The organism is Streptantibioticus silvisoli, from assembly GCF_027947535.2.
GTDB classification, from domain to species: domain Bacteria; phylum Actinomycetota; class Actinomycetes; order Streptomycetales; family Streptomycetaceae; genus Streptantibioticus_C; species Streptantibioticus_C silvisoli.
The window spans coordinates 1-115,343 of sequence record NZ_JAAGKO020000025.1 but is presented as its reverse complement, the minus strand read 5'-3'; the positions used below and the strand labels follow the sequence as shown (position 1 = coordinate 115,343).

The window sequence follows — 115,343 nt, the reverse complement described above, 5'->3', positions numbered from 1 at the left end:
AGACGTCGGCGACGGTCCGGTTGCCGCAGCCGGAGTCCGTCTGCCACGACGGCTTGCCCTCCCACGACGAGCAGCCCGCGCCCGCGCCGGACCAGGCCGACTCCGACCAGCCGCGCGAGGAGGAGGCACGGTTCAGCGTGGTGCCGCCGGCCGCCACCACGTAGCGGGAGGAGGCGGGGAAGCTCACCCCGTAGCCGCTGTCGCCGGAGCTGGCGACATCGACGACTCCGGCGTGGTTGAAGTCGGCGTCCATGCTGGAGTCGCCCGAACCGTCGCCGGTGCCCCAGCTGTTGGAGATGAAGTGCGCGCCGAGCGAGACCGCGGTGTTCTGGGCGGCGGCCAGGTCACCGGCCTCCACGACCAGGATGTGGCAGTTGGGGCAGATCGCCGAGACCATGTCGACGTCCAGGGACGCCTCGGTGCCCCAACCGGTGTCGCCCGCCGGGTAGTTGCCCTGCTGGCCGCTCTGGTTGACCTTGCTGAAGCAGCCGTTGGCCGTCGTACAGGCCGCCAGACCGTACTGCGACCGGTACGTCGCCAGGTCCGACTCCAGGTTCGGGTCGTCCGCGTTCTCCACGACCGCCACCGTCGCGCCGCCGCCGTTCGACGACGCCGCGGAGGTCAGGTTGTAGGCGCTGCGCAGGTCCGAGGGGCCGTAGCCGGACGGCGTCGCGTGCGGGGACAGGGCGTTGGCGTGCACCGCGGTGATGTCCGTGCGCACCTCGGAGTAGCACACCGGGCCGCCGGCGTGCAGCGGCTTGGCGCAGGCGGGCGCGGTCGTGACGTGGCCGCTCGTGGCGGCGTGGGGCGCGGGCGCGGGCGCGGCCTGCGCCGCCACGGGGAACGCCAGGGCGATTCCGGTGGCGGCGGCCAGTACGGCCGCTCCGGGGATGAACTTTCTCAAGGGTTCCACCTGCTCGGGGTTGCCCAGGGCATCGCCGTGCCGCTGGAGGACGGAAACCGAGTGGTACTTGCCGTCACGGCGTCGACGGCACGCGCGGGTTTGCGGAGCTGTCGGGACGGTCGTGCTGATCGCCGGCGGAGGTCCGCCACGCCGGGCGACGCTGGGTCGGGAACGGCGGTCAGCCGTCCGACGACCCGGATCGGGAGAGCGGTGCGGGACGCCTCGGCGGGGCCGCTGACATCGTTGTCGGATGCGAAGGGGACGCGCCGAGGGGGAGCTGCACTGCCTTCATGGGGGGATCTCCCGAGCCTGAACCCGCGCGAGGCGGTGGAGGGTGCGCGGTGCGGACGGTCATCCCGAAAAGTAGCCACCGGACGTGGACACGTCAATGGTTCGGACCACGCCCGGAACGACGACGCGCCGACGCGCCGATCCGCGGTAAGTCCGGGCGTCCCACGGGTGTTTGCTCGGGTGTTTGCTCGGGTGGGTGTGGGTGTGGGTGTGGGTGTGGGTGCGGGTGGGGATGCCGGTGCGGATGCGGGTGGGGGTGCGGATGCGTGGTCGGCGGTGGGGGACGTCCGACGGACCGGCTGGGCAGCGAGGCGGTCGGTCGGGTCGGGGCGAGTTCAGGATGGGTTGCGTCGCGTTGCCAGGGGTGGCTGATGGAGTCAACTGCTGCGCGAGCGGGGCCTGTTGGCGTTGCTGGTCGGTGGTGTCGGTGGTGTCGGTGGTGTCGGTGGTGTCGGTGGTGTCGGGGGTTCAGGGGCCCGGAGTGCGCTTGGTTTCGGCCTGTTGGAGGACCGGGGGAACGCCCGGTCCGGTTGCCGTCCGACGTCTGCGTGGGTGCTGCCCAACGGGTCGGTGCGGCAAGGTCGTTCGGCGTCAGCCTTGTCGAGCGCCCGGCGGGGGAGCGCGGAGCGCCGCCGGGCGCTCACGCCGACCGGTATCCGGACCCGACCGGCCGCACCGGTGCCGGTCACCACCTCGCCCACCGAAAGCGCAAGCGCCCGCACCGGTGCCGATGACCACCGTTGCCCGCTGCCCCACCGCACCGGTGCCGTCCACCACCGCCCGCCACTCCGTCCGCGCCGGTGCCGTCCACCACCGCCCGCCACTCCGTCCGCGCCGGTGCCGTCCACCACCGCCCGCCACTCCGTCCGCACCGGTGCCGTCCACCACCGCCCGCCACTCCATCCGCACCCGTGCCGCCCCCGCCGGCGCAGCCACCCTCCTCGCGCAATTGCCGGTCGATCGCCCCCGGTTGCCGGTCGGCGGCAATCGCGCGTTCCGGGGCGGCTGATCCAGCGCCTCGGCCGGGCCCCGGGGCGGGGTCCGTCCGGTGGTTCGGGGTGGCTGCGCGTGGTTCGGGGCGTGGCTGGATTCGTGTTCCGGGCCAGGGCGGGGCCGGTGGCTTGTTCGGGGGCGGGGTCGTGGTGGGAATTTCGCCATCGACCGGATATCTGGGGTCGGATGCCGACCGGCCGTCTTTGTCCGGGTTGCGCGTCGGGTTTCCCGCCCGCTCCGGCGCGGAACCGTAACCGTCATGACAGCCGGTTTCCCGGTCCGGCGCATACGCGGCGTGCGGAGATCTCCGTGATGACCAGGCGGTATCCGGCTGAGCGGTGCGGATTCGTGAAGTCCGGCGGTATTTCCGCGCGGCCCAGGCGGATGTCGCGGCGCGCTCCGGAGAGGAGGGATCGTATACCGATTCCCGCTACACCGACCTGCGGCGATATTCGGACCGGCGAAGTGCCGCCGGCCGGCCGTGCCCGGTTCCGATGGGGTCGGAATATATCCCAATGCGGCGCAAAACCTTCTTGTCCGCCGGGTGTCCCTCCGGTCCGCCAGGAGGGCGAAACGGGCGCCACGTGGGCGGGTGACGCTCCGTCGACCAGTGGTGAAAATCCGGTGACGACGCCGGGGCCAAGTTTGTCAACCGGTGGCGGCAAGAATTCGCCATACGTCCACTATTGGTTTTCTCGTGCGCGGTCCCGCATTTTCGGCCGTGGGGCGAGGGTGTGCGCGAGTCCGTTACCGGCCTTCGCGCACCGCCTCCGTGGCGTGGTCGCGTCCTCGCGGAGCGTGCGTTTTCCGCCGCTGCGTCCCGGCGGCGTCCGGCCTGATTCGCGCAGTCGCGGCAATCGATCCGGCGAAAAACGTGATCGTAACCAAATAATTACCGCCCCGAGTATTCAGATCAATCTCCGGAACTGCTAATTATATTGCGTCCCATCCATCACTCCGGAGAGAAACTCGATGCGCAGATTAAGAGCACTGTTGGTGGCCGCTCTGACGCTGGCCGCCGGCTTCATGGTCGCGCCCGCCGCCCACGCGTCCGACGGCACCTATGCCGCGCTCGGCGACTCCTACGCGGTCGCGGTCGGCAGCAACACCTATGACACCCCGGCGACCGACTGCCGGCGGGGCCCGACGTCGTACCCGCGGCTGTGGGCGGCGCAGCACCCGTCGTACACCTTCGTGGAGGCGGCCTGCTCCGGTGCGACCACCGCGGACGTGATCAACACGCAGATCCCGCAGATCCCCTCGAACGCCACGCTGGTGACCGTTCAGGTCGGCGGTAACGACGTCGGCTTCGTGGACGTGCTGGAGAACTGCATCCTCACGATCAGCGACTCCGACTGCCTCAGCGGTGTGGCCCAGTCCGAGGCGGCGGCGCAGAACGTGCTGCCGGCCGCGCTGGCCCAGACCTACGCGGCGATCCGGGCGCAGGCCCCCAACGCGCGGGTCATCGTGGTCGGTTACCCCCGGCTCTACACCATCGGTGGCGACTGCGGGATCCTCGGCCTCAGCGACACCGAGCGCACCGCGCTCAACGGTGCGGCCGACGTCCTGGCGGGTGTGACCGCCACCGCGGCGGCCAACGCCGGCTTCACCTTCCTCGACGCGCGGCCGGTGTTCGACCCGCACAGCATCTGCTCCGGCAACGGTGAGTGGCTCAACAGCCTCGACTGGAGCAAGATCGACGAGTCCTACCACCCGACGGCCACCGGCTACGCCGACGGCTACCTCCCCGCGCTGGACGCCCTGACCGGCTGACATCGCGATCCCCGGCCGAACCGGGCCGGAGAACGGCGGAGGGCGCTCGTCCCTGACGGGACGGACGCCCTCCGCCGTGTTTCGTCGGCCGCTGCCCGGGCCGGCGGGGCCTCAGGAAACCGGTGCCAGGTCCTCGACCGGGTCGCCGTCCTCGCCCACCAGCATCTGGGAGGCGGCCAGTTCGCGGTACAGCTCGTCGTTGTCCACCAGTTCCTGGTGGGTGCCGAGCGCGCGCACCCGGCCGTGTTCGAGGACCACGATCTGGTCGGCCGCGGTCACCGTCGACAGCCGATGGGCGATGAGGATGACCGTGCACCGCCGGCCCGCCTGGTCGACCGCGTCGCGCAGCGCCTGCTCGTTGCGCGCGTCGAGCTGGGCGGTGGCCTCGTCGAGCAGCAGCACCTCCGGCTTGCGCAGCAGGGCCCGCGCGATCGCCAGCCGCTGCCGCTCACCGCCGGACAACTGCACGCCGCGGGTGCCGACCTGGGTGCGCAGCCCGTCGGGCAGCCGCTCGATCAGCGCGTCGAGCCGGGTGACCCGCAGCGCCTCGGCGATGTCCTCGTCCGTCGCGCCGATCGAGGAGTACCGCAGGTTGTCCTCGATCGTCCCCGCCATCACCGGCGACTCCTGCTCCACGTACGCGATGCGCCGGCGCACCTCGGAGCGCGGCAGCGTGGCGATGTCCACGCCACCGATGCGGATTTGGCCCGCCGTCGGCTCGTAGAACCGCTGGAGCAGTGCGAACATGGTGGTCTTGCCCGCCCCGGACAGCCCCACCAGCGCGGTCTGCGTGCCGCCGCCGACGGTGTACGTGACGCCGCGCAGCGCCTGGGCACGGCCGGCGTAGGAGAACTGCACGTCGTCGAACTCGACCGCGGGCGCGGTGGAGTGGGTGCGTACCGCGACCGGGGAGGCGTCGTCGACGTCCTCCTCGACGGCCATCTGCTTGACCTGCTCGATCCGGCCGACGGCGCCCAGGCCCTGCTGAAGCATGCCGGCGCCGGCGATGAGCGAGCCGATCGGGCTGGCCAGGTAGAACACGTAGAGCAGGAAGGCGATCAGCGCCGGCGCGGTCAGATGGCCGGAGGCCACCAGCGCGCCGCCGACGCCGAGTACCGACAAGAACGCCGCCTGGATCGAGACCCCGGACAAGATCTTCACCATGGCCACGTACCGGGCGGCGAGCAGCCCCGCCTGGTAGGAGCTCTCGATGGCGTCGCCGGCGGTCCCGGTCTCGCGCAGCTCGGCGCCGTTGGCCTTCACCGTGCGGGCCGCGCCGAGGGTGCGGTCCAGTGCCGCGCCGACCGCGCCGACGGACTGCTGGCCGCGGGCGACCGCCTCGCGGATGCGGGGCAGCACGAGCATGATGACCACGCCCACCACGACCATCACGCCGAGGGTGACGGCCAGCAGTTCGAGGTTGACCACGCCCATCAGAACCACCGCGCCGACCACGCTGAGCGCGCCGTTGGCCACCAGCACCAGTCCTTCGGTGGCGGCGCTCTGCAGCAGGGTGCTGTCGGAGGTCACCCGGGCGATGAGGTCGCCCGGCGGGCGGCTGTCCAGCTCCGGTACGCGCAGCCGGATCAGCCGGAACACCAGGTCGCGGCGTACCTGGCGCACCACCCGTTCGGAGGTGCGCTGCTGCCACCAGGACTGCAGGCCGGTCAGCCCGGCGCCCAGCACCACCAGCACGCCCAGCAGCACGATCGGGCCCACGACGCTCCCGCCGGAGCCGAGGGTGGCCAGCACGTGCTGGGCGACCAGCGGCTGGACCAGCCCGGACGCGCTGGCCACCAGCACCACCAGCAGCGTGCCGAGCAGCACCGCGCGGTGCGGGCGCGCGTACCCCAGCAGCGCCCGCAGCGGCGCGGTGCCCGGCGCGGTCCCGGCCGCGGTCCCGGCCGGGGGGCCTTGTGGCGGGGCGGCGGGACCGGGCGGCGCCGGCGGCTGGTCCGTGGCGGCCGGCGGCAGGGGAACCCCGGTGGAGGTACGGGGCTCGGAGGCCGTTGTCATGTCGGTTCCTCGCACTGGCGGTCGGTGGGACGGGCGGCGGGTGAGGCCGGTTCGGCGATGTCCACCAGCCGGTCGGCGGCGGTCACCACGCCGCCCGCGGCGCGGAAGGAGCGGCCGATCGACTCGGCCGCCGCCCGGTGACCGCCGGACGGGTCCAGCACGGTCTCGATCGCCGCGCCGAGCCGGGCCGCGTCCACCCGGGTGAAGCGCACCCGCACGCCCGCGCCGGCGTCGACCACCTGGCCGGCCACGATGGGCTGGTCGTCGCGGATCGGGGCGATCACCAGCGGTACGCCGTGCCACAGCGACTCGCACACGGTGTTGTGCCCGCCGTGGCAGACGACCGCGTCCACCTTGGTCAGCAGCTCCAGCTGGGGAACGTAGGGCCGCACCAGGATGCCGGGCGGCACCTCGCCGAGCGTGCCGCCCGGGTCGACGACGATGCCCTGCACCCGGTCGCCGAGGCCGTCCAGCGCGGTGACCGCCTCGGTGAGGAAGCGGGTGCCGGCGTCGAGGTTGGCCGTGCCCAGCGAGACCAGGACCCTCTTGCGGTCCGGGTCCAGCGCCGACCAGGGGAAGTCCGAGCGGTCGACGCGCGGGGCGATCGCCGGGCCCACCAGGTAGGTGCGCTCGTGCGGCAGTTCGGTCCCACCCAGCAGGTCGCGCCCGGTGAAGGCGATGACGGCGTGCGGGGAGAAGCGGGGGTCGCCGGTGGCCGACGGATCGCCGATCCGCCCGCGCAGCCCGGTCAGCAGCCCTTGCAGCCACGCGCCGACCTTGGGCATCCCGGCGAGCGGGTCGATCAGTTCGGCGGAGGTGGTGGCCGACGTGACGTGCGGGACGCCGCGGCGCTCGGCGACCAGCGCGCCGGCGACCGCGTGCTGGTCGGTGACCACCACGTCCGGGCCGAACGCGTCGATGGCGGCGTCCACCCCGGGGGCCATCAGGTCGGCGAGCGGGAGGAAGAACTCCTCCCACAGGAACTTGAAGGCGGCCGGGCCGGCCAGCTGCGGCGGCCGTACCAGCCCGCCGTCGGGCATGTCGCACCCGAAGACCGTCGCCTCGTCGCCGGCGAGCCGCGTGATCTGCTCCGGGTAGCCCGCCCAGGCCACCTCGTGGCCCCGGCCGGCCAGTTCCTCCGCGACCCCCAGGAGCGGGTTGATGTGGCCGACCAGCGGGGGGACGACGAACAGGAACCGGCTCACCGCACCGCCTCTGCCAGCGTGTGCCGCAGCACCCAGTCCAGCACCAGGTCGCGGGTCTCCTCGGTCCGCTCGACCAGGACCGAGTGGCCCTGCTCGGGCAGCACCACGACCCGGATCTCGGCCGGGACGTTGGCCTCCAGGTAGGACTTCTGGTCGCTCAGCCCGGACTCGTCGCCGAAGATGGCGAGCATCGGCCGGGTCAGCGCGCTCAGGTCGGCGTCGATGGTCCGGCCGGCCGCCACCTCCTCGGCCAGCGTGGTGCTCTCCAGGATGCGGCTGGCGCCGCGCGAGAGCCGCGCGGTGTGCGCGCCGTGGTTGTCGCGGATCCAGTCGATCGCCTCGTCGCGCACCAACTGCCGCTTGGCGGAGGCCAGTCCGACGGAGATGTGCTCGGTCCACACCGGCACCGGGGGCTCGGACTCGATGAGCGTCACGGTGGCCACCCGCTCCGGGTGCCAGGCCGACAGCCCCGCGGCGACGGTGCCGCCGAAGGAGTTGCCGACCACGTGCACGGGCCGCTTCTCCCCGAGCGCGTCGAGCAGCCCCACGAGGTCGTCGACGAAGTTCTCGACCCGGTAGCCGCTGGCCGGCCGGTCGCTGCGGCCGTGGCCGCGCAGGTCGTACATGATCACGTCGATGCCGGCCGCGGCGAACGCCGGGCCCAGCGTGAAGTAGTAGCTCGCCAGGCTGTCGGTGAGCAGCCCGTGGACGAACACGACCACGGGCGCCTCGCCCATCTCCTCGGGCGGGCGCACCGCGTCGAGCCGCTGGACGTGGGTGGTGATCGCACCGGTGCTGATCTTCGTCATCGCTCAGCCACGCTCGGTGGCGCGCAGGGAGGCGACGACGTGGTCGACCAGCTGGCCGACGGTCAGCGCGATGATCTCGTCCAGCTCCAGGTCGGCGATGAACGCCGCGAAGTTGACGCGGTCGCCGTAGTGCTCGCGCATCGTCCCCGACAGGCTGACCAGGTCGACGCTCTCCAGTTCGAGGTCGTCGTGGAAGGTGGTCGCCCGGGTGATCTCGGCGTCGTCGAGGCCGTACTCCTCCAGCAGCTCCCGCAGCATGCCCGCGAGGTCCGCCAGGACCACGTCCGGGTCGGCGGCCAGCGGGGCGCGCTCCAGCTCGTCCACGGTGGACCCCGTCGTCTCAGTGCCCATGTCGCTCTCCTGTCTCGTCGGTACCTGTCGTCCAGGCGACCACGTACTCCCGCTCGGGCAGCCCCGGCGGATTGGTCAGGCGGCTCACCCGTACCTCGTGCGCCGCGCCCTCGATCACCACGCGCAGCCGCCCGTCGTCGGCGGCCACCACCTCGTAGTCGGCCGGCCTGCCGCGCAGTCCGGTGCCGCGCTGCTTGGCGACGGCCTCCTTCGCCGCCCAGAAGCGGGTGAACCAGACCGCCTCGTCCTCGGCGGAGCCGGCCACCGTGGCGTCGAACAGCGCGAGTTCCGCGGCGCCGCACGCCGCCGCCACCGTGGTGCGCGGCCGCTCGGTGACCACCTCGACGTCGATGCCGCACGGCCCGCGCCGGGCGATGGCCACCCCGGTCTCCGCGCGGTGCGCGATGGAGACGACCAGGTCGCCGACCTCGCGCCCGTGCACGCCGCGGGCGTACGGCCGGCCGGTGTCGTCGTTGCGGACGGCGACCTCGGCCGGGTAGACGTCGCCGGCGCCCTCGTCCCACAGCAGGCCGCGCACCGCGTCCTTGGCGGCGATCCGGCCCAGCAGCCACTGCCGCCTGCGCACCGGGGACAGCTCCTCGTACCCCTGGCGTTCGGCGCTGCCCAGCATGTTGCGCATGATCAGCTCACGGGTCGCCAGGTCGGGCCAGCGCTCGTGCACCACCGACCAGCCCTCGGGCCGGGCGGTCGACAAGGTGTTCGCGCCGGGGAAGCGGTCCACCGCGCGGATGCCCTGGTCGGTGTCGAACCGCCGGTCCGCCCAGCCGCTGAACTGCGCCCACACCCGGCCCCGGTGGACCAGCTGCATGTCCGCCACGAGGGTGGTGTCGGTCACGCCGGTGATCCGGATCAGGCACTCCAGCCGCTCGCCCGCCGGCGGTTCGGCGCCGTGGAAGGTGATGCGGTCCATGCCCACCGGGAAGACGGTGGTGCGCTCGGTGAGCCGGTCCATGATCCAGTAGCCCAGCAGCTGGCCCACGTTGTCCATCAGCGCGCCGGGCGCGCCGGGCGCGGTCAGGATGCCGCGTACGTGGTGGTCGCCGATGGCGGTCAGCTCGCTGACGCCCTGGAACCGCGGCCCGTGGAACATCCACCGCTCGGTGTAGAGCTGTTCCGCGCGCAGCGCCGGAGTCCGCTCGGTGGCCGGGTCGAACGTCCACGGCTCGGCGGGGTCGGCGTAACGCGGCGCCAGCTCCACGATCGCGCGGGAGGTACCCTCCAGGACGACCTCGACCCGGTCCGCCGTCAGGCGGGTCACCGACAGCGGTACCTCCACCGCCGGGATCGCCACGATCCACTTCTGCAGTCGCACCCCGTGCACCGCGACCGCCCGCCTGCCCGGCACCGCCTGCTCGGCGACCTGCATCAGACGGGTGATCACCGTGGTGGCCGGCACGATCGGCCAGCGGTCGGCGTCGTCGGGCCAGTCCGGCCGCTGCCGGAAGAAGCAGTGGTCCAGCAGGTACGGCATCTCCTCGACGCCGAACCGCAGCGCCGCCGGCACGGCGGGCGCGGCGGGCGCGCCGGCGGGCACCGCGGCCGGCCGGGCCGGCGGCCGCACCGGGCCGCGCGGCACCGCGACGCGGCCGGCCGGGGCGGCCCGTCCGGCCCGCGCGCCGATCAACTCGTTGGCGACGCTCGCCGTCTCGTGCAGCAGCGCCGACAGCTCGGCGGCGACCGGGTGGTGGCCGCCCGCCCGGGCGAGGCGTGCCAGCACCGGTTCGCCGGTGACCGCCGGGCCGCCCACCGCACCGGACAGCACGCCGCGCGCTTGCTGCGGCAGCGAGACCAGCGCCCCGCCCAGGTCCAGCCGGACACCGCGCCCGGCGGCAGCCCGCGCGCTCGGCGCCGGCGCAGCCGCCGGCGTCGTGCCCGTCCCGGCCGTCGCCAGCAGCGGTACGCAGTCGGGCGAACCGCCGTCCACCCACAGCGCGGTGACCACCCGGCGCAACTGCGCCAGGCTGTCGCGCGCCGAGGCGTGCGCGGAGACCGTCAGGTGCTCCTGGTGGGACAGGGTGCTGTCGACCAGCGAACCGAGCTGGCCCGCGCCCAGCTGGACGAACGCGCGGAAACCCGCGTCGTACATCGCCGAGATCATCAGGCGGAAGCGCACCGGCTCCAGCAGATGGCGGACGAACAGCTCCTCGACCGCCTCCGGCTCGTCCGGGTAGGGCGCGACGGTCGTCGCCGACCACACCGGCGTGGTCTGCGGGTGCAGCGTGTACGTCTGCGCCGCCCGCCGGATCGGATCGAGGTAGGGGGCAAGCATCGGGGTGTGGAAGCCGGAGCGGAACGGCAGCACCTGCCCGATCACGCCCCGCGCCCGCATCGCCAGCACGATCTCGCCGACCGCCTCCTCCGGGCCGCAGATCATCGACTGGTTGGGGGCGTTGTCGTGCGAGAGCACCACGTCGGTGCGCTCGCCCAGCACCTGGAGCACCTCGTCGGCCGTCATGCCGAGCACCGCGAAGGCGGCACCGGGCACCTGGAGCGCGTCCGGGTCGAAACCGGCCAGGAACGCGTCGACCTCGTCCGCGGCGTGGATGCCGCCGCAGGCCATCGCGGTCCACTCCCCGACACTGTGCCCGGCGACCGCGTCCGGCACGACACCCAGCCGGCGCAGCGAGGTGTCGAGCATCCGGCCCAGCTGGAAGACGGCCGCGCCGTGCCGCCCGACGTCACCGACCCGCGCGTCGCTGCCCAGCGTCCACTCCTGCCCGAGCCAGGCCGCCAGGTCCGTCACCCGCGGCTCGAACTCCGCCTCCAGGCCCGGGAACAGGAACGCGGTACGGCCGCCGGCCGCACCCAGCAGCGGGCTCGGGCTGAACCACACGTCGCTGCGCCCGCGCCACGGCTTGCCGCGCAGCACCGCCTTGCGCGCCAGCGTCAGGCGCCGCTCGGTGGGGTCGACGATGCCCAGCCGCGCCGGTTCGTCCACCGCGGTCCGCTCGTCCAGGCCCGCGGCCAGCACCGCGGAGTCCTCGCGGTCCAGCAGCGCGGCCAGGCCGGCGGCGTCGGGCGCGGCCAGGCGCAGCACCCGCTCCGGCTCGGTGACGACGAGGCCGGCGGTGCGGGTGGCCGGCACGGTGGCCGGCTGCTCCAGCACGACGTGGGCGTTGATGCCGCCGAAGCCGAAGGCGTTGACCCCGGCCCGGCGCGGCGCCCCGGTCTGCGGCGCCTTCCACGGGCGGGCCTCGGCGAGCGGGGCGAACCGGGTGGTCTCCAGCGCCGGGTTGGGGTCGTCGCAGTGCAGGGTCGGCGGGAGCACCTGGTGGTGGATGGCGAGCGCGGCCTTGATCAGACCGGCGATGCCGGCCGCCGGCATGGTGTGGCCGATGTTGGACTTCACCGAGCCGATGGCCGCCCGCTCACCGTCGGCGGGGCCGAACACCTCGGCGACCGTGGTCAGTTCGGCGCGGTCGCCGGCCGCGGTGGCCGTACCGTGCGCCTCCAGCAGGCCGATGGCGTCCGGCGCGGCCGGGTCCAGGCCCGCCGCCTGCCACGCCTGCCGCACCGCGCGGATCTGGCCGCCGGGGTCGGGGTTGAACAGGCTGGAGGAGCGCCCGTCGGAGGCCACCCCGGTGCCGGAGACCACCGCGTAGACGCGGTCGCCGTCCCGCTCGGCGTCGGCCAGCCGCTTCAGCACCACGATGCCGGTGCCCTCACCGATCAGCACCCCGTCCGCGTCCCGGTGCAGCGGGCGGATGCGCTCGCTGGGCGACAGCGCGCCCAGCTGGCTGAAGACGCTCCACAACGTGATGTCGTGGCAGTGGTGGACGCCGCCGGCCAGCATGACGTCGCACCGGCCGGCGCCCAGTTCGCGCACCGCGTGGTCGACCGCCACCAGCGAGGAGGCGCACGCGGCGTCCACGGTGTAGGCCGGGCCGCGCAGATCGAGCCGGTTGGCCACCCGGGAGGCGGCCAGGTTGGGCACCAACCCGATGGCCGACTCCGGCTGCTCGGGCCCGAGCTGGTCGGCGAACGCGGCCCGCACCTGCTCCAGCCGGGCGTCGTCGAGCTCGGGGGCCAGCTCGCGCAGCGTGCGCACCACCTGGTTGGCGGTACGCACCCGCTGGTCCAACCGCACCAGACCCGGCGTCAGATAACCGCCGCGGCCCAGCACCACACCGACCCGCTGCCGGTCGGCCGGCAGCACCGCCTCACCGCCGGCGTCCGCGATCGACTGGTGCGCCACCTGGAGCGCGATCAGCTGGTCCGGCTCGGTACCGGCCACCGAGGTCGGCATGATCCCGAACCGGGCCAGGTCGAACTCGGTGTCCTGGTCGACGAACCCGCCGCGCCGGCAGTAGACGCGGTCCGCCCGCTTCGGCCCGTCCGGGGCGTAGAACTCCTCGTCCCAGCGCCCGGCCGGCACCTCGGTGATCGCGTCGACGCCGTCGACGATGTTGCGCCAGTAGCTGTCGAGGTCGCGGGCACCGGGGAAGAAGACCGACATGCCCACGATGGCGATCGGCGTACGCGTGGTCATCGCGTTCACCAGCCGGAGGCGGTGTAGACCACCGCGTGTGCGGTCGGCGCGCCCCAGGCCAGCTCGCGCAGCAGCGCCAGCGGGCCCTCGTCGGGGTCGATCAGCGCGATGCCGCGGGCGGCGTAGGAGCGCATCAGCTCCGGGGTCACCATGCCGCCGTTGGTCTCCGCGGCCGCCCACGGGCCCCAGTGCACGGTCAGCCCGCGCCGCTGCGTGGTGGACCAGCGCCGGCCCATCTCCTCCAGCGCGTCGTTGGCGGCGGCGTAGTCGCACTGGCCGCGGTTGCCGAGCGCGGCGGCGATGCTGCCGAACAGCACCGCGAACCGCGGCCCGGCCGGCAGCGTGTCGACCGCGTCCAGCAGCGCCTGGGCGCCGTCGACCTTGGTGGAGTACACCCGGCGGAAGGACTCGATCGACTTCTCCGCGATCAGCTTGTCCTCGATGACGCCCGCCGCGTAGACGACCCCGTCGAGCCTGCCGTGCTCGGCGTGGATGTCCTTCACGGCGGCCCGCACCGCCTCGGTGTCCAGCACGTCGACCGAGTGGTAGCGCGCCCGGCTGCCCAGCTCGCGCAGCGTGGCGAGCGTGGCGCGCACCTCGCGTGCCGCCAGCACCGCGGAGACCTCCCGCTCGATGCGGGCCGGCGACTTCATGCCGGCGGCGATGAACGCCGCCCGCAGCCCGTCGCGGTCGGCCGCCCCGGCGGTCGCCGGGTCCTCCTCGTCGGCGGGCACCGGGGTACGGCCCATCAGCTCCACCCGGCAGCGGCTGGCGGCGGCGACGGTCCGCGCGAAGCGGGCGGTGATGCCCCGGGCACCGCCGACCAGCAGCACGACCGATTCGCTGTCGAGCCCGGCGGCCACCGCCTCGGCGGCGCCGTCACCGGCCGGTCCGGCACCCGTCGACCCCAAGGTGCCCAGGTCCGTCAGGCTCAGCCGCAGCGCCCGCCGGCGTCCGCCGTCGGCCAGCACGACCGGTTCCCGCCCGGCGGCGGCCAGTTCGGTGATCACCGCGCCGGCCACCGTCTGCGCGCTGTCGTCCGCGCCGACCTCCACCAGCGTCGAGGCGACCTCGGGGTATTCACGCTCCAGCGTGCGGAAGAAACCGCGCAGCCCGCTCGGCGCACCCGCACCGCGGCGCTCCACGGCGACCAGCCGCCGCGGACCGCTCGCCAGCACCGCCTGGAACAGCGCGAACGCCTCCGGCAGCGGGGACTCCTGCGCGTCGAGCGCGTCGAGGTACACCACGGTGTCGGCGAACCGCTCCGGGACGGCACCGGCGGCCACCACCTCGGCGTGCGCACCGGCGGACTCCAGCGACTGGGCCACCGCTGCGGCCGCCGCGCCACCGCCCAGCAGCGTCACCGTGGCACCGGCCGGCAGGACCGCACCGGCGTCCGGCAGGTCGAACTCGGTGAACTCCAGCCGCTGCGGCGCGATGATCTGCGCGCCCCCGGTGGCGTCGGCCTCCGCGGCCACGGCGGCAGCGGTCGCCGCAGGCTCCCCGTCCTGCCCGGCGGTCCTGGCCACCAGCAGGCCGGTGATGCCGGCGGCGGTGCGGGCGGTGGACAGTTCGTCGAGGTCGGTTCCGGCGTCGAGGGGCAGGCCGAGGCGGGTGGCGAGTTCGCCGGCGATCTCGGCGCGTTTGATGGAGTCGACGCTGAGGTCGGCCTCGAGGTCGAGGTCGGGTTCGATCATCTCCACCGGGTAGCCGGTCTTCTCCGCCACCACGCTCAGCACGGTCTCCAGGACCACGGCCGGCGTCAGCGCCTGGCTCGCCGCGGCCGGCGCGGCCGGTGCGGCGGTCCCGGCCACGGCGGCGGACCCGAGCCGGGGGACGAGCAGGCCGGTGATGCCGGCGGCGGTGCGGGCGGTGGACAGTTCGTCGAGGTCGGTTCCGGCGTCGAGGGGCAGGCCGAGGCGGGTGGCGAGTTCGCCGGCGATCTCGGCGCGTTTGATGGAGTCGACGCTGAGGTCGGCCTCGAGGTCGAGGTCGGGTTCGATCATCTCCACCGGGTAGCCGGTCTTCTCCGCCACCACGCTCAGCACGGTCTCCAGGACCGACGCCGCGTCCCGCACCGCCGGCGCGGCGGCGACCGGCTGCGCCGCGACGCTGGTCACGCTCTGCACCGCGGCGGGCAGCGCCGCCAGCGCCACCGGGGCCGGTGCGGCCACGGCCGGGACGGCGGGTATGCCGCCCGCGGCGCCCAGGTAGCTCAGCAGCACGTCACGCTGCGCCGAGACCATCTCCCGGCTGGTGCGCAGGAATTCGGCGATCAACGCGTCCGGGCCGGACGTCGGCACGGCGGTCAGGGGGTGGTGGTCCGACACGATCAGCTCCGTGACTGGGCGGGCGGGCTGCAGGGCGTTCGGGGGGATGGTGCCGTCGGCACGGCGCAGCAGGTGGCCGTCGACGGTCCAGCCGGCGGGCCGCACCACCGGCGCGGTCTCCGCGTCGACGGCGTCGCGGCCCTGGAAGAGCGGCGCGGTGCGCAGGTTCACCCCGGCGACGGCCAGCTGGGCCAGCGCGGTCAGCAGACCCCGCAGACCGGCGTCGCGGCGGCCCTCCAGGGCGACCGTCCGGTGCGGCCGGTCGCCGAGCACGGCACCGACCAGCCGGGTCAGCACCTTGCCGGGGCCGACCTCCAGGAAGACCCGGGCACCGGCCTCGTACATGGCCTCGATCTGCTCGGTGAAGCGGACCGGGGCGCCGATCTGCGCGGCGAGCCCGGCGCGTACCGCGTCCGCGTCCGCCGGGTAGACGCCGGCGGTGCGGTTGGACCACACGTCGAAGGCCGGCGGGTGGATCGTCAGGGTGTCCAGGTGCCCGGCGAAGACCTCGCCCGCACCGGCCACCAGCGGGCTGTGGAAGGCGCACGCCACCTGCAGCGGCCGCGCGGTGAACCCGGCGTCCCGCAGCTGGCCGACCGCGGCCCGCACCTGCTCGGTGGCGCCCGAGATGACGGTCTGCTCCGGCGAGTTGCGGTTCGCCACCACCACCGAGCCGTCCAGGCCGGCCAGCCGCAGGACCTCCTCGACCGGCTCCGGCGCCGCGCTGACGGCCGCCATCGAACCGGGATCGCCGGAGGCCACCTGGCCCAGGATCGCCTCGGCGCGGCCGGCGCTGGAGGACAGCACGTCCTGCGGGCTCAGCGCCCCGGCGACGCCGAGCGCCACCAGTTCGCCGTAGCTGTGGCCCGCGGCCATCGCCGGGCGCACGCCGAGCGAGCCGAGCAGCTCCGCGGCGGCCAGCTCCACGATGCCGAGCACCGGCTGGGCCACGGCGGTGTCGGTGATGCGTGCCAACTGCTCGTCGGTGCCCCGCTGGTCGAAGGCGGCCGGCGGGTAGAGCACGTCCGCCCAGCGCTCACCGAGTTGCAGGTAGCGCTGCAACTCCGGGAACGCCACGAACAGTTCGGCCAGCATGCCCGGCCGCTGACTGCCCTGGCCGGGGAAGAGGAAGGCCAGCGTGCCGTTGCCGGCGTCCGCGTCGGCGGTGAAGATCCCCGCCTTGGCGTCCTGCACGCCGTCGGCCGCCCGGCGCAACTGCTCCGGCAGCGCCGCCAGGCTGTCGGCGACCAGCGCGATGCGCACCGGCTCGCCCCGCTCCGCCGCGAGGTCGGCGCGCCGCGCCGCGCTGCGCGCGTAGTCGCGCAGCCGCCACGCGTCCCCGCGCTCCACCAGCTCCAGCAGCCGGCGCACCGAGCGGCGCGCCGCGTCGTCGTCGGTACCGCGGAAGGTGAACAGCTCCGCGGGCCACTCGTCGAGCGCGTGCGGGGCCGGGGTCTGGTCGTAGGCGCGCAGCACGGTGTGGAAGTTGGTGCCGCCGAAGCCGAACGCGCTGACGCCCGCGACGCGTTCGGCCGGGGCCGCGGCCCACGGCCGGGCGCCGGTGTGGAAGACGAACGGGCTGTCCTCGCCGTTCCAGGCGCTGTTGGGCCGCGTGACGTGCAGCGTGGGCGGCTTGATGCCGTGGTAGAGCGCCAAGGTCGCCTTGATCAGGCCGGCCAGGCCCGCTGCGCACTTGGTGTGGCCGATCTGCGACTTCACCGACCCGATCGCGCAACTGCCCGGCTGGGCACCCGCTTCGGTGAACACCGCCGTCAGCGTGGCGAGTTCGGTGCGGTCACCGACGACCGTCCCGGTGCCGTGCGCCTCGACGAGGCCCACGTCGGCGGGGGAGACCCCGGCGTTGCGGTAGGCACGGGTCAGCGCGGCACGCTGGCCCTCCGGGCGCGGCGCGGTCAGCCCCAGGCCCCGCCCGTCGCTCGCGCTGCCGACCCCGTCGATGACCGCGTAGATCCGGTCCCCGTCGCGCTCGGCGTCCGCCAGCCGCTTCAGGGCCACGCATGCGACGCCCTCGCCCAGCGCGATGCCGTCGGCGGCGGAGTCGAAGGTCGCCGAGCGCCCGGTCGGCGACAGCGCGTGCACCGAGGAGAACAGCAGGTAGTCGTTGATGCCGTTGTGCAGGTCCGCGCCGCCGCACAGCACCAGGTCGCTGGTGCCGGTGACCAGTTCCTTGCAGGCCACGTCGACCGCGGTCAGCGAGGAGGCGCAGGCCGCGTCGACGGTGTAGTTGGCGCCGCCCAGGTCGAGCCGGTTGGCGATCCGCCCGGCGATGACGTTGGCCAGCATGCCGGGGAAGGAGTCCTCGGTCAGCCGCGGCAACTGCTCGTCGAGTTCGGCCGGCACGGTGGGCAGGTACGCCGGCAGCACCGAGCGCAGCGCGCTGGCGTTGGACAGGTCGCTGCCCGCCTCGGCGCCGAACACCACCGAGGTGCGCGCGTGGTCGGTGCCCGGACCGGCGTAGCCCGCGTCGGCCAGCGCGCGCCGCGCCGCTTCCAGGGCCAGCAGCTGAACGGGTTCGATGCTGCCCAGCGAGGCCGGCGGAATGCCGTAGCTCAGCGGGTCGAACGGGATCTCGGGCAGGAAGCCGCCCCAGCGCGACGGGGTCCGCTCGCCGTCGCCGTCGGGCGAGTAGAACACCTCCGGGTCCCAGCGCTGGACCGGCACCTCGGTGACGCAGTCCTGGCCCGCCAGCACGTTGGCCCAGAACGAGGCCAGGTCCGGCGCGCCGGGGAACATGCCGCCCATGCCGACCACCGCGACCCGCAGCGGCGCCGGCGCCGGCTCCTCGGCCGGCCCGGTCAGGCCGAGTTCGGCCCGCAGGCCGGCGGCCCGGGACCGCAGCCAGCCGGCCGCGCCGTCGCCGACCGATCCGTGCAGCGCGGCGATCGTGGTGACCTCGTCGCGCAGCACGACGACCTCGCCGGCCATGAACATGCCCTCGTCGCCCTGGCGTTCCTCGCCGACGTCGAGCAGGTCGGCGCCGACCCGCTCGATGCCCTTGCTGGCCAGCCGCAGCCGTCCGACGTTGAACTGCTCCAGCCGCTCCCACACCTCCCGGTCCGGCACGCCCTGGCCGTGCAGCTCGCCCTTCAGGCCGGCGAACTGCGCGGTGAACTCGCTGTGCGCGCAACGGGTCGCGTGCCCCGGCGCGGTCTCCAGCAGGTCGGTGCGCTCGGCGGCGACGATGTGGCGCTGGAAGAGCGGCAGGATCGCGCCGGCCCGTACCGCCTCCTCGGTGAACAGGTACCCGGTGCCCATCAGCACGCCGATCGGGACACCGGCGCGGGTCAGCGGGGCGGCCAGCGCCGCCACCATCGCCGCGGACCGCTCGTCGTGCACCCCGCCGGCGAACAGCACGGTCAGCTCACCGGCCGACTTCGCGCCGGGGCCGGAGACGAAGTCCAGCAGGATCTCGACCTGGGCCTGCCACAGCGGGAAGCTGTTGCGCGGGCCGACGTGCCCTCCGCACTCCGCGCCCTCGAAGATGAACCGGCGCGCACCCGCGGCCAGGAACTGCTTCAGCAGCCCCGGCGACGGCACGTGCAGGAAGGTGGCGATGCCTTCCGCCTCCAGCGCGGCGGCCTGCGCCGGCCGGCCGCCCGCGATGATCGCGTGGGTCGGTTTGACCTCCCGCACGACCTCCAGCTGTGCGGCCCGCAGCTCCTCGTCGGCGAAGCCGAGGATGCCGACACCCCAGGGCGCGTCGCCGAGGGCGTCACGGGTGCGCTCCAGCATCGAACGGGTCTGCTGCGCACCGGAGAGCGCCAGGGCGAGGAAGGGCAGCGCGCCGTCCGCCGCGACGGCGGCGGCGAATTCCGGCTGGTCGCTGACCCGGGTCATCGGTCCCTGGGCGACGGCCAGCCGGGTGCCGAGGGCAGCGGCGCCGGCCGAGCCCGCGCCCAGCGCGGTGGCGGGCACGTCGTCCTCGACGGCGGCGGCCACCGCCTCCCGGATGCCGCGCACGACCTCGCTCACCGTGCTCCAGCGCCGCGCGAACGACGCGGCGAGGAAGGCGTCCTGGCCGACCGGCAGCAGCTGCGTGCGCAGGTCCTCGGAGCCGATCATGGCGAGGAAGCCGGCCTCGTCCGCCGGGATCTCGGGGGCGCCCGGGCCGCGGCGGCGCAGCACGCGCACCCCGTGGTGGCGCACGGTCTCCGAGCCGTCGAGCCCGGCCAGCGCCTCGGTGACCGCCACCGGCAGGCCGGCCTCGTCGAGCAGTGCGAGCTGGGTGTCGAGCACGACGCCCGCGGCGCCGCCGGCGATCGCGGCCGCCGCGGTGTGCGGGCCGATCCCGCCGCACGCCCACACCGGGAGGGTGAACCGCGGGTCCGCGAGCAGCTGCTGGAGCAGAACGAAGGTGCTCAGCTCGCCGGCCCGGCCGCCGCTCTCGGTGCCCCGCACGATCAGCCCGGACGCGCCGTCGCCGGCCGCCCGCAGCGCGCCGTCCCGGTCGGTGACCTCCACCAGCACCCGGCGGTCGCCGAACTCCCCGGCCGACCGGTCGGGGTCGGCGAGCAGGACCGTGTCGACCCGCTCGGTCAGGTCGCCGGCGGTCACCCCGCAGCCGGGACGGACCCGCACGCCGAAGGGCAGTGGCGACCAGCGGCTGGTCCGGTCGATGACCTCCGCGACGGCCCTGGGGTCCCCGGGCAGTTCGAGGACACCGAGTGCCCCCGCTCGTGCGGCGGCGGCGGTCAGCCGTGGCGACGGCCGGTGTACCGGATTGACCGCAATGACCAAACTCGACCGTGAGGTCACAGTGGACTGGCCGGGCTCGGGCATCCGCATGAATTCCCCCGACTAAGGCTCGTATGACGGCGACGACGCCTTGCAGTTAACTGGGGGACTTTCGCCACGGTCAACTGCGGGCCCGGCGGCCGACGGGACTCCGGGTCGAATTCGCGAGCCGTGGTAGGTGCACACGGAAATGCCGTCGCAGCGCAGCCAACAGGTGCTTCTCGCGGCCGTCATCCGAGTGCAATCTGAGCGACATCTTGTGGCCGACCACACACTCCCACGGCATTGTGACCAAGCTCACAGGATTGGGTTGGTCAATCCGATGCCGGATTTACGTGGCGAACACGGACAACGGGTCGCGCGCACCGGTGAAGACGCCGGAGCGCGATTCCATGGTTGCTCGCGGAATGGAATTCTTCTTTGTCCGATAAGTCGGAGACCGGCGATTCGACCGGCGTGCGAGGTTGCTGCGGGGCCCGTACTGCGCCCCGTTGGTGCGCCGCAAGGGGTCGGCACCCGCGTCCCGGTGGGGCGCGTGCGGTGAGTCCGGTTTGCGGAGGCGGCCTCCGCGAACTTCGCGGCGATGTCGCCGCCCGATCCCGTTGTCTTGATCCTGCCCCACCGCGTGGCTGGAATCCACTTCCACGCCTGCGGATGATGGTCGGCTGAGGTGTGTATTTCGTGTGGCAATCGTGAACTCGTGAACTCGTGAATCGAAAATCACGCCTCGTGGCGGCCGACATTCGTGATTTCTCCGATGTCGGCGTCGGTCCGATATTTCGCCCTCCGCTTGCATATGCGGAGCCGTAATCCGACCCCTTCGCACGGCACTGCGCGGCCGATGTCCTGATCCGGCCATGGCCACCGTAAACCAGCGTGCCGCCAGTCTTTCCCGGCCGGACGAAGCGTGGATTCGCCGCGTATGCCCATTCGGGGACGATAAGCGACTTGTGTCGTTAATGCCCACGGCCGCGGTCCGGAGCCCGTTCGCCCGGTCGGCGGCGGGACGTTCCGAAATAAGCGCAGGTCACCGGCGTGGCCGGCCCCGGACGCCGCCCGTTCGCGTGCGGGCCGGCGGTGTGCGTCGGGCGGTTGCGGGCGCCGGGAGCGCGGCCGGCCGGCGGCCGTTGCGCCGCCGCTGACCTGCCGGTATACGGCGTGCGGCCGTCGGCGGCGTGGCTGGATCCGGTACTCCGGAAGGCCGCGGGCGAGCCGGAGGCCCGGTCCGGCGTCGGCGGGCCGGCGGCGGTGGCCACTCGGGGGCCGCAGTCGTGGCACTCGGTGTCACACGGGCGCCGCGGACCGGTGCCGTGGCGCCGCCGCCGGGCGCCGATCACGGGGCGGTGGCGTCGCCGTGAGGCCGATCAGCGGGACGGCGGCACCGCCGCCGGACGTCGATCGCGCGGCGGTGCACCCGTCACCAGTGCCCCTGCTCCGGCCGGGCCTCGTCGGGGCTGTCCACCGGCCAGGGCGGGACGGTCGCCGCGACGACCCGCAGCCCGTCGGGGCCGGCCCGGAACTGGAACGCGGTGCCCAGCGGGATGGTCAGGCAGACGTCCGGCGCGAGCGTCGTCACCTCCGCGTGGCCGTCCTGGCTCCGCCACATCTCACCGCCGCCGGCCGTGACGAACCAGATCTCCTCGACGGTGGCGTGCGAGACGGCCCGCGAGACCTGATCCGGCGCCAGCTCGAACCGCGCGAAGCTCGCCGCCCCGGGCAGTACGCACAACGGCCGTACGTCGGAACCGTCCGGTGCCGTGACCTGGGGTGCCTGACTGATCCGGGTGGTGCTGAAGTGTCTCGTCACGGTCGACAGGATAGGGAGGCGCTGCCCCCGGGGAGTCGTGACGCCCCGGCGCGCCGCCGTGCGGGGGCCGTTCGGCCGGGGACGGCCCGTAGGGGGCGAGGCGCGCGCTGGCCGTGGTGCCGGCGGAGCCGCTTCGCGGAGCGCCGGGCCACGTCCTCGCGCTGCCCCGGCCACGTTCTCGCGCTGTCCGGGCCGACGCGCCGCCCCCGGGAGCGTCCTGCTGAACAGCGGGCCGCCGGGTGCCTAAAGTGCGCGAACGGGAACGTTTCGGCACCGCGGGACGAGCGAGGAGAGAGCCGCCATGGGTGAGCAGAAGCTGAAGGACAAGATCGCCGTCATCACCGGCGGCAGCAGCGGGATCGGACTGGAGAGCGCCCGGCTGTTCCGGCGGCACGGAGCACAGGTCGTCATCGCCGGCCGTGACGAGGCCCGGCTGGAGGCCGCGTGCGGTGAACTGGGCGCCGACGTCATGACCGTCGCCGCGGACCTGTCCACCCTGGAAGGGGTCGGCGTGCTGCTGCGGGAGGTGGAAAGCCGCTTCGGGCGGCTCGACGTGCTGTTCGCCAACGCGGGAACGGCCGACTGTCCGCCGCTGCGGGAGATCACCGAGGCCGACTTCGACAGGATCGTCGCCGTCAACGTCAAGGGTGTCTTCTTCACCGTCGTGGAGGCCCTCGACCTGCTGACCGAGCACGCCTCGGTCGTCCTCACCTCCGCCGCGCACGGCCGCGGCGCCCTCGGCGACCCGCTCCACGCCATGACGAAGGCCGCCGTGCGCAGCCTGGCGCGCACCCTGGCCGCCGACGAGGAGGTGCTGGCCCGCGGTATCCGCGTCAACTCCCTCAGCCCCGGCTCGATCCGCACCCCGCTGACCTCGTCGGCCGACCCCGCCGTCATCAAGGCGCTGGACCACTACATCGACACCACCGTGCCCATGCGCCGCTGGGGCACCGCGCAGGAGGCCGCCCGCGCCGCGCTCTTCCTCGCCGGCCCCGACTCCGCCTACACCACCGGCGCCGACATCGCCGTCGACGGCGGCCTCGCGCAACTGTGACCGGCGGGCGGCACCGGGGGCGTGCCGCCCGCCGGGCGGTTGGTGACGTCGACGGCGGCGGGGCCGGGGAGGCGCCGGACGGTCGGCCACATCGGCGGCGGCGGGGCCGGGGCGCCGGGCGATTCAGCCGGACGCCGCGCCGGACGCAGCCCGGGAGCCCGCGCCGGACGCCGCGCCGGCCCTGATGCCGGCCGGCAGGGTGATGTCGCCGCGGTGCAGCACCTGGTAGTCGTAGTAGGTGGCCTTGATCGCGTCGTCGGAGTTGCTGTTGGTCAGGTACTCCGCCCAGTCGCTGAAGTACGCCCACTTCGGCTGGGCGGTCAGCTCCGCCGGGGTGGGCAGCGCGCCGACCTCCGCCAGCGCGACCGGCTTGCCGGCGGCGATCGACTGCATGGTCTGGTACCAGGACGTGGACGGGAAGTTGGCGTTCCACGAGTCCAGCCCCACGACGTCCACGTACTGGCTGCCGGGGTAGTAGCCGGCCACGGTGGAGGTGCTGTCGTCCTTGACCGACCACACCCACACGAGGTTGGTCAGGCCCTTGGCGCCGACCAGGTAGTCGTGGGTGATCTGGTAGAGGCGGGCGCTGTCGGCGTTGCCTCCCCACCAGGACCACGAGTCGTTGATCTCGTGCAGCGGACGCCACAGCACGGGAACGCCCGCGTCCTTGAGCTGTTGCAGGTAGGGGACGATCCGGTCCAGCTCGGACTTCCACGCGGTGTTCAGCGACGTCCCGTCGGTCACCAGTTGCGTCCACTGGTCGCTGGTGAGCTTCGACTCCACGTCGCTCCAGCTGCACGGCTCCGCCATGGTGGGCGGGCACTCGTGCCACATCAGGCCCACCAGTGAGCCGGCCGCCCACTCCGCCTCGGCCTCGTCGACCATCGTCTGCCGGTGGGCGATGTCGTCGGCGGAGTACAGGAAGTCGCCCTCCCACATGCCGGGGTAGACGCCGGTGATGTCGTGGACCTTGTCCGTCCACTGCGCGGGCGAGGAGTTGGGCTCACGGTTGTGCTGGCCGGAGACCGTGTGGTTGCCGGTGATCGACGTCAGGTACGACACGACGCCGGCCGAGGTGGTCGCCGGACCGGTGACGGCGGGCGAGGGCGTCGCGCCGAGCGTCAGGGCGAACAGCGCGGCGGCGGCGAACGCCGCCGGCACCCTGAGCCTTCGCGGGAAACGGCTGGTCAGGCGCACGGTCTTCCTCCAGGAGGGGCTGGTCGGCGGCTGTCAGCCCCTACGGCACCGACCCGTCGGACCATCGGCGGACACCGTTGTCCCGCCGGCGTCGCGCGGCCCGGACAGCGTGCTGGGGGCGGAATGAGTGAAGCAAGGGCCTGGTACCCCGTCAATACCGCTCGGCCCGGGGGAGCCTGACGGGCCCGGCCCGGCCGGCACCCGCCGCCCGCCGCGGCCCGGCTGCCGACTGCCCTGATCGGCTTGCCGGTTGCCGGCCGCTGTCCTGTGAGTGCCGACCGCCACCCGCCGCGGGTCAGGGCCGGCCGTCGGTCGGTGGTGGGCCGTACAGGGCCGCCGCCTCGGCTGCCGCCACGGCGAGTTCGCGGCGGGCCCCGGGCGGGGTCAGGAGTTCCACGTCCGCGCCGAACGCGAGCAGGGCGCGGGCGGCGCGGGGGACGCGGAAGACCAGCGGGACCTCGCTCCAGCCGTCGTCGCCGGGCACGGCCGGGCCGGTGACGTTGCCGGCGTGAAGGCGCAGGAACATGTCGAGGATCTCGTTCCGCACCCGGCAGCGCGCCGGTACTTCGGACGGCGGACGCTCCACGCCCGCGCGCAGCGCCGCCCACACGTCGGCCAGCGTCACTCCCGGGCGCCGGAGCACCGGTTCGGCCATGACCTCGGCCTCGCGCATCCGGTCCACCCGGAACAGCCGTGCCTCCCCGTCCAGGTCGGCCACCAGGTACCAGACGCCGGCCTTGCTGACCAGGCCGTAGGGGTCCACGACCCGCGTGCTCGCCCGCGCCTCGCCGCTGCGCCGGTACGCCAGCCGCAGCCGGCGGTCACCGAACACCGCGCCCTGGAGCACGCCCAGCTCCACCGCCGGGCCGGCGCCCCCGCCGCGCATCCACCGCACCGGGTCGACGAGGACGCGTTCGCCGACGGCCTCCGCCGCCGGACGGTGACCGGCGGGCAGCGCCGCCAGCAGTTTGCGCAGCGCCGACGCGATCGCCGTGCCCAGCCCCAGCGCCTCGTGCGCGCCGTCGGCCGCCAGCACGAACAGCGCCCGCGCCTCGTCGGCGGTCATCCCGGTGACGTCGGTGCGATAGCCCGGCATCAGGCGCACCCCGCCGGTGCGGCCGCGTTCCGCCCACACCGGCACCCCCGCGGCCGACAGCGCCTCGACGTCGCGGTAGACGGTGCGGACCGACACCTCCAGGCGGTCCGCCAGCTCCGTCGCGGAGACCTTCCCGCGGGTCTGGAGCAGCAGCAGGATCGACAGCAGCCGGTCGGCCTTCATGCGGTCATTTATACCTGACGGAGGATGTCAGGTATCGGCGGCAGAGTGGGCTTCACCAGGTCCCGAACCCGTGGGGCCGCCCCGAAGGAGTGCCACGATGGACGCCACGTCCGACCCCCGCCCGCAGTTCCTCGCCGCGCTCGGCCAGCTGGAGAAGCTGGTGGGCGCCGCCGAGCCGGAACTCCTGGGCCGTCCGACCCCGTGCGACGGGTTCGACCTGCGGGCGCTGCTCGGCCACACGCTCGGTGTCGCGCACCGCGTCGCCTACACCGGCGAGGGCGGCCGGGGCCTGGACCTGCCGTCGGCGGTCGGCCGGATCGCGGACACCGACTGGGCCGGCGCGGCCGGGCGGGCCCACGCCCGGGTGGCCGCCGCCTGGGCCGACGGGACGGCACTCGACCGTGCGGTGGAGGTCCCCTGGGGCGTGGTGCCCGGCCGGGCCGCCCTCGCCGGCTACCTGGTGGAGATCGTCACGCACACCTGGGACATCGCCCAGGTCGTGGACCCCGCGGCGGAACTGGACGCCGGCCTGGCGCAGGCCGCGCTGGACACCGCCCGCGCCTTCGTCCCGGCCGAGCCGCGCGGCGGCGCCGTGCCCTTCGGCCCGGTCAGCCCGGCCCCGGACGGCGCCTCCGTCCACGTCCGGCTCGCCGCCTGGCTGGGACGCCGGATCTGACGCAGGCTCCTTGGCAGACCCGTACGGCCCCGCCGCACCCGGACCGCGCACCACGACCCCGTCGCCGGGGCCGCCACCCCCGGAGGACGTCATGAGCACCACCGGCCACCCCGCCGCCGGCCGCACCCTGCGGCTGCCCGCGCGCGAGCCGTTCGACTTCGGCGCGTCGTTGGCGTTCCTGCGCTGCTTCCCGCCGACGGCAGGCCAACAGGGCACCGCAGGCGGGGAGTTGACGATGGCGTTGCGGGCCGGCGGGGTCACGGTCGGGGCGCGGATCACCGGTGCGGCCGACCGGGCCGGGGTCGACTGCCTGCTGACCGCCGGCGAACCCCTGGGCGCCGGCACCGTGCGGGAAGCCGCCGACCGCGTCGGCTTCCACCTCGGTCTCGACGACGACCTGACCGACTTCTACCAACGCGCCGCGCGCGACGCGCCGTTCACCGCGGTGCTGGACCGGCTGCACGGCTACCACCAGGTCAAGTTCCCCTCGCCGTTCGAGCTGTTGTGCTGGGCGATCCTGTGCCAGCGCGTGCCGGTGCCGGCGGCGCGGACCATGAGGACGGCGCTGGTGGAGGCGGTCGGCAACCGCGTCGACGTCGCCGGCCGGACCCACTGGGCCTTCCCCGACCCCGGGCAGCTCGCAGCGTACGGTCAGCCGGAGTTGGAGCAGCTGGTGGGCAACTCCCGCAAGGCGTCCTACCTTTACCGCTCGGTGCGCCGATGGCTGGACCTGGACGAGGAGTTCTTGCGCACCGGGCCCTACGACGCGGTGCGCGACCAGCTGCTCGGCCTGCCGGGGATCGGTCCCTGGTCGGCGTCGTTCCTGCTGATCCGCGGCCTGGGCCGCACCGAACGCGTCGCCCCCGACCGGGAGATGACCCGCGCCGCCGAACAGGTCTACCGCCGGCCGGTCGACGCCGCGCAGTTCGGCCGCCTCACCGCGTTCTACGGACCGGCGCAGGGGTACTGGGCGCACTACCTGCGGGTGGCCGCCTGACGGGGCCGCCCGGCGGGGCCGGTGAGCCGCCGGCGGACGGTGTCCGGACCCCGGAAACGCCGCGGGCACCGGCGGCTGCTGCCACCGGTGCCCGCGTTGCCGCCGCCGTGTTACGGGAAGCTGGGCAGGTAGACGTTCTGCGTGGTGGAGTTGACCGCGTCACCGGTCTCGTTGATGACGTGGCTGATGGTGCCGACGCCGCCGAGCGAGACGGTGGTCAGGTCGTGGAACTGCACACCGGAGACGGCCGGCGCCTGGAAGGCGTGGTCGTTGACGATGGCCGGGTTGACGTTGAAGTAGCAGTAGCTGCCGACGCCGTACGCCTGGTGGCTGGTGACACCCGCGGCGACCTCGTAGGCCGGGTAGCCGTCGGTGCTGCCGTCCATCCAGGACGCCTGGTCCGGCGGGTCGTAGGGGTTCTCGTTCTGGAAGAAGTAGGTCTTGCCGCCGTTGCCGTTCCAGAGGACCTCGGTCTTCTGGAAGTGCTCCACGGCCAGGCCGTACATGGTGACGTCGGCGCCGTTGACGATCAGGCCGGTGTCGGCGGTGTTGCTGGTCCAGCCGACGCCGTTGCCGTGGTCGGCACGCCAGATCCACAGGTTGTCACCGATGGTGTCGTTGGCGTTGACCACCAGGGCGTTGGTCGTCGAGCCGGCGGTGGCACCGCCGACGCGGAAGTAGACGTCCTCGATGGACTGCGGGTCCGAGCTGTGGTCGGCGCTCGCGCCGGACGGGCCCATGTCGATCAGGTCGGTGGACTTGGTGCTGCCCGCGTCCACGATCAGACCGGCGACCTGGACACCGTCGACGTCACCGGTGGAGATGGCGGTGACGCCGTTGTCCGGAACCAGGGTGGCCATGCCCATGCCCAGGATGATCTGGTTGGCGCTGGTCGCCTTCAGGGTCTGGTCGAGGTGGTAGACACCCGGGGTGATCAGCAGGTTCTCGCCCGCCGCCAGCGCCGCGTTCATCGTCTCGGCGGTGTCGGTCGGCTGCGTGACGTAGAAGTCGCTCATCGGCAGCGAGGTGCCGGCGGCGGTGCCGTTCAGCCAGGTGGCGCCGGAGGTGTTGGTCTGGGTGGCCGGCACGAAGACGTGGTAGTCGCCCGAGGAGTCGATGTACGGGAACGGCTTCTCACGCTGGACCGGGGTCTGCCCGACCGTGGTGTACGGCGGAGTGGGGAAGCTCTGCGCGGGGGCGTTGGGGTCCCCGACGAAGACCATGTTCCAGTTCGAGCCGGTCCAGCCGCCCCAGTTGTCGTTGCGCGACATCCACTGCTGCTGCGAACCCGAGCTGACGGTGCCGCTGATGCGCGAGTCCGACAGGAACCCGCCGCTGGACCAGCCGTCGTTGGTGGGGTCGAGCTTGAGGCTGCCGTTGACGTCGACCCGCCGCATCGAGGCACCCTGGGAGACGGCCCAGGTGTCGGTGCCGCTGGACGGGGTGACGGCGAAGTTCTCCGCCTCACGCCAGAAGTTCTCGGTGGCGTTGCCGCCGTTCCACTGGGCGTCGGAGGTCACGCCGCCGTTGATCTGGACGTCGTCCGGCGACAGGCCCAGGCCCGCGATCTGGGTGTTGAAGCCGATGTTGGCGCTGACGTTGTAGGTGCCCGGCTTGAACAGCAGCGCGTTGCGCTGGGTGCCGAACTGGTTGGACTGCTGGGTGTTGAAGACGCTGTCCAGGGTCGACTGGATGTCGGAGCTGGACATCGACGGGTCGAAGATGGTGACGTTCGGCCCGAAGTCGGGGGTGTTGGAGGTCGCCGGTGCGCCCGCGGCGAACGTGCGGTGCACCTGGCCGCCGTCGGCGTCCGAGGAGGTCGCGGCCTTGCTGGACACGGTCGAGGCGCCGGCCGGGACGTGCGTCGCCTCCGCAGCCTGGGCGGCCGTCAACGGTGCGATCATCGCCGCGGGTACGACCAGGAGCGCCGTCCAGACCGCGAGGCGCGGACGGCGTGGAGCACGGGGGTGGAGCAGGCGATCGAGGGGACGAGCGCGCTCGGTACTCATGGCATGCATCTCCTGCGGGTGGGGGGATCGGCTTCACAGCACCGCTTGGAACGTCCCGGCGGTGGGCACGCCGGTACCACCCGCGTCCGCCGGAATCGACAGTGACCATGGGGGGTCGCACGCGCGGAGTGAAGCCGTTTGAAGAGAGCGCTCTCTTCGTGTGGCGAGTTTCACGGGGGCGCCTGGAGGTGTCAAGAGATTGCACAAGCTCCGGCGATGAACCGGTCGTTCCGCCCGCGCAGTTGGGGCAAAAGGCCCGAAAATCCCCGGCGACGCGTCAAGTATTGAAGAGTTGTTGCGCATCGGCCGCCGTCCCGGGGGGCCGGGCCGGCGGCGCGCGCCGTCACGACGGCTCTCCCACCCGGCTCTCGCGGCTTCGGTATGCGCTCCGACATTCGCTCCGGCGGTCCGGCTTGTGCGGCTTCGTCACGGGACGCGGTGGTGCGCCGGGGCCGCCCGCCGCCCTGGCCGCGCCGGGGCCCGGCCGGGCGGCGGCTTCACGCTTTGACGACGGCGGGGGCCGCTCAGCACCGGCACCCCCGCCGCACCGGTGCCGGACACGCCGCCCTCGCACCGGTGCCCCCGCACCGGCGTCCCCCAGCGCACCGGCGCCGGACACGGCCGCCCCCGCACCGGCACCCCGCCGCACCGGCACCGGACGTCGCCGCCCCCGGGCCGATGTCCGTGCCGTCCTCTACCGTGGACGGGCACGATGAGCCCGAAGTGAGCAGAGGAAGACCATGACCACGCTTGAGAACCGGCCGAACACCGCACTCCTCGTCATCGACGTGCAGTGCGGCGTCGTCGCGGGGGCGCACGAGCGCGACGCGGTCGTCGCGAACATCGGCAGCCTGGTCGACCGGGCGCGGCGGGAACAGGTCCCCGTCGTCTGGGTGCGGCACGCCGACGAGCAGCTCGTGAAGGGGAGCGACGCCTGGCGGATCGTTCCCGAGCTGACGCCGGCCGACGCCGAACCGGTGGTCGACAAGAGCTACGGCGACTCCTTCGAGGACACCGCCTTGGAGAGCGTGCTGTCCGAACTGCGGGTCGGGCGGCTCGTGGTCGTCGGCGCCCAGACCGACATGTGCGTCCGCTCCACGCTGCACGGGTCGTTCACCCGGGGGTACGACTCCACCCTGGTCGGCGACGCGCACACCACGGAGGACCTGACGGCCTGGGGTGCGCCGGTACCGGGCCAGGTCATCGCCCACACCAACCTGTACTGGTCCCACCACGACGGGCCCGGACGCACGGCCGGGACGGTCGCCACCAAGGACGTCGACTTCGCCGGCCCGCGCTGACGCCGAAGGCCCCCCACGCCGGCAGCCCGCCGCCCCGGAGTGTGGGGCTCCGGGGCGGCGGGCCGGGGGTGGCGCCGGGGTCAGGACAGGCGGGCGAGGGCGGGGCCGAAGCCGTCGGCCCACAGGGAGTCGACCTGCGCGATCTCGGCGGCGTCCGGGTGGGTGTTCTGGCAGGACGGGCCGGGGCCGTGGCCGGACATCAGCTCGCTGCACGGGCCGGTGTAGTCGTCCGGCAGGCCCAGCACGTGACCGGTCTCGTGGGCGACGATGCGGGTGGAGTTGTACTCCTGGGCCTGGGCGTACTCGATGAAGATGGTCCCGTGGCCGTGGCCGTCGGTGCTGGCGTACGAGCCGTCCGCCGGGTCGCTGCCCTCGGTGTAGGAGAAGTCGGCCGTGCCGCCGTCGGCCGGCACGATCTGCACGTTGGTGACCGAGCTGTCCCAGATGCTCACCGCGTCGGCGATCTGGCTGGCGAAGGTGGGGGCCTGGCTGGCGTCGTAGGTGATGGTGACGGCGGCGTCCGGGTGGGCGGCGTGCCGGGCGGCGGCCGACTTCAGCACCGCGTCGAAGAACGCCTTGTCGGCCTGCGGGCTCTCCTGCGAACCGGTGACGTGCGTGGCGGCGGCAGCGGTGCGGGGGGTCGCCGCGGTGGCGGTCGGCGCGATGCCCAGGGCGGTGGCAAGCCCCAGGCCGAGCACGGCGGACATTACTGTGGCAGGGCGTCGCATGTGGGGGGACTCCTCCTCGTGCGGTCATGGGCCGGGTGAACCCGGTACCGGAGAGTTTCGGCGAGCCCGCGGCGCCGCGGATGATGCCAACCGGTGACAGCGCCGACCTATCGGTCCCCAACTGGACTGATTTATACGGCTGGTACGCCCCGCCGACGGCTCATAGCCTCGGAGCATGGAGCTGGACGTGCGGCATCTCAAAGCGCTCTGCGCCATCGCGGACCTGGGCAGCCTGCACAAGGCGGCGCGGGCGCTGGGCATGACCCAGCCCTCGTTGAGCACCCAGCTGCGGCGCATCGAGGACACCCTCGGCGGGCGGCTGTTCACCCGTGAACGTACCGGCTGCCGGCCCACGCCCCTGGGACTGTCCGTGGTCTGCCGGGCCAGGCCCCTGGTGGCCGAGATGACCGCGCTGGTCGCCGACTCGATGGCCGCCGCGGCCGGCACCCAGCTGCGGCTGGGCTCCACCAGCGCCCGGCTCGCCGCCGACTGGCTGCGCCGGCTGCGCGACCGCGTCCCCGGTACGGAGACCGGGCTGCACGTCGACGTCTCCGCCAACGCCCTGCTGGCGATGGTCGCCGACGGCCGGCTGGACGTGGCCTTCGTGCACGAGGTCGAGGGCTGCCCGCTGCGGCCGGCGGGCGGGCTGGAGCGGCACGTACTGGTCGAGCGGGAACCGCAGTTCGTCGCGCTGTCCGCCGACCATCCCGCCGCCGCCCGCCCGGTGGTCGACCTGGCCGACCTCGGCGACGAGCGGTGGATGGTGGACCCGGCGGCCGACGGCGAGTGGGACGGGCTGCGCCGGGTGCTGGCCGCCGCCGGCGTCACCCCGCGCGTGGTGCACGGCGACTACCTCACCGCCGCCTCGCTGGTCGGCGTCGGCGAGGTCGTCACCATCTGCCGCCCCACCTCACGCCCCCGCCCCGACACCGTGATCCGCCCGCTGCGCGGCGACCCGCTGGCCGTCTCCCTCTTCACCGCCGTCCGGGTCGGCACCTACGACAGCGCCATGACCGCCGTCCACGCCGACCTGCGCTCCGCCTACGACCACGCCACCCGCCGGACCCGCGATGCCCCGGCGGACCGCGAACGGCGACCGGGGTGAACCGCCCCGGCGCCGGCCGTGGGGACCGCCGCGCCGCCCGGCCCGTTCCCCCGGCGCCGACGCGCCGTTCGCCGTGGCGGCGCACCGGTCACGGCGCCCGCGGACCGTCGCGCCGGTGCCGGGGGACCGCGGTCAGCCGAGGTTCAGGACGGGCTGGCGCAGGTCGAACCAGGCGGCGATGTCGAGGGCGCGTTCGAGGGTGCCGCGGTCCCGCGGGGTGATGGCGTCCTGCGGGGCGGTGGCCAGCGACCGGACCAGCTCGCGGTCGCACAGCTGCATCGCGGCATGGTCGTCGGCGGCCAGGTCGGCGGCCTGGGACTGGATGGCCGACAGGTACGCGGGGTCGAACGTGCCGGGGTAGCCGCTCTTCTTGCGGTCGGCGACGGACTGCGGCAGGACGTCGCGGGTGGCGGCCCGCAGGATGCTCTTCTCCCGCCCGTCGAACGTCTTCATCGCCCAGGGGGTGTTGAAGACGTACTGCACGAGGCGGTGGTCGCAGAACGGTACGCGGACCTCCAGGCCGACGGCCATGCTCATGCGGTCCTTGCGGTCCAGCAGGCTCTGCACCATGCGGGTCAGGTGGAGGTGGCAGACCTGGCGCATCCGCTTCTCCAGGCCCGTCTCGCCGTCCTTGAGCGGCGTCTGCGCGACCGCGGTGCTGTAGTGGTCCTGGACGTACGCGGGCAGGTCCAGGGCCTGGGCGAGATCCCGCTGGACCAGGCTGGCGGGGCTGAACAGCGCCTGCGAACCGGCCAGCCAGGGGAAGGTGTCGGCGGTCCTGCGCTCGTCGTGGAACCACGGGTAGCCGCCGAAGACCTCGTCGGCGGACTCGCCGGAGAGCGCCACCGTGGACTGCTCGCGGACCGCTTTGAACAGCAGGTAGAGGGAGTTGTCGCGGTCGCCGAGACCGATGGGCACGTCGCGGGCGGCCACCGCGGCCCGGCGCACCTGCGGGTCGGACAGGGCGGCGCCGTCGAGGATGATGTCGCGGTGCTCGCAGCGCACGTGCTCGGCCACCGCGTGGACGTAGGGCGTGTCCTGGGTCGGGCTGACGTCGACGGCCTGGAAGTGCTTGTCCTGGTCGGGGAAGTCGACGGCGAAGCTGCGCACCGTCTCGCCCACCGCGCCGAGCTGCTGGGCGGCCAGCGCGGTCATGGCGGAGGAGTCCAGACCGCCGGACAGCAGGGTGCAGCGCGGGACGTCGGCGACGAGCTGCCGGGCGATGATGTCCTCCAGCAGCTCCCTGACGTGGGCCACCGTGGTGCGCCGGTCGTCGGTGTGCTCGCCGACCTCCAGCGACCAGTAGCAGCGTTCGCGCAGACCGGAGGCGTCGACCACCGCGAGGTGGCCGGGCCGCAGCTCCCGCATGCCGGACCAGATGGCGTGGCCGGGGGTCTTGGCGAAGGAGAACATCTCCCGCAGGCCGTCGAGGCCGACCACCGGCGCGCACAGCGGGTTGGCGAGGATCGCCTTGGGTTCGGAGCCGAAGAGGACGCCGTCCTCGGTCTCGTAGTAGTAGAAGGGCTTGATGCCCATCCGGTCGCGGATCATGACCAGCCGGTCGGTCCGCGCGTCCCAGATGGCGAACGCGTACATGCCGTTGAGGTGTTCGGCGAGCGCCTCGCCCCACTCCAGGTAGCCGTGCAGGACCACCTCGGTGTCGGAGTCGGTGGTGAACCGGTGCCCGCGGCGGCGCAGTTCGTCGCGCAGCTCGGTGAAGTTGTACGCCTCGCCGGAGTAGACCATGACGACGGGACCGTCGTCGGTCTCGACGCTCATCGGCTGGGCGCCGCCCGGCAGGTCGATGACGGCGAGCCGGCGGTGGCCTAACGCGGCGTGCCGCGCGCTCCACACCCCGCTCGCGTCCGGACCGCGGCAGGACATCGTCTCGGTCATGGCGTCCAGGACCCGCGTGTGGTCCGTCAGGTTCCTGCGGTAGGCGATCCAGCCGGTGATGCCGCACATGGTGGCAAACCTCCTCGAAGAAACGGTGGTTGCAACAACCATGCACTTGTGGTGAAGGGCTGGCTACACTGCGTCCGGCGGCACGCGCGTAATGTTTCTCACAGGTAAATTCGTGTGTACGCCGGATTTCCCGGCGTGCCAAAGGGAATCCCGCGCGGGGGCGCACGGCCCTCCGGCGCCGGCCGGGAAGTTCCTCGCCGGAGCGCCAACGGCACCGGTCGCCGCGCGGCCGAAGCCCGCCCCCGCTCCTGCTTCGTCCCTTACGGAGAGCGAAGCGGAACGGGCGGTGGCCGGCGGTGGTATTCGGCCACGCGGGCGGTCGACGTCCGCGCCATGCGGGTGAGTTGAACGGCGGCGCCGGACGCCGGCGTCCCATGACGCGTCGCACGGGGACGTGCCGGGCCCGCCGCACGGCTCCGGTCGGCGGTGCCGGACCGTCGACCGCGCCACGCCTCGGCCGGCCGACTGCCGCCCCGGCGGCGGGAGTTGGCCTCGCCCGTACCGTCCTGCGCCGGCGCGGACCGGCCGTGCGCATCAACACCCCTTGCCGGCCCGGCCGATTCGACCACGCCGATGGGACTGACGGCATGTCAGCATGGGGAGGAGGAAGTCAGGACATATGGCTGTCTCCGGGGGAGCGAGGAGGTGGACCGCCGTGGACGCAACCGCGGTCGGGGTGCTGGCCGGGCTGGGCGCGTTGTTCTTCGTGGTGGGCGTGGCCGGTGGCAGGGCGGCGGTGGCCTGGGTGCCCGCGCTGCCCGGCATGACCAGGCGGCAGGCCCTGGGCATCGGGGCGCTGGGCGTGGCGCTGCTGCTCGCGGCGGTCGCGGTGGCGGTCGCCGGCGTGCTCGGCACGGCCGGTCCGCCGACCGCCTCGGGGCCGCCGGTCCCCGGTGCGGGCGTCTCCGCCACCGGGACCGCGGCGGCTCCCGGGCCCGGTACCGGGGACGGCGTACGGTCACCGGGGTCGACCGGCGGTGCCTCGTACCCGGTCCACGTGTGGTGGACCGACGACGGCGGGGCGACCACGCTGCACGCCTACGACGGGCCCGACTCGCAGCACTGGATCGCCACTTACACGTACGGCGAGGCGCTGGACGTCACCTGCCGCACCCCGCACGGGCGCCGCGTGCACGTCGGGCCCGGCTACCACGGGCCCGACGCGGACTCCACCGTCTGGTACCAGCTGACCGACGGTGGCTGGATCCCGGCCGCCTACACCAACGTGCCCGCCACCGAGACGGTGCCGGCCTGCGGCTGACGGTCCCCGCCCCGCCGCGTACGGCCGGCGGCCCACCGCGGTCGGTTCACCGCTCGGGGGTGGCGGCGTGGTCGCGCAGGAACCAGCGCCGGGCCGACAGCAGCCACCACGAGGCGGCGAACAGCAGGACGGCCAGGACGGCGACCGGGGCGTAGTTGAAGGTTTTGGCGGTGACCGGGCTGGACTGGGGGAGCATGAACAGCACGGTGATCAGCACCACCCACAGCACGGCCAGCACGCCGATCGGCCGGCTCCAGCGCCCGAGCTGCCACGGGCCCGGCTGGAAACCGCGGCCGCGGCGCAACCGCAGGAACGTCGGGATGACGTAGGCGATGTACAGGCCGATGGTGGCGATGGAGGTCACCGCGGCGTAGGCGGTGGTGTTGATCAGGTACGGCAGACCGAGCACCAGCGCGCCGCCGGCGGCCAGCCAGACGGCGTTGGTCGGGGTGCGGGTGCCGGGGTTGATGCGGTGCCAGACCCGGGAGAACGGCAGCGCGCCGTCCCGCGAGAAGGCGTAGATCATGCGGCTGTTGGCGGTGACGGAGGCCATGCCGCAAAAGAGCTGGGCGCCGATGACGACCAGCAGCAGCAGCTTGCCGCCGGTGGCGCCGACCGCGTCCAGCAGGATCTGCGCGGGCGGGACCCCGGTCGTGGTGGCCAGCGTGCCGGAGTAGGACTGGATGGCGAAGGTGAAACCGAGGATCAGCACCAGGCCGGCGATCCACGACACCCAGATGGACCGCACGATGCCGCGCGGCCCGGCGGTCGCGGCGGACCGGGTCTCCTCCGTCATGTGCGCGGACGCGTCGTAGCCGGTGAAGGTGTACTGCGCGACCAGCAGGCTCAGCAGCCCCACGTAGAGCGAACTGTGCCAGCCGGTGTCGTTGACGAAGTGGGTGAAGACGAACGAGGCCGACTGGTGGTGGGACGGTGCGAAGGTGAGCGTGCCGACGATCAGCAGCACCCCCAGCACGTGCCACCAGACGCTGACGGTGTTGAGCAGCGCCACGATCCGCACGCCGAACGTGTTGAGCAGCGCGTGGACCACCAGGATCACCGCGAACAGCCCGATCGTGCGCGGCGCGGTCACCGCGAAGCCGAACTGCAGGTCGAGGTAGGCGCCCAGGAAGCTGGCGGCGCCGAAGTCGACGCCGGCGGTCACCGCGACCTGACCCAGCACGTTGAACCAACCGGTGAACCACGCCCACGCCGCCGCACTGCGCGACGGCGCCAGCCGGTGCGCCCAGAAGTACAGGCCGGCGGAGGTCGGGTAGGCCGAGCAGATCTCGGCCATGGCCAGCCCCACCACCAAGGTCATCAGCCCGACGCCCACCCACCCCCACACCAGCATGGCCGGGCCGCCGGTCGTCAGCCCGAAGCCGTAGAGCGTCAGGCAGCCGGACAGCACCGAGATGATGGTGAAGGAGACGGCGAAGTTGGCGAACGCCGACATCCGCCGGGCGAGCACCTGCGTGTAACCGAGCCGGGCGAGCATTTCCTCGTCCGAGCCGCCGTCCGGTCCCGCGTCCCCGGGGGCGGCGGTGGCGGGGGTCGTCGACTCCCGTACCGGAGCGGGTCGTTCATCAGCGTTCGTCATCCCCTGGCGATGCCCGCACGGCGCGACGTCCATGCGCGCCACCGCCGACGGAGTCGCCCGCCCGGCCGCCCGCCCGGCCCTTGGCGGCCCGCACCGGCTCGTACGAACCGTTGCCGCCGTGCCGCTGCGCGGTCGGGTGCCCGCCGCTACGAGGCCGGGCCGCCGTCCTCGCCCCCGGTGCGGGGTTCCTGCGGTGCGGGAGGCGCCATCGCCCAGCGGATCGTGCGGACCAGCCCCTGGCCCGCCAGCCGGACGCCGGTCTCCTCGACCACGGGCAGGTACGGCAGGAACAGCGGCCGGCGGGCCCACAGCGGGAGCAGTGAGACCGCGTTGGCGGCGAGGACGGCGTAGGGCGGGCGGGCCGCCCAGGGCAGCGGGGGGTTGAGCAGGATGAAGCGGGCGGCGTCCCGGGCGGGCCGGGTCGAGCGCAGTTCGGGACGGTAGGCGGCGAGGCGGGCGGCCAGTTCCGCGCGGTCGCGGGGCGGGTCGGGCACGCCCAGTTCGGTCGCCACCTTCGCCGCGTCGGCCACGTACCCGTCGTACCCGGCGCCGTCCAGCGGATGGGCGCCGAAGCGCCGGTGGGCCCGCAGGAAACTGTCGACCTCGGCGACGTGCACCCACTCCAGCAGGTGCGGGTCGGCCGCGTGGTAGGCCGCGCCGTCGGCGGTGGTGCCCCGGATGCGTTCGTGCACCTCGCGGACGTGTGCCACCGCCCGGCCGGCGTCCTCGGCGGTGCCGAAGGTGGTGACCGCGAGGAAGGTGCTGGTGCGCTGGAGCCTGCCCCACGGGTCGCCCCGGTAGCCGGAGTGGGCGGCCACCGCGGCCATGGCGAGCGGGTGCAGGGACTGGAGCAGCAGCGCCCGCAGCCCGCCGACGAACATCGACGCGTCACCGTGCACGACGCGGATCGGCCGGTCGGGCCCGAACCAGCGCGGTCCCGGCGTGTCGTGGATGCGCCCGCGCGTCGCCGTCCCCCCGGGCCCGGCCACCCGCGCGAACAGCTCCCGTCCCACCCGCTCCCGTACCGCGTCGACGCCGGGTATGCCGGAGATGCTCAGTCCCATACGTCCAGTGTGCCCCCGCCGTACCGCTGGATGCGGTCCGGGTGCCGGTGCCGGTGCCGGTGCCGTGGAGCGGTGGGGCGGCGGACGGGCGGCGGGCCGTTGCGGGGGCCGGCCGCACAGCGTGGCGTGACGTTACGCGGCGCTACGTCCACGCCGGTGACCGCAGCCCAGCGGGTCGGACGGGGGAGCGTTGGCGGGCCGCCGCACCCCGGGCGGCGGGGTGCCGTCCGGGGGAGCGCCGCGTCCACGGCGGCGCGGGGGCACCGGCGATGCCGGCTGCCGGTCGCGCCGGCCGACGCCCACCCCGCCGGCCCGCCGTCGCGCGGGGCGGCTCGTTCAGCCGGTGTAGACGTCCTCCACGTAACGGCCGTCCCCGACCAGGGAGTCGAGCCATTCCCGCGCCGCGTCCGCGGTGGCGTCCGGGACCTGCCGGGCGTACAGCTCCTGGAAGGCGGCGCGGACGCCGGGGGCCATGCGGGTGCCGTCGCCGCAGACGTAGACGCGGGCGCCCTCGCCCAGCAGCTTCCACACCTCGTCGCCCTCGGCGGCGATCCGGTGCTGCACGTAGCGCGCGCCGTCGACCGGGGCGTGGCTGAAGGCCGGGCGCAGCGAGACGACGCCGGCGAGTTCGGCGGCGCGCAGCTCGGTGGCGTGCAGGTAGTCCGCGTCGGGCGCGTCGCAGCCGAAGTAGCACACGGCGGGTGCCAGCGGCGCGCCCCGGTCGGCGAGCAGGAGGCGGTCGCGCAGCGCGCCGCGGAACGGGGCCAGGCCGGTGCCGGCGCTGACCAGGATGAGCGGAACCGTCGCCTCGTGCGGCACGCGGAACGCCTCACGGCACGGCTGGACCCGCACCAGCACGCTCTGCCCCGGGCGCACCCGGTTGAGGTACCCCGAGCCGGTGCCCCGGAAGCCGCCGCGTCCGGAGCGGGCGGGGGCGTCGAGCAGCGAGACCATGAGGTCCGCGTGGTCCGGGTCGTCCTGGGGCGAGGAGGAGATGGAGTACATCCGGGTCCGCATCGCCGGCAGCAGTTCGAGCAGCACGGGCCACGTCAGGACCTCGCGCAGCGCGGGGTGGTCCTCGATGACGTCGAGCAGCGTGCGCGGGTCGGCGGCCAGGGTGTCGCCGTCCGCCGCCAGGGCCTCCAGCGCCGCGCGCTCCGGCGGGCACGGGTTGAGCGCGGCCAGCACGCCGATGTGCGCGGCGGTCGGCCGGTCCTGCAACTCGACGTGGTGAGTCAGCAGTTGACGTACCGTCAGTGGCCGGTCCACCGCGATGCCGTCCCGGCGCGGCGCGGTCGCGGCGATGTTGAGCACCGTGTCCGGGTCGGCGTCGAACAGCGTGGCGGCCCGGGCGACCAGCGCGGGGTCGTTCTCCGGCAGCACGGCGAGGTGGTCGGCGGTGCGGTAGCCGTTGTCGTGCGGCAGCGCCAGCCGTACGAAGCGCTTGACCCGCGCGTGGCCGGCGCCGGTGAGGTCGTAGGCCTCGGTGACGGTGGCCGCGACCAGGTCGTGGCGGGCGGCCAGGGCGTCGAGCGGTCCGCCGGTGACCTCGGTGACGGTGTAGGCGGGACGGTCGGCGGCAGCGGTGGGGGCGCCGACGGTGGCGGGGTCGCCGTGGGCGGTCAGCAGCGCGGTGCGCAGCCGGGCGGTGAACGCCTTGACCGCGCCGGCCAGGTCGCCGGAGGCGTCGGCCGCGGCGCGGTCGGTCAGCCGGGTGCCGCCGAGGGACGCGAGCCGTTCGTCGATGTAGGTCGGCATGTGCTGGTAGGTGGCCGCCCAGTTGCGGTCCCCGATGCCCAGGACCGCGTAGCTGACGCCGTCGGCCGCACCGGGCCCGGCGTCCGCCAGCCAGGCCGCGAAGGCGACGGCGTCGTCGGTGGGACGGCCGTTGTAGGAGGCGGCGGTGATCACGACCGGGCGGTCGGTGGGCAGCGCGCCGGCGTGGTCGTCGAGCGGCGCGACGGCGGTCTCGCAGCCGAAGTCGGCTGCCTCGTCGGCCAGTTGGGCGGACAGGCTCCGGCAGGTGCCGTAGTTGCTGCCGTGCAGGAACAGCGCGCCGGTGCCCTGGCGGACCCGGGTCGGCAGCCCGTCGCCGGTGGCCGCGGACTCCTCGGCGACGGCCGCCGCGTGGGGGAGCGCGGCGCGGTTCGCGGCCCGGTCGGCGGCGGTGCGCGGCACCGGGGTGAGGGTGAACCCCTCGGGCTTGAGGGTGAGCGTCTCCTTCACCTCCAGGCGGTAGTCGTCCTGGTCGATGAAGCGGTAGCGGTGGGCCAGCATCGCCAGCAGCATGCTCGCCTCGTGGAGCGCGAACTGCCGCCCGATGCAGGCGCGTTCACCGGTGCCGAACGGCTTGTAGGCGTGCGGGGAGCGGGCCGCCTCCGCCTCCGGCGCGAACCGGGCGGGGTCGAACAGCTCCGGGTTGTCGCCCCACACCGGCTGCCGGTGCAGCATCGGGGCGAGGACCAGCACGTCCTGCCCGGCCTTCACCTCGATCGAGCCGCCCAGCGTGGTGTCCTCGCGGGCGGTGCGGCTGAAGGCGGCGGCGGTCGGCCACAGGCGCAGCGTCTCGTTGAGCACCTGGCGGGTGTACGTGAGCCGGCCGATGTCCTCGTAGGACGGCTCCGGTTCGGCGTCGTCGCCCCACAGGTCGTCGGCCTCGCGCTGCACCAGCCGCAGCACGGCGGGGTGCTTGAGCAGGAAGTGCAGCGCGAACGACAGCGTGCCCGAGGTGGTCTCGTGGCCGGCGATCAGGAAGGTGACGACCTGGTTGCGGATGTTCTCGCGGTCCAGGGTCGTGCCGTCCGAGGGGTGCCGGGCCTGGAGCATCAGCCCGAGCAGGTCGTCGCTGGAGGTGTCGCCGGAGGTGGTCCGGGCCTCGATGACCTCGTCCACCACGCCGGCCAGGAAGTCGGCGTCGGCGCGGAACGCGGCGTCCCGCGCGGTGTGGTCGTCACCGGGCCGGTCGGAGACCTTGGCCATGCTCCAGTTCAGGCCGCGCACCAGCGCCGAGATGAACGGGTGCGGCTCGTCGCGTTCGAACGAGCCGAAGTCGTAGCCGAACCCGGCCAGCCCGATGGTGTCCAGCGTCATCCGCGTCATGTCACCGGACACGTCCACCGGGGTACCGGCGGCGGCCTGCCGGTCCCAGGAGTCGATCAGCCGCCGGCAGACCCCGAGCATGGCCGGGTGGTAGGTGCGCATCGACCCCAGGGCGAACGCCGGCATGAGGATGTCGTGCGCCTTGGCCCAGTTCGGCTCGTCGTTGTACGCGGTGAACAGCCCGTCGGCGGTGATCGCGCGGACGTTCTCCAGCCCCGGGTTGATGTGCTTGGCGAACCGCCGGTCGTCGGCCAGCTCGGTGACCACGTCGAGGTCGGCGACGATCAGGGTGTCGCGGCCGTGCCGGCGCCGCCGGACCACCGGGCCGTGCTCGCGCAGCAGCGCCATCGCGGTCTGGATCGGCGTGCTCGACGGTGCCTGGTCGGAGACGTCGACCAGCGGAACACCGTCGTCGCCGGCCGGCCGGGACTGCGGGGTCATCGGGGCGAAAGCGGCCATGGGGGTCAACACCCTTTCCGGAGAGATGTGTTGCCCTTCAAGCGTGGGACCGCCGGGCCGGTGCGCCGTGCGATGCCGCTACATGATCCTGTAGTCGGTCTCGGGGGTTCACGCCGGTTCGCCGGGACCCCGTGGTGTATACGGAACGCAGCCGCAGGAGGTACCGCGTGGAGGGACTGCCGGATTTCCCGGACGACGCCCAGGACGATCCCGTCGTCTGGCGCAACCGCGCCCTGGCCCTGCTGGACCGGCTGCTGACCCCGGTCGCGGTGTGCAGGACCGGCGGCACGATCCTGCTGGCGAACCCCGCCTGGGCCCGCGAGTGGGGCACCGTGCCGGGGCGGATGCGCGGCCGCGACGTGCTGGACCTGCTGAGCCCGAGATCCGCCGACCAGCTGCACCGGATCGCCGAGGCCGTCCGGCTGGGCCACCGGTCCCGGTACCGGGTGGAGGTGGGCTGGACGGCGGCGGGCCACGGGGAACGCCGCGGCGAGCTGACCGTCGAACCGGTCAGCGTCTCACCGGAGGAGTCCCCGGGGCTGCTGGTGCAGCTGTGGAAGCCGGCCGCCGCCGGCCCGGACACCGTGACGCCGCCGCGGGTCGACGACGTCGACGCCCGCCTGCTGGCCCTGGCGGCGTCCGGTGCGACCACCGACGCGATGGCCCGCGCGGTGGGCATGACCGCCGACGGTGTCAACTACCACTTCAGCCGCCTCGCCGAACGCTGGGCGGTCCGCGGCCGCACCGCGCTGGTCGCCCGCGCCTACGTCCTCGGCGTCCTCGACCCCCGCGCCTGGCCCCCGGAACCGACGGCCTGACGGGGTCGGCGCCGGCGGCGATCGAGGGGGCGGGGCGCTGCTGGGGCGGGATCGCGCCGCGTGATAGGGCCGGGCTGCGGGGGTGGGAGCGCGGGCGGGCTGCGGTAGCCGTCGCCACGGCCCGGGGCGCCGTCCGTCAGGCGTCCCGGGCCACTGCTTGCAGCCCCCGGCCCTCAGCCCTGGGCCCGCTCGCCGCCGTCGGCAAGGGCGCTGCGGGGCGGCGGTGGGTTTCGTCGGCCGGTGCGGGCGTCCCGTCAGCCGATGGTGACGCCGCTGGCGATGGCGCCGAGGTCGATCCACGCACCGCTGCCGTCGCCGCCCGCCCAGGAGTAGACGGTCGCCGCGTTGGTCGTGTTGTCGCCCACCACGTAGTCGGCGTTGCCGTCACCGGTGAAGTCGGCCATGGACACCTGGGTGGCGTCCGTGGTGAGGCCGGAGGCGACCTGGCCGCCGCCCAGCCAGCCGCCGTACCCGTCGCCGCCCCGGTTGAGGTAGGCGGAGACCGCGCCGGTGGAGCTGATCCAGGTGTAGTCGGCGCGGCCGTCGCCGTCGAGGTCGGCGAAGCGCACCTGGCCGGGGTCGGCGGTCTGCCCGGTGGCGACCTGGCCCAGCGGCGACCAGCCGCCGCTTCCGTCGCCGCCGCGGTTCAGCCAGACGGACACGGCACCGCCGGACCCGAGCAGGACGTAGTCCGTGCGGCCGTCGCCGTCGAAGTCGGCGAACTTCACGTGGGTGGCGTCGCTGGTCTGCCCGGTGGAGACCTGGCCCAGCGGCAGCCAGCCGCCGTGGCCGTCGCCGCCGCGGTTGAGGAAGACCGTGACCGAGCCGTTCGTCCCCAGGAGGATGTAGTCCGCCCTGCCGTCGCCGTCGAAGTCGGCGAAGCGGACCCGGGAGGCGTCGGTGGTCTGGCCGGGGGTGACCTGGCCGAGGACGGACCAGCCGCCGTGCCCGTCGCCGCCGCGGTTGAGGTAGACCGACACCGCGCCGGAGGAGGCGATGGTGATGTAGTCCGCCTTGCCGTCGCCGTCGAAGTCGGCCCAGCGGACCTTCCCGGTGGTGCCGGACTCGGTGCCGGCGTCCAACTGGTGTTCCCCGGTCGCCCATCCGCTGCTGAAGACCTGGTTCAGGGCCGGGTAGATCGCCTGCGCCATGCGCGCGTAGCCGGCGTCGTTCGGGTGGAGGGTGTCGGAGAACTCGGCGGAGGTCAGGGCCGGCGGGTCGACGTAGAGGAACTTCTGCCCGGCGCCCTGCTCGGTGCCCTGCAACTGCTGGGCCGCCGCGTTGTACGTCGCCACCTGCGAGCCGAGGTTCGGTGTGGTCGGGATCAGGCCCAGCATGATGACGCTGGTGCCGGGACGGTCGGTGTAGATCCGGTTGACCAGGTCGGCGAGCCGCGCGGGGGCGTTCGCGACGTCGACGCCGCGGCTGAGGTCGTTGATGCCGATGTGCAGGATCACCACGTCGGGCCGCGCCGCGGACATCCAGCCGTCGATGCCGTCCCGGATCTGCGAGATGACGTAGCCGCTGTGCCCCTCGTTCGCCTGGTCGGCCAGGGTCCCGGAGCTCTGCGATCCGACGTACTGCACGGTGTACTGCGACTGCTGGGCCACCAGCCCGGCCAGCGGCGCCCGGTACGAGGACGTGGTGGCGCTGCCGACGCCCCAGGTGATCGAGTCGCCCAGCGGCATCACCCGCAGTTGCGGTACGGCCGTCTGCGCGGCGGCGACACCGGGCGCCAGCAGGGCGAGCACGACGGCGGCCACGGCGGTCAGCGCGGTGAACGCGGCCTGGCGGGGGAGGCGTTGAGGTCTCGCCGCCCGGGACAAGAAGGACACGAACCTCGCGGGGAAGGACATGGTTCTCCTCAGACGGTACGAAGGGCCGGCGGGTGCGGGAGAAGGCGTTCGGCACTGCCCGGGGCGGAGCGACCGGCAAGGGCGCCGTCGCGCGCGGGAGTTGCGGGGCGCGTCGCCGTCGGTGGCCGGAACCCGGGCAGGAAAAAACTCCTCACGGCTGCGGATCAGTGGGGAAACAGCGCCTGGCCATGGGAAGTTATGTCAGCAGACGATAGCCACGCCCGCGGGAACGCGTCAATGGTCTGGACAACTCGTCGCGCCAGAACGATGGGGCGGCACGGATTCCAGCAGGTCAGGAGGCCGGTCCGCAGTCGCGGGAACGTCCACGGCGGCCAACCGGCTGTTCGGTGGCCTTCGTTGATAAACCCCTTCGGGGGATCGACCTCGCGGGTGACTTTCACTCCTCGTGACGACCTGCCCGAACGCGCGACGAACGGTGCCGGAAATGCGCTGCGGAACGCGGGCCGGAATTCGACTGCGCCACCGGGTCCGTCCGCCGGGAATTGCGGCGGGGCGTCGATGGAATGCCGAATTCCGGTGAGCACACTCCGACTCGCCCCGGCCGGGTCGCCCGCCTCGGCCCGGAGGCTCGTCCCCGGCCAACTGCCGCTCGCCTACGTCGAGTCGACAGTCCTCCAGCGTCTCCGGTTCGTCCGCGCCGCGATGCCCGGCTCCCGGCGGCGGTCGGCTCGTCTCCGTCGGGCTGCTCATCTCCGGCTCGCCCGCGCCGGGTTGCCCGTCTCCCGGCGGTGGGGAATTTCCGGAGTGATCCACTGTCGGGTGCCGTGCTCGCGGCCCCGGTGCCACGATCACCGGGGCACCGGCCGGGGGCGCCGGTGCCGCCCGCACCTGACATCACCTCCGGTGCCCGACGACCGCTCCGCCGCCGTCGCCGCGTCGGCCGTCCACCGTGGTGCGCACCCGCGACCCCGCGCGGCGGGGCGAAAGGCCGGCGATCCGCCGGAGCCCACCACTAGGGTCAACCCCGGCCACCCTTCGGCCGGTTGACCGGGGCGGCCCGTGAACGGGCGCCGAGGGCACCGGGCGAGGGAATCGGCGGCACGAACGGGCGGTGATCGCACCGCACTTCGCCCGGCCGACGGGGGCAGGCACGACGCGAACGCCCGGCGCGGACGGCGGAGGAAGCGACCCCGCGACCCTGCCGCGCGCTCCCGGTCGGGCGACGTACACCGGACAGGAACGGGTCCACCCGTTCACCACTTGGACGCAGGGAGCCCCGGATGATCGACGACGCTCTGGTGATCGACGCCGTGGTCCACGGCTACAACTCACCCCCGGAGACGTGGAAGCACCCCATCGCCGGCCTGGTGGCGGACTCGCTCTACGACGGGTACCACCGGGTCTTCTCCCCCCGCAAGGACCCGCGCTGGACGCTGGACCGCCACCGGTTCGAGCGGGTCGACGCCGACCTGCTGGGGCACACCCTGTTCGAGGAGAGCCGCACCGACTTCGCGGTCTACCACGACATCCCCCTGTACGGCCTGTACGAGAACGGCGCCTCTCCGCTGTGGGTCGGCAGTGAACTGCGCAAGCGCTACCCCGACCGGGTCGCCCTCTTCGGCGGGATCTGGCCCGGCCACCCCGATCCGCTGGGCGAGGTGGACCGGCTCGTCGAGCAGGAGCAGGTCGTCGGGCTGAAGTTCTACCCGTACGACATCTACGACGGGCGGGGCGCCGCGGTCCGGATGGACGACCCCGAGACGGTCTACCCCATCCTGGAGCACGCGCAGCGCCGCGGCATCCGCAACATCGCCGTGCACAAGGCGATCGCGATGGTGGGCTGCCCGGTGCAGCCCTTCCACCCCCGCGACCTGGAGAACACCTTCCTGGCCTTCCCCGAGCTGAACTTCCAGATCATCCACGGCGGCTTCGCGTTCCTGGAGGACACCGCCATGCAGTTGTCGTACTACCGCAACTGCTCGGTCGTGCTGGAGGGTGCCAGCGCCTACCTGGTGAACTCGCCGCTGCGCTTCGCCGAGATCCTGTCGGCGTTCCTGCGCGCGGGCGCCGCGGACCGGATCATCTGGGGCACCGGCTGCACCGGCGTGCACCCGCAGCCGTTCCTTGAGGCGTTCTGGGACTTCCAGCTCCCGCAGTCGATGATCGACGGCTACGGGCTGCCGCCGCTGACCACGTCGCTGAAGAAGAAGATCCTCGGCGGCAACATCGCCCGGCTGCTGGGCCTGGACACCGCCAAGATCCCCGCCGGTGCGACGCAGTTGTCGCAGCCGTGGACCGGGACGGTGGCCCCGGCGTGATGGAGGACCTGGTCAGGGCGCAGCTCGACCTCATCATCGATCCCTGCGCCGCGGCGGCCGGCGCCCCGGCCGGCCTGGTGGAGATGGGCCTGGTCCGCTCGCTCGCCGTGCGGGACACCCCGGACGGCGCCGCGGTCCGGGTGACCATCGGGGTCACCGAGCCCGGCTGCCTGATGGGTGCCGCGTTCGCCGCCCAGGCACGCGAACACCTCGAAGCCATGAACGGCGTCAGCGAGGTGGCGGTGGAACTCGACCACCACGCCGACTGGGCCCCCTCCGACCTCGCGCCCGCCTACCGGCTCCGGCTGGAGGAGGTACGCGCGGCCCGCCGCCGGCCGGCCGCGTTCTTCCCCGACATCCCGCACCGCACGCCGACTCCCCCGGAACCGGCCGCCTGACGGCACGCCGGCCCGACCGGCGGGTTCGGGGGCGTGCGGATCGGACGGGACGGAGACCGTGCGGATCCGTGCAGGGCGGGAGCGGCAGCGAGGCTCGGGAACCGGGAGAGGCAGCGGGAACCGGGGACCGGTGATCAGGACGGCTCGGCCGGTCACCGGTCACCGGCCGGTCGGGTCGGCCGGTCGGGTCGGCCGGTCGTCGGTCGAGGGGCCGGGGCGGCCGATCACCGACCGAACGACCGGGGCAGCCGGGGCGGCCGGTCGTCCGTCGGACGGCCGGCCCCGCCGGTCACAGGTCGAACAGCCGGGCCGCGTTGTCGTGGCAGACGGCGCGCAGCCACTCCCGGCTCAGGCCGGCGCGTTCCGGCGCGCGCAACGCGTCGGCGTAGCCGTAGGGGATGTTGGGGAAGTCCGTGCCGAGCAGGACCCGGTCGCCCAGGGCCTCCAGGCGCGGCAGCGCGGCCCGCGGGAACGGCGCGGCCGACTCCGCGAACCCGGTGAACGCCATGGTGGTGTCCAGCATGACGCGATCATGGCGTTCGGCCAGCGTGAGGAAGTCCTCGTACTCCGGCATGCCCAGGTGGGCGACGACCAGCCGCAGCCGCGGATGCCGGGCGAGCAGCGCGCCGACCGGACCGGGGCCGGTGAAGGCGCCCGGCACCGGCCCGGAACCGCAGTGCGTGACCACCGGCACCCCGGCCTCGGCCAGCAGACCCCACACCTGCCGCAGCACCGGGTCACCCGGGTCGAACCCGCCGACCTGCACATGGCACTTGAACACCCGCGCACCCTGCTCCAGCGCGTGGCGCACGTCCTGGAACGCGGTCGGCTCGGCGAAGAAGGTGGCCGTGTGCAGGCACTCCGGGGTGCGCGCGGCGAAGTCCGCCGCCCAGTCGTTGAGCCAGCGGGCCATCCCCGGCTTGTGCGGATAGACCATCGACGTGAACGCCCGCACCCCGAAACCCCGGAGCGTGTCGATCCGTTGCCGCTCCTGCTGCCGGTAGGCGATCGGCCACGGCCGGCCGACCAGCGGTCCGGCCGCGTCGAAGTAGGCCCACACCTTCGCCATGACCCGTTCCGGCATGAAGTGCGTGTGCACGTCGATGAGCGCGTCCAACCCCAGGTCCCGGCGGAACGCCGCCACCTCGGCCCGCTCGGCCGCCGGCCCTTCCTCCCCGTCACCGCGGGCGGCACCGGCCCCGGGCTGCGGCGTTTCCGGCACCACGTCCTCCTGACGATCCGTTGTCGCACGGCCCCGCGTCCCACGCGGTGCCACGGCATGGCCTCGCCATTGTGCCGTGGACCCGGTCCCCGCCGTCCGACCGGCTCCCGCCGTTCCGACCGTCCGATCGGCTCGCTCCGGCCGGGCCCCCGTTCCGCGCGTGCCGGGGCCCGGCCGGCGGCAGCGGGCAACGGCGAGAACGCCGCCGCGCGGGAGCGTCGCCGCGCGAGGAACGCCGGCGGCCCGGAACGACCGGCGGCGGCGCCGCACGCGGAGAGCCTCGGAACACCGGCCGGGGCGGCCCGTTCCCCCGTCTGCCAAAATCGCCCCATGGCTGAGCACGACGCGGATCGCGGCTACCTTCTGGACAACCGGCAGTCCGAGGCGGGGATTCGCTTCGGTGCCCTCGCCGAGCTGTTCGACCCGGTGACGTTCCGGCACGTCGATGAGCTCGGGGTCGGGGCCGGCATGCGGTGTTGGGAGGTCGGCGCCGGCGGGCCCTCCGTGCCGCTCGGGCTGGCCGAACGCGTCGGCCCGAAGGGCGCGGTGGTCGCCACCGACATCGACGTGTCCTGGACCCGGGACGTCGCCGGCGGCGTCATCGAGGTGCTGTCGCACGACGTGGCGGCCGACCCGCCGCCACCCGGCGGGTTCGACTTCGTGCACGCCCGGCTGGTCCTGGTGCACGTCACCGACCGCACCGAGGCCCTGCGCCGGATGGTCCAGGCCCTGCGCCCCGGCGGCCGGCTGCTCCTGGAGGACGCCGACCCCGCGTTGCAGCCGCTGCTGTGCCCGGACGAGTCGGGGCCCGAACAGCGGCTCGCCAACCGGCTGCGGTCCGGCTTCCGCACCCTGATGGCGGCGCGCGGCGCGGACCTCGCGTACGGGCGGACCCTGCCGCGGGTGCTGCGCGACGCCGGTCTGGACGACGTGCGGGCCGACGCCTACTTCCCGATCACCTCGCCGGCGTGTGCCGTGCTGGAGGACGCGACCGTGCGGCAGATCCGCCACCGTCTGGTGGCGGCCGGGCTCGCCACCGACGAGGAGATCGACCGTCATCTGGCGAACGTCGCCGCCGGGCGGCTCGACCTGGCCACCGCCCCGATGGTCTCCGCGTGGGGCCGCCGCCGATGACCCGGCGATCCCGTGGGCTCCGCAACGCCCGAGCCGGGCCGCGTCCGTGCGCTCCGCCGGCGGCAGCCCACCCCCCGCACCGCGCCGGCACCCCCGACCGCCTCCCGCTCACCCCGCGGCGGCGCCGAACCACTCCGGCAGCCGGCGTTGCAGCTCCCGCTGATCCTCGCCGACCCACGCCACGTGGCCGTCCGGCCGCAGCAGTGCCGCGGGCACGTCCAGTTCCTCGCTGACGTCGACCACGTGGTCGACCCGGTCCGCCCAGCCCGCCACCGACAGGCGGCCGGTCCGGTCCAACAGCAGCCCGCGGCCGCCGTGCATCAGCTCGTAGAGGCGGCCCCGCTCCAGCCGCACGTCCCGCAGCCGCCGGCCGAGCAGTTCGTGGCCCGCGCCGAAGTCGTAGCGGACCTCGACCGCGGTGATGAGGCCGGTCACGTACCGGTTCACCTCCTCGAAGTCCATCAGCTTCGCGAACATCTCCCGCAGCGCGGTCGCGCCCGGATCGGAGCCCATCAGCGTGATCTGCGCGCGGGTGTTGCCCAGCACGCCGGCGCCCACCGGGTGCCGTTCGGCGTGGTAGCTGTCCAGCAGCCCCTCCGGGGCCCAGCCGTTGACCTCGGCGGCCAGCTTCCAGCCGAGGTTGAACGCGTCCTGCACGCCGAGGTTGAGCCCCTGTCCGCCGACCGGCGGGTGGATGTGCGCGGCGTCGCCGGCCAGCAGGGCCCGGCCGACCCGGTAGCGCTCGGCCTGCCGGGTGGCGTCGCCGAACCGGGAGAGCCAGCGCGGCGAGTGTGCGCCGAAGTCGGTGCCCGAGAAGGCCCGCAACTGCTGCTTGAACTCCTCCAGGGTCGGCCCGGTCGTGCGGTCCTCGGCCACCCGGTCGGCCGGCACGACGAAGCGGTACACCCCCTCCTTGCCGTCCACGTTGGCTATGGCGCCGAACCGCAGGTGGGTCTTGCGGACCTCCGTGACGACGGCGTCGATCGTCGCCTCGTCCTGCGTCACCTCCATGTCGCCCAGCAGCGTCTCGACCTTGGCGGGCTCGCCGGGGAAGCCGACACCGAGCAGCTTGCGCACCACGCTGCGGCCGCCGTCGCAGCCGACGAGGTACCGCGAACGCAGCCGCGTGCCGTCCGCCAGCCCGACGCTCACCCCGTCCTCGTCCTGGCTCAGCGCGACCACCTCGCAGCCGCGCCGGATCTCGGCACCGAGTTCGAGCGCACGCGCCTCCAGCAGCCGTTCGGTGGCCGGCTGCGGGGTGGTGAGCCCGTACGGGTGAGCGGTGTCCAACCGCTCCGGCCACGGTGTGTGGATGCCGGCGAAGAACCCGCCGACCTGGAACTTCGTGCTGACCGCGAGGAACCGGTCCAGCAGGCCGCGCTGGTCCATCATCTCGACGCTGCGGGTGTGCAGGCCGCGCCCGCGGGACTGCCCGGTCGGCCCGGTCAGCTTCTCCAGCACGAGGGTGTGCACGCCGTGCAGCCGCAATTCGCCGGCCAGCATCAAGCCGGTCGGTCCGCCGCCGACCACGATCACGTCCATCATCAAAACGCCCATTCAACGACTTCGGATTTCCGCCAGCCGCTCCGCGCCGTCCGTGCCGCGCGCACATCAGCCGCCTCCGCGCCGAGCCTTCCGTAACCGCGCCGCGCATTCCCCCCGGTGCTTCGATTCCACCGCTGGTTCGACGTTCCCGAGTAACCCCCGCGGCAACCCGTACGCCGACAAACGCACACGTAGGTCGTGGTTCTTTCATTTCGGAAGGTTCTGGCTTTGGTCGCTCATTCTGCGGCACGACCAGGGCCTTGCGGCAAGCCCCCCGGTGCGCTATATCTTGATAGTGGCGAGGAGGACTGTTCTCCTCGCCATTTGTCATCTGCCGGGAAAACCGGTTGGCATCCGCCGGTAAGCCCTTGTCGTGCCGGTCCGTCCGGTTCGCCGTCCCCTTCGACGTTCGCGCCGGTGCGTATGGGCCACTACGCACGCCCGGGGCCCGTGCAAGCCCATGCGCACCGGGGTCCGTAAAGCCTCGGCGTGCGACCGAAGCGCGTGCGGGTCCGTGCGGCGGGTCAGGTGGCCGGTGGAGTGTGTGCCTGGCCGCCGGGCAGGTGGCGGGCGGTGATGCCGGTGAGGACGAAGTCGACGCCGGCGAGAAGCTGCTCGCGGTCGTCGTGGTCGCGCAGCTGCTTGGCGACCGCCCGGACGAACGGGTAGTCGTCGGGGTCGAGCTCCTCCCACGCCCTCGACGCGGAGTCGAGGAACCCGGCGCGGTTCGTGTCGGGCCCGAGGGTGCGGGCGTTCGCGGTGTTGGCGGCGTTCTGGCCGACGGCGCCGAGGATGTAGTGCACCAGCGCCGAGGTCGCCGTGAACCAGTCGCCCTCGGGCACGCCCAGCGCGCGGACCCGCCGGCCGACGCTTTCGAAGATCCGCGGTGTCACCGATGCCCAGGGGCCGCGGGAGAGTCGCGTCGACAGCTGCGCGGCGAGCCACGGGTGTTCGTCGGTCGCGTCGAACAGGCCGAGCGCGACGGCGCGGACCCCGTCCTGCGGCGGGTCCGGGGGCCCGGTGGGCCCGACGGCCAGCGCGGCGGCGACGACGGCGTCGGTCGCGGCGCCGAGCAGCTCGTCCTTGTTCGCCACGTGCCAGTAGATCGCCCCGGGGCCGGTCGCGAGGCGCTCGGTCAGCGCCCGGAACGTCAGCCCGCCCTCGCCGGCCGCGTCGAGCAGCTCGACGGCAGCTTCGACGATGCGCTCCCGGGAGAGCGCCTCCGTGCGCCGCTGGGACCGGCGCGTCCGCGTTGTCACCTCGCTACTTTGACACATCTGGAGCGCTGTTCCAACATTGGAACGACATTCCAGAGAGGTCGGCCCGGGCCACCCCGGACGCCCTCACCCCGAAGGAGCCCCATGCGCACTCCCGTCACGATCATCGGCGCCGGACTCGGCGGCCTCACGCTCGCCCGCGTCCTGCACGTCCACGGAATCCCGGCCACCGTCCACGAGGCGGAGCCCTCCCCGACGGCGCGCTCGCAGGGCGGGATGCTCGACATCCACGACGACACCGGCCAGCCGGCCCTGCGGGCGGCGGGCCTGATCGACGAGTTCCGCGGCCTCGTCCTGGAGGGCCACCAGGCGACCCGGGTCCTCGGCCCGGACGGGACCGTCCTGCTCGACGAACCCGACGACGGCACGGGTGGACGCCCCGAGGTCCAGCGCGGTGAGCTGCGACAGCTCCTGCTCGACTCCCTCCCGGCCGGCACCGTCCGGTGGGGCCGCAAGGCCACCGGCGCCCGCGCCCTCGGCGACGGCCGCCACGAGGTGACCTTCGCCGACGGCGGCACCGTCGTCACGAGCCTGCTGGTCGGCGCGGACGGCGCCTGGTCGAAGGTCCGGCCGCTGCTCACCGACGCGGTACCCGAGTACGTCGGCACGGCGTTCATCGAGACCTACCTGTTCGACAGCGACATCCGGCACCCGGCCAGCGCGAAGGCCGTCGGCGGCGGGTCGATGTCCGCGCCCGTGCCGGGGAAGGGGATCCAGGCCCACCGGGAGAGCGGCGGGACGCTCCACACCTACGTGGCGCTCACCGCGTCGCAGGAGTGGCTCGCCGGTATCGATTTCACCGACCCCGCCGCAGCCGCCGCGCGGATCGCCGAGGAGTTCGACGGCTGGGCGCCGGAGCTCACCGCGCTGATCACCGACGGCGAGACCGCACCGGTGCCGCGCCCCCTCCACGCGCTGCCGAACGGGCACCGGTGGGACCGGGTGCCGGGGGTGACCCTGCTCGGCGACGCGGCCCACCTCATGCGCCCGTCCGGCGAGGGCGCCAACCTGGCCATGCTCGACGGCGCCGAACTCGGCAGGGCCATCGCCGCGCACCCCGATGACACCGAGGCCGCGCTCACCGCGTACGAGCAGGCCATGTTCCCCCGCAGCGCCGAAGCCGCCGACGACGCGGACCGCATCCACGAGTTCTGCTTCGGCGCCGACACGCCCCACAGCCTGATCAACCTGCTCACCGGGCACGAGCAGGTCCACTGAGTCGTGCGGGGCGCGCACCCGAGGGCGTCGGCGAACCGGCCGCGGCACGGTACCGGGACTCCGGCGTCGTCCACCGCCCGATCGCAGCCGTCGGTCAGGGCGGCCCCGGCCCCCGGACCCGGCCCCGCAGGCCGGTGGCCGCGCGGGCGGGCCATCACGTCGGTGAAGGCGGGCGCGTCACCGGGCGCCTCGTCCGTGACCGGCAAGCGATCGGCGCCCGGCAAGCGGTCGGCGCGAACGCCGGCGGCCGGCAGGTCCCGGCGCGGGCGCGGTGGATCTTCGTCGGGGTCGGTCCGCCGCGCCCGGTCGACGGCCCGGTCGTGCGGCTCGCCGGGCGGGGGCGTCGGACCGGCGCGGCCGAGGCGGTGTACCCGGAGACGGCCCGGCCGGGCGCGGGTGTCGGACCGGGGCGGACCGGGGGTGTGCGTCGGAGACGGCCTAGCGGTCGCGGCCCAGCAGACGGCGCAGGCGGCCCGGCCGGCGCGGGGCGCGAGGGGGCTGCACGATGATGTTGCCGCCGGTCATCGCACCGGTGACGGTGACGCGGTGGACGACCGGGCCGCCGACCGTCACGTGATGGCGCACGGAGCCGCCGAGCATCTCCACCTCCCCGGACTCCACGGCGTAACCGGCCGGGACGATCAGCCGCAGGTTGCCGCCACGCATGTCCAGCTCCACGTCGGTGACCGGCTGACGCGCGACCGCGGACGTGAAGTCGAGCAGGACGTTGCCGCCGCGGACCGCGATCTCCAGGCGGCGCGGCACCTCCCAGGCGCCCTCGTACCGGACGTTCCCGCCGGTCCGGCGCACCCGCGCGACCTCCTTCGCCCGGCCCGGCTCCGCCACGGTCATCGCCTGCCCGGGCAGGTCGGCCACCAGCGGGACCAGGTCGCCGTACGTCCGCGCCGCGAAGCAGCCCTCCAGCCGCTCCTCAAGCTCCTCCAGGCTCAACCGCCCGTCGCCCGCGGCCACCCTCAGCACCTCGGAGACCCGCTCCCGGTCGTCGTGCGAGACCCGCTGCTCCAGCTGTTCCTGGCCCACCCACGGTGCCGGCTCCTGACTCATGCCCGGCACCCTATACGCCCGGCACCCGGCCGGCACGGGCGGCGGACGCCGGTCCTTCTCCGGCGCGGATCCGAACAGCGGTCGCCGGTCGCCGCCGCCGGTCCCGAGGCTCATCCGCCGCTGGTCCGGACGCTCATCCGGCGTCGGCCCGTCCAAGGCCCTCGGGCGGCAGGTTCGGCCGCGCCGGCGCTCTCCCCGGCTCCGGCAGGACCCAACTCCCGCCTCGCACGCGGACGTTCAGCGTGCGCCGCGCCCCGGCCGCCGCGCGTCGGCGCCCGAACTGCCCGCACCCGCGCGGCCGTTGCCCGTCCACCGCCCGGAGCCGTCGGCGGACTTCGGCCGACCTGCGCAGTCGTGGCGCCCGACCGCCCGCCGCAGGCGGTCCGTTGCCCCGTGACGGCGGGGCGAACCGGCGTCGTCCGCGTGCAGGGGATCAGTGATCCGCCGCCGGGCCGGTCGCGCCCTCCAGGTTCCTCAGGACCGCGGCGACCAGGCCGGGGAAGCGCTGTTCCAGTTCCGGGCGGAGCGAGACGAAGCAGCGGGTGCCCTCGGGGCGGCTGAGGACGACGCCGGCGTCCCGCAGCGTCTTCATGTGGTGGCTGAGGGTGGACTGGCCGACCGGGACGTCGAAGTCGGGCCGCAGGTGCTCCTCGCCGTCGGCGAGCACCCGGACGATCCGCAGGCGGACGGGATCGCCGAGCGCGGAGAGCACACCGGCGAGGCCGACGTCCTCGATCGGTGGATGCAGGGGAGTGCGCACCGGGGGAGCGTACCAATCATCTATGATCGATGAACATCGATGAAAGGTGTCCCGATGACCCAGCCGCCCGGAACGCAGGCCGCCGTCGACCCCCGGGAACTCGCGGGGAGGCGGGCCCTGGTGACCGGCGCGACCCGTGGCCTCGGCGCCGCGATCGCCGCCAGGCTGGAGGCCGCCGGCGCCCGGGTGGTCACCTCGGCCCGCCACGCCGCGGACGGGCCGGTCGCCGGTACGTTCGTCCAGGCGGACGTCTCGACCGCCGACGGTGTGCGCCGGCTCGCGGAGGCGGCGCTCGACCACCTCGGCGGCGTCGACGTGCTGGTCGACAACGCGGGCGCGCAGACCCGCGTCCCGGACGGCGTGCTGGCGCTGACGGACGAGGACTGGCTGAACGACCTGTCGGGCTCGCTGCTGTCCGCCGTGCGCCTCGACCGTGCCCTGCTGCCGGGGATGTTCGCCCGCGGGCACGGCTCGGTCATCCACATCGGGTCCAACGCGGCACGCTGGCCCCAGCCCGCCGCGGTGGCCTACGCGGCCGCGAAGGCGGCACTGCACGCCTACAGCAAGGGCCTGGCGAACGAGGCGGCGCCGCACGGCGTACGCGTCAACGTCGTTTCCCCCGGCGTGATCGAGACCAGCGGACTCACCCAGCGGCTGGCCGCCCTCGCGGCGGAGCACGGCGGCGATCTCGACGCGGCCCGCGCCGAGTTCGCCAGGACGTTCGCCATTCCGCTCGGCCGCCCCGGCACGCCCGAGGACATCGCCGAGACGGTCGCCTTCCTCGCCTCCGACCGCGCCCGCTACACCACCGGAACCGTCCAGGTCGTCGACGGCGGGCTGCTGTCGACGCTGTGACTGCGCCCGTTGCGACTGCGGCCACGTCGCGACTACGCCAACGTTGTGACTGCGGGCGGCCGTGCCAGGTCCGGCGGCGGGCGGCCGCGCGGTCCGGGTCGCCGCGGTCGGCGGCGAGCCGGCCGGACGTCCCGCCCTCCGCGGCCGTACGGTCCCCCACCGTCCCGTACGGGCCCGTACGGCTGTCGTCAACTACCCCTGGGGCAAGGCCAGTTCGAACCAGACGATCTTGCCGTCGGCGGTCGGGCGGGTGCCCCAGGAACGGGAGTACTCGCTGACGACGACCAGCCCGCGGCCGCCCTCCTCGTCGGGACCGGCCTGGCGGCGGCGGGGGACGCGGAGGTCGCCGTCGGCGACCTCGCACACCAGGGAGGCGCCCTTGGCCAGGCGCAGTTCGATGGTGCCGTGGGCGTAGCGCAGGGCGTTGGTGACCAGCTCACTGGCGAGCAGCGTGGTGGCGTCGACCAGGTCCGGCAGGTCCCAGGCGTGCAGGGTCCGGCGCAGGTGGGCGCGGACCCCGGCGACGGACTCGGGGCGGGGGTCGACGAGCCACGTCGCGAAGCCGTGGTCGGGGCTGGTCGACAGCCGGGCCATGAGGACGGCGAGGTCGTCCTCGGCGCCGGCCGGGCTCAACCGGGTGGCCACCCGTTCGCACAGGTCACGCACCGATCCGCCGTCCTCGGCGAGCACCGTGCGCAGCCTGTCGATGCCGACGTCGATGTCCTCACCGCGGTGCTCGACCAGGCCGTCGGTGTACAGCACGAGGGTGGCGTCCTGCGGCAGCACGATGTCGGTGACCGCGAACCCGGGGTCGTCGGTGCTGACGCCCAGCGGGACGCCGGGCGAGACCGCGAGGACCTCGGTGGTGCCGTCGGCGTGCCGCAGCAGGGGTGGCGGGTGGCCGGCGCTGACGATGCTGCACTCGCGGGTCACCGTGTCGCACACGGCGTAGACGCAGGTCGCGTACCGCGTCGCCGTGCCCCGGCGGACGGCCTCGTCCAGCCGGGTGAGCAGGTCCGCCGGCTCCAGGTCGAGCTGGGCCAGGGTGCGCATGGCGGTGCGCAGCTGGCCCATGTTGGCGGCCGCGTGCAGGTCGTGGCCCATGACGTCGCCGACGGCGAAGGCCACCCGGTGGCCGGACAGCGCGATGACGTCGAACCAGTCGCCGCCCACCTGCGCCGCGTTGCTGCTGGGCCGGTAGTGGTGGGCCACCTCCAGGCCCGGCCGCCGCGGGATGACCTCGTCCTCGGGGAGCATGCTGCGTTGCAGCGCGACCGCGATGCGCCGCTCGTTGCTGTACGCGAGCGCGTTGTCCAGGCACATCGCCGTCCGGGCGGCCAGCTCCTCGGCGCTCTTGAGGTCCTCGACGTTCATCGGGTCGCGTTTGTCGGACCGTCCGAACAACGCCACGCCGAGGACCCGGCCCCGGGCGACGAACGGCGCGACGATCATGGAGGTGAGGCCGCTGCCGCGGACGAGCCGGGCGTGCTCCGCGTCGTGCGCGAGGGCCTGTAGCGCCTCGTCGTCGATGTCCGCCAGCAGGTGCGCGCCGCCGGTCCGCATGCACTCGTGCAGCACGGAACCGGGAGGCTGGGAGGTCTCGCCGTGCGAGCGGAAGATCGAGGAGGACGCGGGGTTGTCCATCGCCCGGCCGGCGAGCCTGCGCAGCCGGATCGGGGTCCCGGACACGTCGGGGACGGTGTCGCCGAACAGGTCTTCACGGATCTTGACCACCGCCAGGTCGGCGAACGCGGGCACGGCGACCGAGATGAGCTCCTCCGCGATCTGCGGCATGTCGAGCGTGGTGCCGACCCGGGTGTTGGCGGCGTTGACCAGCGCGAGACGCCCCCGGGCCGCGGACGCCTCCAGCAGGGCCGCCTGCTTGTCGGTCACGTCCACCACGATGCCGCCCAGCCCCCGGACCCGGCCGTCGCAGGAGGCGAGGCGGAACAGCGAGACCGACCACGAACGGTCGGCGTCCGGATGCCCCTCGGTGCGCCCGCGCACCATCAGGCCGGTGACCGGTTCCCCGGTCCGCAGCGTTTCGCGCAGCATCCGTTCGTAGGCCCCGCCGTCCTCGGTCAGCATGACGTCGCCCACCAGCCGGCCGGTGTGTGCCTCCACCGGCACGCCGTTGATGGCGGACAGGCTGTCGTTCACCAGGACGAAACGGAGGTCCTCGTCGAGCATGAGCAGCCCGAACGGTGACTTCCCGACCAGCTCGTCGACGAACGCCGCCCGGACGGCGGCCCGTTGGCGCTCCGCCGCGTCGGATTCCGTGTCCTTTGCCGCGTCGGGTTCCGCGTTCGCCACGTGGAGTGCCGCGTTCGCCACCGCGTTGCGTTCCGCGTCCGCCGCGCCGGATCCACCGTCCGCCACCGCGCCGGGTCCACCGCCGCTGACGGAGCACGCCAGCACCGGATCACCGGAAACGCCGGTCAGCGGCGAGCAGTTGAGGGTGAGCGACGGTAACCGGTCGCCGGACCGGGCGGTGAGCACACCGCTGTACGGCAGCCCCTGCCGGGCGCGGGCGAGGGCATCCGTGAGCCGGCCGGACTCGTCCGGACCGAACAGGACGTCCCAGTCCAGCCCCAGCACGTCGGCGGCCGGGCGGCCGAACGCGGCGGCGGCCCGGTCGCCCCAGGCGGTGATCCGGCCGGCGTGGTCCGTCGTGAACACGGCGGCAGGAAGCTCCGCCGGCACCCCCGGCGGGTTCTGCGGCCGGGAGTCTCGTCCGGCCGGGCCGGTGTTCTCGGCGCAACACATCCAGGAAGCCCACCTGACTGAACTGGGAGCCATGCTCGTTCGCGTGCGGGGACCACGCCCGATGGCGGGTGAGCCCGACGACAGGGTGAGAACCTTACGGCTCACTGATCATGTGCCGCCAGTCTCATTCTGTGACAACCGGCCAGTAGGTTTTCGGTCGCTTCCCACGTGGGGCCCCTGCGGCGGCCGGACGGGGGTCCGTTGCGGCGAGGTGGTGGTCGCATCCCGGTGAGCTGGTGATCGGCTCCGGTGAGGTGACGGTCCGCTTCGGCGAGGCGATGGTTCGCTCCGGTGAGGCGGAGTGAGCGCCGGTGCCGGGGCGTCGGTGGGCGGCGGGGCGAGGAGGGGGAAGGCGGTGGCCGGTGGTGGTCGGGAGCGGAAGTCCGCCCGGCCATGTCACATGCCGAATGCCCGTATCAATAACGGGACTCCATTGGCCGCTGAGTTCACGGATGGGGCAGTTCCCCGCGAAAAGGCTGACCCATGTCCTCCCTGTCCGATTCCGGCTGTCCCGTTCTTGATCCCGCGGCCATGGCTATGGCCACGGCCGCCCACGCCGACGCCGCGGTCCTGTGGGCCATGGGCCCGGCCGTCCCGGCCGAACTGCCGGGCGGTGTCCGCGCGTGGTGGGTCACCCGGCACGACGTCGTCCAGCGCCTGACCGGCGACCCGTGCGTGTCACGGGACGCGTTCCGGCACTGGCCGGGCCTCGCCAACGTCCCCGGAGGCTGGCCGCCGGCCGCGATCCAGGGCTCCACCCGGACGACCCCGACGCCTTCGACCCCGCCGTCCCGCACCCGCGAGCACGGGACGACGTGAACGGTGCCGAACCGGCGAGCTGAACCGCCGCACGCTCGCGAAGCGGCCCCGCGCGAACCGCCGTGCGGTGCCGGGGCCGCTCCGAGGCCGGGTCCGGGGCCGAGCGGGTCCGAGCCGGTCAGGCGGCGAGGGCCGCGCGGCCGGCGGTGGTGACGCGGGCGGTTTCGGCGAGGCGGCGACCGAGGTGGTGGGCGGTGGCGATGTCGGCCTTGTGGACCCCGTCGGGACCCTGGTCGTTGTTGGTCTGCGCGCCCGCGCCGAGGAAGAAGCCCAGCCGGTTGAGGTCGAACTCGGAGGCGTCGGAGGCGTTCCAGCCGGGGAGCAGGCCCAGGTTGACCCAGGTCATGCCGTGCTGGGCGGCGAGCACGGTGAAGTACTGGAGGGTGTGCAGCTTGTCGCCGCTCTTGCTGCCGGAGTTGGTGAACCCGGCCGCCAGCTTGTCCTGCCAGACCTGGGTGAACCAGCGCTTGGAGGAGTCCTCGGCGAACCGGTGGAAGGCGGCGCTGGCCGTGCCCATGTAGGTCGGCGACCCGAAGGCGATCGCGTCCGCGCCGTCCAGCAGTGCCCACTGCTCGTCGGTGATCTCGTCGACCTTGATCAGGTGGGTGACGGCTCCGGCGGCCGCCGCGCCGTCGCGGACGCTCTCGGCGAGGACGGCGGTGTGCCCGTAACCGGAGTGGTAGGCGATGGCGACGACGGGGGCCTGCGCGGGGGTGGTCATGGAGGTGCTCCTCGTAAGGGTGAGCCATAAGGGTGAGCCGGTTGGCGACCACTCCAGTGGAGCACTAACTTTTCAAAAGCGCAATCTCTGAGTTAGCGCTGCGCAGGAGTATGCTTCGGGTATGAAGAGCTGGAACAAGCGGCAGGAGGACGGCGAGGACGCGTTCAACGTCTTCGCCCGCGACTGCCCGTCCCGCAGCACGCTGGAGCACGTCACCGGTCGCTGGGGCAGCCTCGTTCTCGGCGCGCTGCGGGAGGAGACCCTCCGCTTCAGCCAGTTGCGCCGCCGGGTGGACGGCGTGAGCGAGAAGATGCTCGCCCAGACGCTGCACGCCCTGGAGCGCGACGGCCTGGTGATCCGCGACGCGCGGCCCACCAACCCGCCGTACGTGGAGTACAGCCTCACGCCGTTCGGCGCGCAGACCGCGACCCGCGTGCTGGAACTGATCGCGCTGCTCGAAGACCGGATGCCGGACGTCCTGTCCGCCCGGCAGACGTACGACGCGGCCCACGCCGACGGCTGAGTACGAGCCTCTGCCGTCACGCCACCGGCTGGGCGTGGGCCGTGCCGGCGGTGGTTGAACGCCGCCCGTGCCCTTGGCTGGCGTGATCCGTGCCGCCGACCGAAGGCGGCCCCGCGCTGTTCGTTGAGCGCTGCCCGTCCGGCCGGTTGGGCGCGGCCTGCTGCCCGGCAGGCTCGCGGTGCCCGGTCGCTCGGCGGGGTGACGGCGCGGGCACGCGCAGGTGCTGACGCGCGGAGGTGGACGGCCGCTCGCGGCGGCGGTCTTCCGGGATGATCGGCGAGTGGGATGATCGACGGGCGCTTCGCGGCGCGCACGACCGTTCAGGATCAGCTCCGGGAGGCCACGATGGACGTCACGCTACGAGAGGTGCGAGACGCCGACCTGCCGGTCTTCTTCGCTCAGATGAACGATCCCGAGGGAATCCGGATGGCCGCCTTCACGGCCGAGGACCCGTCGGACCGCGCCCTGTTCGACGCCCACTGGGCCCGTAACCGCCGCAATCCCGAAAACGTCATGCGCACCGTCCTCGCGGACGACGGGGAGATCGCCGGCCACGCCGCCGTGTTCGGGCCGCCCGAGGAGCGCGAGGTCACCTACTGGATCGGGCGCGCGTACTGGGGGCGTGGAGCGGCCACGGCCGCGCTGCGGGAACTGCTCGGCGTCGTACCGGATCGCCCGCTGTACGCCCGCGCCGCCGCCGACAACGCCGGCTCCGTCCGCGTCCTGGAGAAGTGCGGATTCGTCCTCACCGGCCATGAGCGAGGTTTCGCGAACGCCCGCGGTGAGGAGATCGACGAGGTGGTCCTCACCTTGGCCGAGCAAACGTCCGATCACACGTCTGACTGATGGTCCGATCAACCGGCCGACCGACCCGCAGGTGCCGGCGCCTGAGCAGGGCCGCACCTGGCCCGGGGGCACGGTCCCCCGCAACGCCCGGCCGCGGAAGCCGTACCGGTAACGCCGTTACGTCCTGCGGCCCGGTGAGGTCGTCCTACCGGGCGTCCGCGATCTGGTCCGTGATCGTCTTCAACAACGTGGCGTGCGTCCGCCGGTCGGCCGCCACCACCAGTCCGCCCGCGCCGGTGTGCAGAGGCTGACCGTGGATTCCGGTCAGTACGCAGCCGGCGGCTTCGCACAGGGCGATACCGGCGGCGAAGTGCACGCTGTCGCGCAGGTGGCCGTCGGTGACGTACGCGGCCCTGCGGCCGGCGGCGACCCGGGCCACCGCCAGGGTGGTGGAGACGACGCGCGGCCGGAAGTGCCCGGCGAACTCGGCGGCGGTGAGGAGGCGGGCGGCCCGGAACTCCGGCGAGTTGGGGAACGGGGGATCGAGGTTGACGTCCACCAGCCGGGAACCGGGCGACGGCGCGAGCGGCTCGCCGGTACCGTCCTCCCTCCGGGGGCGGGCGCGTGCACCGTCGGTCCAGAACACCTCGCCGGTGAACGGGTCGGCTGTCGCGGCCGCGGTGACGTCGCTGCCCACCCGCGGGGCCACGTTCACCGCGGCCGGCGTGGTGTGCACGGCGTAGTTCAGCGTGCCGCACAACGGATCGACCGGCCACCGCCGTTCCGCACCGGCCGCACCGGTGTGCCCGCTCTCCTCACCCGTCACCCGTCACCCTTCACCGCGTCATCGGGGCGCGCGGCGCGCAGGACGTCGAGGACGGCCTTCTCCGCCGCGAGGTCCGCGGCCGTGGCGAAGTCACCAGCGGACTTCTCGTACCGCGCCAGCGAGGTCCCCTACATGTCGCGGACCACGGCCGCGCCCGCCCGGGCCGCCGTCACCGCCAGGTGCGCGTCGTTCCGCTCGCTCGTGGGTGGCATGCGCGCAGGACAGCCATGGGGTTCCCGGCCGCTGCTGCGGCGGGGTGCGGTGCGGTGCGCGGCCGATGCCGCGGGGGCACCGGTTGCGGCGCTACGTCGTCCGGGCGGAGGGCCCGGAGGTCGGCGGCGGGCCCGACTTGAGGCGGGAACCCGGCGGGGGCCCGGTCGCCCGGCGGTCGTACACGGGCGAATCCGGCGGTCGTGCACCGGCGCATGGGGAGGCGCTCCGCGCATGGGGAGGCGCGTTGCGGAAGCCGCTTGAGGATACTCAGCCACACGAACAAGTGCACCCTGTGCTAACGCGGCGGTGTGCGGTCCGCGCATAGTCTCTGAATCGCAGCAGCCGCCGACCCCGGTGTATTCAGGGCCGGTTGTCGCGCAAGAGGCGTAGAACCTCCGGAATTGATACCGCGGGCTTGCCCACTTGTCATCGCTCATAGTCATACTGTGGAAGGAACCTGTCGCATGAAGGTCAAACTTGGAGTCATTCTCTCTACGGTAGCCCTGGCGGTCGTCGCGCAGACGATGATTTCCGCACAGTCCGCGAGTGCCACGACGCAGTACCTGATCAAGAATGTCGCGACAGGAAAGTGTCTTGAGGGCACGGACAGCGGAACGCTGAACGCTTACACGGTGAAAATGGTCACGTGCAACAAGGCGACCGGCACCCAGCACTGGGACGCCTCGGCGAGCAAGGTCGAACTGGTGCGTTCCGGCGGCGCGGCCAGCCAGATCTGCCTCAGCGTGCCGACGAGTCCCAGCGGCGACATCGCCCGGTCCGTCTACACCGCGCCCTGCGGGGCGTCGGGTTACGAGCAGACCATGGAGTACGGCATCACGTCCGACTACCCGCTCGCTCCCGGCGGCGGCGCCAACTGCTACATCGGGCACTACTCGTCCAGCGACACGTCGGCCACCTGCTACGTGAACGACGGAAGCTACACGCGCTGGACCTGGGTCGCCGCATAAGGCGGACCCGCGGGGGCGCGATCCGCCCACGCGGCTTCCGGTGGACACCGCCGTTCGCCGCCCTCGCCATGCGCGAGGGCGGCGAAGGCGGGGGAGACCGCTGCCGGCTCTCTCCGAACGGCGGGGGAGCACGCCGCCAAGGCCGGTACGGCCCGGCCCGGCCCGGCGGATTCGGCCTTCCCTCAGGGCCGGGGCGTGCCGTCCCCGAGGGGCCGGCGTCCGCGCGTCGGGTTCTGGTCGGCGTCGCGCTCCTGGTCGTCCGGCGGCGCCGTGCGGTCACCGCGTTCGACGGGGAGGCCGCGGGTGCCGGCGGGGTCGGCGGTGGTCGGCGGCGGGGTGGGGCCGTGGCCCAGGTGGCGGCGCGGAGTCATCTGCCCACCATCCCGCATCCGCCCAGGCCAGGAGGGCGAGACGCACCGGAGGTCGAAGACGGGTTGCCTCATTGACGCCCGCTCGGCATCGTCCGGGACCTTCATCCGCGGCATGGCGTGGACCTTCTCGACGGTGCCGTCGTCGTCGTGCCACCAGGTGAAGTACCAGTACACCGTCGGCCATCGCGGGAACGCTTGGGTGTGTGGCGTCATTGCCAACGTGCACTCCTCCGGCCCGTTCTCACAGCAGGCAGTAATGGCTGGCCAACGCCCGCTGCTCATCCGTCGGATCCGACGGACAGTCCTTCCTGACAGCACTCGTACGAAGCCCACCGAGCGGCTGTACCCCGGAAACGGCAGATCTCGGATCTGCTCTCAGCCGGATCCTTGAATCCCGACCATTGATCGGACCCATGACCGGAGCATTAGACTCCTGTTATGCCTGAAATAGAGATCCGGACTGCGACAACTGCCGACGACCGAGCGTTGGCGATTCTTGACGCTGAGTCATGGCCGCCGGAATTGTGGGTCGTGGCACCTCAGCCGGCCTCGGATCCCTTTTTCGGAGACCGCAGGCAGCCGGAGGACGTGTTGGTAGCGGTGTCGAACGGGACCGTTCTGGGCTACGCGCGGATCGGTCGGCACATGCGGATACCGGCGAACGAGCACGTCCTGCACTTCGAGGCGCTGGCGGTGTCCCCTTCGGCGCGGGGGCGGGGGGTCGGATCGTTGTTGATCGGAGCTTTGATCGAGCTGGCTCGCGCACGTGGGGCCCGAAAGCTGGGTCTTCGTGCGCTGTCCTCCAACCACGGCGCGATCTCACTCTACGAGAGGCACGGATTCGCACTGGAAGGTCGGCTCAGCGAGGAAATGCGGCTGCCCGACGGAAGCTTCGTCGACGATCTGTGGTTCGCCCTGCCGCTGCACTCCGGGAGTTGACCGAACAGCCGCCCCATCCCTTGGCGACCTGATTCGAAGATTCATCGGCAGTCGGCGGCGACCTTGTCGTAGATCGCGTCGGCGGTCTTTCCCCGGGCAAAGGGGATGGGCTGCTTTTCGTCGGCGAGCCGGACGCGGACGGGGCGTTCGAGGGCTCGGGCGGAGCGGTGGACGGCGCGCTTGAGCTGCTTTGCGGGGCCGGGGAGCGCCGGCCCCGGACGCCCAGCGCCAGGAACGAACGCAGAGCACCTCACTGCGACGCCGGTAAGAGCGTCAAACGCTCCGGGACCCCCAAGGCCATCGGCACGCCGGCAGAGCCTGCGCGTCCGCACCGGTCCGCGCCGTCGCCCTCGCCCGCCGCGACACGGGTCACCGCGACCGAACGCGACCGGCCGCGACTACCGCGACCGGCCGCGCTCCCGCCGGGCCGCGCAGCCGGTCGACCGTGCGGTGGGGAGCCGGAGGCGGTCCGGACCGGCGGTCGCGGTGATGCGCCGGCGTCTCAGCCGTGAGGTTGATCGGCTCATCGCCCTGACGATCGCGCGTTTCACCGCTCGGCGGACGCGGACCTCAGTACCGGAAAGGGCGCATGCCGGTGAAGGACCACGCGCACGCGAACCGGCCGTCGCGCACCGTCAGGACGTCGGCCCCGCCGACCGTGGTTCCGTCGGCCGCGGACGTGGCCGTCCAGAGGAACGCGACGCGCCCCCGGCCGAGGTCGACGACGGGTTCCCGGTGGATCGTGAGGGCGGTGACGGCCTGTCGCTCCACCAGGGTGGCGAGTTCGGCCGGGCCGCTCACGTCACCGGCCGGACCCGCCGCGGAGAACAGGGCGAAGTCGCCGGTCACCAACTCCTCCGCCGGTTCGGTCCGGCCGTTGCGGAACCGCACCCAGCGACGTGCCAGCTCCTCGATCGCGGCCGGGGCGGTCGGAGCCGGCTCACTGGGGCCGGGATCGGGCAGCTCGCAGCGCCGTCGTCCCACGAACGTCCAGTTCTCCTGGACGTGGGAGCCATTGAGGATGTTGACGTCCAGGCCGGTCAGCACCTGGCCGTCGGGCGTCGTCACGTCCCACAGGTAGGCGAACCGGTCCCCGGCGTCGATGAGCACGCGCGGGCTGTACACGTTGACCTGGCGGGCCTGGTACGCGGTGACGAACTGTTCCTGCTCGGCCGGGCCGACCACCGCGTCCAGGCGCTCGCCCTGCCCCGACCACTGCACGCAGCCGTCGGACATCAGGTCGTGCGCCAGCGAGGGGTCCTCGGTCCACATCCGGCACCAGGCGATCATGCGCTTCTCGTTGTCCATGCGGAACAGCCTCGCGGCCCACGGCGACACCGTCCTGTCGGTGTTCGGGGTCACATCGCGGTGTTCGGCTCACCTCGCGAGGCCCGAGGTCACCTCGCGAACGTTCGGCGTCCAGGCGTTCCAGCTCGGCCGCCCACTGCGGCTCACGCGGCGCGGCCCGTTCGTCCGACAACTCCGCGGAGGCGATCCGGTCGAGCTGGAAGCCGCGGACCGCGGACCGCAGCCGGCACCAGCCGGCGAGGTACCAGCCGTGCGGCCCCCACAGCAGTCCCAGCGGCTCGACGTCACGCGTGGTCACGGCACCGGCCCGGTCGGTGTAGGCGAGGCGCAGGACGCGCCCGGCGACCAGCGCGTCGCCGATGACATCGCCCAACTTGGCGCTTCCGACGGGCGCGTGGTCCCCGATCCGGCGCACCTGCCGGGCGAGCGCCGCCTCCCGCCGCCGTACGTCGGCCGGCAGCACCGCCAGCACCTTCTGCCCGGCGCGGCGCGCGGCCGCCGCGAACGGGGTGGGCTCCGCGGCCCGCAGGGCGACGCTGATGGCGAGGGCCTCACCGGCCGTGAGGGTCACCGGCGGCAGCGTGCGATCCCGGTCCAGGCTGTGACCGCCGGCCCGCCCGGTCGCACTGCGGATCGGCAGCCCCGACCGGCGCAGCGCCTCAAGATCCCGCTCGACGGTACGCACGCTGACCTCGAACCGCCGGGCCAGCCACGCCGCACTGCGGGGCCGCGGCGCCACCGCCCGAAGCTCCTCGACCAGGGCGTACAAGCGATCGGTACGGTTCACGACCTCAGCGTAGTCCGGCGAGCCCTCATGAGCCGGGGTGGCCCAGGGGCGACCGGAGCGCTGGCGGGCGCCGCCGGCCGGCGACGACGGGGCGCGGGTTCGTACGGCGGGCGGCTTGCCGGGAAGCGCAACGGCGGGCGCGGGAAGCGCGCGAGTTGCCGGCGCCTCATCAGGCGGCGTTCGCCCGGGGCGCCCTTTTCGTCCGGCGTACGCTCTGCGTGTCTGTCGAGTGGGTGTGGCACCGAGAGGGCCGGGTGTTGGCGAGCGGGAACTCGAGCGGGTCGATCTGGGTGAGGTCCCCTACATCGAAGCGATTGAGCGGATGGGCAGATGGGTCCACCAGCGGCAGGAAGGGTTGATCGCGGATCGGCTGGCACTGCTCACCCATCCGCCGGTGATCACCTACAGCGCCCGGACGCCGCGTCGCGAACTGCCGTTGCACGCCGGGATCCCGCTGGTCGAGGCGGACAGGGGTGGTCAGGCGACGTACCACGGGCCGGGGCAACTGATCGGCTACCTGGTGGTTGATCTCCGCGAGCGCGGTCCCGGGGACGTCGTGCGCCGGCTGGAGGAAGGCTTGATCACCGCCCTGGACTCGCTGGGCCTGCGGGCCGTCCGACGTGACACCCCCACTCAAGGCCCGGAGCCTGGTCGGGGTAGGACGCCGGGGCACACGAAGGTCGCCTCGATCGGTATGAGGATTCGTGGCGGCGTGACCAGCCACGGATTCGCCTTGAGCGTCGCGCCGGACCTGGCCCCGTTCTCGACCTTCACGGCCTGCGGACTGCCCGAGGTGGCCATGACCTCCCTCAAGGAGATGGCCGCGGCCATGGACGAGCCCGCCCCTGCCGAACGAGCGGTGCGGGACGCCGTGGCCGCGGCGCTCGGGGCGGTGTGACATCACGGGGCCCGCCCGCTTCCACGCGCCCGGTCTCCGTGAGCTGTGCGATGGGCCGATTGGCCGAACGGGTGCGGGTTCGGGAGATCGATGGGCCCAGGCGTGGGGGAGTGCGTCAGACCGTCACTCGCTGCCCGCCGTTCGTCTCCGCGACCCCCTCCCGGGCAGGTCAACCGCCCGCACTGCGGGGGCAGATCACCGCTCGGGGGTGGCTCGGCGGCAGCCGGTGTGTGCGGAAAACACCTGGGCCGTCGCAGCCCGGTCCACCTCGCCGTACCCCTGAGTCCCGGGGCCGGTCGGCGGACGGGGCGGACGGCACCCCGGACCCGGGCCGGACGAACCACTCCGTGAACGCCTCTGCCAACAGACAACCCCGTCACCCCGGGCAGGACAGAACCGGCCGGCGGGGAGCGGGGCAGATCAGCCGACTTCCTGGTGGCCCACTGGATCTCGCCCGGACCACCTCCTGACTCTGCCGTGTCCGGGGCATGATCGGGTGAGCACACGATCAGCCGGTCGCCGGTCGAGAGGGAGCGGCGACATGTCGTAGACAGCCGGGAGAACGAATGGCGCATTCGCCGTACACCGATCAGGGCGTCGCCGTGGGCAGGACGGTCCTGAGGAACGTCCGGGTCTTCGACGGACAGGAACTGACCGGCAGGCGCGCCGTCGTCATCGACGGCGGCGTCATCGGAACGGAGGCCGGGCCGGACGCGCAGGAGGTCGACTGCGACGGGGCCGTGCTGCTGCCGGGGCTCATCGACACCCACGCCCACCTCATGGGGCACGAGAGCCTGAAGCGGATGGCCGCCTGGGGCGTCACGACCTGCCTGGAGATGGCCGACCTGCCCGCCGAGCCGCGGGACATGCCGGGGACGACGTCGGTCCGCGGCACCGGGACCCCGGTGATCGGGCCGGGCGGGGTACACGCCCGGATTCCGGGGATGGCCAGGAGGGCCGTCGTCCGCGGGCCGCGGCGGGCGGGCCGCTTCGTCGCCCGGCGGGTCGCCGAGGGCGCGGACTTCATCAAGATCATCGTGGAGGGGCCCGGCGAGGGCGGTCCCGATCTGCCGACCATCGAGGCCGTGGTCGCCGCCGCCCACGCCCACGGCCGGAAGGTGATCGCCCACGCCTCCACCCACGGTGCCTACCGCACGATCACCGGGATCGACGCGGACATCGTCACCCACGTGCCGCTCGGGCCGCCGCTGGAGGACGACGTGGTGACCTGCCTGGCCCGTGCGGACCGGGTCGTGGTGCCCACGCTGACCATGATGAAGGGCTGCGCGGAGGTGTACCACGTGGGGGAGGCCTTCGCCGGCGCCTCACAGAGCGTGGGGGCCCTGTACCGCGCGGGGGTTCCCGTGCTGGCGGGCACCGACGCCAACTCCCAGACCGGCGTACCGTTCCACCCCCCGCACGGGGAGAGCCTGCACGATGAGCTGGAACTGCTCGTGGACGCCGGCCTGACCACCGTGGACGCACTGCGCGCCGCCACCTGCCTGCCCGCCCGCCACTTCGGCCTGCCCGACCGCGGAGCCGTCACGCCCGGACTGCGCGCCGACCTCGTCCTGATCGACGGCGACCCCCTCGACGACATCCGCGCGACACGCCGCATCCGCCAGGTGTGGTGCGCCGGCGTGGAACACCCGACGGTCTGACCGACCCCGGCGCCGCGCGCGGCCTCCGCCCCGCACGTCCCCGGACCCCCGTCTCCTGGCACCCCCGCACCCCGGGTTTCCGGCCCTCCGGCGCCCGGGGTGCCGGGCGTGGCGGCGCGGCCGGACGTCGCGGTGGACGTCGCAGTGGACGGCTTGACGGGCGGAACGCCGGCGGAGCCGCCCGGGCAGTCGTCGGGCGCAGCCGGGCCGCCGCCGGAGTGGCCGCCCGGCCCGTTCACCGGTGTTCCTCGGGCGGCTCCCGTACTCGTCCGGGCCGGTGAGCACGGGCCCGTCCGTTCCGTGCTGCCGCCCGAGGCTCTCCGCGTCCGCCAGAAACCGGGGGTCGTGCGTCCCGTCCTCCGGCGCCGGCCGCACCCGGCCGCCGGCCGAACAGTTCGCACGTCCGGCGCAGGGGTTCCCCGAACACCCCTTACAGCTCCACGCGGAAGCCCCGGACCTCGCCATGCCCCGTCCCGGTCGGCGCGTACCGTGCCCTCCCTCGACGGCCTCCTCCTCACCCACCGCGGGAATCGCGCCCGCATCGGACGTTCACCGGTGCGGCCCCTTCCGGCGGCCGGCCGAAGCGGCATCCGGCGCCGGCCCCCGCGCGAACCCCGCACCCGGCGCTGGTCCCGCACCCAGCGCCGACCCCGCACCCGGCGCCGAACCCTCAGCGCCGAGCACCGCCCCCGCTCCCGCGCCCCCCGCCCCCCTCTCCCCGGCAGTACGGCGATGCGACCCGCCGATGTACTAAACCAACCTGATAAAGTAGCCTTAACATATGAACGATGATCTGGACCCCGGTGGCGTCGCCGCAGTCCTGCTGGCGAGCATCAGCGTGCTCGTGCGGCGCGTACGCCAAGTGCCCACCGGCGGCGGACTGACGTTGCCCGAGCGGACCGCCCTGTCGCACCTGGACCGTTCGGGTCCCACCACCTCCTCGGCGCTGGCCCGTGAGGTGCAGATCACCGCGCAGGCCATGGGGGCGACGATCGGCACGCTGCGGGCCCGTGGCCTGGTCGAACGCCGGGCCGACCCGGACGACGGCAGGCGCGTGGTGCTGTCGGTGACCGATGCCGGACTGCAGGCGCTGAAGGACAAGCGCAACGCGCGGAACGAACTCATCGCGCGGGCCCTGACCAGCGGCACGTTCACCCCGACGGAGCTGGAGCAGCTCGCAGCGGCCGCGCCGCTGCTGGAGCGGCTGGCCCAGAACATCTGACGCCGACGCGACCTTGAGGAAGCAAGCTGATGACGGATTCCGCCACGACGCACGCCCCGGGCCGCCCGGGCGGTGACGACCGGTACAAGTGGACGGCGCTGACGAACACGACCGCCGCGGTCTTCATGTCCGCGCTGGACGGCTCCATCGTGCTGATCGCCCTGCCGGCGATCTTCCGCGGCGTGCACCTGGACCCGCTGGCCCCGGGCAACATCGCCTACCTGCTGTGGATGATCATGGGCTACCGGCTGGTCCAGGCCGTCCTGGTGGTCACCGTGGGCCGGCTGGGGGACATGTACGGCCGGGTCCGGATCTACAACTCCGGGTTCGCGGTCTTCACCTTCGCCTCGATCCTGCTGTCCTTCGACCCCTTCGACGGCGGCCACGGGGCGATGTGGCTGATCGCCTGGCGGGTGCTTCAGGCCGTCGGCGGCTCGATGCTGACCGCGAACTCGGCCGCCATCCTGACCGACGCCTTCCCCGCGGAGCAGCGCGGTTTCGCGCTGGGCATCAACCAGGTCGCGGGGCTGGGCGGGATGTTCATCGGCCTGGTCGCCGGCGGTCTGCTGTCGGCCTGGGACTGGCGGGCGGTGTTCTGGGTGAACGTGCCCGTCGGGGTGTTCTTCACGCTGTGGGCCTACCGCACCCTGCGGGAGACCGGCAAGCGCGGCGGCGGCCGGATCGACTGGTGGGGCAACATCACCTTCGCGGTGGGCCTCAGCGCGGTCCTGATCGCGGTCACCTTCGGCCTCCAGCCCTACGGCGGGCACACCATGGGCTGGACCAACCCGCTGGTCGACGCGCTGATAGCCGGCGGACTGCTGCTGCTGGCGGCGTTCGTCGTCATCGAGAACCGCGTCGCCGCGCCGATGATCCAACTGGGACTCTTCCGGCTGCGGGCCTTCGCCTTCGGCAACCTGGCGGGCCTGGCCATCTCGATCGGCCGCGGCGGGATGCAGTTCGTGCTGATCATCTGGCTCCAGGGCATCTGGCTGCCGTTGCACGGCTACGACTACAGCGACACGCCGCTGTGGGCCGGCATCTTCATGCTGCCGCTGACCGCCGGGTTCCTCGCCGCGGGGCCCGTCTCCGGGTACCTGTCCGACCGGATCGGCTCCCGGGGGCTGGCCACCGGCGGCGCGCTGCTGTTCGGCGGCAGCTTCCTGGGGCTGATGCTCGTGCCGATCGACTTCAGTTACTGGATCTTCGCGGTGCTCATCGCGCTCAACGGGATAGCCAGCGGCATGTTCGCCTCCCCCAACTCCTCGTCGATCATGGGCAGCGTGCCCGCCCCCTCGCGCGGTGTCGCCTCCGGCATGCGGGCCACCTTCCAGAACTCCGGCACCGCCGTGTCCATCGGCGTGTTCTTCTCCCTCATGATCGCCGGGCTGGCCAGCAACCTCCCGCACACCCTCACCAGCGGACTGCGGCAGCAGGGCGTACCGGCCCACGTCGCCGCCCAGGTCGGCGGCCTGCCCCCGGTCTCGTCCCTGTTCGCCGCCCAGTTGGGCGTCAACCCGGTCCAGCACCTGCTGCGGCCCAGCGGCGCTCTGACCCACCTGACGGCCGCGCAGCAACAGGCCCTGACCGGACGCGAGTTCTTCCCGACCCTGATCGCCGGACCGTTCCACTCCGGCCTGGTCGTCGTGTTCGCCTTTGGTGCCGCCCTCGCCTTCCTCGCCGCCCTCGCCTCCCTGCTGCGAGGCACCAGCCCCGCCGCCAGGACCCCGGAACCGCGGGAGGCCGCCACCGGCGACCCCCACACGCGGCCGGACAGGTACCCCAGCGGCTGAGACCACCGCACCGCCCGACCCCGGCGACCAGCCGGCATTCACAGGAGAAACAACCTTCCATGACACTCACCACGATCGACCCCGCCGCCGCACTGGTCGTCATCGACCTGCAGAAGGGCATCGTCTCGGCCCTCGCCGGCGACCCGGCCACCGCCACCGTCGTCAAGCACGCTTCCCAGCTGGCCGCCGAGTTCCGGCGGCACGGCCTGCCGGTGGTCCTGGTCAACGTCAACGGGCGGGCGCCGGGGCGTACCGAGGTCGGATGGTCCGGCAGCGGCGCCGCGCTGCCGGCCGACTGGACCGACCTCATCGACGAACTCGACGTGCGGCCGACCGACCACCTGATCACCAAGCGGCGGCGCAGCGCGTTCCACGACACCGGCCTCGACACCCTCCTGCGGGATCTGGGCGTCACCCAGATCGTGCTCGCCGGCATCTCGACCAGCGCGGGTGTGGAGTCGACCGCCCGCTCGGCCTCCGACCACGGCTACCACGTCGTCCTGGCCACCGACGCGATGACCGACCCCGACGCCGAGGCCCACCGCCACAGCGTCGAGCGCGTCTTTCCCAAGCTCGGCGAGACCGCCACCAGTGCCGAGGTCGCCGAGAAGGCCGAGGCGACGCGATGACCCTGCTCGGCCGGCTCCTGAAGAACCGCAGGGCGGGCGACACCCATCTGGCGTGGAACCTGCCCAACCTGCGCGGCCCCGAGTCGCTGACCCTCACCAGCCGGCACTTCGGCGACGGCGAGGTCATGCCGCTGGAGACCTGCGCGAAGCCCGCCGGCGGCGACGACCGGTCCCCCCACCTGGCCTGGACCACGCCCCCGCCCGGCACCGCGCAACTGCTGCTGGCCGTCGAGGACGTCGACGTCCCCATCGGCAAGCCCGCCGTGCACTGCCTCGCCCTGATCGATCCGGCGACCGGGCACCTGGAGCCCGGCGCCCTGACCGCGAAGCAGCCCGGCCCCGGGGTGCGGGTGCTGCGTTCCACCATCGGACGCGGCTACCACGGCCCCGCACCGGTCAAGGGCCACGGGCCGCACCGCTACGTCTTCCAGCTGTTCGCCCTCGCGACGCCGGTGGACGGCGCCCCCGGCACACCGCCGGTGGATCGGCTGCGGCCCCGCGCCCTCCTGCCCGCCGTCACCGCGCCCGTCCTCGGCCGCGGCCGGCTGACCGGCGTCTTCGAACGCTGACCCCGGCCCCGGTCCCGTCACGGGCAGTACGCCCGGGGCTGTCCGTTCCCCGGTCCCGCCGGGAGACGGACAGCCCCGGGCCGGGCCGGTGGCACGATCCCGGGACGACCGGGCCGACCCGTCGGGCTCATGACGTCCGCCGGGCCTATGACGTCCGCCTGGCCCGCAACGTCGGCCTGGCCCACGACGCCCGCCGCGCCGGACACGGACACTCGGCGCGCCCGCTCCGGTCGAAGGGGTCGAAACGGTCCGGGGACGGCCCCGCGGCGAACGGCCGTACGGGCCGTTCGCCGCGGGAACCGTCCCCGGGGTGGTCGGCGCTGCGCGCCGTGGGCTTTCTAGCCGAAGGACTTGACGAAGTCCTGGACCGTGCCGCGGGCCTGGATGTCGATCTTGTGGCCGTCGGCGAGGCGGATCGTCAACGGCTCCCAGCCGCCGCCCGTCCCGGCCTCCAGGCTGGAGATCTGCTCGCGGGGAACGGAGCCGAGGTGGTCGTTGACGTGGCCCAGCGCCGCGTCGGCCGACCAGATGTGCAGCGCGGTGGCCGTCAGGCCGAGGACCATGCCCGCCGCCATCGGAACGTGGGTCTCCTCGGTGATCTTGTGCGCCTTGGCCGTCGCGGCGGGGCGGGCGATCAGGAGGTTGCCCAGCGGGGCCATCATGCGGGCTATGCCCTCGGAGGCGTTGATTCGGGCGTAGACCGCGCTGGTCAGCGGACCGTCCGCGAGCTGCTCGGACAGGGTGCTGGTCAGTTCGTCCTCGGAAACGTGCATGGTCACTCCTGGTTGGGTTAAGTGGAACAGCTGCGTGACAAGCACGACAGCGGGGTTCACGGGTCCGGTCCGCCGAGGGTGGCCCCCGGTCACCGCTCGGTGGGCGCCCGGCGTCGGAGCGCGGGGCGCGGCCTGTGACGGAAGGACGGCGGCCGGTGCGGGGGGCGCGGTGCCGCGCCCGCCGGATCCCCGGCGGGGCGGGGGGAGCCGGGGCGTTCTCCGCCCGGAACCGTCGTGCCCGCGACCAACCGCGTCCGGTGCATTCCGATCAACTCCTCACCCCCACAGCTCACCTGACCAACCATCACCAACCGCGCCCGTCGGACTTCCGACGGGCGCCCCCGTCAGGCCCGCGAGGCAAGGCTCGCACCCGGCGGTGGCAGGGCGACTGCTTCCCCCGGTTCCTCCACACAAACAGCACGAAGGCAATCCGCCGGTCGCCCCGAGCCCCCGATCCGCTCGCACCGTCGCGCATGCGAGCGGGAGCCGGGTGCTCGTCGCGCAAGGATGTCGCACCGGGGACGGCGTCCTCAACTCCGTTGGCCGGTAAGGCCGTTCAGCGGTGATGCGGCACCGGCCCCCGACGCGGCCGGCGTCGTCCGGTCGCAGGGTTCGTACGGTCACCGCAGCCGGCGCACCCGTCGTCAGGCGGGGCGCCGGCCGGCACGGCGGCGGGGGAGGGGCCGGTCGCCGCGCCGCCCTCAGGGCCGCGATGTCCGCGCCGCCGTGACGCCCGCGGTGCCGCGCCGCCCGTGACGCCCGCGGCCCCCGGCGGGCTCACCCCCGCGGGCTCACCCTCCCGGTGGGATCAGCCCTTGCTGCCGAGGTCGGTCAGCGGCTTGCCGGTGAGGCGCAGGATGATGAGGTCGTGGCCGCGCACGGACGGGCGTTCGGCGCCGAGGGAGTCGTAGAATTCGATGGCCGGCTTGTTGCCGTCCGTCGCCCACCACTGCATGTGGCGGTAGCCGCGTTCGACAGCCAGGCCGGCCAGTTCGCTCATCAGGGCGGTGTCGTAACCGCGTCCCGCCCACTCGGGCTTGACATGGATGTCGTCGATGTGGATGGCGGTGCCGCGCCAGGAGCTGTAGACGAGCGACCACAGGGTGTAGCCGATCACCTGACCGGTCTCGTCGTCGACGGCGAAGTGGGCGAAGGCCACCGGCGCGGGCCCGAACAGCGCGTCGCGCAGTTCCTCCTTGTCGGTGCAGACCTGCTCCGTGGCCTTCTCGTACTCGGCCATCCCGAGCATCAGCGTGTGGAGCAGTGCGAGGTCTTCGGCGATCACTGGACGAATCATGTGAGCCAATCTCCTGATCCGGTTGGTGGACACGGGCCGATCGGCGGCGCTGTGATCCGGCCGCCGTGCTGCCCTGCGTGCCGCACGGGAGAGGACTTCCCGAGACCGTCGCGCCTGCCCCCGGGCGCGACAACGGTCCCGGCCGCGCGCCGACCGGGGATCACTCCCGTGATCGGTGCCGGCGGCACCGGCCCGGCGGCCGGCCCCGCCCGGCCGCCGGCTCAGGCTCGCACCCGGACCCGGAAACCGCGTACGTGCCCGACGAAGGGTTGGTGTAACTACCAGTCTTCTCCAGGGGAAATGGACGCCGATTTCCGGACCCGTTGCGGACGCGGAGGCCCGAACGAACGGCCGGCGCGGCGTGGCGGGCCGTGCGGCGCGAACGGCGGTCCGCATCGGCACCGGAGCGCGAAAGGCTTTCCCGTACGGGCGGGCCGGCGCGCCGGAAAGGCGTTCCCACCTGGGGGATCGGTATCCCGGAAGGGGGTTCGCGGGTAGGTTCGCGGCGCCCCGAAAAGCCTTCCCGCGCCGTCCGTTCGAAGGCGGGGCGGTGGTCCGGACACCGGATCGATGGCTTGTACCACCTTCCCGGCCGGAGCGCCGGTCCACGGGACTGATCATCCGTCACCCAGGCGGAATTCCACTACTTTCCCTATGACCGGGGGACGCGCGATATCCACCGGCCGTACCCGTGGCCAGAATGCTGTGGCTGAAGGGCGGCCCGTCTGTCGGGGCAGCCGACACAACGTCAATGCGCAGAAAGGCAGCCATGATAGAGCCGGTACGGTTCGAGCTCAGTGCCAAGGACATCCCAGAGACCTGGTACAACATCGCCGCCGATCTCGACTACGTGGCGCCGGTGTTGAGCCCGGCTACCGGCAAGCCGGTCACGCGCGACGAGATGGCCCGCACGATGCCCGAGGCGCTGGCCGACCAGGAGATGAGCCGGGAGCCGGAGTTCGAGATCCCGGACGTCGTGCGGCAGTTCTACGCGCGGTGGCGGCCCTCCCCCCTGGCGCGGGCCCGCGGCCTGGAACAGGCCCTGGACACCCCGGCCAAGATCTACTACAAGTACGAGGGCGTCGCGCCGACCGGCAGTTTCAAGCCGAACACCGCGATCCCGCAGGCGTACTACAACAAGCTGGCGGGCCGCACCGGTCTGATCGCCGAGACGGGCGCCGGCCAGTGGGGCAGCGCCATCGCGTTCGCCGCCGCGCTGTTCGGCATGGACGCCAAGGTGTTCATGGTCAACGTCAGCTTCCAGCAGAAGCCGTACCGCCGCGCCCTGATGGAGACCTTCGGCGCGGTGTGCACGCCGAGCCCGAGCGCGGAGACGGAGGCCGGGCGCGCGATCCTCAAGGAGTTCCCGGACCACCCCGGCAGCCTCGGCATCGCCAAGTCGGAGGCGCTTCAGACCGCGTTCTCCGACCCCCGCTGGGGCTACACCCGCGGCAGCGCCCTCAACCACGTGTGCGCCCACCAGACCGTGATCGGCCAGGAGGCCATCACGCAGATGGACATGGCCGGCGACTACCCGGACATCGTGGTCGGCTGCGCCGGCGGCGGCAGCAACCTGGCCGGCCTCGCGTTCCCGTTCCTGCGCGCCCAGCTCAACGGCGGTCCCAACGTCCGGCTGATCGCGGCCGAGCCGGCCGCCTGCCCGAGCCTGACGCGCGGCCGGATCGCCTACGACTACTCCGACACCGTCGGCCTCACCTCGCTGACCCGCACCCACACCCTCGGGCACCAGTTCGTGCCCCCGGCCGTGCACGCCGGCGGTCTGCGCGCCCACAACATCGCCCCGCTGATCAGCCGGGTCGTGGAGGAGGGGCTGATGGAGGCGGTGGCGCTGCGCCAGAAGGACTGCTTCGAGGCCGGTGTGATGTTCGCCCGGACCGAGGGCATCGTGCCCGCCCCGGAGTCGACCCACGCCATCCGCGGTGCGATCGACGAGGCGATCCGGTGCCGGGAGGAGGGCGTCGGCAAGACCATCCTGTTCGGCCTGTCCGGTCACGGCAACTTCGACCTGAGCGCCTACGAGCGCTACCTCGGCGGAACCCTCGCCGACGACAGCATCGACCCCGAGGCCCTGGAGAAGGGCATGGCGAGCATCCCGAAGACGGGCAACGAGTAACGCCCGGCTCGCCGGGTTCGCAAGAGGGAACGGGGGCAAGCTCGTGCAACACCGCACCACCCAGGGGCCGTCGGCCCCGGGCCGGGTCCACGCACCCGGCCGTGCCAAGGCCGCGCCGGCCGGCTCCGGCCGGACTGTCGCCTGCGGCCGTCACCACCGAGGTGACGGGCGCCGGACCGCCGCGGGCGGTACCAGTACCGGTGCCGCGCACCGGCACGGCTCCGCCCGGCGTGCCCGTCCCCTTCCTTCTTCCCGGCCCGGTCCGCGAACGCGCCGCGGCGACGCCCGCCGTGCCGGCGCCCAGCGCGTCGTAGCGGCCGGCCAGCGCCGGGCGTACGACCACCGGCACGCCCACGGCCGCCGTGCGACGGCGCGTACGGCCATCCCGTGACAGCTTCCGCCCGCGGGGTACGGGGTCGCGGACTGCGTACCCCGCGGGCGGACCGGGAAGGCGTGCCGGCCGGATCGGCGGACATCCGGACACCTTCGCGGCAGCGCGCACCATCCGTCGGTGGCGCCCATCCGCACGGATGAGGGCACAGGCGTCACCGGCGCCCTCTCGGAAGGCGGGGTCCACAACGTGATGGACGGGCCCTGCGAACCGCGGATCCCGCCGGACCGCGGCGACCTCCCGGGGCCCGAAACGCTCGGCGGGGGCTGTTGATTGCGGTGGAAGGAATCCGGTGCGCGGGGTGGACGCCGCGGGCACCGGGACCGGCCTGTCCACCAGCCGACGCATCCATCACCCCGGCTCCTTTCCCGGAAGTATGGAGGTTGAGGTCAAGATGCCCACAACTGATCCGGCAGGCCCGGTGACGAAAGTCGCGGTGCTCGCCAGCCGGCCCCTGCTCGTCAAGGCGCTGCACACCGTGCTGGCCGAGGACCCCGATCTGGAGTCCGCCGGCGCCGCTGACTCCAGGTCCCAGCTGCTGCACATCCTGGACGCGCAGGCGCCGCAGGTCGTCCTCATCGACGACTCCGATCCCGGCTGGGAGACCATCGAGATCCTGCGCAGAATCCGTGACCACGCCGCCCGGCGGATCGCGGTGGTCATCCTCATCGACCGGGCGGTCGACGACTCGGCCCTGGAGTACCTGTGGGCCGGGGCCGACGGCCTCGTGCTGCACAACGCGGCGCTGAGCGAGATCGTCAGCGCGGTGCGGGCCGCCTCGGCCGGCCACGCGGTCCTGCCTCCGCCACTGGCCCGCCGGCTGGTGGACCTGCTGGTACGGCGCATTCCGGCGCGGGCCGGCGCGGCGCAGCCGTCGTCGCTGACCTCGCGCGAACAGGAGATCTTCGACCTGATCGCGGCCGGCATGTCCAACCACGAGGTCGCCCTCGCCCTGGTGCTCAGCGAGAAGACCGTGAAGTTCCACGTGTCCAACCTGCTGCGCAAACTGGGGGTCCGAAGCCGCGCGCAGGCCATCGTCTGCGCGTGGGACCAGGGCGTTCCCGCCGGCTGGCGGGGGGACTCGGCCTAGCGCATCCTGAGGATTTCGGCCGGCTCGCGACGTGCGGCACAGCACATCGCGGCGTTGCCGAAACGCCCCGGTGGAACCGACTGGTGGGACTTCCCCAACTGCCGCCTCCGGCGCCTTGCTCCCCGGCCTTCGGCCAGGAGGCATCCCGCACCGGACGCCAGTTGCTGATCCACCCTGATCCGCCGAAGACGACCTGGGACGGACCGCTCCGCATTCCTCCCGTATCCGCCTCCCGGTACCGCCGGCGCCGGGCCGCATTCCGGCCCGGTGGTCCGGCGGGGGCGCTACGCGTTCGTGCCGGCCGCGGCCGGCTCCAACAGGCTCAGCATCGTGGCCCGATGGGGCCCGGACGTGCTCCGGCGGGACGAGGTCGTCGTCGGCCGGAAATGACGTTATCACCGGAATCGGTTCCGGGTGACGCCCGGCGCATATCCCGTGCCGAACGGCCCGTTTACTGCCCGGGGGTGCATACAAACACACGATGGCGCCGCGGGATACCGGTCCAAAGAACGGGTTGTGAACCCCGCCGCTGGTCCGAAGCCGAACAGGAAGTCGATCGAACAAACTGTCCCTGACGGTTCATCCGGTCGAAGGACACGGCACGAAGGGCACGGAAAAACGGCCCTTCGATGCCCGATCAACGGGGAGTTATGTCCAGATCGTTGGCAGGAGACGTCATCACCCTCGCGCGGCAGCGCCCGGAAGCCCCGGCGCTCCTGTGCTCCGGTGCCCAGGACCAGGCCGTCAGCTACGCGGAACTGGTCGAGGAGTGCGAACGGGTCGGCGCGGAACTCGACGCCCGCTACCCCGACGCCGGCCGCCCGCTCGCGCTCCAGGCGGCGAAGTCGGCCGTGGCGCTGGCGACCGTGCTGGCCTGCATGCGGGCCGGCCGCCCGCTGCTGCTGGCCTCCACCGAGCTGGGCCGGGACCTGCTGGCCGACCTCGTCGCCCGGTCCGGGTGCCAGGCCGTGCTCGGTGTCGCGGACGACGCGCTGACCCACCGGCCGGTCGCGCAGCCCGACGAGTCGCTCCCGCCGGTGCCGGAGGGCACCAGCCTGCTGCTCACCACCTCCGGATCGACCGGCACGCCCAAGCTCGTCCCGCTCAGCGGCGACGCCGTCGACGCCTTCACCGCGTGGGCCGGCACCGCCTTCTCGCTCGGTGCCGGAACCCGGGTGCTGAACTTCGCCCCCCTCAACTTCGACCTGTGCCTGCTCGACATCTGGGCGACGCTGCGGCACGGCGGATGCGTCGTCCCGGTCGAACAGGACCGCAGCGTCGACCCGAAGTACCTGATCGACCTGCTGGAGACGGCCCGCCCGGAGATCGTGCAGGCGGTGCCGATGTTCTTCCGGCTGCTGACCGAGGCCGGCGTGCCGCAGGACTTCCCGAGCGTCCGCGACGTCCTGCTGACCGGCGACCACGTCCACCGCTCGGTCCGGTCCGGGCTGTCGCGGCTCTTCCCCCGGGCGCGGTTCCACAACGTGTACGGCTGCACGGAGACCAACGACAGCATGCTTCACACCTTCACCGCCGAGGAGGCCGCCGCACTCGACGTGCTGCCGCTCGGCGGTCCGCTGCCGGGCGTGCAGGTCGAGGTCCTGGTCGACGGCGAGGTGCTGAGCGGGGCCGGTACCGGTGAACTCCTGGTCCGCACCCCCTTCCAGACCACCGGTTACCTGGGCGACGCCGCGAAGGACCGCTTCCCCGTCCGCGACGGCCGCGCCTGGTACCGCACCGGTGACGTGGTGACCCGGTCCGCGGACGGCGGGCTCGCCCTCGTCGGCCGCACGGACTCCCAGGTCAAGGTCCGCGGGGTGCGGATCAACCTGGAGGAGGTCGAACGGGTCCTCAACAGCCACGAGAACGTCGCCGAGGCCGCCGTGGTCGCCGTGCCCGATCCGGCCGCCGGCCGCCTGCTGCACGCCTTCGTCAGGCGTCACGACGAGACGGTGACCGGACTGCAGCTGCGCAGCTACTGCGCCGCCAAGGTCAACCGGGCGGCCATCCCGGCCGCCTTCCACCTGGTGACCGACGCATTGCCGATCGGGCCCACCGGCAAGGTGAGCCGCCGCCTCCTCCTGGAGAGACTCGCATGACTGTCAAACACGACATCACCGCGCACATCATCGCGGAGTACCTGCCCGGCACCCCCGTCGAGGAGCTGGACTCGTCGTACGACCTGCTGGAGAACGGTGTGATCAGCAGCCTGGAGCTGCTGCGGCTGATCGCCTGGCTGAGCGACCGCTACGACATCCCGTTCGCGGACCTGGAGATCTCGCCGGACGACTTCCGTTCCGTCGGCGCCATCGAAAAGGTCGTCACCCGCTTCGAGGGCCTGCCCGCTGCGGAATAGGCCCCCGAGTCCCACCGCCACCACACACAGGAGAAGAACATGTTCATTCGTGAAAAGTCAAAGGTCGAACCGGTCGAGTGGGGAAGCGGGCCGAGCCACCGGCTCCTGGTCGAGGCCGACAAGATGGGCTTCGCCGTCTGCCACACCGTGGTGCGGGCGGGGACGAAGTCCCGGCTGGAATACCGCAACCACTTCGAGGCCTGCTACTGCATCAGCGGTACCGGCCGGGTCGAGGCGGCCGACGGCAGCGTCGGCTACGACCTCAGCCCCGGGGTGCTGTACGCGCTCAACGAGCACGACGCCCACTTCCTCATCGCGTCCCCCGAGGGCGACATGGAGCTGGTCAGCGTGTTCAACCCGCCGCTGCGGGGAGACGAGCGGCACTCCCTGACCGCCGACGGTTTCTCCGCGTACTGAGAAGCAGGGGTACGCGACGATGATCCGCTGGAGCGAGGAACAGCAGGAACTGTGCCGGGCGATCGGTGAGGTGGCCGCGAAGCTGGGCTCGGACCACCTCGAAAACGACAAGAACGGCACGTTCGACCAGGAGGGCTGGCAGAAGCTGAAGGACGTCGGGCTGTTCGGCCTGCCGTTCGACACCAGACACGGGGGCCTCGGCAAGGACCTGACCACCACCGTCCATGTGCTCGAACAGCTCGGTTACGCCGGCCGTGACTCCGGACTGAACTTCTCCGTCTCCACCCACATGGTGAGTACTGGTGTCCCGCTCCAGCGGTTCGGATCGTCGGCGCTCAAGGAGCGCTACCTGCCGGAGATCTGCGCCGGCACGATGATCGGCGCGCACGCCATCACCGAGCCCTCCGGCGGCTCGGACGTGATGGGCATGCTGACCACGGCCGTCGCCGACGGGGACGACTTCGTCCTCAACGGCAGCAAGGCCTTCGTCAGCAACGGCTCCATCGCCGACCTGATCGTGGTCTACGCGCGCACCGGTGCGCCGGGAGACGTCGCCGGCATCACCGTCTTCCTGGTCCGCCGCGACTCGCCGGGCCTGTCGGTCGGCAACCCGATCTCGAAGATGGGCCTGCGCACCTCACCGCTGGCCGAGGTCTTCCTCGACAACGTCCGGGTGCCGCGCGACCACGTGATCGGCGCCAAGGGCGCGGGGTTCCTCATCCTCGACCACGTGATGAAGTGGGAGATCCTGTGCGGTTTCGGGATCATCGTCGGGGAGATGCGCCGGCGGCTGGAACGCTGCGTGGAGTACGCGCGCACCCGCACCGCGTTCGGCTCGGCCATCGGGTCGAACCAGTCGGTCGCCAACATGATCGTCGAGATGCGGATCGACGTGGACACCGCGCAGAAGTGGATCCACGACACGGCCGAGAAACTCCAGTCGAAGGCCGACGTGGCCAGTGACATCGCCATCACCAAGCTGGTGGTGAGCGAGGCCAACGTGCGCTCCGCCCTGGCCGCGGTGCAGGTCTTCGGCGGGTACGGCTACGTCAGCGAGTACGGAGTCGAGAAGGACCTGCGGGACGCGGTCGGCGGCCGGATCTACTCCGGGACCTCGGAGGTCCAGCGTCAGCGCCTGGCCACCCTCATGGGCTTGAACCGTCCCGTCAAACTGTCCTAGGACTCTGGAAGGAATGCGCAATGGGAGACGACAACGGCGCCGCGGAGGCCCAGGCGGGCCCCGCCACCGGTGCCTCACTGGCCGCGACCGAGTTCCTCGACCACCGGTCGGAACAGGTTGAGGCCTTCGTCGGCAAGGCCCTCGCCGGCCTGGGCGGGGCGGGCAGCGACACCGACAAGGCCATCGCGCTCTACTACGCCGTGCGGGACGGGATCGACTACGAGGTCTACGGCGCCGACCTGACCCGCTTCGGCCTGAGCGCGACCGGCGTGCTGGAGAAGGGCTTCGGATTCTGCGTCCACAAGTCCATCCTGTACGCCACCGCCCTGCGCTCGGTGGGTATCCCGAGCCGGGTGTACTACGGCGACGTCCGCAACCACCTCGCCTCCCCCCGGCTGCGCGAACTGGTCGGCGGGGACGTCTTCCGCTTCCACAGCCTGACCGTGGTCCAGCTGGAGGACCAGTGGGTCAAGGCCACCCCGGTCTTCAACAAGCTGCTGTGCCGGCTGTACAAGATCAAGCCGCTCGACTTCGACGGCCGCTCCGACAGCCTCTACCACCCGTTCGACGAGACCGGCCGGCAGCACATGGAGTTCATCCACGAGCACGGCTCCTTCGACGACGTCCCCTACGATCTGGTGGTCGACGGGATCCGGCAGGCCCACCCGCTGCTGTTCGCCAGCGCCCACACCACGGTCGCCGGCTCGCTGGCCGAGGAGGCCGCTCCCGCGGCGACCTGAGCGGCGGCCCCGGGCCGGCCGCACGGCCGGCCCCGCCGACGTACCGGACCGGATCCACCGACGCATCAGAAAGGAGGCCGCGGTGTCGACGCAGGCGCAGCGCCTCGACGAACTCGCCGGGTACGCCGAGTACCCCGGCTGGACCCACCTGGCCCAGCAGTACCACCCCGCGGGCCGGCTGTCCCTGCCGGGAGCCCACCTGAAGTGGTACGACATCCGCGGCGCCGAACAGGACGCCACGCCCGAGGTGAGCGACGAGGCCCGCGCGTTCCTGCGCGCCGAGGAGGCCGCGGGCCGGCTGGCGTTCCGCGAGGAACTCGGCTTCGTGCTGCTGCACCGCTGCGGCGAGCGGTACATCCTGATCGCCGGCGTGTGGCGGGACCGCAACGAGCTGGTGCAGGTGATCTACCTTCGCGACGACGCCGGCTTCCAGCCCTACCAGCACGAGCCCGGCCTCCAGCAGGCCACCCAGGACGTCGACGAGTTCGTCGTGACCTGCCACGAGAGCCGCGCCTGGCTGACGTACCTGCGCTCGGACCGCGACGCCGCAGCCAAGCAGGCCTACCTCGACGACTTCGCCCCCGGGGGACCGCGGTAGGAGCGACCGACGCTGCCGCAGCGGCCGTTGACGGTGTGTGGCGCGGGGTGCGGATCACCGGACCCCGCGCCCACCGCCGCGCAACGGCCGGCCGGCGAACCGTGCGCCGCGATCATTCCGGTGGGCCACCGCACCGGTCGCGGTGGCTTCGGCGTGCCGTCAGCGCGTTCGCCGTCCTGCGGTGCTCCTCGCGTGGGGTGAACGCGCCGTGCGTGCCGCGGTGGTCCTCGTGTGCCGCGAACTAGCTGTCGGCGGGCGGGCGTTGACGCGTACCGCCGATCCTTGGCTAGGTAGTGCCGTGGCCGCACGCCGGTTCGACCGGTGGCGGGCCCGCCCGCGGCCGGCGTGGACGCCGCGCCCCTACAGCGAAAGCGAGGCGATCACACGATGTCGCGTACCAGGCGTTCCGCGGCGCCGCCGCGAAGGGGACCGGTGTCATGACCGTCGGTGTGATGCTCCCGGCCGGCGACACCGGCGGTGCGACGAACCTGGTGGAGGAGCTGCTCCGGCAGACCCGGCAGGCCCGCGACGCCGGGGTGGGGTCGGTGTGGTTCTCCCAGCTGTTCGACCACGACGCGATCACCCTCGCCGCGCTCGCCGGCCGCGAGGTGCCGGGGATCGCCGTCGGCACGGCGGCGGTGCCGCTCTACCCGCGGCACCCGCTGGTGCTCGCCAGCCTGGCGCAGACCGCGCAGGCCGCCACCGGCGGTCGCTTCACCCTGGGGGTCGGGCTCGGGGTCCAGACGCTCCTCGAACCCGCCTACGGGGTGGACTACCCCCCGCCGATCGGCCACCTGCGCGAGTCGCTCACCGTGCTGCGGCAGGTGCTGCGCGGTGAACAGCCGCGGTTCACCGGCCGCACCGTCACCGCGCGCCCCCCGCTGCCGACCGCGGTGCCCGGGGGCGGCGACGTGCGGCTGATCGTCGCCGCGATGGGCACGCAGGCGCTGCGCGCCGCCGGGGAACTCGCCGACGGCACGGTCACCTACCTCGCCGGTCCCCGGTCGCTGGAGGAGCACATCGTGCCGCAGCTGTGCCGGGCCGCCGCGCGGGCCGGGCGGCCACAGCCCCGGGTCGTCGCCGCGGTGCCCGCCGTCGTCACCGACGACGTCGAGGTCGTCCGGCAGACCGCCGCCGTGCACCTGGGCGCCTACGCCTCGCTGCCGTCGTACCGCAAGGTGCTGGCCCGCGAGGGGGTGGCGCACCCCGCCGACCTGGCGCTCGTCGGCGACGAGGCGACGGTGGCCGCCGGAATCCGCCGGTACTTCGACGCCGGGGCCACCGAGGTGGTGGTCATCCACGCCGGTATGCGCTCCGCGCGGGAACGGCTGCGCACCTGGGCCCTGGCCGGCGAACTCACCGCCGCCGCGGACCTGCGCCCGGCCGCGGTGGCCGGCGTCGGCGGGGGACGCTGACGCGTTCGGGGCGGCGCCGGCGGGGGACGCCGACGCCTGCGGGGCGGACGGGACCGGCGGTGCGGGGCCCGGCGACCGGGCGCCCCGCGCAGCCGTGGCGGGGTTCACCCCGCCGTGGCGCCCGCCGGCCGGCGTCAGCCGCCGGCCGGCGTCAGCGTGCCCGTGCCCCGCCCGGGACCGCGTCGGGGGCGACGGTGAGGTGCAGGATGTTGCTGGTGCCGTCCATGAACTCGAAGGCGTAGACGTCGCGGCACCACTTCTCCAGCAACGGGTGGTCCAGCAGGCAGCCGGGACCGAGGGCCGACTCCGCCCACCGGGTGGCCTCGACGGCCAGTTGCGTGGTGTGCAGCTTGGCGACGGACGGCGCGCGCCGGTCGTCCGGGGCGTGGTCGGTCTCGACCGCCTTGTCGTAGACCAGCTGCCGCGCGGCGTCCAGCCGTGCCGACAGCACCGCGTGCCCCGCCCAGCCGGGCCGCTGCTCGCACACGTAGTCGCGGATCGCGTACGCCGCGCCCAGCGCCTGGGCGCCGATCTGCAGGCGGATGACGTTGAACGCCCGCACGGCCCCCCACATGCCGCGCCGCGACGCCGGCAGGTGCCGGCCCAGCACCATGTCCGGCGCGACCGGCACCGCGTCGAAGGACATGTGGCCGATGCACGCGCCGCGCAGCCCCATCATGGGCAGCGCCGTGCCGGTGAAGCCGGGGGTGGGGTGCCGCAGCATCACCGCCCGGATGGACAGGGCGGTCGGGCCGGTCCGGGCGAACACCACGCCGGTCGTGCCCCGTTCGGCGTTGGCCACGTAGCGCTTGGCGCCGCTGAGCAGGAAGTCCGCCGCGTCGCCGGGGGCCCGGTCCAGGCGGGTCAGCATCGCTGTGGCGTCGCTGCCGCGGGCCGGCTCGGTCATGCCGAAGAAGGTCCAGGAGCGGTTGTCCGCCAGGTCCCGGTAGAACCACTCCTGCTGACGTTCGTCGCCCAGCGCCTCGACCGCCAGGCCGGCGAGGGACGGCGCGGCGCAGGCGTTCATCACCCCGACGTCGCCGGTGGCCAGCTCGACGTTGGCCACCACGCGCCCCAGGCAGCTGGTGGTGAACTCCTCGGCGCAGGGCGGCACTTCGCCGGTGCGGAACGCCTTCGGGGTGCTCATCAGGCGCAGCAGTTCCATCGTGCCGGACGCGCGCAGCCGTTCGGTGTCGAAGGGGTCGGCGTCCACCGCGAGCGCGTCGCGGCGCAGGTCGGCCGCCAGGTCCCGGCTCAGGCCGCGCAGGTCCCGCAGCCCCCCGCTCAGCCGCGTCACAGTGAACGTCCGCGGGGCACCCAGCAGTTGGCGGTCAGCCTGGAGACGTACGCGCCCGACGCCGGGTTCCTGCCCACGTAACCGCTGGCCCCCAGCAGCTTCGCCAGTTCCCAGTCCACCGACGTCAGCCGGTCGTGCACGTCGGCCACCACCGCCGGATGCGTCGCGCCCGGCAGGCAGCGGCGGGCCGCCTCGACGGCGACGTCCGCGGCGGCCAGCGCGGCCGCCACGAGCTGCTTGCCGAGCAGCGGTTCACCGCCGCCCACCCGCCCGGACAGGTGCTCGACGACCTGGGCCGTCAGCCGCCGGGTGACCCCGATCCGGACGGCGCCGATCCGGGCGGCCAGCGCGGTGGGGTCGGCGGCCGGCGTGCCGCGCCGGGGCCCGGGGCGTACGAAGCTGATCCCCTCGGCGGCGGCCATGTCGTGCCGGATCACCAGCGCCCCCGGCGGCACGGCGCTCACCGGCAGCGCCGCGACCCCGCCCGGCGCGTCACCGGGGTCGACGCCGTCCAGGGCCAGCGCCAGCCCGTCCGCGAGTCCGCCGGCGTGGCCGGCCCGCTCGCACTCCTCGATGGCGTTCCGCATCGCACCCTCCGTGACGGTGGCCCGCTCCCGCGCGCCGGACGAACGGTCGCCGCAGCGCCGACACCCGTCCGGCCCGGAACAGCGCACCGGACCGCGCACGGCGTCGCCGCCGTGCCGCCGCGACACCCCGCGGGAGCCGGTCGAATCGTTCCGCCGAATTCCCCGCGACAACACGTGACGGGATTTCGCGCCGCGATTTCGGCCGTGCCTTTGTCCCCTGGAGCGGATGGCCGTGGAGGTCGCCGGGGGCGCCCGGATTTCCTGGATGATTTCCTGCCGGAAAAGCGGGTGTCAAGAATGGGCGTACCGTCATCGGACCCATTTTCGGTGGCAGCTTTCTGTCAGCCGCAAAGTGTCACCGCCGACCCCTGACGCGATACCGCCGGCGCACGCGACCATCGCTGCGGACAAGGATGGGGGAGGTCGGATGCCAGTGTCCAGAAGCGCTCAGCTGTGTTGGGGCCAGCACTACCACCTTCTGCGGTACCACCAGGTCCCCGAGGTGTCCCGGCACGAGGCCCACATCAAGGCCGAGTACCCGCTGCCCGACGGCTGCACGACCGAACACGTCAGGCGCGCGCTCAACCACCTGGTGCGCCGGCACGAGGGGCTGCGCACCGTCTACGACCTGGACGCCCACCCCTGGCCCCTGCAACGGGTGGAGCCGCCCGCCCCGCTGCCGCTCCATGAGGCGACCACCGAGGACGACGGGACCCCGCCGCCCGCCGAGGTGATCCGGCGGCTGTCCGACACCGCCTTCGACATCACCCGCGACTGGCCGCTGCGGGCCTGCGCGGTCACCACCGGCGGCCGGCTGAAGCGGCTGCACCTGGTCTTCAACCACCTGTCCTTCGACGACGTGAGCCTCGACGTGCTGTGCCACGACCTCGACGCGGTCCTGGCCGCGCGGACCGAGGACCGGCCGGTGATCCTGGCGCCGGTCGCCCAGCAGCCGGTGGACCTGGCCCGGTACGAGGCCGCCCGGCCGGCCGGCGTGGTGGAGGCGGCACTCGACCACTGGCGCGGCGAGGTGCGCCGGCTGCCCGACGACGTCTTCCTGCGCCGCCGCGACCCGCACCGCGCACCGGGCGCCGCCCACGCCGCGTCGTTCACCGTGCCGTCGCTGCTGGCGACCGCCCGTGCCGTCGCCGCCCGGCACCGCGTCTGGCCGTCTGCGGTGCACCTGGCCGCCTACGCCGTCACCCTCGCCGCGTACACCGGCGAACGCGCCGTCGCGCACCGGATGTACACCAGCCAGCGCGACGCCAGCGGCTTCCCGTCCGTGCTGACCTGCATGTCCTACCCCACGCCCGCCGTGCTCGACCTGCGCGACGACCCGCCGTTCTCCACGGTGCTGCGCCGGGCGGCCGACCGGGTCGGGCAGGCGATGGCGCACGCCCACATCCCCTACGACCGCCTCCTGGAGTTCATCGCGCAGGAGGGGCTGCGCCGCGGCCGGCCGGTGCGCGTCGCGTCCGAGCTGAACTTCCTCGACAACGCGCCGCTGTCCTGCCGCACCCGGCGCGACCGCTTCACCTGGAACGCCGCCCCCACCGACTGGACGACGGCCGCCTCCGACCTGTACTTCCGGGTCTACGAGTGGAGCGACGGCATCACGCTCGCCCTCCAGGCGGTCGAGGAGGTGATGGACCGCGACGCGGCGGAGCGCTTCCTGCGCGGCTACGCCCGGCTGCTGGCGGCCCATGCCGACCCCGGCACCGATCTGACGGTTGGTCAGGCCGCCGAACTGGCCGGCTTCACCCCCGCCGCCGAGCGCCCCCTGCTGGCGGTGGCCGGCCAGAACGTGGACGCCGAGCAGACCGCGGCCGCGCTGCGGGAGCACCCCGGGGTCCGCTCCGTCACGGTGCGCCACGACGACCGGGGACTCGTCGCGGACGTCGTGGCCGACCGGCCGGTCACCCCGGCCCTGTTGCGCACCCACGCCCTCGGCGCCGCCCACGACCGGCCCGGGGCCCGCTGCCCGGACTGGTTCCGCGTCAGCGACGCCGGGCGGCGGCTGCCGCCGGTCGAGGGCGACGGCTCACCGGCGGCACCGCGCCCGCCGGCGGACAGCCAGGCCGAACGGGACCTGCTGGCCGTCACCGCCGAGGCCAACGGCCTGCGCGCGGTGGACCCGGCCGACAGCTACGCGGCGGCCGGCGGCCGGGCCCTGCGGATGCCGCGGGTGCTCGCCGCCCTGCGCGCACGCGGATGGGAGGGCCTGACGATCGACCTGCTCGGCGGCGCCCGCCCGCTGCACACCCTCACCGACCGGATGCGACGCTCCGGCCACGCCGCGGACCCCGGACCGGCCGGAGGCGGCAGACCCCGCCCGGACGGCGGCGGGACCGCCTCACCGGCGACCGGGGCCGGGATGGGAGAAGGAAGGGACCGATGAACTTCGTCGAGCGGTTGAAGCACGACCTCACGGGAGACCCCGCGGCCCGTTTCGTCTTTGTCAACAACTTCGAGGTGGAACGCAGCTGGGCGGTCGGGGAACCGAAACTGCCCGGCGCCGGCATCTCCTTCGCGGGGACCACCGTCAACCGCATGGAGGAGATGGGCGTCCTGCTGGCCGACGAGGGCGACGTGGTGGTCCTCAAGGCCGCCATGGACCCCGACTTCGCCGGCTACCTCGGCGGGCTGGGCGTGGCCGCCGGACGCACCCTGGCGGCGGAGAACAGCGACCCGCAGCGCACGGTTACCGAGGACGCGCTGGTCTCCCCCCTGCTGCTGGACGCGCTGCGCGAACTCGCCGACGGGCGCACCTACCTGATGCCGCTGGGCGTCTCGGCGGCCGAGGAGGAGCTGTCGAAGGCCACCGGGCTGCCGCTCGCCGGACCGTCCGCCGCCACCTGCAAGGCGGTCAACGGCAAGGTGTTCAGCCGCCTGCTGGTGGACCGCACCGGCCTGCGCGCCGTACCGGGCCGGATCTGCCGGACCGTCGGCGAACTGCGTGACGCGCTAACCGCGCAACTGGCCGAAGGCGGCCGGGCGGTGGTCAAGGAGTCGCTCGGCGTCTCCGGGCGCGGCATGGTCCGGGTGGAGGACGAGCGCGGCGCCGGCCGGCTGCTGCGCCTGATCGAGCGGCGCGGCGCCGACGCCCCGGCCAACCTGGTCGTCGAGTCGTGGATCGAGCACGCCGCCGACCTCAACTACCAGCTCGTCGTCTCGCGCGGCGGCGGCGTGCGGTTCGAGACGGTCAAGGCCGCCGTACTGCGCGACGGCGTCCACCAGGGCCACCGCTTTCCCGTCGAACTGTCGCCCACCGCGGACCGCGAACTGCGCGAGGCGGCCGACACCATCGGCCGCGCCCTGCACGACGAGGGGTACTTCGGCATGGTCGGCGTCGACGCGATGCTGGGCCGCGACGACACCCTCTACCCCTGCCTGGAGATCAACGCCAGGTTCAACATGTCGACCTACCAGAGCCGCATCGCCGAACGGTTCGTGCCCGACGGCACCCACGCGATCGCCGCCACGATCGCACTGCGCCCCCGGCGCGCCCACACCTTCGCCGAGGTCGCGGACGCCCTCGGCGACCTGCTCTTCGACGGTTCCGGCCGCCCCGGCGTGCTGGTCAACAACTTCGCGACGCTCAACGCCGCCGCCGGCGGTGCCGACTTCCACGGGCGGCTGTACGCGGTCTGCCTCGCCGGGTCCGCCGACGCGGCGCGGACCGTCCGCGACCAGGCACAGGAGCGTCTTCACAGGATGGTGGACACCCGGTCATGAAGATCCAGGGGATCGAGTACGAAGAGCTGGCCCAGGAGTTCGGCACGCCGCTCTACGTCTACGACGCCGACGTCCTCACCGGTGCGATCACCGGACTGCGCGACGTGCTGCACCCGGCGCTCGAGGTCTTCTACTCACTGAAGGCCAACCCGAACATCAGCGTCTTCGACGTGCTGCGCGAAGGCGGTGCCCGGGCCGAGGTCTCCTCGCTGGTCGAACTGCGCACCGCGCTGGCCGCCGGAGCACCGCCGAGCGACATCATCTTCCTCGGCCCCGGCAAGAGCGAACGCGAACTGGCCGCCTGCCTGGACGCCGGCGTGCACGCCATCGTGTGCGAGTCGTTCGACGAACTGGACGACATCGAGCGGCTTGCCGGCGAACGCGGGGTGCGCCAGCGCGTGCTGCTGCGGATCAACCCCGAGCGGACCATCGGCGGCTCCCGGCTGACCATGGGCGGCAAACCGCGGCAGTTCGGCATCGACGAGGCCCAGGTGCTGTCCGCCGGCGACCTGGCCAAGAAGTACCGGTACGCCGACGTCGCCGGCATCCACGTCTACCTCGGCACCCGCATCCTGGACGCCGCCGTGGTCGGCGCGAACACCCGCTACATCCTCGACCTGGCCGACCGGGTGGCGCACAGCACCGGTATCCGGCTCGACACGGTCGACATCGGCGGCGGCCTCGGCGTCGCCTACTTCGACGGCGAGGCCGACCTCGACCCGGCCGACGTCGCGGCGCAGGTCAACCCGCTGCTGGAGGCGTTCACCGCCGACCACCCCGGCACCCGCCTGATCATGGAGGCCGGCCGCTACCTGGCCGGCCGGGCCGGCGTCTACGTGATGGCCGTGCGCTACGTGAAGGAGTCGATGGGCGAACGGTTCGCCATCGCGGACGGCGGCACCCACCACCACATGGCGGCCGTGGGCATCGGCTCCTTCGTCAAGCGCAACTTCCCCGCCGTCCTGCTCAGCCGGCGCGGCGACGACGGCGGCGCCGGCGAACCGCAGCCGTGGAACGTCACCGGGCCGCTGTGCACGCCCAACGACTCGGTCCTCAAACGCGCCGCGCTGCCCGCCCTGGAACGCGGCGACCTGATCGGCATCACCTGCTCAGGCGCCTACGGGCCCTCCGCCTCACCCGGCCTGTTCCTCAGCCACGGCTACCCGGCCGAGGTCCTGGTCAGCGGCGGCCGGGCCTTCCTGGTGCGCCGCCGTGACGAGCCCGACGACCTCACGCGCCCGCAGCAGCTGCACCGCGCGCCCGCCGCCGACCGCCCCCGCGACCGGACCCCGGCGGTCTGACCCGTGACGACCCCGCAGCCGTCCCCCGCCCCGCCCCTGGGCCTGTCCCGGGTGGCGGTGCGGCTGCCCCGGCTGAGCGAACCGGTCGACGACATCCTGGTACGGGCCGGGCGCGGGGCCATGGAACGCAAAATGTTCGCCCGGGTCCACGGCCTGCGCACCAGCCCCACCCTGGCCCCCGGCGAACGGATGGCGGACCTGCTGGTCGCCGCCGGCCGCGCCGCGCTCGACGGCGGACCGGCCGCCCTGGTGCTGTACGGCCACACGCTGCTGGCCTCCGAACTCGACCGCTCCGGCCCCGCGCTCGACGTGCTGCGCTCCCGGCTGGGCGTCGAAGCCGGCCGCTTCTACGGGCTGTCGCACGTCAACTGCGCCTCGGTGCTGCGCGCGGTCGAACTGGCCCGCCGCTACTTGGGCCGGCCCGGCGCCGGCCCCGCCGAACGGGTCCTGGTGCTCGGCGGCGACCAGGGCAGCAGCTACCAGGGGCTGTCGCGGGTCATCCCCGGCGTCGCGGTGGCCGGCGACGCCGCGGTGGGCGTCGTGGTCCAGGCCGCCACCGCGGACACCGCGCCGCGGTACCGCTACCTGGGCGGCGCGGCCGGCCGCGACACCCGATTCCACCGCAACCTGCGGATGTCGCCCGAGGAGGCCGCGGCGTTCAACGAGGTGTGCTGCGAGGAGACGGTGGCCACCATGCGGCGGGCGGTACGGGCCGCCGGCCTGACCCTCGACCAGGTCGACTGGGTCATGCCGCACCTGTCCAACCGCATGTTCTGGGGCAAGGTCAGCAGGCGCTCGGGCATCCCGAAGGACCGCATGTGCCTGGACCTGATCCCCGAGCGGGGCCACAACTTCGGCACCGACGCGTTCATGGCGCTGGAGCACGCCGAGCGCTCCGGCCTGCTGCGCCCCGGCGAGCGTTGCGTCCTGGTCGCGATCGGCCAGGGCGCGTACTTCCAGTCGATGGTCGTCGAGGTCAAGGAGGATGCGTGAGTACCAGCATGATGGAGTGCGAGCGGACCGGGCGGGACGCCGGCCTGGCCGCCGGGCTCGCCCTGACGCTGCGCGGCACGGCGGTCGCCGACATCGCTCCCGGCCGCTACGCCGCCGTCCCGGACAAGGACCTGCCGGACGGCGCCGCGGTGCGCAGGCACCGGCTGGCCGACGGTGAGGGCATCGTCTTCCTGGAGTGCCCCGGTGAGCGGCCGGCCGACGCCGAGGGGCTGGCCGGCACCGGCCGGCTGCTGGCCGCCGTCCGGCTCGGTCTGGTGCGGCGCACCCTCGACCAGGCGGTCGAGCACCTGTCCGACCGGCTGTCCGGCGGTGAGCCGCTGATCCGCAAGCAGCTGATCACCGGCGCGGTCGCCGACGTCATGGCCGACGTGGAAATGCTGCGGGAGTACGCCACCGGGCAGGCCGAGCCGGTGGCGCTCGCCGACGTCCACAACCGCATCGACGACTTGGGCTGGCAGGTGACGAAGCTGTTCGGCGCCGCCGGCTACCTCGCCGACAGCCCCGGCGGCGCCCTGTACGTCTCGGCGCTGGCGGCGAACACCTGGGTTCCGCGCACGGAGGTGGAGCGGTGATCGACTTCGACGCCCGGCTGCGGGCGGTACGCGACATCTCCCGGGTGGCGGCCGAGGACCTGCGCGGCCGCGCCCTGGCGATCGACGCCGACCCCGACGCGATGGACGCGCACCTGGGCTCGCCGTGGTTCACGCTGTTCCGGCAGTCCGACACGCCTGTGGAGTACCGCGAGTCGATCCCCGGCGGCGTACCGCTGCCGGACGGCCTGCGGATGCCGGACCGCAGGTCCTGCCTGGAGAACGTGGTCGGTTTCGTGGAGACCGCGCGCGGTGACGCGGCCACCGTCCTGGCCTGCCCCTGCCCGGGCCTGGCCGGCGTCCTGGTCGAACTCCTCGGCAGCGACGCGCAGCGCGAACGGTTCTACACCCGCCTTCATGGTGGGCGTACGTGGGCGTTCTTCGCGATGACGGAGGCGGCGCACGGGAGTGATGCGGGGGCGATGGAGTCGCGGTTTGTTTCTGATGGTGGGGGTGGGTGGTTGTTGTTCGGGGGGAAGCGGTTTGTGGGTAATGGTGCGCGGGGTGGGGTGGGGGTGGTGTTCGCTCGCACAGGTCGGTCGGCGTTGTCGGTGCGGGCGGCGTTGGTGGAGGTGCCGGTGGTGGGGTGGTCGGGTCGGCGGTTGGAGACGGTGGGGTTGCGGGGGGCGGCGTTGGGTGAGTTGGAGTTCGACGGGGTGCCGGTGTCGGGGGAGATGATGTTGGGTGAGCATCTGCCGGTGACGCGGCGGGGGTTGTGGGGTGCGGTCAAGACGTTCAATCAGGTGCGGTTGCATGTGGCGGCGGCTGCGGTGGGTACCGCGATGGCGATGGCGGAGTACGTGGGTGAGCATCGCAAGGGTGCCCCGGGGCTGTCCCTGGCGCTGGCGCGTACCGAAGCCGCCCGCGAACTGGTCTACGAGGCGGCGGCCCTCATGGACCGTGACGCCCAGCGCGGCTACCTGTCCTCGGCGGCGAAGCTGGGGGCGACGCGGATGGTGGTGGAGGTGGCGCGGTGGGCGTCGGGGGTGATGGGGCCGGGCGGGTTGCTGGAGCATCCGCTGCTGGAGAAGTGGACGCGGGACGCGGGTGCCTTTGAGTTCATGGACGGCACCGGCAACGTGCAGCGGCTGCACGTGGCCCGCGGCTACCAGGCGGGAGACGCCGATGGCCGGTCTTAGCGTCGACGCCTTCGCGGCGGCGACCCTGCCGTTCGCCAACTACCTCCCGCTGAGCACCTTCGCGGTGGAGACGGTGCCGTCGGTGCGCCTGGAACAGGAGCACGGCATCCCGCCCGAGCACCTGATGGTGCTGTCCTCGGAGGACCTGGCGGGCGAGGGGCCGGACGTCAGCGCCCTGGTACTGGCCTCCCTGGGGGCCCCGCCGGTCGAGCAGCCGCTGTTCCTGGTGCGCTCCGGCCCGTTGCGCGACTCGATGGTGGCGGCCCTGGCGCAGCTGGTGCACGAGGCCGGCTGGGCCGGCGAGGACGTCGGCGTGACGCACCTGGAGGAACTGGGCGGCACGGTGGTCTTCGACCTGCTGGGCTGGGCCGTGCCGCAGGAGAGCGGCGCCACCGTGGTCATCTGCGACGAACCGCTGTTCGCCGACGGCCGCCGCGACGGGCGGTTCGCCGCGGTCGGCCTGCGGCTGAGCCGCGGGGCGGGACCGCTGACGGTCGCCGGCTGCGGCGAGGGCCCGCCCGGCGCCGAGGCCCCCGCCGCGGACCACCGCTTCGGCGGCAGGGGGCCGTGCGACAGCTGGCTGGCCCTGCACGAGGCCCTGGCGGCCGGCCGGATCGGCGCCGGCGAGCGGGTACTGCTGCACGCCCGCGGGCCGTTGCGGGAGGGATGGCTGCTGCTGGAAGCGGCCGACCCCGCCGCCCTGCGGCTGACCGGCAGCGCCTCCCCGGCACCGCGCACCACCGGATGAGGCCGGGCCGCGCGGACGGCACGACGGCGCCGCGCCCGGCGCCGCGCGCACCGGCCCGCCCGCCGGGTGACGAGAGGAAGTCGACGATGGACGACACCCGCAAGGACCGCTCCGGGCCCGCGTGCCCCGGCACGCACGCCGGCCTGCCGCGCCCGGCGGCCCGGGCCGCCCGGTGAGCGTCGGCCTGTCCCGGGTGGCGGTCCAGCTGCCGCGCGGGATCGAGGCGGTCGACGACGTCCTCGTGCGGTCCGGCTGCCGGCCCATGGAGCGCCGGATGTTCGCCAAGGTCTACGGGCTGCGCGACAGCCCGACACTGGCCGCGGACGAGCGGATGGAGGACCTGCTGGTCGAGGCCGGCCGCGCCGCGCTCGACGGCGGGCCGGCCGCGCTGATCCTCTACGGGCACACCCTGCTGATGGCCGAGGTCGACCTGTGCGGTGAGTTCCCTGACCGGCTGCGCTCCCGGCTCGGGCTGTCCGGCAGCCGCTTCTACGGGCTGTCGCACATCAACTGCGCCTCCGTACTGCGCGCGGTGGAGCTGGCCCGCAGCTTCCTGGGCCGGCCCGGCGCCGACCCGGACGAACGCGTGCTGGTGCTCGGCGGCGACCAGGGCAGCGCCAGCGACCGCGGACGGTTCATCACCGGATCCACCGTGGCCGGCGACAGCGCCATCGGCCTGCTCGTGCACGGCCCCGGCGCCGCGGCCCGGCCGCGCTACCGGTACCTGGCGGGCGCCTCGGGACGCGACACCCGCTTCCACCGCAACATGCGGATGCCGGCCGAGGAGTTCGCCCTGTTCAACCGGATCTGCTCCGAGCAGGCCGTGGAGACCCTCGACCGGGCCGCGCGGGCCGCCGGCCTGGCCATGGACCGGCTCGACCACGTGATGCTCCACCTGTCCAACCAGGTCTTCGCCCGCTCCTTCAGCCGCCAGTCGGGCATCCCCAAGGACCGCATCCACCTGGACCTGCTCGCCGAGCGCGGCCACAACTTCGGCACCGACGCACTGATGGCGCTGCAACACGCCGACCGCACCGGCCGGCTGCGCCCGGGGGACCGCTGCGCACTGGTCGCCATCGGCCTGGGCGCGTACTTCCAGGCGGTGATCGTGGAGGTCGCCGAGGACCGGTAGGGCGGCGGCCCGCTGCGGCACCGGTCACCGAGGACCGGTGGGGTGCCGGAGCGCTGCGGCGGCGGTCGTCGGGAATCGGTGAGGCGCCGGCCCGGTACGCGCAGCGGTGGGATCCCGCCCTGTCGCGGCGGCGGTCACCCGGCCCTGCGCGGCGGTCGGCGGCCGGCGGCCCCGCACCGCGGCGGTCGGCGCGCACGCGCCCGGCCGCCGAATCGGCATGCGCCGCGCCGATACGGCCGTGTGCCGCACCGAATCGGCCCGCCCCGCCGCCGTATTCGGTCCGCCCGGAAAATCTCCTCGCCGCGACCGGCCGTTCCGCGACGGCCGCATTCGCCCGGCGCGTGCCGGGCGCGGCGACCGGAAAAGGGCGGCAACTACCTGTCGGCGAAAGGACGTTGACGCATTTCGGCGCCGCTGGCTTTTATGACACCACGCGTTCGCACGTTGTCGAGCGGCCGGACGGATTTCACCGGCTGAGGGGAGTGGATTCTGATGGACCGTACCGCGATCGTCGCCCAGTTGCAGATCAGCCTGTCCGAGGTGCTGAACCGGGAGGTCGCCGCACTGCGCGAGGACCAGCGCCTGTTCGAGGACCTGGCCCTGGACTCCACCAGCGTCATCGAGTTGCTGATGAGCCTGGAGGACACCGTGGGCCTGGAGGTCGACCCCGACGACCTGGAGCCGGAGGTCTTCCAGACCGTCGGCACGCTGGTCGACTACGTAGCGGCCTCGTTCGCCAAGACCGCGGCGGCCTGACCGGTGCCGCACCGGCGCGTACCGGCGTTGCCCGGCAGCGGGGGCGGCCGGCCGGGCACCACCGGGCCGCACCGGTCCGGCGACCGGCGCGGCCGCTCCCCACGGCCGGGGAACCGGTCATGAGCGCCGGGCTGTCCAAGGTCGCCGTACGCCTGCCCGGCCGGGTCGAATCGGTCGACGACATCCTGGCCCGGCAGGGCTGCGGACCGCGGGAGCGGCGGGTGTTCACCACCCTGCACGGCCTGCGGCACAGCCCCACCCTGGCGGCCGGCGAGCGCACCGAGGACCTGCTGGTCCAGGCCGGCCGCGCCGCGCTCGGCGGCCGGTCCGCCGCGCTGGTGCTGTACGGCCACACCCTGCAACTCGCCGACCCCGAGATGTGCGGTGCCTTCCGCGACCGGCTGCGCGACCGGCTCGGCCTGCCCGGCAGCGGCTTCTACGGCGTCTCGCACATCAACTGCACCTCGGTCCTGCGCTCGCTGGAGCTGGCCCGCCGCTACCTGGCCCGCCCCGGCGCCGGCCCGGACGAGCGGGTCCTGGTGCTCGGCGGCGACCAGGGCAGCCACCACGACCGCTCGCGCGTCATCCCCGGCCTGACGGTGGCCGGCGACGCGGTGGTCGCGGTCCTGGTGCAGGGGCCCGGCGGCACGGACCGGCCGCGCTACCGGTACCTGGGCGGCGCCGTCGCCCGCGACGCCCGCTTCCACCGCAACCTGCGGATGACGCGCCAGGAGTCCGCCGCCTTCGCCGAGACCGCCGGCGCCGCCACCGTGGAGACCGTCCGGCGCGCGGCACACGCCGCCGGGGTCGACCTGGACCAGATCGACTGGGTGATGCCGCACCTGGCCAACCGCACGCTGTGGCGCGGGTTCAGCAGGCTGTCGGGGTTCGCCTGGAACCGGATCTGCCTGGACCTGATCCCCGAACGCGGCCACAACTTCGGCACCGACGCGCTGATGGCCCTGGAACACGCCGACCGCACCCGGCGGGTACGCCCCGGCGACCGGTGCGCGCTGGTGTCGGTCGGCCAGGGCGCGTACTTCCAGACGGTGATCGTCGAGGTCGTCGACGATGAGTGACCGCCGGCCCGCCGGGCGGGGGACACCGGCGCCCCGCCCCGCCCCGCACCCGCACCGCCCGCCCCGGCCCGCCGCGGGCCCGGCGCCGGCCGGGACCGCACCGCGCGCGGGAGACGGCACCGGCCGGGGCACCCGTGCCGGGGCCCGCGGTCCCGGGACCGCACCGCGCGCGGGAGGTGGCGCCGCGTGAGACTCGGCGTGGACCTGCTGTCCGTCTCCCGCTTCACCCCGGTCGCCGAGCACCGGCGCTACCGCACGCTGGTGTTCACCGCGACCGAACTCGCGCAGGCCGGCGAGCTCGGCACCCCGCGGTACGCCGAACGGCTCGCCGGGCGGTTCTGCGTCAAGGAGGCCACCTGCAAACTGCTCGGCCGCGGCTTCGGCCAGGGGCTGCGCTGGCGGGACATCGAGGTCACCAACGACCCCTGGGGCGCCCCCGCCGTGACCCTGTCCGGCGGCGCCGGGCGGCTGGCCGGCGAAGCCGGGGTGGCGGAGATCGCCGTCACCCTCACCCACCAGGCCGACCTCGTCGTGGCGGTCGCCGCCTCGCCCTCGGGCCGCTGCCCGAGCCCCTACCGCCCCGGACGGCACGAGGACGGCGCCGACCAGGTCATCGACCCGGCGCGGGACGCGCTGGAGGAGGTGGCGGCGCTGGCCGCCGAGGTGTTCGGCACCTCCGCCGCCGAGGTACGCGCCGCCGAGTCGTTCGCCGGCGGCCTCGGCGTCTCCTCCTCCCTCACCGTCGAACTGCTCGCCCGTCTCGAACAGCGCTACGGCATCCGCGTTCCCGAACCGGACTTCTACCGCATGACCGACCTGGGCCGGACCTACCAGGTCGTGGCGCGGGCGGCGCGCTGGTGACCGGCGCCCACCGCCCGCTCCGCACACCCCGCCGCCCGCTCCGCGCCCACCCGCTCCTCGTACCCGCCCACTCCGTACCGCCCGCTCCGCACACCCCGCCCGTCGCTCCGCGTACCCCAGCCCGCCCGCTCGCACCCCGCCCCCCCTGCGCACCCCCGCCCGCCGCCCGGCACCTCCGCCCGTTCCGCACACCCCCACCCGTCAGCCGTGGCACGGCACGTGGGCCGCGCCCGTCCGAAGGATCGCGATGAACTCAGCCCGCCCCGTGACGGACCCGGCAGGCGCCGAAGGCGTGCTGCACGGCTGGTTCCTGCGCGGCGCGCAGCGGGACCCCGAGGCGGTGGCGCTGCGGATCGGTACCCAGCGCTTCAGCTACCGCCGGCTGCACGAGCGTGCCCTCGCGCTCGCCGGCGACCTGCTCTCGCGCACCATGGGCCGCCCGCGCCGGGTCGGGCTGCTGGCCGACCGCAGCGAGCAGGCGTACGCCGGGGTGCTCGCGGCCGGGTACGCGGGGGCGGCCGTGGTGCCGCTCAACCCCGACTTCCCGGCCGAGCGGACCGCGCGGATGATCGTCGCGGCCGGCCTGGACGCGCTGGTGGTGGACGCCCAGGGGCTGGCGAGGCTGGCCGCGCTGCGCGGTGCGCTGGCCGGGATGCCGGTCGTCCTCGAACCGGTCTGCGCACCGCTGGAACGCCCGTACACGCCCGACCCGCAGGACGTGGCGTACATCCTGTTCACCTCGGGATCCACCGGCCGGCCCAAGGGCGTGCCCGTCCTGCACCGCAACGTCGACGCCTACCTGCGGACCGTGCACGAGCGGTACCGCTTCACCGCGGCCGACGTGTTCTCCCAGACCTTCGACCTCACCTTCGACCTGGCGATGTCGGACCTGTTCACCGCCTGGGGCAGCGGGGGCACCCTGGTGTCGATGTCGCAGCACGCCTTCGTCTCCGTACCGGGCTTCGTCGCGCGGAACGCCATCACCGTGTGGTTCTCCTCGCCGAGCGTCATCTCGCTCCAGCGGCGGATGAACGGGCTGGCGCCGGGCACGCTGCCCACCTTGCGCTACAGCCTGTTCTGCGGTGAGCCGCTGCTGAACCGGGACGCCGCCGACTGGCAGGCGGCGGCCGCCGGTTCGCGGGTGGACAACCTCTACGGCCCCACCGAACTCACTATCGCGTGCAGCGCCCACCGCTGGGATCCGGCCACCTCGCCGCAGCGCTGCGTCAACGACATCGTGCCCATCGGCACCGTGCACCCCGGCAGCCGCCACGTCCTGGTCGACGCCGACGGCACCCCGGGCACCGACAGCGGTGAACTGTGCGTCGCCGGCCCGCAGATGTTCCCCGGCTACCTCGATCCGGCCGACGACCAGGGGCGCTTCCTCCAGTACGCCGGACGGCGCTGGTACCGCACCGGCGACCTGGTGCGGCGGCTGCCGGACGGTGAACTGGCCTACCTGGGGCGCCGCGACCACCAGGTGAAGATCCACGGGGTCCGGGCGGAACTGGCCGAGGTGGAGTGGGGGGTGCGGCGCTGCGCCGGGGTCGCCGACGCGGTGGTGGTGGCCGTCGACGGGCAGCTGTTCGCCTTCTGCACCGGGGAGCGGCGGTCCGCGGCCGGCCTGATCGAGGAACTCCTGGTGATGCTCCCCAGACCGCTGATCCCGCTGCGCTTCGAGTACCTCGCCGAGTTCCCGCTCAACGCCAACCGCAAGATCGACCGCCCCGCGCTCACCGCGCTGGCGGCCCGCCGGCTGCGGCCGCACGACACGCACGCCCCGCACCCGTGACGACCCCGGCGGACGGCGCGGCCCGCGACGCCGTCCCACCCGGCGCTCCGGTGCTGTCCGAATCCTGCTGTCCGCTCCCTGCCGACCACTATGTGTCACCGAACGCCCCTGCCGGGCCCGGCCGACCGTTGCGATGATCGGCGGGGCTGATCGCCGGCCCGCCCGGACCGCGCACACCCCGGCCCGCCGGCCGCCGCTCCCTGTCACCCGCGCCCGCGCCTCCTTCGCCGCCCCCCAACGACCAGGGAAGTGAGACCCGATGGTCCGCACCGAGTCCGCCGCCGGCCGGCCGGCCGCCGTCTGCGCCCCGCCCCGGCGGGACGCCGCCGCGCCCACCGCCCCCGCGGGGGCCTGACCGGTGGCCGCCGCCGAAGTCCCCGCCGCCCCGGCCGTCGGCCTGTCCCGGGTGAGCGTGCGGCTGCCCGGCCGGGTGGAACCGGTGGACGACATCCTGGCCCGCGCCGGCCACGGGGCCAGGGAGAGCCGGATGTTCCGGGTGCAGGGGCTGCGCAACAGCGTGACCCTGGCCGAGGACGAGCGGATGGAGGACCAGCTGGTCGCCGCCGGCCTGGCCGCGCTCGACGGCGGACCGGCCGGCCTCGTGCTGTACGGGCACACCCTGCTCATGCGGCAGATCGACCTGTGCGGCGACTTCCGCGACCGGCTGCGCGACCGGCTCGGGCTGCCCGGCAGCCATTTCTTCGGGGTCTCCCACATCAACTGCGTCTCGGTGCTGCGCTCGGTGGAACTCGCCCGCCGCTACCTCGGCCGCCGCGGTGCGGACCCCGCCGAACGGGTGCTGGTCATCGGCGGCGACCAGGCCAGCTGCAACGACCGGGCCAGGGTCTTTCCCGGCCTGTCGGTGTCGGGCGACAGCGTGGCCGCGGCCGTCGTGCACGGGCCCGGCGCCGGCCGGCCGCGTTACCGGTACCTGAGCGGCGCGACCGGCCGCGACACCCGCTTCCACCGCAGCCGCCGGATGACGCCGGAGGACATCGCCGCCTACCCCGAGGTCTGCCGGACCCAGGTGGTCGACGTCGTCCGGCGCGCGGCGCGGCAGGCGGGCATCGGCCTGGACGGCATCGACTGGGTGATGCCGCAGCTGTCCAACCGCATGGTGTGGAGCAGCTTCAGCACCAAGTCGGGCTTCCCCTGGGACCGCATCTGCCTGGACCTGCTGCCCGAGCGCGGCCACAACTTCGGGACCGACTCGCTGATGGCCCTGGAACACGCCGACAGTTCGGGCCGGCTGCGCCCCGGCGACCGCTGCGCGCTGGTCGCCATCGGCCGCGGCGCGTACTTCCAGGCGGTGCTGGTCGAGGTCGTCGACGACTCGTGAACCCCGCTCCGGGCAACGGGAGTTCGCCACCGGACGGCCGCGCCGGCACCGGTTCGCGGACGGGACGGGACGGGGACGGGACGGTCCGGCGCCGCCGGCCGGCACAACGACAGGGAGGAAGCTCCAGCATGATCGAGCTCGACGGCCGCCTGCGCGCCGTGCGCGACTCCGCCCGGGAGGCGAGCGAGGACCTGCGGGCCCGCGCGCTGTCCATCGACGCCGACCCGGACGCGATGGAGGCCCATTTCGACTCCCCGGTCTTCGCCACGATGCGGCAGGCCGAGACCCCCGCGGCCTACCGCGAGACGGCGAGCGGGGACGCGCCGCCCATGGTGAGCGGTACCTGCCTGCAGACCGTCGTGGCCTTCATCGAGACCTGCCGCGGTGACGCGGCGGCCGCCCTGGCCTGCCCGGGTCCCGGACTGGCCGGGGTGCTCGTCCGGTTGCTCGGTGACGACAGCCACCAGGAGCGCTTCTTCTCCCGCCTTCATGGTGGTCGTACGTGGGCGTTCTTCGCGATGACGGAGGCGGCGCACGGGAGTGATGCGGGGGCGATGCAGTCGCGGTTTGTTTCTGATGGTGGGGGTGGGTGGTTGTTGTTCGGGGGGAAGCGGTTTGTGGGTAATGGTGCGCGGGGTGGGGTGGGGGTGGTGTTCGCTCGTACGGGTCGGTCGGCGTTGTCGGTGCGGGCGGCGTTGGTGGAGGTGCCGGTGGTGGGGTGGTCGGGTCGGCGGTTGGAGACGGTGGGGTTGCGGGGGGCGGCGTTGGGTGAGTTGGAGTTCGACGGGGTGCCGGTGTCGGGGGAGATGATGTTGGGGGAGCATCTGCCGGTGACGCGGCGGGGGTTGTGGGGTGCGGTGAAGACGTTCAATCAGGTGCGGTTGCATGTGGCGGCGGCCGCGGTGGGTACCGCGATGGCGATGGCGGAGTACGTGGGTGAGCACCGCAAGGGTGCCCCGGGGCTGTCCCTGGCGCTGGCCCGTACCGAAGCCGCCCGCGAACTGGTCTACCAGGCCGCCGCACGGATCGACCACGCACCGGAGCACGGGTACTTCTCCTCGGCGGCGAAGCTGGGGGCGACGCGGATGGTGGTGGAGGTGGCGCGGTGGGCGTCGGGGGTGATGGGGCCGGGCGGGTTGCTGGAGCATCCGCTGCTGGAGAAGTGGACGCGGGACGCGGGTGCCTTTGAGTTCATGGACGGCACCGGCAACGTGCAGCGGTTGCAGGTGGCCCGCGGCTACCAGGCGGGACACGCCGATGCTTGACCTCAGCGCCGAGGCGTTCGGCATCGCGGTCCGCCCCTACGACGACTACCTGCCGCTGGCCGGTTTCGCGGACGCCGCGATCCCCGCCTCCCGGCTGCACCAGGAGTCCCGCGGCATCCCGCTGGAACACCTGATGCTGGTGGCCACCGACGACACCCAGGACATCGCCGGCGAGCCGGACGTCACCGCGCTGGCGCTGGCCGCGCTCGGCGCCCCGGACCGCGAACAGCCGCTGTTCCTGGTGCGCGGCGCGCTGCGCGACTCGATGGTGGCCGCGCTGGCCGGACTCGTGCACGCGTCGCAGTGGGCGGGGGAGGACACCGGCATCACCCACCTGGAGGAACTCGGCGGGACCGTGGTGTTCGACCTGCTCGACTGGGCGGTGCCGGAGGACTCCCGCGCCACCGTGCTGATCTGCGACGAACCGCTGGTCGCCGACGCCCGGGTGGGGCACGCGCAGTTCGCCGCCGTGGGCCTGCGGTTACGGCACGGCCCCGGACCGCTCCAGGTGCTGGACTGCGGGGAGGGCCCGCCCGGCGCGGCGGCCGCTGCCGCCGCCCACCGGTTCGGCGGCAGCGGCCCGTGCGACGCCTGGGTCGCCCTGCACGCCGCCCTCACCGCCGGCCGGGTCCGCGACGGCGACCAGGTACTGCTGGGGGTCAGCGCCCCGTTGCGGCAGGGCTGGGTCCTGCTGCGCGTCGCGGACACCGCCGGCCTGCGGCTGGCCGTCGGCGGGCCGGCGCACCGGTGAGCCCGCGGCGTGCCACGACCGGGCGGCCCGGCCCGTCCACGCGCTCGTGACGCCGGCGCGCCGGCCGGACCCCGGCACGGCGCCGTCCCTTGCGGCCCGCGGCCCGGGCGCCGCCTTCTGCGGCGGACCGCCGGACCCCGGCACCGCGCGGCGGACGTGGGGCCTCGCCGATCCGGGTCCGCGCGGCCGCGGTCAGGGTGATCCCGGTCAGGGCGTACGTACCGGAGCCCGTGGCGGAGTCCATGCCCGGGCCCGTACCGTCGGCTGCGCCCGAGCCCGTACCGGAGCCCGTCCCCGAGCCCGTACCGCCGGCCGGCCGCCGTTCCACGCCGCGGGGCCGGGCGGAGCGGTCAGGCGGTGGGCGGGGCGCTGATGGTGAAGCGGGCGGCGGCCTGCACGCCGGCCTGGAAGCGGCTGACGGAGTCCAGGTCGTGCAGCAGGGTCGCGATGTGCCGGCGGCAGGTGCGCACCGACATGCCGAGGCGCCGGGCGACCACGTCGTCGGTCAGCCCCTGGGCCATGAGACGGGCGATGGACTGGTGGAGGTCGTCGGTGGTGTCGGCGTAGCCCGGTTCGCTGGTGACGAAGGGCGTCGCGTTCTCCCACAGCTGGTCGAAGAGGTTGACCAGGTACGTCACGACGTTGCGGTCCCGGATGCGCCGGGCGGTCGGCTGCTCACCGGCCCGGGGTGAGGAGAACATCACCGCGAGGGTGCGGTCGAACACCACGGCCGCCTGCGGCAGGTGGCTCAGCGTGCGGATCTGCGCGCCGTCGTCGATCAGCCGCTTCGCCTTCGCGCGGGAGGCGAAGCCGGCCCGGCTGCGGTGCGGGCAGACCACCCGGACGGCGACGCCCCGGTCCAGCGGCGCGTAACAGGGCGCCAGCAGATCGTCGAGCAGGTCCTCGTCGTGGTGGCTGGGCCGCAGCACCAGCACCTCTTCGCGGGTGGTCTCCCCGGCCAGCTTGAACAGGCCGCGGATCTCGGCCGTTCCCTCCAGGCCGTCGATCGAGCCGACCGGTTCGGCCGGGCCCGCCTCCGGCCGGGTGATGGCGTCGATGCGGTCGCGCAGGTTGTCGGCGAGTTCGCGCCGTTGGTACATGGCCCGCTCGATCGGCGATATCACCAGGTTCGCCGCCACCTCGGGGTCGGTCGCCACCAGGCGGTCCCCGGCGGATCCGTCGGTGCGCAGCAGGTGCAGCTCGACGAGCCGGGTGACGGCGGTGAACACCTCGCTTTCGGTCAGGCCCAGTTCGGCCGCGGCCACCTCCGGTGAGGTGATCGCGCCACGCCGCACGGCGTAGCGGTACACCGCGGTCTCCCGGTCGTCGATGCCGGGACCGGCCGGCCGGCCGCTCCCGGACGGGGCGTCGAGGTCGGGGATCGGGTCGGTCAACGAGCCTGTGAGCGCGGACATGATGCCTCCCGAGAGATGTTCCCAATGAGACACACGGTGGCAGACGGCCACATCGAGCCACTATCGGCGCCGCCCCGCCGTAGAGGAACGGTGAAGATCACTATCGCCCCGCCACCACGACCGCCCCGCGACGGTGCCGCGCGGCGATGGCCGCCCGATGGCCGGTTGAATACCCGGCGTGGTGGACTCGAGGCGTGGCGGTGCCTCCGCCGTCCGGCAAGGCGGAAACCGGCCGGACCAGTTGTGGTGACGAAGCCCCGACCTACGGAGATCACGATGACGACGGACATACCGGGCGCCTTCCGCAAGATCCTGCTGACCCACCTGCCCTACGCCGACAGCGACGAATTCTCCGCCGGCGACGACCTCACCGCGCTCGGCCTGAACTCGATGGGGATCGTGAGCCTGCTGACCGACCTGGAGGACACCTTCGGCCTCGAACTGCCCGACGAGCTGATCACCGAGGAGACCTTCGGCACCGTGGGCTCGCTGTGGGAGGTCGTGGGCGGACTCGTCGCGCCGGAACGGTTCGCCGATGCGTGAGCCGGTCCGCGGCCGGTGCGCGGTCCCGCCGGTGCGGGTGGACCGGCTGACCGGCTGCGGAGACCCGGACCGCCCCGCGGTCACCTTCCGCTCCGAGACCCTGACGTACGGTCAACTGGCCGACCGGGTGGCCCGGTTCGCCAACGGGCTGCGTGGGCTGGGGGTCGGGCGCGGCGACCGGGTCGTGGTCTACGCGGACAAGCGGATCGAGACGGTCGTCGCCCTGCTGGCCGTCTCCGCGGCCGGAGCGGTCTTCGTCCCGGCGAACCCGCTGCTGCGCACCCGCCAGATCGGCCACGTCATCGAGGACTGCGCGCCGCGGGTGGTGATCACCACCGCCGACCGGTGGGCGATCGTGCGCCCGGTGCTGGCGCCCGGCACGTCCGTCGACCACGTGGTGCTGGTCGGTGCCACCGGCGATGAGCCGCCCGCCGGACCGGGCGTCCGGCTGCTGTCGTGGGACGTGCCGGCCGGCTGCGAACCCGTCCCGGTCCCCGCCGCCTCGGCGGTCATCGACCAGGACGCCGCGGCCATCATGTACACCTCCGGCAGCACCGGCCGGCCGAAGGGCGTGGTGCTGTCGCACCGCAACATCCTCGCCGGCGCCGCCAGCGTGGCCGGCTACCTCGGGCACGGACCGGACGACACGGTGCTCGCCCTGCTGCCGCTCAGCTTCGACGCCGGGCTGAGCCAGCTGACCACGTCGCTGATCGCCGGGGCCCACGCGGTGCTGGCGAACTTCCTGGTGGCCAGGGACGTCGTGCGGCTCTGCGCCAGGCACGGGATCACCGCCCTGACGTGCGTGCCGCCGCTGTGGCTGCAACTCGTCGCGCAGGACTGGCCCGCCGAGGCGACCGCCCGGCTGCGGTACTTCGCCAACACCGGCGGCCGGATGCCGGGACCGGTGCTCGCCCGGCTCCGGCGGATCTTCCCGGCGGCCGAGCCGTACCTGATGTACGGGCTGACCGAGGCGTTCCGCTCCACCTACCTCGACCCGGCCCAGGCCGACCTGCGCCCGGGCTCGATCGGCCGGGCCATCCCCAACGCGGAGATCCTGGTGCTGCGCCCGGACGGCTCGCCGTGCGCACCCGGCGAACACGGCGAACTGGTGCACCGCGGCGCGCTGGTGGCGCTCGGGTACTGGAACGACCCCGTCCGCAGCGCGGAGCGCTTCCGCCCGCTGCCGGGCACGGGCGGCGCCACCCGGCCGGAGATCGCCGTGTGGTCGGGCGACACGGTCTACCGCGACGAGGAGGGCTTCTTGTACTTCGTCGGCCGCGAGGACGAGATGATCAAATCCTCCGGTTATCGCATCAGCCCCGCCGAGATCGAGGAGGCGGCCTACGCCACGGGACTGGTGGGCGAAGCGGTGGCCCTGGGGATCGAGGACGACCGGCTCGGCCACCGCGTCGGCCTCGTCGTCGCACCGCGCGATCCCGGCCTGACACCGCAGACGCTGTCGCGCGCGCTGGCCCGCGAACTGCCCGCGTACATGCTGCCGTCGCACATCGACATCCTCGACCGGCTGCCCCGCTCGGCCAACGGCAAGTTCGACGTCGTCGCCCTGCGCCGCTCCCTGCACAGCATGCCGGCCCCCGGCTGACCGGACGGCGCCGGTGCGTCGCGGACGGGAGCCCGCGCGCCGGGCGCCGTGCGGGGGACGTGCCGCGTCAAATGCCCCGCGCGGGACGGCTCGCGCCGGACACGGCCGCCCCGGGACGCCCCGCGCCGAACGCCCCCGCCGCACCGCACGTCTCACCCCGAACGCCGCGCACGACCCCGTACCCCCAGCGCCCCGCACCGCGGATGGCGCGCCGCCCGCCGGCGCGTCCGGCGCCCCCGGACACGTTCCGGCGCCCGTCGGCCGCCCGGGACCGGCCGTTTGTGCCGCCGCGGACCCGTTCCGCCAGCCGGGGCGCCGTGCCACGGTGACCGGGGAGACCGTGCGGCCCCGGTGCGGCTGCCCGCCCGGCCCAACCAAGGAGTGCCCTTGCTGCAAGCCATCGACCTCACCAAGCGGTACGCCGAGGTACAGGCGCTGGCCGGATTCAGCCTGGAAGTCGCCGCCGGGGAGATCGCCGGGCTGGTCGGCCACAACGGCGCCGGCAAGACGACCTTCGTCGAGATGGTCTCCGGACTGCTCCGCCCGGACGGCGGCGTCGTCCTGGTCGACGGACGGCCGCCGGGGCAGTCCCGCGACCGCATCGGTGTCTCACCGCAGCACATCGCGCTCTACCGCTCCATCACCGTCCGCGAACACCTGCGCCTGTACGGCAAGCTGGCCGGACTGCGCGGCGCCGCGCTGCGCCGCGAGATCGACGACCTGTCCGGCGCGCTGCGGCTGACCGGCTTCCTGGACCGGCCGGCGGGACTGCTGTCCGGCGGCCAGCAGCGGCGCGCCCAGGCGGCGACCGCCCTGATCCACCGGCCCACGCTGCTGCTGCTCGACGAGCCGACCGCCGGCGCCGACCCGGACACCCGCCAGGCCCTGCTGGACGTGGTGCGGCAACGGGCCGACGACGGCGCCGCAGTGGTCTACACCACTCACTACCTCAACGAACTGACCGAACTGCGCGCCACCATCGCGGTCGCCGCCAAGGGGCGGGTGATCGCCCGCGGCAGCAGCGCGCAACTGCTCGACGGGCTACCGGGCGAGGTGCGGGTGAGCGCGGCGGACGGTCCCGTACAGGTGTCCACCAACGACCTGACCTCGACCCTGCTGGAAGTGCTGCGCACCGTGCGGCGGCCGGTCGACTCGGTCGAACTGCACCCCCCGACCCTTGACGACCTCTATCGCTCCCTGGCGGCCGCCGATGTCCACTGACTCCCTGTACCGCACCGCGGCACTGGTCAAGTACAACGTGATCCTGCGGCTGCGCGACCCGGCCCAGCTGGTCAGCTACCTGGTGACCCCCATGATCTTCATGGTGCTGTTCAAGCCCCTCTACACCAAGGCGCTGGGCGGCGGGCTGGTCCAGACGGTCACCGGCCAGCTGGTGATGTTCTCGGTGTTCGCCATGGCCATCGTCGGCAACGCGATCTTCGTCGAACGCGAGTGGCGCACCTGGGACCGGCTGCGCGCCAGCCGGGCGACCCGGGCCGAACTGCTCATCGGCAAGGCCCTGCCGGTCTTCGCCGTCCTGATGTTCCAGCAGACGGTGCTGGTGGTCTACGGCTGCCTCGTCGTCGGCATGCCCGTGCCGCGGTCGATCGGCCTGCTGGCACTGGCGATGGCGGTGTGGGGCTTCACCCTGATGACGATGGGCTCCGCGCTGGCGACGCTGGTCCGCAGCCGCGGCGACCTGATGATGGCCTCCGACGTGGGGTCGATCGCCATCAGCTCGATCGGCGGCGCCCTGCTGCCGGTGAGCCTGATGCCCGGCTGGGCCCAGGCCGTCGCGCCGTTCTCGCCCGGGTACTGGGGACTGGGGATGATCCGCTCGGCTGTCGAGGGCCGCACCGCCGACACCCTGCGCCCCGCGCTGGTCTGCCTCGGGATCGCTCTCGTCGCCGGCACCTTCGCCAGCTACCGCCTCGCCCGTGGCTGGGGCCGCAGCCGCCTGGTGTGAGCGATGCGGTCCACCCGGACCGCGAACGGCCAACGACGAAGGGGGAGTTCACCGTGACCGAACCAGTCAGTGACGCGGCCGTGGCCATCGTCGGCATGGCCGGCCGCTTTCCGGGCGCCACCGGCGTCGAGGAGTTGTGGCGCAACCTGCGCGCCGGGAAGGGCGGGCTGCGGGAGATCACCGAGGCCGAACTCGCGGCCGCCGGTGTCGATCCGGCCCTGCGCGCGGACCCCGCCTACGTCCGCGTCGGCGGGCCGGTGGCCGGCCTGGACCTGCTGGACGCCGCCGCCTTCGGATTCGGCCCGCGTGAGGCCGCGACGACGGAACCGCACCACCGGCTGCTGCTGGAGTGCTCCTGGGAGGCCCTGGAACACGCCGGCTACTGCCCCACCGACCCCGGCGCCACGGTGGGCGTCTTCGCCGGTGCCGCCTTCCCCGACTACCTGATCGACAACGTCCCCGGCCTGGCCCGCGAACCCGGCGGCAAGCAGCTGATGGCGGCCGGGATCGAGCGTGACTCGCTCACCTCCCTGGTCTCCTACAAGCTCGGCCTGCGCGGCCCCAGCACGACCGTGCAGACCTTCTGCTCGACCTCCCTGGTGGCGGTGCACCTGGCCTGCCAGAGCCTGCTGACCTACGAGTGCGACATGGCGCTGGCCGGCGGCGCCGCGCTGCCGCTGCCGCAGCCCGCCGGCTACCGGTACGAGGAGGGCGGCATCCTCTCGCCGGACGGGCGGGTGCGCAGCCTGGACGCGGACGCCAACGGCACCGTCATGGGATCGGGCGTCGCGATCGTCGCCCTGAAGCGGCTGACCGACGCGATGGCCGACGGCGACCATGTCCACGCGGTGATCATCGGCTCGGCCGTCGACAACGACGGCGCCGACCGCGCCGGTTACGGTGCGCCGGGCGTCGTCGGCCAGACCGAGGTGATCGAGACCGCGCTGGCCGTCGCCGGCGTCAAGCCGCAGTCCGTCGGCTACGTCGAGTGCCACGCGGTCGGCACCCCGCTCGGCGACTCCATCGAACTGGCCGCCCTGAGCCGGGCGTTCGGCACCCGGCGCGACGGCCGCTGCGTCCTTGGCTCGGTCAAGCCCAGCATCGGCCACCTGGACCGGGCCGCGGGCGTCACCGGCCTGCTGTCCGCCGCGCTGAGCCTGCGCGACCGGACGCTGCCCGCCGTGCCGGGCTTCCGCACCCCCAACCCGGCACTGGCCGCAGCCGCCGACACCTTCACCGTGCTGCCCGAGGACCGCCCCTGGCCGGCCGGCCCCGAACCGCGCCGGGCCGGGGTCAGCTCGTTCGGCGTGGGCGGCACCAACGCGCACGTGGTGCTGGAGGAGGCGCCGCCCCGGCCGCCGCGTCCGGCCGGCGCCGACCCGCACCTGCTGACCTTCTCCGCCGGCGACCCGGCCGCGCTGGCCGACACCACGCGCCGGCTGCGCGACCACCTCGCGCGGCACCCGGACGAGGACCTCGCCGACGTCGCGTACACCCTCCAGGTCTCCCGGGGACGGTTCGGGCTGCGCCGCGCGGTGGTCTGCCGCGACCACGCCGACGCCCTGGCCGCGCTCGCCGACCCGGACCGGTGGATCGACGGCGAGACCCGCCGGCGCGATCCGCGGGTACGGCTCGTCGCGGGCGACGCGGTCCCCGACGCGTGGTGGCCCGAACTGGCCGCCGCCACCCGCCGGTTGCTCGCCCCGGACCCCGAGGCCGCCGGGGCGGACCCGGGCGGCCGGGCCGGCGCGCTGGCCGGGCTGGCCGCCGCACTGACCCGGCTCGGCGTACGGCTCGCCGACGACACGGGCCCCGCGGGCACCCCCGGCGGCGAGGAACTGCTCGTCGCGCCGGACGCCGGCCCGGCGGACGGCTGGCTGCTGGGCGCGCTGGCCCGGCTGTGGCAGGCCGGCGCCGTGATCGACTGGCCGGCCCTGCACCGCGGTCGTGGTCGCCGGGTCCCGCTGCCCACCTACCCGTTCCAGCGCCGGCGGCACTGGATCGACGCCCCCGATCCGGCCGCCCCGGCTCCCCGGGCCGGGGCGCGCGGCGCGGCCGGCGACCGCCTCCACGGTCCGGTCTGGCGCCAGCACCCCCAGCCCGTCGCCGGCCTCGACCAGCGGCTGCGCCTGGCGGGACCGTGGCTGGTGTTCGCCGCGGAGGACCGCGCCGAGGCGCTCGCCGACCGGCTTGTCCACGCCGGCGCCGAGGTCGCCGTGGTGCGCCCCGGCCCGGCCCTCGCCGCCGACGACTTCGGCGACTTCACGGTCCGCCCCGCCGAGCCCGGCGACCCGGCCGCGTTGCTGCGCTCGCTGACCACCGCCCCGCGCACGATCGTGCACGGCTTCAGCCTGGCCTCACCGCCCGGCGCGGGCGTCGCGCACTTCGACGCCGAGCAGGACCGGGGACTGCGCTCGGCCACCGCACTCCTGCGGGCACTGGCCGACAGCGACCTGCCACCCGCGGAACTGGTCCTGCTCACCCGCGGAGCGGTCGGCGTGCTGGGCCCCGACCTCACCCACCCCGAACACGCCGCCCTGGCCGCCGCGGTCCCCGCACCCGGGTTCGGCGGCGCGCTCGGCGGCCTGCGGCACATCGACACCGACCCCGGCACCGGCGGCGACGCCGACACCGACACCGATCAGGTGCTGGCCGGTGCCGTGGACCCGCGCGCCGGCCGGCGCGCGGTGCGCAGCGGCGGCACCTGGCTGCTCGGCCACGAGCCGCACCCGCCGGCCGACCCCGACGCCAGCCCGCCCCAACTCCTGCCGGACGACGTGGTGTTGATCACCGGCGGCCTGCACGGCGGCGGCCTGGCCGTCGCCCGGCACCTGGCGTCCGCGTACGGCTGCCGGCTGGTGCTGACCACCCCCACCGCCCTGCCGCCGCGCGACCGGAGCGGTTCCGGCCCGGACGATCGCCGGACACCCGACGTCCTCGACCTGGAAAGCCGCGGCGCCACCGTCGTCACCGTCCCCGTGGCGACCGGCGACGGTGCCGGACTGCGGGAGGCGGTCCGCGCGGCGACCGACGCCGTCGGCCGCCTCGACCTGGTCGTCCACACCGTGGAACCGGGGGAGGCCGACGACTGCGCGGCGGTCGTGCGCGGATTCCACGCGCTCCAGGCCGCGCTGGGCGACCGGGCCACCCGGCGCGTCGCCCTGCACCCGACCGGTTCCGGGCCGGCCGCCGCCGCACTGGAGGCGTACGCGCGGGTGGCGCGGCTGCGCGGCGACGGCGTGTGGACCGTCGTGCACGCCGACCTCGCCGGCGCGGAAGCCGCGGAGCCGGACGGCACCGGCACCGACCTGGCCGGCCGCGTGCTCGCCGCCGCCGACCCCGCCCACGCCACCGTCTTCACCCGGCCGCCCGGCGAGGACCCGGCCCCGCGCACCGTCGACCGCCCGGCGCGGGACGCCGTCGGCGGCGGTGCGTCCGGCCACCGGGACCGTTCCGCCCTGGCCACCCCGTTCGTCGAACCGGCCGAGGGTGTGGAGACCACCGTTGCCGGCCTGCTCGCCGCCGCCCTCGACCTCACCGGGATCGGCGCCGACGACAACTTCTTCGAACTGGGCGGCCATTCGGCGACCGCTGTCCACCTCGCCGCCCGTCTCGCGGACGTCTTCGGCGTCCCGCTGCCGGTGACCGCGCTGGTGGAGGACCCGACCGTGCGACTGCTCGGCGCCCGGATCGCCGGCCTGACGGGCTGATGGGGCGATGGGCTGATGGGCTGATGGCGTGGGGATGGACGGGACGGCGCGGCGGGTCGGCGGGATGACGGGTCGGCGGGGGTGGCGAGGTGGTGGCCTGCCGGGAGGGATGACGGCTTTGCGGGTGAGGGGAGGGGTGAGGGGTGTGGGGTGACGGCCTGACGCGTTCGCGACGGGGGACGGCCCGGCGGATCGGCGGCTGACCGCCTGACAGGTGCCGGGGCCGGAGCGGGCGCCGGCCGTCGTCATGGCGGCCGGCGCCGCCGACCGCGTGCGGTGCGGCCGCACCGGAACCCGCCGCGCGGGAAGGCCGTGGCCACCGACACAGGCGGGAGTCGCTCCACCGCGTCCGGGCCGCCGTTCACCGGCGCTACCGCGACCGGGCCGCCGACGACTCACCGGTGCGCACGTCGCGGCGGGTCGCCGCCCCACCGGGTGCCCACGTCGCCGGTCACGTCCACCGGTCAACGGTCACCCGTTACCCGTCACCCGTCTCGCGGCGACCGACCGCGCCCCCGAGCCGACCGGCCCCCCGAACCACTCCTCCGCGCCGCGCCCCCGCCCC

The 115,343-nt window shown here is 73.8% G+C and carries 84 protein-coding genes and 2 pseudogenes (1 of these 86 running past the window's edge); 53 read left to right on the top strand and 33 right to left on the bottom strand.

What is annotated here, in order from left to right; genetic code table 11:
• Positions 1-904, bottom strand: the 5' portion of a protein-coding gene (locus POF43_RS18240) for a ricin-type beta-trefoil lectin domain protein (protein WP_271317466.1). It extends 707 nt beyond the left edge of the window; only the first 904 of its 1,611 coding nucleotides appear in the window; the start codon lies at positions 902-904; the stop codon falls past the left edge of the window.
• 2,280 nt (positions 905-3,184) lie between these two features.
• Here POF43_RS18240 and POF43_RS18235 point away from each other — a divergent pair.
• Positions 3,185-3,961 (top strand): SGNH/GDSL hydrolase family protein, encoded by a 777-nt coding sequence (locus tag POF43_RS18235; protein WP_271322346.1) that lies wholly within the window; start codon positions 3,185-3,187, stop codon positions 3,959-3,961.
• A gap of 111 nt (positions 3,962-4,072) precedes the next feature.
• Here POF43_RS18235 and POF43_RS18230 read toward each other — a convergent pair whose 3' ends face one another.
• The 7 genes from POF43_RS18230 to POF43_RS18200 form a co-directional block, all read right to left on the bottom strand.
• Positions 4,073-5,977 (bottom strand): ABC transporter ATP-binding protein, encoded by a 1,905-nt coding sequence (locus POF43_RS18230; RefSeq protein WP_271322347.1) that lies wholly within the window; start codon positions 5,975-5,977, stop codon positions 4,073-4,075.
• The gene (locus POF43_RS18225; RefSeq protein ID WP_271322348.1) at positions 5,974-7,182 is read right to left on the bottom strand and encodes a glycosyltransferase; all 1,209 of its coding nucleotides are present in this window, start codon (positions 7,180-7,182) and stop codon (positions 5,974-5,976) included. Before POF43_RS18225 ends, POF43_RS18230 begins: the two co-directional genes overlap by 4 nt.
• Positions 7,179-7,991 carry an alpha/beta fold hydrolase gene (locus POF43_RS18220; protein ID WP_271314644.1) on the bottom strand — a complete coding sequence of 271 codons (813 nt, stop codon included), beginning with the start codon at positions 7,989-7,991 and terminating at the stop codon, positions 7,179-7,181. Before POF43_RS18220 ends, POF43_RS18225 begins: the two co-directional genes overlap by 4 nt.
• A 3-nt stretch (positions 7,992-7,994) precedes the next feature.
• Complete coding sequence (locus tag POF43_RS18215; protein ID WP_271322349.1) at positions 7,995-8,342, bottom strand: acyl carrier protein; 348 nt, start codon at positions 8,340-8,342, stop codon at positions 7,995-7,997.
• Complete coding sequence (locus POF43_RS18210) at positions 8,332-12,852, bottom strand: type I polyketide synthase (protein ID WP_271322350.1); 4,521 nt, start codon at positions 12,850-12,852, stop codon at positions 8,332-8,334. The genes POF43_RS18215 and POF43_RS18210 overlap by 11 nt, the downstream gene beginning before the upstream one ends.
• A gap of 5 nt (positions 12,853-12,857) precedes the next feature.
• Positions 12,858-19,988, bottom strand: a complete 7,131-nt coding sequence (locus POF43_RS18205) for an SDR family NAD(P)-dependent oxidoreductase (protein WP_443732104.1) — start codon at positions 19,986-19,988, stop codon at positions 12,858-12,860.
• A gap of 1,366 nt (positions 19,989-21,354) precedes the next feature.
• Positions 21,355-21,744 (bottom strand): cupin domain-containing protein, encoded by a 390-nt coding sequence (locus POF43_RS18200; RefSeq protein WP_271322352.1) that lies wholly within the window; start codon positions 21,742-21,744, stop codon positions 21,355-21,357.
• Positions 21,745-22,045: 301 nt separating this feature from the next.
• Between POF43_RS18200 and POF43_RS18195 the strand changes: the two genes are divergently transcribed.
• A complete protein-coding gene (locus POF43_RS18195; protein ID WP_271314252.1) occupies positions 22,046-22,798 on the top strand; it encodes an SDR family oxidoreductase in 753 nt (250 codons plus the stop codon).
• 123 nt (positions 22,799-22,921) lie between these two features.
• Here POF43_RS18195 and POF43_RS18190 read toward each other — a convergent pair whose 3' ends face one another.
• Complete coding sequence (locus tag POF43_RS18190; protein ID WP_271322353.1) at positions 22,922-23,995, bottom strand: glycoside hydrolase family 26 protein; 1,074 nt, start codon at positions 23,993-23,995, stop codon at positions 22,922-22,924.
• Between the two features lie 295 nt (positions 23,996-24,290).
• On the bottom strand, positions 24,291-25,274 hold the full coding sequence (locus POF43_RS18185) for a helix-turn-helix transcriptional regulator (protein ID WP_271322354.1): 984 nt from the start codon (positions 25,272-25,274) through the stop codon (positions 24,291-24,293).
• A gap of 97 nt (positions 25,275-25,371) precedes the next feature.
• Here POF43_RS18185 and POF43_RS18180 point away from each other — a divergent pair, with 97 nt between their 5' ends.
• Together POF43_RS18180 and POF43_RS18175 are read left to right on the top strand one after the other, a co-directional pair.
• Positions 25,372-25,950 (top strand): TIGR03086 family metal-binding protein, encoded by a 579-nt coding sequence (locus tag POF43_RS18180; RefSeq protein ID WP_271322355.1) that lies wholly within the window; start codon positions 25,372-25,374, stop codon positions 25,948-25,950.
• Positions 25,951-26,041: 91 nt separating this feature from the next.
• The gene (locus tag POF43_RS18175) at positions 26,042-26,947 is read left to right on the top strand and encodes a DNA-3-methyladenine glycosylase family protein (RefSeq protein ID WP_271322356.1); all 906 of its coding nucleotides are present in this window, start codon (positions 26,042-26,044) and stop codon (positions 26,945-26,947) included.
• A 110-nt stretch (positions 26,948-27,057) separates the two neighbouring features.
• Here POF43_RS18175 and POF43_RS18170 read toward each other — a convergent pair whose 3' ends face one another.
• Entirely contained in the window at positions 27,058-28,965 is a 1,908-nt protein-coding gene (locus POF43_RS18170; protein ID WP_372516066.1) for a pectate lyase-like domain-containing protein, read from the bottom strand.
• Between the two features lie 731 nt (positions 28,966-29,696).
• Here POF43_RS18170 and POF43_RS18165 point away from each other — a divergent pair.
• The gene (locus POF43_RS18165) at positions 29,697-30,257 is read left to right on the top strand and encodes an isochorismatase family protein (RefSeq protein WP_271314246.1); all 561 of its coding nucleotides are present in this window, start codon (positions 29,697-29,699) and stop codon (positions 30,255-30,257) included.
• 80 nt (positions 30,258-30,337) lie between these two features.
• Here POF43_RS18165 and POF43_RS18160 read toward each other — a convergent pair whose 3' ends face one another.
• Positions 30,338-30,985 carry a snapalysin family zinc-dependent metalloprotease gene (locus tag POF43_RS18160; protein WP_282704650.1) on the bottom strand — a complete coding sequence of 216 codons (648 nt, stop codon included), beginning with the start codon at positions 30,983-30,985 and terminating at the stop codon, positions 30,338-30,340.
• 175 nt (positions 30,986-31,160) lie between these two features.
• On the opposite strand from POF43_RS18160, the gene POF43_RS18155 reads away from it, so the two are divergent.
• Positions 31,161-32,090: a LysR family transcriptional regulator gene (locus POF43_RS18155; RefSeq protein WP_271316834.1), complete on the top strand. Its 930-nt coding sequence runs from the start codon at positions 31,161-31,163 to the stop codon at positions 32,088-32,090.
• A gap of 132 nt (positions 32,091-32,222) precedes the next feature.
• Here the strand turns inward: POF43_RS18155 and asnB are convergent, their stop codons facing one another.
• Positions 32,223-34,055: an asparagine synthase (glutamine-hydrolyzing) gene (gene asnB, locus POF43_RS18150; RefSeq protein ID WP_271324838.1), complete on the bottom strand. Its 1,833-nt coding sequence runs from the start codon at positions 34,053-34,055 to the stop codon at positions 32,223-32,225.
• A 655-nt stretch (positions 34,056-34,710) separates the two neighbouring features.
• Between asnB and POF43_RS18145 the strand changes: the two genes are divergently transcribed.
• Positions 34,711-35,316 carry a hypothetical protein gene (locus tag POF43_RS18145; protein ID WP_271316836.1) on the top strand — a complete coding sequence of 202 codons (606 nt, stop codon included), beginning with the start codon at positions 34,711-34,713 and terminating at the stop codon, positions 35,314-35,316.
• A gap of 46 nt (positions 35,317-35,362) precedes the next feature.
• On the opposite strand, the gene POF43_RS18140 is transcribed toward POF43_RS18145, so the two are convergent.
• From POF43_RS18140 to POF43_RS18130, 3 genes are all read right to left on the bottom strand, one after another.
• Entirely contained in the window at positions 35,363-36,814 is a 1,452-nt protein-coding gene (locus POF43_RS18140) for an amino acid permease (RefSeq protein ID WP_282698773.1), read from the bottom strand.
• Between the two features lie 248 nt (positions 36,815-37,062).
• Entirely contained in the window at positions 37,063-37,980 is a 918-nt protein-coding gene (locus POF43_RS18135; RefSeq protein ID WP_282704649.1) for an oxygenase MpaB family protein, read from the bottom strand.
• Positions 37,981-38,316: 336 nt separating this feature from the next.
• The gene (locus POF43_RS18130) at positions 38,317-41,538 is read right to left on the bottom strand and encodes a bifunctional cytochrome P450/NADPH--P450 reductase (RefSeq protein WP_271325085.1); all 3,222 of its coding nucleotides are present in this window, start codon (positions 41,536-41,538) and stop codon (positions 38,317-38,319) included.
• Positions 41,539-41,705: 167 nt separating this feature from the next.
• Here POF43_RS18130 and POF43_RS18125 point away from each other — a divergent pair, with 167 nt between their 5' ends.
• Positions 41,706-42,356, top strand: a complete 651-nt coding sequence (locus tag POF43_RS18125) for a helix-turn-helix transcriptional regulator (protein ID WP_282704648.1) — start codon at positions 41,706-41,708, stop codon at positions 42,354-42,356.
• Between the two features lie 254 nt (positions 42,357-42,610).
• Here the strand turns inward: POF43_RS18125 and POF43_RS18120 are convergent, their stop codons facing one another.
• A complete protein-coding gene (locus tag POF43_RS18120; RefSeq protein ID WP_271323025.1) occupies positions 42,611-44,212 on the bottom strand; it encodes an FG-GAP-like repeat-containing protein in 1,602 nt (533 codons plus the stop codon).
• A 1,241-nt stretch (positions 44,213-45,453) separates the two neighbouring features.
• On the opposite strand from POF43_RS18120, the gene POF43_RS18115 reads away from it, so the two are divergent.
• Together POF43_RS18115 and POF43_RS18110 are read left to right on the top strand one after the other, a co-directional pair.
• Positions 45,454-46,491, top strand: coding sequence for an amidohydrolase family protein (locus POF43_RS18115; protein ID WP_271316660.1), 1,038 nt, complete (start codon positions 45,454-45,456; stop codon positions 46,489-46,491).
• Positions 46,491-46,889: an iron-sulfur cluster assembly protein gene (locus POF43_RS18110; RefSeq protein WP_271323027.1), complete on the top strand. Its 399-nt coding sequence runs from the start codon at positions 46,491-46,493 to the stop codon at positions 46,887-46,889. Before POF43_RS18115 ends, POF43_RS18110 begins: the two co-directional genes overlap by 1 nt.
• Before the next feature lie 289 nt (positions 46,890-47,178).
• Here the strand turns inward: POF43_RS18110 and POF43_RS18105 are convergent, their stop codons facing one another.
• A complete protein-coding gene (locus POF43_RS18105; protein WP_372516063.1) occupies positions 47,179-48,114 on the bottom strand; it encodes an amidohydrolase family protein in 936 nt (311 codons plus the stop codon).
• A gap of 327 nt (positions 48,115-48,441) precedes the next feature.
• Here POF43_RS18105 and POF43_RS18100 point away from each other — a divergent pair, with 327 nt between their 5' ends.
• Positions 48,442-49,245 (top strand): methyltransferase domain-containing protein, encoded by an 804-nt coding sequence (locus tag POF43_RS18100; protein ID WP_271316661.1) that lies wholly within the window; start codon positions 48,442-48,444, stop codon positions 49,243-49,245.
• Positions 49,246-49,353: 108 nt separating this feature from the next.
• Here POF43_RS18100 and rox read toward each other — a convergent pair whose 3' ends face one another.
• A complete protein-coding gene (rox, locus tag POF43_RS18095; RefSeq protein ID WP_271313601.1) occupies positions 49,354-50,790 on the bottom strand; it encodes a rifampin monooxygenase in 1,437 nt (478 codons plus the stop codon).
• Positions 50,791-51,314: 524 nt separating this feature from the next.
• Entirely contained in the window at positions 51,315-52,049 is a 735-nt protein-coding gene (locus POF43_RS18090) for a TetR/AcrR family transcriptional regulator (RefSeq protein ID WP_271323024.1), read from the bottom strand.
• 102 nt (positions 52,050-52,151) lie between these two features.
• Between POF43_RS18090 and POF43_RS18085 the strand changes: the two genes are divergently transcribed.
• Positions 52,152-53,285 (top strand): FAD-dependent oxidoreductase, encoded by a 1,134-nt coding sequence (locus tag POF43_RS18085; RefSeq protein WP_271323023.1) that lies wholly within the window; start codon positions 52,152-52,154, stop codon positions 53,283-53,285.
• Positions 53,286-53,723: 438 nt separating this feature from the next.
• On the opposite strand, the gene POF43_RS18080 is transcribed toward POF43_RS18085, so the two are convergent.
• The gene (locus tag POF43_RS18080) at positions 53,724-54,350 is read right to left on the bottom strand and encodes a DUF1707 SHOCT-like domain-containing protein (protein WP_271323022.1); all 627 of its coding nucleotides are present in this window, start codon (positions 54,348-54,350) and stop codon (positions 53,724-53,726) included.
• A gap of 433 nt (positions 54,351-54,783) precedes the next feature.
• Positions 54,784-55,110 carry an ArsR/SmtB family transcription factor gene (locus POF43_RS18075; RefSeq protein WP_271323021.1) on the bottom strand — a complete coding sequence of 109 codons (327 nt, stop codon included), beginning with the start codon at positions 55,108-55,110 and terminating at the stop codon, positions 54,784-54,786.
• 54 nt (positions 55,111-55,164) lie between these two features.
• On the opposite strand from POF43_RS18075, the gene POF43_RS18070 reads away from it, so the two are divergent.
• A complete protein-coding gene (locus POF43_RS18070; protein ID WP_271323020.1) occupies positions 55,165-55,965 on the top strand; it encodes an oxidoreductase in 801 nt (266 codons plus the stop codon).
• 192 nt (positions 55,966-56,157) lie between these two features.
• Here the strand turns inward: POF43_RS18070 and POF43_RS18065 are convergent, their stop codons facing one another.
• Positions 56,158-58,644, bottom strand: a complete 2,487-nt coding sequence (locus POF43_RS18065) for a SpoIIE family protein phosphatase (RefSeq protein ID WP_271323019.1) — start codon at positions 58,642-58,644, stop codon at positions 56,158-56,160.
• Positions 58,645-59,262: 618 nt separating this feature from the next.
• Between POF43_RS18065 and POF43_RS18060 the strand changes: the two genes are divergently transcribed.
• A complete protein-coding gene (locus POF43_RS18060; RefSeq protein WP_271323858.1) occupies positions 59,263-59,550 on the top strand; it encodes a hypothetical protein in 288 nt (95 codons plus the stop codon).
• Positions 59,551-59,668: 118 nt separating this feature from the next.
• Here the strand turns inward: POF43_RS18060 and POF43_RS18055 are convergent, their stop codons facing one another.
• A complete protein-coding gene (locus POF43_RS18055; protein ID WP_271323857.1) occupies positions 59,669-60,271 on the bottom strand; it encodes a flavodoxin family protein in 603 nt (200 codons plus the stop codon).
• 121 nt (positions 60,272-60,392) lie between these two features.
• Here POF43_RS18055 and POF43_RS18050 point away from each other — a divergent pair, with 121 nt between their 5' ends.
• Both POF43_RS18050 and POF43_RS18045 read left to right on the top strand, forming a co-directional pair.
• A complete protein-coding gene (locus POF43_RS18050; RefSeq protein ID WP_271323856.1) occupies positions 60,393-60,794 on the top strand; it encodes a winged helix-turn-helix transcriptional regulator in 402 nt (133 codons plus the stop codon).
• A gap of 345 nt (positions 60,795-61,139) precedes the next feature.
• Positions 61,140-61,640 carry a GNAT family N-acetyltransferase gene (locus POF43_RS18045; RefSeq protein WP_271313600.1) on the top strand — a complete coding sequence of 167 codons (501 nt, stop codon included), beginning with the start codon at positions 61,140-61,142 and terminating at the stop codon, positions 61,638-61,640.
• A 145-nt stretch (positions 61,641-61,785) separates the two neighbouring features.
• On the opposite strand, the pseudogene POF43_RS18040 reads toward POF43_RS18045, so the two are convergent.
• Positions 61,786-62,525, bottom strand: a pseudogene (locus POF43_RS18040) (inositol monophosphatase family protein).
• 558 nt (positions 62,526-63,083) lie between these two features.
• Between POF43_RS18040 and POF43_RS18035 the strand changes: the two are divergent.
• Positions 63,084-63,587 carry a ricin-type beta-trefoil lectin domain protein gene (locus tag POF43_RS18035; protein WP_308217745.1) on the top strand — a complete coding sequence of 168 codons (504 nt, stop codon included), beginning with the start codon at positions 63,084-63,086 and terminating at the stop codon, positions 63,585-63,587.
• Positions 63,588-63,769: 182 nt separating this feature from the next.
• On the opposite strand, the gene POF43_RS18030 is transcribed toward POF43_RS18035, so the two are convergent.
• Positions 63,770-64,171, bottom strand: a complete 402-nt coding sequence (locus tag POF43_RS18030; RefSeq protein ID WP_282704647.1) for a hypothetical protein — start codon at positions 64,169-64,171, stop codon at positions 63,770-63,772.
• Positions 64,172-64,396: 225 nt separating this feature from the next.
• On the opposite strand from POF43_RS18030, the gene POF43_RS18025 reads away from it, so the two are divergent.
• On the top strand, positions 64,397-64,897 hold the full coding sequence (locus POF43_RS18025; RefSeq protein ID WP_271313589.1) for a GNAT family N-acetyltransferase: 501 nt from the start codon (positions 64,397-64,399) through the stop codon (positions 64,895-64,897).
• Positions 64,898-65,467: 570 nt separating this feature from the next.
• On the opposite strand, the gene POF43_RS18020 is transcribed toward POF43_RS18025, so the two are convergent.
• Together POF43_RS18020 and POF43_RS18015 are read right to left on the bottom strand one after the other, a co-directional pair.
• Positions 65,468-66,205: a nuclear transport factor 2-like protein gene (locus POF43_RS18020; protein WP_271323859.1), complete on the bottom strand. Its 738-nt coding sequence runs from the start codon at positions 66,203-66,205 to the stop codon at positions 65,468-65,470.
• A gap of 184 nt (positions 66,206-66,389) precedes the next feature.
• Positions 66,390-66,992: pseudogene (locus POF43_RS18015) on the bottom strand (helix-turn-helix transcriptional regulator); the annotation flags it as partial.
• Positions 66,993-67,221: 229 nt separating this feature from the next.
• Here POF43_RS18015 and lipB point away from each other — a divergent pair.
• The 6 genes from lipB (at position 67,222) to POF43_RS17985 (ending at position 73,764) form a co-directional block, all read left to right on the top strand.
• The gene (gene lipB / locus POF43_RS18010) at positions 67,222-67,890 is read left to right on the top strand and encodes a lipoyl(octanoyl) transferase LipB (RefSeq protein WP_271323854.1); all 669 of its coding nucleotides are present in this window, start codon (positions 67,222-67,224) and stop codon (positions 67,888-67,890) included.
• A 566-nt stretch (positions 67,891-68,456) separates the two neighbouring features.
• A complete protein-coding gene (locus tag POF43_RS18005) occupies positions 68,457-69,551 on the top strand; it encodes an amidohydrolase family protein (RefSeq protein ID WP_271323853.1) in 1,095 nt (364 codons plus the stop codon).
• Between the two features lie 781 nt (positions 69,552-70,332).
• Positions 70,333-70,773 (top strand): MarR family winged helix-turn-helix transcriptional regulator, encoded by a 441-nt coding sequence (locus POF43_RS18000; protein WP_271313164.1) that lies wholly within the window; start codon positions 70,333-70,335, stop codon positions 70,771-70,773.
• Between the two features lie 29 nt (positions 70,774-70,802).
• On the top strand, positions 70,803-72,566 hold the full coding sequence (locus POF43_RS17995; RefSeq protein ID WP_271322548.1) for an MFS transporter: 1,764 nt from the start codon (positions 70,803-70,805) through the stop codon (positions 72,564-72,566).
• A gap of 59 nt (positions 72,567-72,625) precedes the next feature.
• Complete coding sequence (locus POF43_RS17990; RefSeq protein WP_271322547.1) at positions 72,626-73,195, top strand: isochorismatase family protein; 570 nt, start codon at positions 72,626-72,628, stop codon at positions 73,193-73,195.
• Positions 73,192-73,764 (top strand): YbhB/YbcL family Raf kinase inhibitor-like protein, encoded by a 573-nt coding sequence (locus tag POF43_RS17985; protein ID WP_271322546.1) that lies wholly within the window; start codon positions 73,192-73,194, stop codon positions 73,762-73,764. Before POF43_RS17990 ends, POF43_RS17985 begins: the two co-directional genes overlap by 4 nt.
• Before the next feature lie 338 nt (positions 73,765-74,102).
• On the opposite strand, the gene POF43_RS17980 is transcribed toward POF43_RS17985, so the two are convergent.
• Together POF43_RS17980 and POF43_RS17975 are read right to left on the bottom strand one after the other, a co-directional pair.
• Positions 74,103-74,537, bottom strand: coding sequence for a hypothetical protein (locus tag POF43_RS17980; protein WP_271313160.1), 435 nt, complete (start codon positions 74,535-74,537; stop codon positions 74,103-74,105).
• Positions 74,538-75,345: 808 nt separating this feature from the next.
• The gene (locus POF43_RS17975) at positions 75,346-75,834 is read right to left on the bottom strand and encodes a GNAT family N-acetyltransferase (protein WP_271322545.1); all 489 of its coding nucleotides are present in this window, start codon (positions 75,832-75,834) and stop codon (positions 75,346-75,348) included.
• 769 nt (positions 75,835-76,603) lie between these two features.
• Between POF43_RS17975 and POF43_RS17970 the strand changes: the two genes are divergently transcribed.
• The 9 genes from POF43_RS17970 to POF43_RS17930 all read left to right on the top strand — a co-directional run bounded on the left by POF43_RS17970 (position 76,604) and on the right by POF43_RS17930 (position 86,155).
• Entirely contained in the window at positions 76,604-77,968 is a 1,365-nt protein-coding gene (locus tag POF43_RS17970) for a TrpB-like pyridoxal phosphate-dependent enzyme (RefSeq protein WP_271313158.1), read from the top strand.
• A 785-nt stretch (positions 77,969-78,753) separates the two neighbouring features.
• A complete protein-coding gene (locus tag POF43_RS17965; protein WP_271313157.1) occupies positions 78,754-79,449 on the top strand; it encodes a LuxR C-terminal-related transcriptional regulator in 696 nt (231 codons plus the stop codon).
• A 650-nt stretch (positions 79,450-80,099) separates the two neighbouring features.
• Entirely contained in the window at positions 80,100-81,548 is a 1,449-nt protein-coding gene (locus POF43_RS17960) for an AMP-binding protein (protein ID WP_271313156.1), read from the top strand.
• Positions 81,545-81,805: an acyl carrier protein gene (locus tag POF43_RS17955; protein WP_271322544.1), complete on the top strand. Its 261-nt coding sequence runs from the start codon at positions 81,545-81,547 to the stop codon at positions 81,803-81,805. The genes POF43_RS17960 and POF43_RS17955 overlap by 4 nt, the downstream gene beginning before the upstream one ends.
• A 39-nt stretch (positions 81,806-81,844) precedes the next feature.
• Complete coding sequence (locus POF43_RS17950; protein ID WP_271313154.1) at positions 81,845-82,222, top strand: ectoine synthase; 378 nt, start codon at positions 81,845-81,847, stop codon at positions 82,220-82,222.
• A gap of 19 nt (positions 82,223-82,241) precedes the next feature.
• A complete protein-coding gene (locus POF43_RS17945) occupies positions 82,242-83,402 on the top strand; it encodes an acyl-CoA dehydrogenase family protein (protein ID WP_271313153.1) in 1,161 nt (386 codons plus the stop codon).
• Positions 83,403-83,422: 20 nt separating this feature from the next.
• Entirely contained in the window at positions 83,423-84,142 is a 720-nt protein-coding gene (locus POF43_RS17940) for a transglutaminase-like domain-containing protein (protein WP_271313152.1), read from the top strand.
• Between the two features lie 82 nt (positions 84,143-84,224).
• The gene (locus POF43_RS17935; protein WP_271313151.1) at positions 84,225-84,740 is read left to right on the top strand and encodes a hypothetical protein; all 516 of its coding nucleotides are present in this window, start codon (positions 84,225-84,227) and stop codon (positions 84,738-84,740) included.
• A gap of 437 nt (positions 84,741-85,177) precedes the next feature.
• Positions 85,178-86,155: a TIGR03564 family F420-dependent LLM class oxidoreductase gene (locus tag POF43_RS17930; RefSeq protein ID WP_271322543.1), complete on the top strand. Its 978-nt coding sequence runs from the start codon at positions 85,178-85,180 to the stop codon at positions 86,153-86,155.
• Between the two features lie 151 nt (positions 86,156-86,306).
• Here the strand turns inward: POF43_RS17930 and POF43_RS17925 are convergent, their stop codons facing one another.
• Together POF43_RS17925 and POF43_RS17920 are read right to left on the bottom strand one after the other, a co-directional pair.
• The gene (locus tag POF43_RS17925; RefSeq protein ID WP_271313149.1) at positions 86,307-87,452 is read right to left on the bottom strand and encodes an acyl-CoA dehydrogenase family protein; all 1,146 of its coding nucleotides are present in this window, start codon (positions 87,450-87,452) and stop codon (positions 86,307-86,309) included.
• Positions 87,449-88,039: an acyl-CoA dehydrogenase family protein gene (locus tag POF43_RS17920; protein WP_271322542.1), complete on the bottom strand. Its 591-nt coding sequence runs from the start codon at positions 88,037-88,039 to the stop codon at positions 87,449-87,451. Before POF43_RS17920 ends, POF43_RS17925 begins: the two co-directional genes overlap by 4 nt.
• Before the next feature lie 427 nt (positions 88,040-88,466).
• On the opposite strand from POF43_RS17920, the gene POF43_RS17915 reads away from it, so the two are divergent.
• The 15 genes from POF43_RS17915 (at position 88,467) to POF43_RS17845 (ending at position 105,541) form a co-directional block, all read left to right on the top strand.
• A complete protein-coding gene (locus POF43_RS17915) occupies positions 88,467-90,437 on the top strand; it encodes a condensation domain-containing protein (protein WP_271322541.1) in 1,971 nt (656 codons plus the stop codon).
• Positions 90,434-91,774, top strand: a complete 1,341-nt coding sequence (locus tag POF43_RS17910; RefSeq protein WP_271313146.1) for a preATP grasp domain-containing protein — start codon at positions 90,434-90,436, stop codon at positions 91,772-91,774. The genes POF43_RS17915 and POF43_RS17910 overlap by 4 nt, the downstream gene beginning before the upstream one ends.
• The gene (locus POF43_RS17905; RefSeq protein WP_271313145.1) at positions 91,771-93,075 is read left to right on the top strand and encodes a type III PLP-dependent enzyme; all 1,305 of its coding nucleotides are present in this window, start codon (positions 91,771-91,773) and stop codon (positions 93,073-93,075) included. The genes POF43_RS17910 and POF43_RS17905 overlap by 4 nt, the downstream gene beginning before the upstream one ends.
• A 3-nt stretch (positions 93,076-93,078) precedes the next feature.
• Positions 93,079-94,068 (top strand): 3-oxoacyl-[acyl-carrier-protein] synthase III C-terminal domain-containing protein, encoded by a 990-nt coding sequence (locus POF43_RS17900; protein WP_282698770.1) that lies wholly within the window; start codon positions 93,079-93,081, stop codon positions 94,066-94,068.
• Entirely contained in the window at positions 94,065-94,661 is a 597-nt protein-coding gene (locus tag POF43_RS17895) for an acyl-CoA dehydrogenase family protein (RefSeq protein ID WP_271318497.1), read from the top strand. Before POF43_RS17900 ends, POF43_RS17895 begins: the two co-directional genes overlap by 4 nt.
• Positions 94,658-95,818, top strand: a complete 1,161-nt coding sequence (locus POF43_RS17890; protein ID WP_282704646.1) for an acyl-CoA dehydrogenase family protein — start codon at positions 94,658-94,660, stop codon at positions 95,816-95,818. The genes POF43_RS17895 and POF43_RS17890 overlap by 4 nt, the downstream gene beginning before the upstream one ends.
• Complete coding sequence (locus tag POF43_RS17885; RefSeq protein WP_271317630.1) at positions 95,805-96,566, top strand: hypothetical protein; 762 nt, start codon at positions 95,805-95,807, stop codon at positions 96,564-96,566. The genes POF43_RS17890 and POF43_RS17885 overlap by 14 nt, the downstream gene beginning before the upstream one ends.
• A gap of 172 nt (positions 96,567-96,738) precedes the next feature.
• Positions 96,739-97,698 carry a 3-oxoacyl-[acyl-carrier-protein] synthase III C-terminal domain-containing protein gene (locus POF43_RS17880; RefSeq protein WP_271325316.1) on the top strand — a complete coding sequence of 320 codons (960 nt, stop codon included), beginning with the start codon at positions 96,739-96,741 and terminating at the stop codon, positions 97,696-97,698.
• A 492-nt stretch (positions 97,699-98,190) separates the two neighbouring features.
• Positions 98,191-98,454: an acyl carrier protein gene (locus POF43_RS17875; protein ID WP_271317632.1), complete on the top strand. Its 264-nt coding sequence runs from the start codon at positions 98,191-98,193 to the stop codon at positions 98,452-98,454.
• A gap of 119 nt (positions 98,455-98,573) precedes the next feature.
• On the top strand, positions 98,574-99,533 hold the full coding sequence (locus POF43_RS17870; RefSeq protein ID WP_271325317.1) for a 3-oxoacyl-[acyl-carrier-protein] synthase III C-terminal domain-containing protein: 960 nt from the start codon (positions 98,574-98,576) through the stop codon (positions 99,531-99,533).
• Between the two features lie 186 nt (positions 99,534-99,719).
• The gene (gene acpS / locus POF43_RS34900; protein WP_271326079.1) at positions 99,720-100,394 is read left to right on the top strand and encodes a holo-ACP synthase; all 675 of its coding nucleotides are present in this window, start codon (positions 99,720-99,722) and stop codon (positions 100,392-100,394) included.
• Between the two features lie 247 nt (positions 100,395-100,641).
• Positions 100,642-102,186, top strand: a complete 1,545-nt coding sequence (locus POF43_RS17860; RefSeq protein WP_271325851.1) for an AMP-binding protein — start codon at positions 100,642-100,644, stop codon at positions 102,184-102,186.
• A 358-nt stretch (positions 102,187-102,544) separates the two neighbouring features.
• Positions 102,545-103,525 (top strand): 3-oxoacyl-[acyl-carrier-protein] synthase III C-terminal domain-containing protein, encoded by a 981-nt coding sequence (locus POF43_RS17855; protein ID WP_271325926.1) that lies wholly within the window; start codon positions 102,545-102,547, stop codon positions 103,523-103,525.
• Between the two features lie 128 nt (positions 103,526-103,653).
• Positions 103,654-104,790 carry an acyl-CoA dehydrogenase family protein gene (locus tag POF43_RS17850; protein WP_282704645.1) on the top strand — a complete coding sequence of 379 codons (1,137 nt, stop codon included), beginning with the start codon at positions 103,654-103,656 and terminating at the stop codon, positions 104,788-104,790.
• The gene (locus tag POF43_RS17845; protein WP_271323850.1) at positions 104,783-105,541 is read left to right on the top strand and encodes a hypothetical protein; all 759 of its coding nucleotides are present in this window, start codon (positions 104,783-104,785) and stop codon (positions 105,539-105,541) included. Before POF43_RS17850 ends, POF43_RS17845 begins: the two co-directional genes overlap by 8 nt.
• 350 nt (positions 105,542-105,891) lie before the next feature.
• On the opposite strand, the gene POF43_RS17840 is transcribed toward POF43_RS17845, so the two are convergent.
• Positions 105,892-106,956, bottom strand: a complete 1,065-nt coding sequence (locus POF43_RS17840; RefSeq protein WP_271317491.1) for a hypothetical protein — start codon at positions 106,954-106,956, stop codon at positions 105,892-105,894.
• 276 nt (positions 106,957-107,232) lie between these two features.
• On the opposite strand from POF43_RS17840, the gene POF43_RS17835 reads away from it, so the two are divergent.
• From POF43_RS17835 to POF43_RS17815, 5 genes are all read left to right on the top strand, one after another.
• Positions 107,233-107,499, top strand: coding sequence for a phosphopantetheine-binding protein (locus POF43_RS17835; RefSeq protein WP_271317492.1), 267 nt, complete (start codon positions 107,233-107,235; stop codon positions 107,497-107,499).
• Positions 107,492-109,102, top strand: coding sequence for an acyl-CoA ligase (AMP-forming), exosortase A system-associated (locus POF43_RS17830; RefSeq protein WP_271323851.1), 1,611 nt, complete (start codon positions 107,492-107,494; stop codon positions 109,100-109,102). Before POF43_RS17835 ends, POF43_RS17830 begins: the two co-directional genes overlap by 8 nt.
• A 387-nt stretch (positions 109,103-109,489) precedes the next feature.
• Positions 109,490-110,323, top strand: a complete 834-nt coding sequence (locus tag POF43_RS17825; RefSeq protein ID WP_271317134.1) for an ABC transporter ATP-binding protein — start codon at positions 109,490-109,492, stop codon at positions 110,321-110,323.
• Positions 110,313-111,068: an ABC transporter permease gene (locus POF43_RS17820; protein WP_271317135.1), complete on the top strand. Its 756-nt coding sequence runs from the start codon at positions 110,313-110,315 to the stop codon at positions 111,066-111,068. The genes POF43_RS17825 and POF43_RS17820 overlap by 11 nt, the downstream gene beginning before the upstream one ends.
• Positions 111,069-111,121: 53 nt before the next feature.
• Positions 111,122-114,778, top strand: a complete 3,657-nt coding sequence (locus POF43_RS17815; RefSeq protein WP_271323852.1) for a beta-ketoacyl synthase N-terminal-like domain-containing protein — start codon at positions 111,122-111,124, stop codon at positions 114,776-114,778.
• Positions 114,779-115,343: the final 565 nt, after the last annotated feature.

Excerpts from the sequence above, each read along its gene's own strand:
- POF43_RS17940 (WP_271313152.1), top strand. The coding sequence starts at position 83,423 with ATGGGAGACGACAACGGCGCCGCGGAGGCCCAGGCGGGCCCCGCCACC.
- POF43_RS17835 (WP_271317492.1), top strand. The coding sequence starts at position 107,233 with ATGACGACGGACATACCGGGCGCCTTCCGCAAGATCCTGCTGACCCAC.
- POF43_RS18160 (WP_282704650.1), bottom strand. The coding sequence starts at position 30,985 with ATGCGACGCCCTGCCACAGTAATGTCCGCCGTGCTCGGCCTGGGGCTT.
- POF43_RS17885 (WP_271317630.1), top strand. The coding sequence starts at position 95,805 with ATGGCCGGTCTTAGCGTCGACGCCTTCGCGGCGGCGACCCTGCCGTTC.
- POF43_RS17975 (WP_271322545.1), bottom strand. The coding sequence starts at position 75,834 with ATGATTCGTCCAGTGATCGCCGAAGACCTCGCACTGCTCCACACGCTG.
- POF43_RS17830 (WP_271323851.1), top strand. The coding sequence starts at position 107,492 with ATGCGTGAGCCGGTCCGCGGCCGGTGCGCGGTCCCGCCGGTGCGGGTG.
- POF43_RS17905 (WP_271313145.1), top strand. The coding sequence starts at position 91,771 with ATGAAGATCCAGGGGATCGAGTACGAAGAGCTGGCCCAGGAGTTCGGC.
- POF43_RS17955 (WP_271322544.1), top strand. The coding sequence starts at position 81,545 with ATGACTGTCAAACACGACATCACCGCGCACATCATCGCGGAGTACCTG.
- POF43_RS17970 (WP_271313158.1), top strand. The coding sequence starts at position 76,604 with ATGATAGAGCCGGTACGGTTCGAGCTCAGTGCCAAGGACATCCCAGAG.
- POF43_RS17950 (WP_271313154.1), top strand. The coding sequence starts at position 81,845 with ATGTTCATTCGTGAAAAGTCAAAGGTCGAACCGGTCGAGTGGGGAAGC.
- POF43_RS17845 (WP_271323850.1), top strand. The coding sequence starts at position 104,783 with ATGCTTGACCTCAGCGCCGAGGCGTTCGGCATCGCGGTCCGCCCCTAC.
- POF43_RS18080 (WP_271323022.1), bottom strand. The coding sequence starts at position 54,350 with ATGAGTCAGGAGCCGGCACCGTGGGTGGGCCAGGAACAGCTGGAGCAG.
- POF43_RS17985 (WP_271322546.1), top strand. The coding sequence starts at position 73,192 with ATGACCCTGCTCGGCCGGCTCCTGAAGAACCGCAGGGCGGGCGACACC.
- POF43_RS18220 (WP_271314644.1), bottom strand. The coding sequence starts at position 7,991 with ATGACGAAGATCAGCACCGGTGCGATCACCACCCACGTCCAGCGGCTC.
- rox (WP_271313601.1), bottom strand. The coding sequence starts at position 50,790 with ATGATGGACGTGATCGTGGTCGGCGGCGGACCGACCGGCTTGATGCTG.
- POF43_RS17870 (WP_271325317.1), top strand. The coding sequence starts at position 98,574 with ATGAGCGCCGGGCTGTCCAAGGTCGCCGTACGCCTGCCCGGCCGGGTC.
- POF43_RS18120 (WP_271323025.1), bottom strand. The coding sequence starts at position 44,212 with ATGTCCTTCCCCGCGAGGTTCGTGTCCTTCTTGTCCCGGGCGGCGAGA.
- POF43_RS18135 (WP_282704649.1), bottom strand. The coding sequence starts at position 37,980 with ATGGGACTGAGCATCTCCGGCATACCCGGCGTCGACGCGGTACGGGAG.
- asnB (WP_271324838.1), bottom strand. The coding sequence starts at position 34,055 with ATGTGCGGCATCACCGGCTGGATCGCCTACCGCAGGAACCTGACGGAC.
- POF43_RS18165 (WP_271314246.1), top strand. The coding sequence starts at position 29,697 with ATGACCACGCTTGAGAACCGGCCGAACACCGCACTCCTCGTCATCGAC.
- POF43_RS18205 (WP_443732104.1), bottom strand. The coding sequence starts at position 19,988 with ATGCGGATGCCCGAGCCCGGCCAGTCCACTGTGACCTCACGGTCGAGT.
- POF43_RS18025 (WP_271313589.1), top strand. The coding sequence starts at position 64,397 with ATGCCTGAAATAGAGATCCGGACTGCGACAACTGCCGACGACCGAGCG.
- POF43_RS18070 (WP_271323020.1), top strand. The coding sequence starts at position 55,165 with ATGACCCAGCCGCCCGGAACGCAGGCCGCCGTCGACCCCCGGGAACTC.
- POF43_RS18140 (WP_282698773.1), bottom strand. The coding sequence starts at position 36,814 with ATGCTCGCCCGGCTCGGTTACACGCAGGTGCTCGCCCGGCGGATGTCG.
- POF43_RS18210 (WP_271322350.1), bottom strand. The coding sequence starts at position 12,852 with ATGACCACGCGTACGCCGATCGCCATCGTGGGCATGTCGGTCTTCTTC.
- POF43_RS17840 (WP_271317491.1), bottom strand. The coding sequence starts at position 106,956 with ATGTCCGCGCTCACAGGCTCGTTGACCGACCCGATCCCCGACCTCGAC.
- POF43_RS17860 (WP_271325851.1), top strand. The coding sequence starts at position 100,642 with ATGAACTCAGCCCGCCCCGTGACGGACCCGGCAGGCGCCGAAGGCGTG.
- POF43_RS17910 (WP_271313146.1), top strand. The coding sequence starts at position 90,434 with ATGAACTTCGTCGAGCGGTTGAAGCACGACCTCACGGGAGACCCCGCG.
- POF43_RS18180 (WP_271322355.1), top strand. The coding sequence starts at position 25,372 with ATGGACGCCACGTCCGACCCCCGCCCGCAGTTCCTCGCCGCGCTCGGC.
- POF43_RS17930 (WP_271322543.1), top strand. The coding sequence starts at position 85,178 with ATGACCGTCGGTGTGATGCTCCCGGCCGGCGACACCGGCGGTGCGACG.
- POF43_RS18170 (WP_372516066.1), bottom strand. The coding sequence starts at position 28,965 with ATGCATGCCATGAGTACCGAGCGCGCTCGTCCCCTCGATCGCCTGCTC.
- POF43_RS18060 (WP_271323858.1), top strand. The coding sequence starts at position 59,263 with ATGGCTATGGCCACGGCCGCCCACGCCGACGCCGCGGTCCTGTGGGCC.
- POF43_RS18055 (WP_271323857.1), bottom strand. The coding sequence starts at position 60,271 with ATGACCACCCCCGCGCAGGCCCCCGTCGTCGCCATCGCCTACCACTCC.
- POF43_RS18035 (WP_308217745.1), top strand. The coding sequence starts at position 63,084 with ATGAAGGTCAAACTTGGAGTCATTCTCTCTACGGTAGCCCTGGCGGTC.
- POF43_RS17915 (WP_271322541.1), top strand. The coding sequence starts at position 88,467 with ATGCCAGTGTCCAGAAGCGCTCAGCTGTGTTGGGGCCAGCACTACCAC.
- POF43_RS18050 (WP_271323856.1), top strand. The coding sequence starts at position 60,393 with ATGAAGAGCTGGAACAAGCGGCAGGAGGACGGCGAGGACGCGTTCAAC.
- POF43_RS18215 (WP_271322349.1), bottom strand. The coding sequence starts at position 8,342 with ATGGGCACTGAGACGACGGGGTCCACCGTGGACGAGCTGGAGCGCGCC.
- POF43_RS18185 (WP_271322354.1), bottom strand. The coding sequence starts at position 25,274 with ATGAAGGCCGACCGGCTGCTGTCGATCCTGCTGCTGCTCCAGACCCGC.
- POF43_RS17850 (WP_282704645.1), top strand. The coding sequence starts at position 103,654 with ATGATCGAGCTCGACGGCCGCCTGCGCGCCGTGCGCGACTCCGCCCGG.
- POF43_RS17820 (WP_271317135.1), top strand. The coding sequence starts at position 110,313 with ATGTCCACTGACTCCCTGTACCGCACCGCGGCACTGGTCAAGTACAAC.
- POF43_RS18130 (WP_271325085.1), bottom strand. The coding sequence starts at position 41,538 with ATGGCCGCTTTCGCCCCGATGACCCCGCAGTCCCGGCCGGCCGGCGAC.
- POF43_RS18155 (WP_271316834.1), top strand. The coding sequence starts at position 31,161 with ATGGAGCTGGACGTGCGGCATCTCAAAGCGCTCTGCGCCATCGCGGAC.
- POF43_RS18085 (WP_271323023.1), top strand. The coding sequence starts at position 52,152 with ATGCGCACTCCCGTCACGATCATCGGCGCCGGACTCGGCGGCCTCACG.
- POF43_RS18115 (WP_271316660.1), top strand. The coding sequence starts at position 45,454 with ATGATCGACGACGCTCTGGTGATCGACGCCGTGGTCCACGGCTACAAC.
- POF43_RS18100 (WP_271316661.1), top strand. The coding sequence starts at position 48,442 with ATGGCTGAGCACGACGCGGATCGCGGCTACCTTCTGGACAACCGGCAG.
- POF43_RS17875 (WP_271317632.1), top strand. The coding sequence starts at position 98,191 with ATGGACCGTACCGCGATCGTCGCCCAGTTGCAGATCAGCCTGTCCGAG.
- POF43_RS18045 (WP_271313600.1), top strand. The coding sequence starts at position 61,140 with ATGGACGTCACGCTACGAGAGGTGCGAGACGCCGACCTGCCGGTCTTC.
- POF43_RS18230 (WP_271322347.1), bottom strand. The coding sequence starts at position 5,977 with ATGACAACGGCCTCCGAGCCCCGTACCTCCACCGGGGTTCCCCTGCCG.
- POF43_RS17995 (WP_271322548.1), top strand. The coding sequence starts at position 70,803 with ATGACGGATTCCGCCACGACGCACGCCCCGGGCCGCCCGGGCGGTGAC.
- POF43_RS17960 (WP_271313156.1), top strand. The coding sequence starts at position 80,100 with ATGTCCAGATCGTTGGCAGGAGACGTCATCACCCTCGCGCGGCAGCGC.
- POF43_RS18175 (WP_271322356.1), top strand. The coding sequence starts at position 26,042 with ATGAGCACCACCGGCCACCCCGCCGCCGGCCGCACCCTGCGGCTGCCC.
- POF43_RS17920 (WP_271322542.1), bottom strand. The coding sequence starts at position 88,039 with ATGCGGAACGCCATCGAGGAGTGCGAGCGGGCCGGCCACGCCGGCGGA.
- POF43_RS18005 (WP_271323853.1), top strand. The coding sequence starts at position 68,457 with ATGGCGCATTCGCCGTACACCGATCAGGGCGTCGCCGTGGGCAGGACG.
- POF43_RS18000 (WP_271313164.1), top strand. The coding sequence starts at position 70,333 with ATGAACGATGATCTGGACCCCGGTGGCGTCGCCGCAGTCCTGCTGGCG.
- POF43_RS18110 (WP_271323027.1), top strand. The coding sequence starts at position 46,491 with ATGGAGGACCTGGTCAGGGCGCAGCTCGACCTCATCATCGATCCCTGC.
- POF43_RS17945 (WP_271313153.1), top strand. The coding sequence starts at position 82,242 with ATGATCCGCTGGAGCGAGGAACAGCAGGAACTGTGCCGGGCGATCGGT.
- POF43_RS18195 (WP_271314252.1), top strand. The coding sequence starts at position 22,046 with ATGGGTGAGCAGAAGCTGAAGGACAAGATCGCCGTCATCACCGGCGGC.
- POF43_RS17965 (WP_271313157.1), top strand. The coding sequence starts at position 78,754 with ATGCCCACAACTGATCCGGCAGGCCCGGTGACGAAAGTCGCGGTGCTC.
- POF43_RS18030 (WP_282704647.1), bottom strand. The coding sequence starts at position 64,171 with ATGACGCCACACACCCAAGCGTTCCCGCGATGGCCGACGGTGTACTGG.
- POF43_RS18020 (WP_271323859.1), bottom strand. The coding sequence starts at position 66,205 with ATGGACAACGAGAAGCGCATGATCGCCTGGTGCCGGATGTGGACCGAG.
- POF43_RS17990 (WP_271322547.1), top strand. The coding sequence starts at position 72,626 with ATGACACTCACCACGATCGACCCCGCCGCCGCACTGGTCGTCATCGAC.
- POF43_RS17980 (WP_271313160.1), bottom strand. The coding sequence starts at position 74,537 with ATGCACGTTTCCGAGGACGAACTGACCAGCACCCTGTCCGAGCAGCTC.